The sequence below is a fragment of the Micromonospora sp. WMMC250 genome (assembly GCF_027460215.1).
GTDB classification, from domain to species: domain Bacteria; phylum Actinomycetota; class Actinomycetes; order Mycobacteriales; family Micromonosporaceae; genus Micromonospora; species Micromonospora taraxaci.
The window spans coordinates 4,578,696-4,693,236 of record NZ_JAPZBJ010000002.1 but is presented as its reverse complement, the minus strand read 5'-3'; the positions used below and the strand labels follow the sequence as shown (position 1 = coordinate 4,693,236).

General features: G+C 70.9%; 104 protein-coding genes (1 of these 104 running past the window's edge). 66 read left to right on the top strand and 38 right to left on the bottom strand.

Going from position 1 to position 114,541, the window contains the following annotated elements; all coding sequences use genetic code 11:
- A protein-coding gene (gene mqnP / locus O3438_RS21030; protein WP_145785881.1) for a menaquinone biosynthesis prenyltransferase MqnP crosses the window boundary here: on the top strand, window positions 1-713 show its 3' portion. Its footprint begins 199 nt before the window's first position; the window shows 713 of its 912 coding nt (coding positions 200-912); the start codon falls outside the window, past its left edge; the stop codon is at window positions 711-713.
- On the opposite strand, the gene O3438_RS21025 is transcribed toward mqnP, so the two are convergent.
- A complete protein-coding gene (locus tag O3438_RS21025; protein WP_269681542.1) occupies window positions 702-1,691 on the bottom strand; it encodes a terpene synthase family protein in 990 nt (329 codons plus the stop codon). The genes mqnP and O3438_RS21025 overlap by 12 nt on opposite strands.
- A gap of 150 nt (window positions 1,692-1,841) precedes the next feature.
- On the opposite strand from O3438_RS21025, the gene O3438_RS21020 reads away from it, so the two are divergent.
- Window positions 1,842-2,471 (top strand): UbiX family flavin prenyltransferase, encoded by a 630-nt coding sequence (locus O3438_RS21020; protein WP_269681541.1) that lies wholly within the window; start codon window positions 1,842-1,844, stop codon window positions 2,469-2,471.
- Window positions 2,472-2,575: 104 nt separating this feature from the next.
- Here the strand turns inward: O3438_RS21020 and O3438_RS21015 are convergent, their stop codons facing one another.
- Window positions 2,576-2,842 (bottom strand): BldC family transcriptional regulator, encoded by a 267-nt coding sequence (locus tag O3438_RS21015; protein ID WP_007454516.1) that lies wholly within the window; start codon window positions 2,840-2,842, stop codon window positions 2,576-2,578.
- 269 nt (window positions 2,843-3,111) lie between these two features.
- On the opposite strand from O3438_RS21015, the gene O3438_RS21010 reads away from it, so the two are divergent.
- From O3438_RS21010 to O3438_RS21000, 3 genes are read left to right on the top strand one after another with little or no spacing between them, the layout of a single operon-like run.
- Complete coding sequence (locus tag O3438_RS21010; protein ID WP_145785884.1) at window positions 3,112-3,570, top strand: Lrp/AsnC family transcriptional regulator; 459 nt, start codon at window positions 3,112-3,114, stop codon at window positions 3,568-3,570.
- Between the two features lie 50 nt (window positions 3,571-3,620).
- Entirely contained in the window at window positions 3,621-4,451 is an 831-nt protein-coding gene (locus O3438_RS21005; protein WP_269681540.1) for an SDR family NAD(P)-dependent oxidoreductase, read from the top strand.
- A 32-nt stretch (window positions 4,452-4,483) separates the two neighbouring features.
- Window positions 4,484-5,575, top strand: coding sequence for a PLP-dependent cysteine synthase family protein (locus O3438_RS21000; RefSeq protein ID WP_269681539.1), 1,092 nt, complete (start codon window positions 4,484-4,486; stop codon window positions 5,573-5,575).
- A gap of 41 nt (window positions 5,576-5,616) precedes the next feature.
- Here the strand turns inward: O3438_RS21000 and O3438_RS20995 are convergent, their stop codons facing one another.
- The 4 genes from O3438_RS20995 to O3438_RS20980 form a co-directional block, all read right to left on the bottom strand.
- Window positions 5,617-6,237, bottom strand: a complete 621-nt coding sequence (locus O3438_RS20995; protein WP_269683705.1) for a putative glycolipid-binding domain-containing protein — start codon at window positions 6,235-6,237, stop codon at window positions 5,617-5,619.
- Window positions 6,238-6,343: 106 nt separating this feature from the next.
- Window positions 6,344-8,206 carry a DEAD/DEAH box helicase gene (locus O3438_RS20990; protein ID WP_269681538.1) on the bottom strand — a complete coding sequence of 621 codons (1,863 nt, stop codon included), beginning with the start codon at window positions 8,204-8,206 and terminating at the stop codon, window positions 6,344-6,346.
- Window positions 8,207-8,403: 197 nt separating this feature from the next.
- Window positions 8,404-10,176 carry a hypothetical protein gene (locus tag O3438_RS20985; protein ID WP_269681537.1) on the bottom strand — a complete coding sequence of 591 codons (1,773 nt, stop codon included), beginning with the start codon at window positions 10,174-10,176 and terminating at the stop codon, window positions 8,404-8,406.
- 114 nt (window positions 10,177-10,290) lie between these two features.
- Window positions 10,291-11,841, bottom strand: a complete 1,551-nt coding sequence (locus O3438_RS20980; protein WP_269681536.1) for a C40 family peptidase — start codon at window positions 11,839-11,841, stop codon at window positions 10,291-10,293.
- Window positions 11,842-12,080: 239 nt separating this feature from the next.
- On the opposite strand from O3438_RS20980, the gene mqnE reads away from it, so the two are divergent.
- From mqnE to O3438_RS20965, 3 genes are all read left to right on the top strand, one after another.
- Window positions 12,081-13,250 (top strand): aminofutalosine synthase MqnE, encoded by a 1,170-nt coding sequence (mqnE, locus tag O3438_RS20975; RefSeq protein WP_269681535.1) that lies wholly within the window; start codon window positions 12,081-12,083, stop codon window positions 13,248-13,250.
- Window positions 13,251-13,273: 23 nt separating this feature from the next.
- On the top strand, window positions 13,274-13,711 hold the full coding sequence (locus O3438_RS20970) for a hypothetical protein (protein WP_269681534.1): 438 nt from the start codon (window positions 13,274-13,276) through the stop codon (window positions 13,709-13,711).
- Window positions 13,712-13,784: 73 nt separating this feature from the next.
- On the top strand, window positions 13,785-14,066 hold the full coding sequence (locus O3438_RS20965; RefSeq protein ID WP_145785891.1) for a DUF4229 domain-containing protein: 282 nt from the start codon (window positions 13,785-13,787) through the stop codon (window positions 14,064-14,066).
- 95 nt (window positions 14,067-14,161) lie between these two features.
- Here the strand turns inward: O3438_RS20965 and O3438_RS20960 are convergent, their stop codons facing one another.
- Window positions 14,162-15,499: a C39 family peptidase gene (locus O3438_RS20960; protein WP_269681533.1), complete on the bottom strand. Its 1,338-nt coding sequence runs from the start codon at window positions 15,497-15,499 to the stop codon at window positions 14,162-14,164.
- A 211-nt stretch (window positions 15,500-15,710) separates the two neighbouring features.
- Here O3438_RS20960 and O3438_RS20955 point away from each other — a divergent pair, with 211 nt between their 5' ends.
- The 4 genes from O3438_RS20955 to O3438_RS20940 all read left to right on the top strand — a co-directional run bounded on the left by O3438_RS20955 (window position 15,711) and on the right by O3438_RS20940 (window position 21,226).
- Window positions 15,711-17,588, top strand: coding sequence for a M14 family metallopeptidase (locus tag O3438_RS20955; protein WP_269681532.1), 1,878 nt, complete (start codon window positions 15,711-15,713; stop codon window positions 17,586-17,588).
- Window positions 17,589-18,304: 716 nt separating this feature from the next.
- Window positions 18,305-19,234, top strand: coding sequence for an ABC transporter substrate-binding protein (locus O3438_RS20950; protein WP_269681531.1), 930 nt, complete (start codon window positions 18,305-18,307; stop codon window positions 19,232-19,234).
- Between the two features lie 13 nt (window positions 19,235-19,247).
- Window positions 19,248-20,345 carry a FecCD family ABC transporter permease gene (locus tag O3438_RS20945; RefSeq protein WP_269681530.1) on the top strand — a complete coding sequence of 366 codons (1,098 nt, stop codon included), beginning with the start codon at window positions 19,248-19,250 and terminating at the stop codon, window positions 20,343-20,345.
- A complete protein-coding gene (locus O3438_RS20940; protein WP_442929631.1) occupies window positions 20,342-21,226 on the top strand; it encodes an ABC transporter ATP-binding protein in 885 nt (294 codons plus the stop codon). The genes O3438_RS20945 and O3438_RS20940 overlap by 4 nt, the downstream gene beginning before the upstream one ends.
- Here O3438_RS20940 and O3438_RS20935 read toward each other — a convergent pair.
- The 5 genes from O3438_RS20935 to O3438_RS20915 all read right to left on the bottom strand — a co-directional run bounded on the left by O3438_RS20935 (window position 21,176) and on the right by O3438_RS20915 (window position 24,694).
- On the bottom strand, window positions 21,176-21,940 hold the full coding sequence (locus O3438_RS20935) for a VOC family protein (RefSeq protein WP_269681529.1): 765 nt from the start codon (window positions 21,938-21,940) through the stop codon (window positions 21,176-21,178). The genes O3438_RS20940 and O3438_RS20935 overlap by 51 nt on opposite strands.
- Window positions 21,941-22,034: 94 nt before the next feature.
- Entirely contained in the window at window positions 22,035-22,772 is a 738-nt protein-coding gene (locus O3438_RS20930; RefSeq protein WP_269681528.1) for an ABC transporter permease, read from the bottom strand.
- Between the two features lie 10 nt (window positions 22,773-22,782).
- Entirely contained in the window at window positions 22,783-23,745 is a 963-nt protein-coding gene (locus tag O3438_RS20925) for an ABC transporter ATP-binding protein (protein WP_269681527.1), read from the bottom strand.
- Complete coding sequence (locus O3438_RS20920; protein ID WP_269681526.1) at window positions 23,742-24,053, bottom strand: transcriptional regulator; 312 nt, start codon at window positions 24,051-24,053, stop codon at window positions 23,742-23,744. The genes O3438_RS20925 and O3438_RS20920 overlap by 4 nt, the downstream gene beginning before the upstream one ends.
- Window positions 24,050-24,694: a transporter gene (locus tag O3438_RS20915; RefSeq protein ID WP_269681525.1), complete on the bottom strand. Its 645-nt coding sequence runs from the start codon at window positions 24,692-24,694 to the stop codon at window positions 24,050-24,052. The genes O3438_RS20920 and O3438_RS20915 overlap by 4 nt, the downstream gene beginning before the upstream one ends.
- 135 nt (window positions 24,695-24,829) lie before the next feature.
- Here O3438_RS20915 and O3438_RS20910 point away from each other — a divergent pair, with 135 nt between their 5' ends.
- The 4 genes from O3438_RS20910 to O3438_RS20895 are packed head-to-tail and all read left to right on the top strand — an operon-like array spanning window position 24,830 to window position 27,263.
- A complete protein-coding gene (locus O3438_RS20910; protein ID WP_269681524.1) occupies window positions 24,830-25,249 on the top strand; it encodes a WXG100 family type VII secretion target in 420 nt (139 codons plus the stop codon).
- A complete protein-coding gene (locus tag O3438_RS20905) occupies window positions 25,246-26,172 on the top strand; it encodes a WXG100 family type VII secretion target (RefSeq protein ID WP_088986783.1) in 927 nt (308 codons plus the stop codon). Before O3438_RS20910 ends, O3438_RS20905 begins: the two co-directional genes overlap by 4 nt.
- Before the next feature lie 10 nt (window positions 26,173-26,182).
- Window positions 26,183-26,656, top strand: coding sequence for a YbaB/EbfC family nucleoid-associated protein (locus O3438_RS20900; RefSeq protein WP_269681523.1), 474 nt, complete (start codon window positions 26,183-26,185; stop codon window positions 26,654-26,656).
- A gap of 4 nt (window positions 26,657-26,660) precedes the next feature.
- A complete protein-coding gene (locus tag O3438_RS20895) occupies window positions 26,661-27,263 on the top strand; it encodes a hypothetical protein (RefSeq protein ID WP_269681522.1) in 603 nt (200 codons plus the stop codon).
- Window positions 27,264-27,405: 142 nt separating this feature from the next.
- Here O3438_RS20895 and O3438_RS20890 read toward each other — a convergent pair whose 3' ends face one another.
- Window positions 27,406-29,622, bottom strand: a complete 2,217-nt coding sequence (locus O3438_RS20890) for a HelD family protein (RefSeq protein ID WP_269681521.1) — start codon at window positions 29,620-29,622, stop codon at window positions 27,406-27,408.
- Window positions 29,623-30,513: 891 nt separating this feature from the next.
- Window positions 30,514-31,764: an HNH endonuclease signature motif containing protein gene (locus tag O3438_RS20885; RefSeq protein ID WP_269681520.1), complete on the bottom strand. Its 1,251-nt coding sequence runs from the start codon at window positions 31,762-31,764 to the stop codon at window positions 30,514-30,516.
- A gap of 486 nt (window positions 31,765-32,250) precedes the next feature.
- On the opposite strand from O3438_RS20885, the gene O3438_RS20880 reads away from it, so the two are divergent.
- Genes O3438_RS20880 through O3438_RS20870 form a run of 3 tightly spaced genes read left to right on the top strand, consistent with a single transcriptional unit; the run spans window position 32,251 to window position 35,047 of the window.
- Window positions 32,251-32,835, top strand: a complete 585-nt coding sequence (locus tag O3438_RS20880; protein WP_269681519.1) for a winged helix-turn-helix domain-containing protein — start codon at window positions 32,251-32,253, stop codon at window positions 32,833-32,835.
- Between the two features lie 41 nt (window positions 32,836-32,876).
- A complete protein-coding gene (locus tag O3438_RS20875) occupies window positions 32,877-34,244 on the top strand; it encodes an MFS transporter (RefSeq protein ID WP_269681518.1) in 1,368 nt (455 codons plus the stop codon).
- Window positions 34,196-35,047, top strand: coding sequence for a menaquinone biosynthetic enzyme MqnA/MqnD family protein (locus O3438_RS20870; protein ID WP_269681517.1), 852 nt, complete (start codon window positions 34,196-34,198; stop codon window positions 35,045-35,047). Before O3438_RS20875 ends, O3438_RS20870 begins: the two co-directional genes overlap by 49 nt.
- A gap of 20 nt (window positions 35,048-35,067) precedes the next feature.
- On the opposite strand, the gene O3438_RS20865 is transcribed toward O3438_RS20870, so the two are convergent.
- Both O3438_RS20865 and O3438_RS20860 read right to left on the bottom strand, forming a co-directional pair.
- The gene (locus O3438_RS20865) at window positions 35,068-36,030 is read right to left on the bottom strand and encodes a hypothetical protein (protein ID WP_269681516.1); all 963 of its coding nucleotides are present in this window, start codon (window positions 36,028-36,030) and stop codon (window positions 35,068-35,070) included.
- Window positions 36,030-37,019 carry a hypothetical protein gene (locus tag O3438_RS20860; protein WP_269681515.1) on the bottom strand — a complete coding sequence of 330 codons (990 nt, stop codon included), beginning with the start codon at window positions 37,017-37,019 and terminating at the stop codon, window positions 36,030-36,032. The genes O3438_RS20865 and O3438_RS20860 overlap by 1 nt, the downstream gene beginning before the upstream one ends.
- A 368-nt stretch (window positions 37,020-37,387) precedes the next feature.
- Here O3438_RS20860 and paaA point away from each other — a divergent pair, with 368 nt between their 5' ends.
- The 26 genes from paaA to O3438_RS20730 all read left to right on the top strand — a co-directional run bounded on the left by paaA (window position 37,388) and on the right by O3438_RS20730 (window position 64,957).
- Window positions 37,388-38,467, top strand: coding sequence for a 1,2-phenylacetyl-CoA epoxidase subunit PaaA (gene paaA, locus O3438_RS20855; protein WP_269681514.1), 1,080 nt, complete (start codon window positions 37,388-37,390; stop codon window positions 38,465-38,467).
- Complete coding sequence (gene paaB, locus O3438_RS20850) at window positions 38,464-38,784, top strand: 1,2-phenylacetyl-CoA epoxidase subunit PaaB (protein ID WP_269681513.1); 321 nt, start codon at window positions 38,464-38,466, stop codon at window positions 38,782-38,784. Before paaA ends, paaB begins: the two co-directional genes overlap by 4 nt.
- Entirely contained in the window at window positions 38,781-39,542 is a 762-nt protein-coding gene (gene paaC / locus O3438_RS20845; protein WP_269681512.1) for a 1,2-phenylacetyl-CoA epoxidase subunit PaaC, read from the top strand. Before paaB ends, paaC begins: the two co-directional genes overlap by 4 nt.
- A complete protein-coding gene (gene paaD / locus O3438_RS20840) occupies window positions 39,536-40,015 on the top strand; it encodes a 1,2-phenylacetyl-CoA epoxidase subunit PaaD (protein WP_269681511.1) in 480 nt (159 codons plus the stop codon). Before paaC ends, paaD begins: the two co-directional genes overlap by 7 nt.
- On the top strand, window positions 40,012-41,121 hold the full coding sequence (paaE, locus tag O3438_RS20835) for a 1,2-phenylacetyl-CoA epoxidase subunit PaaE (protein ID WP_269681510.1): 1,110 nt from the start codon (window positions 40,012-40,014) through the stop codon (window positions 41,119-41,121). The genes paaD and paaE overlap by 4 nt, the downstream gene beginning before the upstream one ends.
- Window positions 41,118-41,513: a hypothetical protein gene (locus tag O3438_RS20830; protein WP_269681509.1), complete on the top strand. Its 396-nt coding sequence runs from the start codon at window positions 41,118-41,120 to the stop codon at window positions 41,511-41,513. Before paaE ends, O3438_RS20830 begins: the two co-directional genes overlap by 4 nt.
- Before the next feature lie 78 nt (window positions 41,514-41,591).
- Window positions 41,592-42,782, top strand: a complete 1,191-nt coding sequence (mqnC, locus tag O3438_RS20825) for a cyclic dehypoxanthinyl futalosine synthase (protein ID WP_269681508.1) — start codon at window positions 41,592-41,594, stop codon at window positions 42,780-42,782.
- A gap of 427 nt (window positions 42,783-43,209) precedes the next feature.
- Entirely contained in the window at window positions 43,210-44,466 is a 1,257-nt protein-coding gene (locus O3438_RS20820; protein WP_269681507.1) for a cell wall anchor protein, read from the top strand.
- A 203-nt stretch (window positions 44,467-44,669) separates the two neighbouring features.
- Window positions 44,670-45,404 (top strand): demethylmenaquinone methyltransferase, encoded by a 735-nt coding sequence (locus O3438_RS20815; RefSeq protein ID WP_269681506.1) that lies wholly within the window; start codon window positions 44,670-44,672, stop codon window positions 45,402-45,404.
- A gap of 89 nt (window positions 45,405-45,493) precedes the next feature.
- Window positions 45,494-45,718: a hypothetical protein gene (locus tag O3438_RS20810; RefSeq protein WP_269681505.1), complete on the top strand. Its 225-nt coding sequence runs from the start codon at window positions 45,494-45,496 to the stop codon at window positions 45,716-45,718.
- Between the two features lie 139 nt (window positions 45,719-45,857).
- Window positions 45,858-47,135, top strand: a complete 1,278-nt coding sequence (locus O3438_RS20805; protein WP_088986766.1) for a geranylgeranyl reductase family protein — start codon at window positions 45,858-45,860, stop codon at window positions 47,133-47,135.
- A 190-nt stretch (window positions 47,136-47,325) separates the two neighbouring features.
- A complete protein-coding gene (locus tag O3438_RS20800; protein WP_007454588.1) occupies window positions 47,326-47,691 on the top strand; it encodes an NADH-quinone oxidoreductase subunit A in 366 nt (121 codons plus the stop codon).
- Window positions 47,692-47,705: 14 nt separating this feature from the next.
- Window positions 47,706-48,383, top strand: a complete 678-nt coding sequence (locus O3438_RS20795; RefSeq protein ID WP_030334123.1) for a NuoB/complex I 20 kDa subunit family protein — start codon at window positions 47,706-47,708, stop codon at window positions 48,381-48,383.
- Window positions 48,380-49,117, top strand: a complete 738-nt coding sequence (locus tag O3438_RS20790) for an NADH-quinone oxidoreductase subunit C (protein WP_145785919.1) — start codon at window positions 48,380-48,382, stop codon at window positions 49,115-49,117. The genes O3438_RS20795 and O3438_RS20790 overlap by 4 nt, the downstream gene beginning before the upstream one ends.
- On the top strand, window positions 49,114-50,439 hold the full coding sequence (locus O3438_RS20785; RefSeq protein WP_088986763.1) for an NADH-quinone oxidoreductase subunit D: 1,326 nt from the start codon (window positions 49,114-49,116) through the stop codon (window positions 50,437-50,439). The genes O3438_RS20790 and O3438_RS20785 overlap by 4 nt, the downstream gene beginning before the upstream one ends.
- On the top strand, window positions 50,436-51,593 hold the full coding sequence (gene nuoE, locus O3438_RS20780) for an NADH-quinone oxidoreductase subunit NuoE (protein WP_269681504.1): 1,158 nt from the start codon (window positions 50,436-50,438) through the stop codon (window positions 51,591-51,593). Before O3438_RS20785 ends, nuoE begins: the two co-directional genes overlap by 4 nt.
- Window positions 51,590-52,906 carry an NADH-quinone oxidoreductase subunit NuoF gene (gene nuoF, locus O3438_RS20775; protein ID WP_269681503.1) on the top strand — a complete coding sequence of 439 codons (1,317 nt, stop codon included), beginning with the start codon at window positions 51,590-51,592 and terminating at the stop codon, window positions 52,904-52,906. The genes nuoE and nuoF overlap by 4 nt, the downstream gene beginning before the upstream one ends.
- Window positions 52,907-52,964: 58 nt before the next feature.
- On the top strand, window positions 52,965-55,502 hold the full coding sequence (locus O3438_RS20770; protein WP_269681502.1) for an NADH-quinone oxidoreductase subunit G: 2,538 nt from the start codon (window positions 52,965-52,967) through the stop codon (window positions 55,500-55,502).
- Window positions 55,499-56,851: an NADH-quinone oxidoreductase subunit NuoH gene (gene nuoH, locus O3438_RS20765; RefSeq protein WP_269681501.1), complete on the top strand. Its 1,353-nt coding sequence runs from the start codon at window positions 55,499-55,501 to the stop codon at window positions 56,849-56,851. The genes O3438_RS20770 and nuoH overlap by 4 nt, the downstream gene beginning before the upstream one ends.
- Window position 56,852: 1 nt before the next feature.
- Window positions 56,853-57,494, top strand: coding sequence for an NADH-quinone oxidoreductase subunit NuoI (gene nuoI / locus O3438_RS20760; protein ID WP_088986758.1), 642 nt, complete (start codon window positions 56,853-56,855; stop codon window positions 57,492-57,494).
- The gene (locus O3438_RS20755; protein ID WP_088986757.1) at window positions 57,491-58,261 is read left to right on the top strand and encodes an NADH-quinone oxidoreductase subunit J; all 771 of its coding nucleotides are present in this window, start codon (window positions 57,491-57,493) and stop codon (window positions 58,259-58,261) included. The genes nuoI and O3438_RS20755 overlap by 4 nt, the downstream gene beginning before the upstream one ends.
- 115 nt (window positions 58,262-58,376) lie before the next feature.
- Complete coding sequence (gene nuoK, locus O3438_RS20750; protein ID WP_088986756.1) at window positions 58,377-58,694, top strand: NADH-quinone oxidoreductase subunit NuoK; 318 nt, start codon at window positions 58,377-58,379, stop codon at window positions 58,692-58,694.
- 11 nt (window positions 58,695-58,705) lie between these two features.
- The gene (nuoL, locus tag O3438_RS20745) at window positions 58,706-60,634 is read left to right on the top strand and encodes an NADH-quinone oxidoreductase subunit L (RefSeq protein ID WP_269681500.1); all 1,929 of its coding nucleotides are present in this window, start codon (window positions 58,706-58,708) and stop codon (window positions 60,632-60,634) included.
- A gap of 64 nt (window positions 60,635-60,698) precedes the next feature.
- On the top strand, window positions 60,699-62,231 hold the full coding sequence (locus O3438_RS20740; RefSeq protein WP_145785928.1) for an NADH-quinone oxidoreductase subunit M: 1,533 nt from the start codon (window positions 60,699-60,701) through the stop codon (window positions 62,229-62,231).
- Window positions 62,228-63,781: an NADH-quinone oxidoreductase subunit NuoN gene (gene nuoN, locus O3438_RS20735; RefSeq protein ID WP_269681499.1), complete on the top strand. Its 1,554-nt coding sequence runs from the start codon at window positions 62,228-62,230 to the stop codon at window positions 63,779-63,781. The genes O3438_RS20740 and nuoN overlap by 4 nt, the downstream gene beginning before the upstream one ends.
- A 90-nt stretch (window positions 63,782-63,871) precedes the next feature.
- The gene (locus O3438_RS20730; RefSeq protein WP_269681498.1) at window positions 63,872-64,957 is read left to right on the top strand and encodes a polyprenyl synthetase family protein; all 1,086 of its coding nucleotides are present in this window, start codon (window positions 63,872-63,874) and stop codon (window positions 64,955-64,957) included.
- On the opposite strand, the gene O3438_RS20725 is transcribed toward O3438_RS20730, so the two are convergent.
- A complete protein-coding gene (locus tag O3438_RS20725) occupies window positions 64,933-66,162 on the bottom strand; it encodes an MFS transporter (protein ID WP_269681497.1) in 1,230 nt (409 codons plus the stop codon). The two genes, O3438_RS20730 and O3438_RS20725, sit on opposite strands and share 25 nt — an antisense overlap.
- A 154-nt stretch (window positions 66,163-66,316) precedes the next feature.
- On the opposite strand from O3438_RS20725, the gene O3438_RS20720 reads away from it, so the two are divergent.
- A complete protein-coding gene (locus tag O3438_RS20720) occupies window positions 66,317-67,099 on the top strand; it encodes an IclR family transcriptional regulator (RefSeq protein ID WP_145785932.1) in 783 nt (260 codons plus the stop codon).
- A 108-nt stretch (window positions 67,100-67,207) separates the two neighbouring features.
- Here the strand turns inward: O3438_RS20720 and O3438_RS20715 are convergent, their stop codons facing one another.
- Entirely contained in the window at window positions 67,208-69,334 is a 2,127-nt protein-coding gene (locus O3438_RS20715; protein WP_269681496.1) for a PhoX family protein, read from the bottom strand.
- A 214-nt stretch (window positions 69,335-69,548) separates the two neighbouring features.
- On the opposite strand from O3438_RS20715, the gene O3438_RS20710 reads away from it, so the two are divergent.
- Window positions 69,549-70,064 carry a sigma-70 family RNA polymerase sigma factor gene (locus O3438_RS20710; RefSeq protein WP_088986748.1) on the top strand — a complete coding sequence of 172 codons (516 nt, stop codon included), beginning with the start codon at window positions 69,549-69,551 and terminating at the stop codon, window positions 70,062-70,064.
- Window positions 70,061-70,771: an anti-sigma factor family protein gene (locus O3438_RS20705; protein ID WP_269681495.1), complete on the top strand. Its 711-nt coding sequence runs from the start codon at window positions 70,061-70,063 to the stop codon at window positions 70,769-70,771. The genes O3438_RS20710 and O3438_RS20705 overlap by 4 nt, the downstream gene beginning before the upstream one ends.
- A 140-nt stretch (window positions 70,772-70,911) precedes the next feature.
- On the opposite strand, the gene rarD is transcribed toward O3438_RS20705, so the two are convergent.
- The 4 genes from rarD to eccE form a co-directional block, all read right to left on the bottom strand.
- A complete protein-coding gene (rarD, locus tag O3438_RS20700; RefSeq protein WP_269681494.1) occupies window positions 70,912-71,847 on the bottom strand; it encodes an EamA family transporter RarD in 936 nt (311 codons plus the stop codon).
- On the bottom strand, window positions 71,844-72,341 hold the full coding sequence (locus O3438_RS20695; protein WP_269681493.1) for a GNAT family N-acetyltransferase: 498 nt from the start codon (window positions 72,339-72,341) through the stop codon (window positions 71,844-71,846). The genes rarD and O3438_RS20695 overlap by 4 nt, the downstream gene beginning before the upstream one ends.
- A gap of 106 nt (window positions 72,342-72,447) precedes the next feature.
- Window positions 72,448-72,834, bottom strand: coding sequence for a phage holin family protein (locus O3438_RS20690; RefSeq protein ID WP_269681492.1), 387 nt, complete (start codon window positions 72,832-72,834; stop codon window positions 72,448-72,450).
- Between the two features lie 62 nt (window positions 72,835-72,896).
- The gene (gene eccE / locus O3438_RS20685; RefSeq protein WP_269681491.1) at window positions 72,897-74,780 is read right to left on the bottom strand and encodes a type VII secretion protein EccE; all 1,884 of its coding nucleotides are present in this window, start codon (window positions 74,778-74,780) and stop codon (window positions 72,897-72,899) included.
- 281 nt (window positions 74,781-75,061) lie between these two features.
- On the opposite strand from eccE, the gene O3438_RS20680 reads away from it, so the two are divergent.
- Both O3438_RS20680 and O3438_RS20675 read left to right on the top strand, forming a co-directional pair.
- On the top strand, window positions 75,062-75,382 hold the full coding sequence (locus O3438_RS20680; protein WP_088986744.1) for a WXG100 family type VII secretion target: 321 nt from the start codon (window positions 75,062-75,064) through the stop codon (window positions 75,380-75,382).
- A gap of 22 nt (window positions 75,383-75,404) precedes the next feature.
- Window positions 75,405-75,698 carry a WXG100 family type VII secretion target gene (locus O3438_RS20675; RefSeq protein ID WP_269681490.1) on the top strand — a complete coding sequence of 98 codons (294 nt, stop codon included), beginning with the start codon at window positions 75,405-75,407 and terminating at the stop codon, window positions 75,696-75,698.
- Window positions 75,699-75,795: 97 nt separating this feature from the next.
- Here the strand turns inward: O3438_RS20675 and mycP are convergent, their stop codons facing one another.
- Entirely contained in the window at window positions 75,796-77,019 is a 1,224-nt protein-coding gene (gene mycP, locus O3438_RS20670) for a type VII secretion-associated serine protease mycosin (RefSeq protein ID WP_269681489.1), read from the bottom strand.
- 152 nt (window positions 77,020-77,171) lie between these two features.
- On the opposite strand from mycP, the gene O3438_RS20665 reads away from it, so the two are divergent.
- Window positions 77,172-80,018 (top strand): SseB family protein, encoded by a 2,847-nt coding sequence (locus tag O3438_RS20665; protein WP_269681488.1) that lies wholly within the window; start codon window positions 77,172-77,174, stop codon window positions 80,016-80,018.
- Window positions 80,015-80,380, top strand: a complete 366-nt coding sequence (locus O3438_RS20660; RefSeq protein ID WP_269681487.1) for a hypothetical protein — start codon at window positions 80,015-80,017, stop codon at window positions 80,378-80,380. The genes O3438_RS20665 and O3438_RS20660 overlap by 4 nt, the downstream gene beginning before the upstream one ends.
- Before the next feature lie 4 nt (window positions 80,381-80,384).
- On the opposite strand, the gene O3438_RS20655 is transcribed toward O3438_RS20660, so the two are convergent.
- The 4 genes from O3438_RS20655 to acs all read right to left on the bottom strand — a co-directional run bounded on the left by O3438_RS20655 (window position 80,385) and on the right by acs (window position 89,233).
- Window positions 80,385-81,317: an alpha/beta fold hydrolase gene (locus O3438_RS20655; RefSeq protein ID WP_269681486.1), complete on the bottom strand. Its 933-nt coding sequence runs from the start codon at window positions 81,315-81,317 to the stop codon at window positions 80,385-80,387.
- A 166-nt stretch (window positions 81,318-81,483) separates the two neighbouring features.
- Window positions 81,484-83,916 carry an immune inhibitor A domain-containing protein gene (locus tag O3438_RS20650; RefSeq protein ID WP_269683703.1) on the bottom strand — a complete coding sequence of 811 codons (2,433 nt, stop codon included), beginning with the start codon at window positions 83,914-83,916 and terminating at the stop codon, window positions 81,484-81,486.
- A gap of 332 nt (window positions 83,917-84,248) precedes the next feature.
- A complete protein-coding gene (locus O3438_RS20645) occupies window positions 84,249-87,044 on the bottom strand; it encodes an immune inhibitor A domain-containing protein (protein WP_269681485.1) in 2,796 nt (931 codons plus the stop codon).
- Between the two features lie 224 nt (window positions 87,045-87,268).
- Complete coding sequence (gene acs / locus O3438_RS20640) at window positions 87,269-89,233, bottom strand: acetate--CoA ligase (RefSeq protein ID WP_269681484.1); 1,965 nt, start codon at window positions 89,231-89,233, stop codon at window positions 87,269-87,271.
- Between the two features lie 292 nt (window positions 89,234-89,525).
- On the opposite strand from acs, the gene O3438_RS20635 reads away from it, so the two are divergent.
- Window positions 89,526-90,272, top strand: coding sequence for an oxidoreductase (locus tag O3438_RS20635; protein WP_269681483.1), 747 nt, complete (start codon window positions 89,526-89,528; stop codon window positions 90,270-90,272).
- 7 nt (window positions 90,273-90,279) lie between these two features.
- Here O3438_RS20635 and O3438_RS20630 read toward each other — a convergent pair whose 3' ends face one another.
- The 5 genes from O3438_RS20630 to O3438_RS20610 all read right to left on the bottom strand — a co-directional run bounded on the left by O3438_RS20630 (window position 90,280) and on the right by O3438_RS20610 (window position 94,764).
- Window positions 90,280-90,912 carry a TetR/AcrR family transcriptional regulator gene (locus tag O3438_RS20630; RefSeq protein ID WP_269681482.1) on the bottom strand — a complete coding sequence of 211 codons (633 nt, stop codon included), beginning with the start codon at window positions 90,910-90,912 and terminating at the stop codon, window positions 90,280-90,282.
- Window positions 90,807-92,171 (bottom strand): methyltransferase, encoded by a 1,365-nt coding sequence (locus O3438_RS20625; RefSeq protein ID WP_269681481.1) that lies wholly within the window; start codon window positions 92,169-92,171, stop codon window positions 90,807-90,809. The genes O3438_RS20630 and O3438_RS20625 overlap by 106 nt, the downstream gene beginning before the upstream one ends.
- On the bottom strand, window positions 92,168-93,064 hold the full coding sequence (locus O3438_RS20620) for a hypothetical protein (protein WP_269681480.1): 897 nt from the start codon (window positions 93,062-93,064) through the stop codon (window positions 92,168-92,170). Before O3438_RS20620 ends, O3438_RS20625 begins: the two co-directional genes overlap by 4 nt.
- Window positions 93,065-93,250: 186 nt before the next feature.
- Window positions 93,251-94,057 (bottom strand): HAD family hydrolase, encoded by an 807-nt coding sequence (locus O3438_RS20615; RefSeq protein WP_269681479.1) that lies wholly within the window; start codon window positions 94,055-94,057, stop codon window positions 93,251-93,253.
- Window positions 94,058-94,449: 392 nt separating this feature from the next.
- Window positions 94,450-94,764: a DivIVA domain-containing protein gene (locus O3438_RS20610; RefSeq protein WP_269683702.1), complete on the bottom strand. Its 315-nt coding sequence runs from the start codon at window positions 94,762-94,764 to the stop codon at window positions 94,450-94,452.
- 729 nt (window positions 94,765-95,493) lie between these two features.
- On the opposite strand from O3438_RS20610, the gene O3438_RS20600 reads away from it, so the two are divergent.
- The 3 genes from O3438_RS20600 to O3438_RS20590 all read left to right on the top strand — a co-directional run bounded on the left by O3438_RS20600 (window position 95,494) and on the right by O3438_RS20590 (window position 98,908).
- The gene (locus tag O3438_RS20600; RefSeq protein ID WP_269681477.1) at window positions 95,494-96,804 is read left to right on the top strand and encodes a hypothetical protein; all 1,311 of its coding nucleotides are present in this window, start codon (window positions 95,494-95,496) and stop codon (window positions 96,802-96,804) included.
- A gap of 14 nt (window positions 96,805-96,818) precedes the next feature.
- Complete coding sequence (locus tag O3438_RS20595) at window positions 96,819-97,364, top strand: GNAT family N-acetyltransferase (RefSeq protein ID WP_269681476.1); 546 nt, start codon at window positions 96,819-96,821, stop codon at window positions 97,362-97,364.
- A 1,019-nt stretch (window positions 97,365-98,383) separates the two neighbouring features.
- Window positions 98,384-98,908, top strand: coding sequence for a hypothetical protein (locus O3438_RS20590; protein ID WP_269681475.1), 525 nt, complete (start codon window positions 98,384-98,386; stop codon window positions 98,906-98,908).
- Window positions 98,909-100,054: 1,146 nt separating this feature from the next.
- On the opposite strand, the gene O3438_RS20585 is transcribed toward O3438_RS20590, so the two are convergent.
- The 3 genes from O3438_RS20585 to O3438_RS20575 all read right to left on the bottom strand — a co-directional run bounded on the left by O3438_RS20585 (window position 100,055) and on the right by O3438_RS20575 (window position 102,819).
- Window positions 100,055-100,639: a hypothetical protein gene (locus O3438_RS20585; RefSeq protein WP_269681474.1), complete on the bottom strand. Its 585-nt coding sequence runs from the start codon at window positions 100,637-100,639 to the stop codon at window positions 100,055-100,057.
- Between the two features lie 823 nt (window positions 100,640-101,462).
- Window positions 101,463-101,840, bottom strand: coding sequence for a carboxymuconolactone decarboxylase family protein (locus tag O3438_RS20580; protein ID WP_269681473.1), 378 nt, complete (start codon window positions 101,838-101,840; stop codon window positions 101,463-101,465).
- 382 nt (window positions 101,841-102,222) lie between these two features.
- Entirely contained in the window at window positions 102,223-102,819 is a 597-nt protein-coding gene (locus tag O3438_RS20575; RefSeq protein WP_269681472.1) for a hypothetical protein, read from the bottom strand.
- Between the two features lie 133 nt (window positions 102,820-102,952).
- Here O3438_RS20575 and O3438_RS20570 point away from each other — a divergent pair, with 133 nt between their 5' ends.
- The 8 genes from O3438_RS20570 to O3438_RS20535 all read left to right on the top strand — a co-directional run bounded on the left by O3438_RS20570 (window position 102,953) and on the right by O3438_RS20535 (window position 109,544).
- Window positions 102,953-103,933, top strand: coding sequence for a DUF6461 domain-containing protein (locus tag O3438_RS20570; protein ID WP_269681471.1), 981 nt, complete (start codon window positions 102,953-102,955; stop codon window positions 103,931-103,933).
- A gap of 313 nt (window positions 103,934-104,246) precedes the next feature.
- The gene (gene ssd, locus O3438_RS20565; protein WP_269681470.1) at window positions 104,247-105,350 is read left to right on the top strand and encodes a septum site-determining protein Ssd; all 1,104 of its coding nucleotides are present in this window, start codon (window positions 104,247-104,249) and stop codon (window positions 105,348-105,350) included.
- Window positions 105,347-106,558, top strand: a complete 1,212-nt coding sequence (locus tag O3438_RS20560; protein ID WP_269681469.1) for a TadA family conjugal transfer-associated ATPase — start codon at window positions 105,347-105,349, stop codon at window positions 106,556-106,558. The genes ssd and O3438_RS20560 overlap by 4 nt, the downstream gene beginning before the upstream one ends.
- On the top strand, window positions 106,555-107,838 hold the full coding sequence (locus O3438_RS20555) for a type II secretion system F family protein (protein WP_269681468.1): 1,284 nt from the start codon (window positions 106,555-106,557) through the stop codon (window positions 107,836-107,838). The genes O3438_RS20560 and O3438_RS20555 overlap by 4 nt, the downstream gene beginning before the upstream one ends.
- Window positions 107,835-108,512, top strand: coding sequence for a type II secretion system F family protein (locus O3438_RS20550; protein ID WP_269681467.1), 678 nt, complete (start codon window positions 107,835-107,837; stop codon window positions 108,510-108,512). Before O3438_RS20555 ends, O3438_RS20550 begins: the two co-directional genes overlap by 4 nt.
- Window positions 108,513-108,535: 23 nt before the next feature.
- The gene (locus tag O3438_RS20545) at window positions 108,536-108,703 is read left to right on the top strand and encodes a DUF4244 domain-containing protein (RefSeq protein ID WP_076470820.1); all 168 of its coding nucleotides are present in this window, start codon (window positions 108,536-108,538) and stop codon (window positions 108,701-108,703) included.
- Window positions 108,700-109,140: a TadE family type IV pilus minor pilin gene (locus O3438_RS20540; RefSeq protein WP_442929630.1), complete on the top strand. Its 441-nt coding sequence runs from the start codon at window positions 108,700-108,702 to the stop codon at window positions 109,138-109,140. The genes O3438_RS20545 and O3438_RS20540 overlap by 4 nt, the downstream gene beginning before the upstream one ends.
- 98 nt (window positions 109,141-109,238) lie before the next feature.
- Window positions 109,239-109,544 (top strand): Rv3654c family TadE-like protein, encoded by a 306-nt coding sequence (locus O3438_RS20535; protein WP_269683701.1) that lies wholly within the window; start codon window positions 109,239-109,241, stop codon window positions 109,542-109,544.
- A 385-nt stretch (window positions 109,545-109,929) separates the two neighbouring features.
- Here the strand turns inward: O3438_RS20535 and O3438_RS20530 are convergent, their stop codons facing one another.
- The 3 genes from O3438_RS20530 to O3438_RS20520 all read right to left on the bottom strand — a co-directional run bounded on the left by O3438_RS20530 (window position 109,930) and on the right by O3438_RS20520 (window position 113,468).
- Window positions 109,930-110,508, bottom strand: coding sequence for a hypothetical protein (locus tag O3438_RS20530; protein WP_269681466.1), 579 nt, complete (start codon window positions 110,506-110,508; stop codon window positions 109,930-109,932).
- 141 nt (window positions 110,509-110,649) lie between these two features.
- Window positions 110,650-110,859 (bottom strand): hypothetical protein, encoded by a 210-nt coding sequence (locus O3438_RS20525; protein WP_088986720.1) that lies wholly within the window; start codon window positions 110,857-110,859, stop codon window positions 110,650-110,652.
- Between the two features lie 98 nt (window positions 110,860-110,957).
- A complete protein-coding gene (locus O3438_RS20520; RefSeq protein WP_269681465.1) occupies window positions 110,958-113,468 on the bottom strand; it encodes a DEAD/DEAH box helicase in 2,511 nt (836 codons plus the stop codon).
- Window positions 113,469-113,608: 140 nt separating this feature from the next.
- Between O3438_RS20520 and O3438_RS20515 the strand changes: the two genes are divergently transcribed.
- Both O3438_RS20515 and O3438_RS20510 read left to right on the top strand, forming a co-directional pair.
- The gene (locus O3438_RS20515; protein ID WP_088986718.1) at window positions 113,609-113,965 is read left to right on the top strand and encodes an STAS domain-containing protein; all 357 of its coding nucleotides are present in this window, start codon (window positions 113,609-113,611) and stop codon (window positions 113,963-113,965) included.
- On the top strand, window positions 113,962-114,399 hold the full coding sequence (locus O3438_RS20510; RefSeq protein WP_030334228.1) for an ATP-binding protein: 438 nt from the start codon (window positions 113,962-113,964) through the stop codon (window positions 114,397-114,399). The genes O3438_RS20515 and O3438_RS20510 overlap by 4 nt, the downstream gene beginning before the upstream one ends.
- Window positions 114,400-114,541: the final 142 nt, after the last annotated feature.

Sequence of the window (114,541 nt, the reverse complement as noted above, 5' to 3'; positions counted from 1 at the left end):
CGATGGCCGCCAACCGGATCCTCGATCGGCGGATCGACGCGCGGAATCCGCGTACCGCCGGGAGGGAGCTGGTCACCGGTGCGGTGAGCGTGCGGACGGCCTGGACCGGCGCGGCCGTCGCGCTGGTGGTCTTCCTCGCCGCCGCAGCCCTGCTCAACCCGCTCTGCCTGGTGCTCGCGCCGCTCGCGGTGGTGCCGCTGGTCGTCTACCCCTACGGCAAGCGGTTCACCAACTGGCCGCACGCCATCCTGGGGATCGCCCAGATGGTCGGCCCGGTCGGCGCCTGGCTGGCGGTCACCGGCACCCTGGACGGCTCCGGGCCGGCCTGGGTGCTCGGCGCGGCCGTCGGGCTGTGGATCGGCGGGTTCGACCTGATCTACGCCTGCCAGGACTCCGAGATCGACCAGGAGATCGGCGTGCACAGCGTGCCCGCCCGGTACGGCCGGCGCTTCGCGCTGCACGCCTCCACGATCGCGCACGTGGTGACCTTCGCGCTGTTCGTCTGGTTCGGCGCGTTGATCGGCCTCGGCTGGCTCTGGTGGATCGGGCTGGCGCTCACCGCCGTCGCGTTCGCCTATCAGCACCTGGTGGTCAGCCCGACCGACCTGAGCAAGGTCAACCGGGCGTTCTTCACCGCCAACGGGTTCGTCGGCATCGCGTTGTTCGTCTTCGCGCTGCTCGACCTGGTGATCCGGCTCGACCTACGGCCCTGACCGGCTGACCACCGGCTCGCCCTCCCCGGTGGGGTAACGGGCGCTCTCCAAGGTCCAGTCGATGGTGCCCCGGACGGCGTACGCGACCACGTCGAGGTGCTCGGTGACCGCCCGGTCCACCGCCGGGCCGAACGACGGCACCGCGGTCCGCAGCGCGACGAAGCGCCGCATCGACTCCCGCCAGCGCTCGACCGCCAGGGCCACCGCCTTCGCCGACGGCACCGCCAGTTCGGTTTCGATGGCCAGCACCAGGTTGTGCCCACCTGCGGTCGCCCGGTCCTTCTCCAAGGAGGCCAGGTCGTTGTACCAGGACAGCAGGTCGTTGCCGAGCTGGGCGATCTGCCGCAGCAGCGGGTGGTGGTAGACCGGGTCGGGCAACGGCCGGCCGCCCGCGAACTCCACGAGCGTGTACGACACCTCCGCCGCCGAGGTGGCCCGCCGCAGCTCCACGTACTCGCCGACGCCGGGCCGGCGGCCGGTCTCCTTGTTGACCGCCTCCTGCCAGGTGCCGTCGAGATGCCGGGCCACCGTGTCGGCGAAACGCGACCGCCACCGGGCCGGCATCCGCCGGCGCGGTTCCCGCCAGGCCAGCGCCAGCAGCCGCCGAAGCGGGTCGCTGAGCCCGACCGGGCGCAGCCGAGCGTCGTGCAGCAGCGCCACAGTGCCGTCGCGCAGAGCCCGAATCTGCTCCGAGGTCAGCCGGCCCGGCCCGTCGCAGGCGTCGTCGACCAGGAAGAACCACGTGAACAGCACGGTCAGCACCCGGAGGTCGGCTTCGGAGGCGTCCGGGTAGAGCCGTCCGGCGTACCTGGCGAACGCCCCACGGGCCAGCCGGTGCAACGCCGCCTCGTCCAGGGCGAGGCCGAGGTTGGGCAGCAGGCCGAGCAGCCACTCCTGCACACCGTCGGCGTACGGCGAGAGCCGCGACGGGATCGGGCATTCGGCACGTAGCACCCGGAGGGCCTCGCCGGTCGTCACCGATGCCTCCTGCGCGAGATGATCCGATGCGAATCCCCAGCAGCAGCATGTCAGGTCGACGGAATGCCCACCTACCCCGCCGGTCATGCCGCAGCGGCGTATCCCGGGGGTGCTCACCAACGGCCCAGCCGGACCAGGCAGGCTGGGGGCATGCGGGAACCATGGGTGGTCGGGGTCTCCGGAGCATCCGGGACGCCGTACGCGGCGGCCGTCATCGGAGGACTCCTCGACGCGGGCGAGCCGGTCGACCTGATCGTGTCCCGCGCGGCACGACTCACAGTGCTCGACGAAACCGGTCGACCGTTCCGCGACGGGCACTGGGCCGAGGATCTCGCCGCCTGGCTCGACCGGGACCTGACCGGTGCTGACGTACGGCACTGGCCGGCCGGTGACCTGGCCGCCGGGCCGAGCAGCGGCTCCTACCGGGTACGCGGCATGGCCGTGGTCCCGGCCAGCACGGCAGCCTGCGCCGGTATCTCGATCGGGCTCTCCAAGGACCTCCTGCAGCGTGCCGCCGAGGTCAACCTCAAGGAACGCCGCCCGGTGGTGGTCGTCCCTCGGGAAACACCCGTGACCCGCAGTCACCTGGAGCACCTGATCGCCCTGCACGACTCAGGCGCTGTCGTGTTGCCCGCCAGCCCCGGCTTCTACGGAGCCGGCGCGGCCGCCAGCGCCCAGCAGTTGGTCGACTTCGTGGCCGGCAAGGTGCTCGACGCGCTCGGCGTCCCGCACACCCTGTTCCGCCGGTGGTCCGGCCAGCTCGGCGCAGCCCGAAGCTGACCGCCGAACACCCATGTCACGTCCCGCGAGGCCGCCCGGTGGTCGGCCGAAGCGGGACGCGGACCGGGCCGAAGTCCGGTCCGCGTAGCGATGTCCGCACCAGTTCAGTACATGCCGGCGTTGGCCGGACCCGGCCCCGTGGATGCGGCCGGCCCCACATTGCGTGGCTTTCCGACCTCATCCACCTCGTCCAGCATGCCCTCCCCCTCAAGCAGGGCCCGCACCTCGGATTCCCGAAACCGGCGATGCCCGCCTGGAGTCCGGATGCTTCCTATCCGGCCGGCCGCCGCCCATCTCGTCACAGTTTTCGGGTCTACCCGAAACAGCGCGGCGACCTCACCCGGTGTCAGCAGGCGATCTCCAGTGTCCACAGCCCCCTCCTCGCGTCGACGAAGCCCCCGGCTGAACACACTGCCCCCGGCTGGTGCGTAGCCCAGAGCCGTCATGAGGGACGTATGGCAATTACAGCACCGCGGACATGACCTGTCCGCCCAAACGCGAAAAATGCACTGAGTGAGGAGTTAGTAATGGTACTTGTGCGACCTCCGCCTTCACGGCGGTTTATCAACAGTGACTCACCACTCAGTCCAACGGATGCCGAAGCCCGCACGTTATGCCTCAGCGGCTAGGGTCACTCTCTGTGGACGCCATCGACCTGAACCTCGTCGACCTGCTGCGCGGCAACGCCCGTCTCTCGTACGCCGAGCTGGCCCGACAGGTGGGCCTCTCGGCCCCGGCGGTGCACGAACGGGTCGGCAAGTTGGAGAGCAGCGGCGTCGTTCGGGGCTACCGCGCTGATGTGGCCCCGGAGTCGATCGGGCTGGGTGTCACCGCGCTGATCGGCATCGTCGAGGACTCCGGCGCCGACTCCGACGACATGCTCGAGTCGCTGCGGGTGCTGCCCGAGATCGAGTCCTGCTACTTCATGGCCGGTGTCGAGTCGTTCCTGCTCAAGGCCCGGGTCGGCACGATCGCCGAACTGGAGCAGTTGATCGTGCGATTGAACCGGACCCCGGGGGTGGCCTCCACCCGTACCGCCATCGCGCTGTCCACCAAGTGGGAGAACCGCCCGCAGCCGGTCGGCCCGCCCGCGACCTGACCGCCGCGTACCCCTGGTGCCGCCGGGTCGGACGGCGGTAGCGTGCGCCGATGACCCCGCCGGGACGTCGCGTGGCAGTGGTGACCGGCGCTGCCGGCGGCCTCGGCCACGCCATCGCCACCGCGCTGCACGCCGACGGCTGGTCGGTGCTCCTCACCGACCTCGACCCGGCGGCGGTGGCCGTCGCCGCAGCGCCCCTCGGGGGTTGGTGGGCGGCCCTGGACGTCCGGGACGAGGACTCCTGCGCCGCCGTCGCCGCGAGCGCCACGGACCGGGGCGACCTCGCGCTCTGGGTCAACAACGCCGGCGTCCTCACCACCGGCCCGTCGTGGGAGCACGACGAGCCGACCCGCCGCCGGATGTTCGACGTCAACACCCTCGGCGCCATGAACGGCACCCTCGCCGCGCTGGCCGTGATGCGCCGGCAGGGCCACGGCCACGTGCTCAACGTCGTCTCGCTGGCCGGGCTGATCGCCGCGCCCGGCGAGACGGTGTACGCGGCCAGCAAGCACGCCCTGCTGGCGTTCAGCCTCGGCACCCTGTCCGATCTGCGGATCGCGGGCTACCGCCGGGTGCACGTCTCCTGCCTCTGCCCGGACGGCATCTGGACGCCGATGCTGCACGACCGGCTGGACGACCCGGGCGCGGTGGCGTCGTTCACCGGTTCGATGTTGACCGCGCAGCAGGTGGCCGCCCGGGCGGTCCGGTTGGCCCACCGACCCCGTCCGGTGGTCAGCCTGCCCCGGTGGCGGGGAGCGCAGGTGCGCCTGCTGGACGCCCTACCCCGGCTGGCCGTCGCGCTGACCCCGCTGGTCCAGGCCGCCGGCCGCGCCGGCCAGCGCCGGCAACACCGCCGGAGCACCCGCCCCTACCGGCGCTGACCACCGGTGGGACTGCTTGCTACGTTTCCGGCGTGACTCATCTCGACCGGTGCGACGAGGCCAGCCGAACCTGGGTGACGGAGGCGATCGCCGCCGTCGAGGCGGACGCGAACCGCTCGGCCGACACCCACCTGCTGCCGTTTCCGCTACCCCGTACCTGGGGGATCGACCTCTACCTCAAAGACGAGTCGTCACATCCCACCGGCTCGCTGAAGCACCGGCTGGCCCGCTCGCTGTTCCTCTACGGGCTCTGCAACGGCTGGATCGGGCCGCGTACCACCATCGTCGAGGCGTCGTCGGGCTCCACGGCGGTCTCCGAGGCGTACTTCGCCCGGATGCTCGGGTTGCCCTTCATCGCGGTGATGCCCGCCTCCACCTCACCCGAGAAGATCGCGCAGATCGAGTTCCAGGGCGGCCGGTGCCACCTGGTGGACGACCCCGCAAGCGTGGTGGTCGAGGCCCGTTGGCTGGCCGAGGACTCCGCCGGGCACTTCATGGACCAGTTCACCTACGCCGAGCGGGCGACCGACTGGCGGGGCAACAACAACATCGCCGAGTCGATCTACGCCCAGCTCGAACTGGAACGGCACCCGATCCCCGCCTGGGTCGTGGTGGGCGCCGGCACCGGAGGCACCAGCGCGACCATCGGCCGGTACGCCCGGTACCGCCGACTCGCCACCAAACTCTGCGTGGTCGACCCGGAGAACTCGGCGTTCTACCCGGCCTGGTTGGCCGCCGACTGGTCGGTGCGTACCGGGAAGGGCTCCCGGATCGAGGGGATCGGCCGTCCGACGGTGGAGGCCTCGTTCCTGCCCTCGGTGGTGGACCGGATGGTCCAGGTGCCGGACGCGGCGTCACTGGCCGCCATGCGTGCCGGCTCGGCCGTGCTCGGTCGACGCGTGGGCGGCTCCACCGGCACCAACCTGTGGGGCGCGTTCGGCCTGATCGCCGGGATGCTCGCCGAGGGCCGGACCGGCTCGGTGGTCACCCTGATCTGCGACCCGGGTGACCGGTACGCCGACACCTATTACTCCGACGACTGGGTGGCCGCCCAGGGCCTCGACCTGACGCCGCACCTGGCCACTGTCGAACGCTTCCTGACCAGCGGCACCTGGCCCGGCTGAACCGCTCCGTTCCGCTGGGCCTGGCCCGGCTGGGCACCTGCTCAGCGCGGGTCGATCCGCTCCGCCAGCCCGGGATAGCGCACCACGTAGCCGTTGTCGTCAAGGTCGATGTCGGCGGTGAAGGTGCCGCTGGCGAAGCGCACCCGGCCCGGCCCGAGCCCGGTGTAGATCTGCTCGGCCGGCACCACCTCCAGGCCGGGCAGCAGCACCCAGGCGACGGTGATCCGGTGGGCGATGTCGGCCGGCTCGGCGGCCAGCCCGAGCCGGTGGACCGGCAGGGTGTTGAACAGCGGGGAGCCGCTCAGGTCGACGTCGAGCGCGTCGGCCAGCCGGTCCGGGTCGTCGGTGCCCGGCAGGCCGGCCCGGGGATGACCGGCGTCGACCAGGGCCCGGTCCAGGTCGCCCTGTTCCGCGGTGGTCACCCGCCACCGGTCCGTCGCCCGATCCAGGGTCACCCTGCGCTGCCAGCCCAGCCCTTCGACCTCGACCTCGACCCGGGTCGTGGACCAGTCCGGTGCGGCGGTCAGCTGGTAGCGGGCGGTCCAGGGGATCGGATCCACGGCGAGCAGGGTGCCCCGGGCCGCCAAGCCGCGGCTGTCGTCGAAGAGGACCTGCTCGCTGCCGGCGGTGTCCGTCCGGGACCAGAAGATTGACTGCGGCATGGTCGGCATGAGCCGGACGTTACGCGACACAGCGTGCCTCGGCAGGGCATGCGCGAACGCCGCCGCGAAGCATCTGCTCCGCGACGGCGTTCAGTGGATCAGAGGATCAATGGGTACGCGCCGGCGGTCGCCCGCCGAAACCCCGCCGGTCGTCGCGCGGACGGTCGTCGCGGGTCCGGTCCTCGCGGGGACGGTCATCCCGACCACGGCTCTCCGGGCGGAAACCACCCCGAGAATCCCGGTCACCGAAGCGCCGCTCGCCCTGCGGCCGGTCGCCCCGACCGTCCCGGTCACCGAACCGCGGCCGGTCCTCGAACCGACGCTCGCCCTGCGGACGGTCGCCGTAGCCCCGGGAGTCCCGATCGGCGTACCGCCGCTCGCCAGCCGGCCGGTCACCGTAGCCCCGATCGCCGGCAGGCCGGTCACCGTAACGCCGCTCGCCCTGCGGACGGTCGCCGTACTGCCGGTCGCCCTGCGGTCGGTCGCTGAACCGACGCTCGCCCTGCGGCCGGTCGCTGAACCGACGCTCGCCCTGCGGCCGGTCGCTGTAGCCCCGGTCGCCGGTCGGTCGGTCGCCGTAGCGGCGCTCACCGGTCGGTCGGTCGCCGTAGCGGCGCTCACCGCTGGGCCGGTCGCCGTAGCGGCGCTCGCCCTGCGGGCGGTCGCCGAACCGGCGCGGGCCGCCGGAACGGTCGCCGTAGCCGCGCGGCTCCGCCTCGACGCGAACCGGGACACCGCTGGGCTCCCGCGCGCCGACCAACTCGGCCAACGCCTCGTCGCCGACCCGGACCCGGGTCTCGGCCGGCGCGACACCGGCCTTCTCCATCATCGCCAGCGTGGTCCGGCGCTGCTTGGGCAGCACCAGCGTGGCGACCGCGCCGGACTCGCCCGCCCGAGCGGTGCGCCCGGCCCGGTGCAGGTAGTCCTTCGGGTCCTTCGGCGGGTCGACGTGCAGCACCAGGGTGACCCCGTCGACGTGGATGCCCCGAGCCGCCACGTCCGTGGCGACCAGCACGTTCATCCGGCCCTCCCGGAACTCCGCGAGGGTCTTGGTGCGCATCCGCTGGGTCTTGCCGCCGTGCAGACCACCGGCGCGTACGCCCACTGCGGCGAGTTGCTCGACCAGCCGGTCCACCCCGAGCTGCGTACGGGCGAAGACCATCGTCCGGCCGTCGCGGGCGGCGATCGAGGCCGCCACCGGGAACTTCTCGTGCGGCGGGATCAGGAGCATGTGGTGGTCCATGGTGGACACCGAAGCGGTGGAGGGCGCCGTGGAGTGGGTCACCGGGTCGTTCATGAACCGCTTGACCAACGCGTCGACGTCACCGTCCAGGGTGGCCGAGAAGAGCAGCCGCTGACCGTTCGCGGGCGTCTTCGCCAGCAGTTCGGTCACCTCGGGCAGGAAGCCCATGTCGGCCATCTGGTCGGCCTCGTCGAGCACCGTGACCTCGACGTCGTCGAGCTGGCAGATGCCCCGCTCGATGAGGTCGCCGAGCCGGCCGGGGGTGGCCACGATGATCTCCACGCCGCGCCGGAGCGCGTCGATCTGACGGTCGTACGGGACACCGCCGACGGCGGTCTTCAGGAACACGTTGAGTGCCTTGCCCAGCGGCAACAGCGCGTCGTTGACCTGCATGGCCAACTCCCGGGTCGGGACCAGGACGAGGGCGCGCGGGCGCATCGGGCGGGCCGGCTTGGCGGCGGCGACCCGGGCCAGGAGCGGCAGACCGAAGGCCAGGGTCTTGCCCGAACCGGTCTGTCCACGGCCCAGCACGTCCCGGCCGGCGAGCGCGTCCGGAACGGTGGCCCGCTGGATCTCGAACGGGCTGGTGATGCCCTGCCGCGCCAACGCGCGAACCAGCGGCTCGGGGAGGCCGAGCGCGGCGAAGTCGATGGATTCGGCGGTGTCGGCCGCCGGAGTGGGGTCGAAAACGGACGTGACGGTGCTGGAGTCAGCAGAGGTGGTCAACAAAAGCCTTTCGAGCGGGGCGCATCTTCGCGATGGCCTGCCGCGGCTGTGCCGCCGGATCGCCCGCAAGATCGCCCAGGGGCGCGCACCACGCGCGCCGGGTCAGTGATCTAAGCCAGTGTACGGCGGTCCGGCGAACCCGCCAGCCGGTTGCCCGACCGTAGTGGGCGGACTCACCATCGCGTCCCCTCGACGGCTCACCCGTTGAGCACGCCGCCCACCAGGCCGTCCAGCGCGTCACCGGCAAGCAGGACGATCATGACGCTGATCGCGACCAGCAGCCCCAGGGCGGCGGCGAGAACGATCACCACCCGGGCGTTGCGGGAGCGCTCGGCCGGGCCGTCCGCCCAGCCCTGGGCCAGGATGTGACCGGTCAGCGAGCCGGACGTCTCCACCGCGTTGGTGGGCATCGCGATCGTGGCGAAACCCGGCCCCTCACCGCTGCCGTAGACGGTGCCGGCCAGGTCGGAGCCACCGCCGCGTCGCCCGTCACGAGCACCTGCCGCAGTCGGTCCGGAGGTGACCGTCGGCCCGGTCGGCCCGGTCGGCCCGGTCGGCCCGGTCGGCCCGGTCGGCCGGGAGTTTCCGGAGCCGCTTGCCGGCGAGGGGGGAGTGCCGACGCTGGACGGCGGCCAACTGGGCAGCGCGGGGGCGGGCACCACCGGCGGCGCGGAGACGGGTGCCTCGGCCCACCCGCCGCCCGACGTCGGGCGGGTCGTCCCGACGGCGGCCGACCATCCGGCCGGCGGTGCGGAGACCGGTGCGGTGGCGCGTACACCGGGCGTGTCGATCACCGCGGGCGGCGGTGGAAACGGCGGCGCCGGCATCGGACCGGGCGGGGCGGGCACCGGCGGTACGGGTGGTGGAACGGGCGGGCCCGGGACGGGCGGCACCGGCGGACCCGGCACTGGCGGCACCGGCGAGGGCGGCGGTACGGGCGGACCCGGAACGGGCGGGACCGGACCGGGCTGCGGCGTGGGTCGGGGCTGCGGCGTCGGCATCGGGCCGGGTGGGTACGGACCCGGGGCCGGCGCGGGTTCCGGCTCGGGTGGTGCGGGCTGGGCCGGCCCAGGGCCCGGCGGCGTGGGCTCCGGCCTCGGCTCCGGAGTCGACGGCTCCGGAGGCTGGGCGGGCTGCGGCGGTTGCGCCGGCTCGGGCGGCTCGGTGCTCACCGGCCCGGCTCCGTAGACGGTTGGCGTGCTTCCCCGGGGATCCGGCGTGCCGATCGCACCGGCAGTGACCCGGCTGCTGGTGGGAACGGTGGCGCTGGCCCGGGCCGGAGCGGTCGAGTCGTTGCGCTGCCCGGGCACCGGAGCGTCGGCCGAGCCGGTCGCGCGGTAGGTGGTGGCGGTGACCGGTGCGCCGGCCGGCAGGTCGCTGCGGGACGCCCCGGCGGTCGCGACGCTGGCGCGGGCCCGTACCGGCGCGGCGGGCTGCTCCGGGATGGCATCAACAGGCGTGGTGTGCGCGACGGCCACGGCCGCCGTGGCCTTCCCCACGGCCTTGGCGGGAGTGTTCGTGCCGGCGAGGGAGTCCGCGCCGGCGGCGGGAGTGCCAGTGTCGGCGGCGGGAGCGTCCGCCGCGGCCGCGGGGGTGTCCGTGTCGTCGGTGTCGGCGGCGGCACCGACGTCAGCGGCACCGACGTCAGCGGCACCGACGTCAGCGGCACCGACGTCAGCGGCGCCGACGTCAGCGGAGCCGCCGTCGGAGGCCGCCGAGCTGCCATCGAGGGCTGCGGGGTCGCCGTCGGAGAGCGCGGGGTCGCCGTCGGAGGCCGCGCTGTTGTCCGAGGGCGCGGTCCCGTCGGACGTGGACGTAGACGTGGCCGTGGTGCTGGAGCCCTGGTCAGCGCCCGTGGCGGCCGGGTCGGCGTCGGTGGTCGACACCGGGTCGGCGGTGCCGAGCCGTGCCGGGTCGGTTCGGTCGACCACGGGGTCGACAGTCTCCGCCGGATCTCTCTGCTCGGCCATTTCCGCCCTCCGCGCCATGCTCGCACCCGGACCCGTGACGTCGAGCCGGATGTGCCTGGTTGTCACCGTGCCACAGATCTTCCCGAGCGGACAGCCGGAGCGGGTCGTGGCGGATCAACCAGCGTTGCTGGCGCTGCTCGACGGGCTGTCGCCGCCCGTCGCGCTCGTGGTGGCCTTCGGCGTGGTCGCCGGTGGCGTCGTGTTCGGTGCGCTGGTGGGCGCCGAGGGCAGCGTGGTCGGCGTGTTGCTCGGGGTGGTCGGCGAGGGGGTCTCGGTCGGCGTCGGCGTGGAAGTCGGCGTGGGCGTCGCGCTGCCGGTCGGGGTCGGCGTGGCCGAGCCGGTCGGCGTGGGCGTCGGGGTGGCGGACTTGGTGGGCGTCGGCGTCGGCGTCGCGGACTTCGTCGGCGTCGGGGTGGGCGTCGTGACCGGCGGGGTCGGCACCGACACGATCGGTGCCGGCACCGCGCCGATCACCCGGGTCGCGGCGTACAGCCGGGTCCAGCGGACGACCGAGATCTTGACGACGTCGCCGGTGGTGGGTGCCTGCACCATCTTGCCGTTGCCGATGTACATGCCGACGTGGTGGATGGTCGTCCAACTGCTGCCGGAGGCGAAGAAGAGCAGATCGCCGGGGAGTAGCGCGCTCTGCGGCACGGTCCGCCCCCTGGTGGCGGCGTACTGGTCACGGGCGACCCGGGGCAGGTCGAAGTAGTCGGCGCCGGGAGACCGGTACGCGGCCCACATCAGACCGGAGCAGTCGAACTGGTCCGGCCCCTCCTCGGACCACTTGTACGGGTCACCGAGCTGGGCGAGCGCGTAGCGGACCGCGGCTAGGGCCCGGGGGTGCGCGGCCATGCCGCTGATGCTCTGGTTGGCGACGTAGCCGGTGCCGTACTGCTGCTCGGCGGCCTCCTGCTGACGTTCGATCTCGATCAGTTGGGTCGCGTTGTCGCGGCGCAGCTTGAGCAGGCTCGCCTCGGCCGTGCGCAGCGCGCCCTCGCCGGCGGTGAACTCCGCGTCGGCGGCGGCGAGCTGGTTCTTGGCTTCGGCGTGCTTCTGGTACGCCTCCTGCTCACTCGCGCGGGCCCGGGACAACCCACCGGCCACGCCCGTGGTGCCGCCGTCGACCTTCTCGCCCCTGGTGATCTGTTGGAGGCGGCTCAGCTCCCGGATGTCCTGAGCGAGGTCGCCGGGCGGCAGCGCGGCGGCTGCCTTGACGGCGTCGGCGGCGGCCGCGTCGGCTTCCTGCTGAGCCCGGAGCAGGGCGTCCTGTGCGCTCGCGAGCACCTTGGCGGCAGACTCCACCTGGGCTTTCGCGGTGGACTGCTTCTGCTTGATCGTCAGGAGCGCTTCGCCGAGTGTGCCGACCTGGGCTTCGCCGGCATAGATCTGCGCGGCCAGCGGACCGGCGCCGATGGTGGCCACCGGCGGCGCCGGGACGCCGGAGACGGGTGGGCCGCCGGGCAGTTGGACAGTGCCGATCGCCGGAGGCCGGGCGCCGGTGTCGGGCACCGTCGTGGGCAGTCCGGGCTCGGCGTACGCGGGGGTGGACAGCACAGCGGCGGCGATCGCGCCGAGCAGGGCGGCCCAGAGCTTCGGACGCAGCACCGGCGAGATCACCGGGCTCCGTCGTCGCTGCCGTCGCCCGCGCCCGCTGTAGATCATGCCGCTCCTCGTCCCGCTGCTCTTCGCCGCGCACGGTGGGCGCGGCCGCCGGGACGGTACCAGTGTGTGTGTTCCGCCCCACCTTGTTACTACCGCACCTCGCCAACCTTGTCGATGCGTGGGCGGGTTACGGGAGGCTGAGAGTTCGGTGAAGTGGGTCGCTGCCGGCGACCGTGCCGCCGAAGCGGTCGGCGTCCCGACGTACGCTCGACCGGGACCGCAGGTGGAAGGGACGTGCCATGGACGCCGGACTCAAGCGTGAGCTCGAAGCGAAGGTGTACGCCGGTGAGCGGCTGACCCGGGAGGACGGGGTCGCCCTCTACGAGAGTGACGACCTGACCTGGTTGGGGCGGCTGGCGCACCACAAGCGCACCGAGCTGAACGGTGAGCGGGTGATGTTCAACGTCAACCGGCACCTCAACCTGACCAACGTCTGCTCGGCGTCCTGTGCGTACTGCTCGTTCCAGCGCAAGCCGGGCGAGAAGGACGCGTACACGATGCGCATCGACGAGGCGGTCCGCAAGGCCAAGGAGATGGAGGACGAGCAGCTCACCGAGTTGCACATCGTCAACGGCCTGCACCCGACGCTGCCCTGGCGCTACTACCCGAAGGTGCTGCGCGAGCTGAAGGCGGCGCTGCCGAACGTCAAGCTCAAGTGCTTCACGGCGACCGAGGTGCAGTGGTTCGAGAAGATCAGCGGTCTGAGCGCCGACGAGATCCTCGACGAGCTGATGGACGCCGGCCTGGAGTCGCTGACCGGTGGTGGCGCGGAGATCTTCGACTGGGAGGTCCGCCAGCACATCGTCGACCACGCCTGCCACTGGGAGGACTGGTCGCGCATCCACGCCCTGGCGCACAGCAAGGGCATGAAGACCCCGGCGACGATGCTGTACGGCCACATCGAGGAGCCCCGGCACCGGGTCGACCACGTGCTGCGGTTGCGTGAGCTCCAGGACGAGACCGGTGGCTTCGCGGTCTTCATCCCGCTGCGCTACCAGCACGACTTCGTCGACTCGGCGGACGGCAAGATCCGTAACCGGATCCAGGCGCGGACGACGATGGCGTCGCCGGCCGAGTCGCTGAAGACGTTCGCCGTCTCCCGGTTGCTCTTCGACAACGTGCCGCACCTGAAGAACTTCTGGGTGATGCACGGGCTGTCGGTCGCCCAGCTCTCGCTGAACTTCGGCGTGGACGACCTGGACGGCTCGGTCGTCGAATACAAGATCACGCACGACGCCGACTCGTACGGCACCCCGAACACCATGCACCGCGAGGACCTGCTGCACCTGATCTGGGACGCCGGTTTCCAGCCGGTCGAGCGGGACACCCGCTACAACGTGGTCCGGGAGTACGACAGGGCCCCGTCGCTGGCGCAGCGGCGCGCCGAGCCGCAGCAGGTCTGGGCCTGAGTCACCACGTACCCTCGCAGTCGATGGCCGAGAAGAGCGGTTCCGAGCAGCAGAGCGGGTTTCCCCGCCGGGACGCCGAGGGGCGGGTCGCCACCCTCGGCGACCTGCTCGGGGTGTGCCTGGCCGGGGTCGTCATCGGCGCGTTGGCGTTGGTGTTGTTCGACTGGGCGTTCGCCTCGGTCGGCGCCGGTGACTTCGGGCACACCAACGGCTGGCTCGCGGTGATCCTGCCGGCGTGGCTGTTCTGGGACGACTTCCGGGCCTGGGAGTTCGGTGCGGCCCGGGTGCTGGCGGCGGTCGTCGCCGCGGCCGTGGGCGTGTTCGCCGGGCTGCTGATCGCCGGGTTGGGCGCGGGGTTGCCGCCGCTGCTCTCCGGTGTGTTGGCGGCGGCGGCGTTCACAGTGGCGTACGCGGTGGTCTGGTTCCCGGGCGTCCGCTGGCTGGCCCGCCGGACCGGCTGACCGCTACCGCCCACCGGGCGGATCGAACCGTCCGCCGGCACCGGCGGGCGACGGAGAGAACGGAGTGGTGCTGGTGAGCGCCGCGCTCAAGTACACGCTGGGCCGGATCGGGCTGTTCGTCGCCGTGCTGGCGGGTCTCTGGCTGATCGACATGAACGTGTTCCTGAAGCTGATGCTGGCGTTGGTCTTCTCCGCCGCGCTCTCCTTCTTCCTGCTGCGCGGCTGGCGGGACGAGATGGCCGGCGAGATGGCCGACGCGACCGAGCGCCGCCGCGCGGAGAAGGAGCGCCTCCGTTCGGCCCTGGCCGGCGAGGACCAGAACCCCGCCGACCCGCCCGCCGACTCTTCCCGTTGATCAAGAGGTTTGCGTCACCGGAGACTGGATCCGTGACGCAAACCTCTTGATCACCCGCGGAGAGGGCGTGGGCGCAGGGGGTGGGGTGGGGTGGGTTACCAGTTGGTGGAGCCTTGGACCTTGGGCCAGGGCTTGGACGTCGGCTTGATCAGGTACGCCACGCCGCCGGAGCCGCCCGAGACGCTGCCGCTGGCGTTGGTGCGCTTGGTCCGCAGCCAGATCTGTTCGAACTGCGCGCGCTTGTAGACGTTGCGCACCACATCGTTGCTGGACGAGGCGGGGTCGTTGACGACCACGTCGCCCTCGGCGGTGAAGCCGACCACCACGAAGAGGTGCCCCGAGGTTCCGTAGTTCGCGCCGTCCAGCTCGCTGGCGAGGAAGGACTGGCTGGTCACGACGGGGATGCCGGCGGCGATGAACCGTTCCAGCTCGTCCAGCGAGTGCAGTCGGGTCACGCGCCCCTCCAGGCCGGGGAAGCTGGCCGCGTACGCGGTGTTGAACGGCCAGTTGCCGGCGCCGTCGTACGCGTAGTCGAAGGTCATCCGGGCCGCGTGGTTGACCGTCGGGTCGGGGTAGGTCGGGTCCACCCAGGAGGTGTCGGCCGCCGACGGCTTGCGACCCCAGTACTCGACCACCATCTCGGTGGAGGTCGGTGAGCACCACGCCTCGCCGCCGCCGTCGTACTCGGGGTAGTGCCCGGCGTGCACGTTCTGCGAGTAGCGCGGCACGGGCAACTCGACGCCCCAGGCGATGTGCCCGGCGCTCGGCGTCACGGTGAACCGGTCCGGCACCGTGGAGCTCATCGCGCCGAGCATCCGGACCACCGGCGCGGCGGTCTGCCCGGGTGCCCGGTAGAGGGTCAGCCGCAGTTGGTACGACCGCAGCAGCACCCCGGCGGTGGCGTCGTCGATGCTGAAGGTGTCGGTCCAGATCGTCGACCAGGGGTCGCCCTGCCGCTCGACACTGGTCCGCCTGATGTCGGTGTCGCCGGACGCCCAGCGACCCATGACGTACCACGGGGTCTGGTCACCGCTGGTGTAGCTGCCCTGCATCTCCACCTGGATCCAGGTGCCGGCGGGGGTCTCCGCGTTCCACGAGGCGATCAGCTCGGTGGCGTCGAACCCGATCCGGGTCACCGGTGAGGTCCAGGTGCCGTACTCCCAGGTGCGTGTGACGCCGGTGTGCGGGTCGGCGTACTCCGTCGTGCCGGTCGGGTGGGCCAGCGTGAGACCCGCTCGGGCACCGGGCACGACGCGGGTGCCGGACCGGTCGCCCCGGTGCCAGTCGGCGGGCCCGGACCAGTCCTGGAAGGTGATCTGTTCGTCGTGGTTGACGGCGGGTGGGCGGGCCGCCGCCGCGGGCGCGACGGTGGCGAGCAGGGCGAGCGCGGTGACGCCGGCGAGGGCGGCCGCGTACCGGCGGGGTCTGGCCATGGGTGCTCCGCGGTGTCGAGAGGGGCATCGTCGCTGGTCAGTTTTCCGCTTGGAGAGAAGTTTCGCCAGATGTTCTCGGCTAGAAAATCATTGCCGCCGAGATGATCGGCTCGGGATGCACAAGACAGCGAACGATATTGATATGACCATGTGACAGGTGGTGAAGTGTCCTTCACCGAGCGGGATCTCCCGCCCATCGAGGAGGTAGTCCATGGCCCTCCGCACGCCCATCCCTCTCCGCCGCGTCCTGGTGCTCGCCGTCGTCACCGGGCTGGGAATCGTCACCGTCGCCGCCGGTCCGGTCGCCGCCCGACCGGCACCGGACCGGAGCGCCGAGTCGGCGTCCGCCAGCTACCGGGTGCTCGGGCCCCGGACCCTCGCCGACCGCAACGCGGTGGCCCGCACCGGTGCCGCCATCGACTACTCCGAGCACGGTGTGCTGCACATCTCGGCCACCGCCGCCGAGGCCGCCGCGATCGGCAAGCTCGGCTTCCGGCTGGAACCCCTGGCACCGCCGCCCAACGCCGAGCGCGGCGCCGGTGAGGTCGGCACGCTGGCCTTCCCGCCCGCCGACTCCAACTACCACGACTACGCGGAACTGACGGCCGTCGTGAACCAGGTCGTCGCCGATCATCCGGCGATCGCCCGCAAGATCAGCATCGGTTCGTCGTACGAGGGCCGCGACCTGATGGCCGTGAAGATCTCCGACAACGTCGGCACCGACGAGAGCGAACCAGAGATCCTGTTCAACGCCCAGCAGCACGCCCGTGAGCACCTGACCGTCGAGATGGCGATCTACCTGCTCAACCTCTTCACCGACAGCTACGGCAGCGACTCCCGGATCACCAACATCGTCAACAGCCGGGAGATCTGGATCGTGCCGACGGTCAACCCGGACGGCAGCGAGTACGACATCGCCACCGGGTCGTACCGGTCCTGGCGCAAGAACCGGCAGCCCAACAGCGGTTCGTCCAACGTGGGCACCGACCTGAACCGCAACTGGTCCTACAACTGGGGTTGCTGCGGCGGCTCGTCCGGCAGCACCTCGTCGGAGACCTACCGGGGTCCGTCGGCGTTCTCCGCCCCGGAGACGCAGGCGCTGCGCAACTTCGTCAACGGTCGCGTGGTCGGTGGCGTGCAGCAGATCAAGGCGAACATCGACTTCCACACGTACTCGCAGCTGGTGCTCTGGCCGTACGGCTACACCACGGCGAACACCGCGACCGGGATGAGCGCGGACCAGTACAACACCTTCGCCACCATCGGGCAGCAGATGGCGGCCACCAACAGCTACACACCGCAGCAGTCCAGCGACCTCTACATCACCGACGGGGACAGCATCGACTGGATGTGGGCCACCCACAACATCTGGGCGTACACCTTCGAGATGTATCCCGGCTCGTCCGGCGGCGGTGGCTTCTACCCGCCCGACGAGGTGATCCCCGCGCAGACCTCGCGCAACCGGGAGGCGGTGCTGATGCTCAGCGAGTACGCCGACTGCCCGTACCGGGCGATCGGCAAGCAGGCGCAGTACTGCGGCGGCGGTGGTGGCACCACTGTCTGGTCGGACACCTTCGAGACGGCCACCGGCTGGACCATCAACCCGTCCGGCACCGACACCGCCACGGCGGGCGCGTTCGAACGGGGTGCCGCCCAGGCGACCACGTCCTCCGGCGCCAAGCAGCTCACCCCGTACGCCGGCTCCAACGACCTGGTCACCGGCCGGCTCGCCGGGTCGGCCGCCGGTGACTACGACGTCGACGGCGGTGTGACCAGCGCCCGGTCCCCGGCGGTGACCCTGCCGTCGTCCGGCACGCTGACGCTCTCACTGGCCTGGTACCTGGCGCACGGCTCGAACGCCTCGTCGGCGGACTACCTGCGGGTGAGCGTGGTGCACAACGGCGGCACCACCGCGCTGCTCACCCAGGCCGGCGCGGCCACCAACCGCAACGGAAGTTGGGCTGTCGCGAACCTCAACCTCAGCCCGTACGCCGGCCAGTCGGTCCGCATCCTCGTCGAGGCGGCGGACGTGTCCGGAGCCAGCCTGGTGGAGGCGGCTGTTGACGAGGTGCGTATCACACAGGCATGAATGATATAGGCGGCGCCTTTTCGAAACCGAAAGGGCGCCGCCTATCAGCCGCCGAATGGCATCAGGCCGGACCGCACAACCTCTTTTGGACGCTGCTGTTACGCGGGTTGTTGTATTCCCCGTAGATGTAGCGATTGTTTTCGTTCGGCGGTATCCCGCGCCGAAGCTCCGTCAGGTACCACCAGAGTTGGGTGTCGTCAACGAAATACCTGCTCGGGCACGCGCCATAGGCCTCCTCCGCTGCTGCGGGAGACGCTACGGCGAAAGTGCCGGCGCTGACCATGGCTGCCGCTACCAGGAACCTCGCGATATGACGCCTGTTGCTGGACTTCCTATTACTGGCTGTTTCCGAGGAGGGGTGCATATCGAGCACACTATCAGGAGCATGATCTCTTGTGTGCCCCGTCGCGACCAAAGGGCAGTGTCGCTGATCGAGGCGGGGGAAAGTCGGCTGTTGATGCCTCGGGGATCGATCCGGGCCAGCTTCCGAGGCATCCAGGTTATCGCGGTATGGTCTGACCGACCTCTCCGCAGCGAAGCCGGTGGGTAACCCGGCGCTGTCCCGCAACTGTGATGCCCCACCAGCCGGTGGGGACGAGCCAGGTCGCCTGCGGATCGGTCGCGATACGCGCTCTCGAGGAAGGGCGCCTCGCGGGCGGGCGTACGAAAGTCCCTGTCGGCGAAGCACCACACTCCTCGACCGACAGGAGGCCCCCATGAACAGACGTACCCCTCGGCTCTTCGCCGCGACCCTCGCGGTCGCCGCGCTCGCCCTCGGCGCCTGCGCCGAGAAGGCCGACGACAAGCCGAGTACCGGCACCGCGGCCGCCGCCTACCCGGTCACGGTCGGCGCGCTCACCCTCGACAAGCGCCCCGAGAAGATCGTCGTGCTGTCGCCCACCGCCACCGAGATGCTCTTCGCCATCGGTGCCGGCCCGCAGGTGACCGCCGTCGACGACCAGTCGAACTACCCGGCCGACGTGCCCAAGACCGATCTCTCCGCCTTCCAGCCCAACGCCGAGGCGATTGCCGGCAAGAACCCGGACCTCGTGGTGCTCTCCGACGACCGGAACAAGGTCGTCGAGCAGCTCACCAAGCTGAAGATCCCGGTCTACCAGACCCCGGCGGCGACCACGCTCGACGACTCGTACCGGCAGATCACCGAGCTGGGCACGCTCACCGGGCACGCCGACCAGGCGGCCGACGTCACCACCCGGATGAAGGACGACATCGCCAAGCTGGTCAAGGACCTGCCGCAGCGTGCCGAGAAGCTCACCTTCTTCCACGAACTGGGCCCGGAGCTGTACACCGCGACCAGCAAGACCTTCATCGGCTCGCTCTACAGCCAGGCCGGCCTGACCAACATCGCCGACCCGGCCGACGCGGACGGCAAGAACTTCGGCTACCCACAGTTGTCCCAGGAGTCCGTCCTCAAGGCCGACCCGGACTTCATCTTCCTCGGCGACGTCAGGCAGGCGAAGCAGAGCGCCGCGTTGGTCAAGGCTCGCAGCGGCTGGGCCGGCCTCACCGCGGTCAAGAACGACCGGGTGATCGAGCTGGACGACGACATCGCCTCGCGCTGGGGTCCGCGGGTCGTGGACCTGCTCCGGGTGATCATCGACGCGGTCGCCAAGGTGCCCGCGTGACAGCGATCCGTCAGTGACCAAGCCGCTGTCGGTGGCCCGGTCCGCCGGGCCACCACCGGTGGCCCGGCCCGCCGGGCTGCGCAAGCGTTGGCTGGTCGCCGGCGTGTTCGCCGTGCTCGTCGCGCTCGTCGCCGGGGTGTCCCTCGGGCCGGTCAGCCTGCCCGCCGGCAGCGTCGCCGCCGAGTTGCTCAACCTGATCCCGGGCGTGCACCTCGACAGCGGCCTGTCCGAGCGGGAGATCGCGATCGTCACCGAGTTGCGGCTGCCCCGGGTGGTGCTGGCCCTGCTCGTCGGGGGTCTGCTCGCCCTCGCCGGCGGCTGCTACCAGGGAGTCTTCCGCAACCCGCTCGCCGACCCGTACCTCCTGGGGGTGGCTGCCGGCGCCGGCCTCGCGGTCACCGCGGCCATCGCCCTCGGCGGCGCCGGCCGGGAGGGCGCGATCTCCGGGCTGCCGATGACCATCCCGTTGGCCGCGTTCGCCGGGTCGCTGCTCGCCGTGACGATGACCTACGTGCTCGGCGCCGCCGGTGGGCGAAGCCACTCACCGGCGATGCTGATCCTGGCCGGGGTGGCGGTCTCCGCGTTCCTCTCCGCCGGGCAGACGTACCTGCTGCAGAAGCACGTCGACAGCATCCAGCCGGTCTACTCCTGGCTGCTGGGTCGGCTCGCCACCGCCGGCTGGCACGACGTGCTGCTGGTGCTGCCGTACGCCGTGCTGACCACTGTCGTCGTGCTGCTGCACCGCCGTGAACTGGACGTCCTCGCGGTGGGCGACGACGAGGCGAAGAGTCTGGGCCTGCACCCGCAGCGCACCCGTTACCTGTTGATCGCCGCCGCGTCCCTGGGCACCGCGGCGGCGGTCTCCGCCACCGGCCTGATCGGCTTCGTCGGCATCATCGTGCCGCACACCGTCCGGCTGCTCGCCGGGTCGAGCTACCGGGTGATCCTGCCGTTGTCACTGCTGTTCGGTGGTGCGTTCCTGGCGCTGACCGACGTGGTGGCCCGCACCGCCGCCGCTCCGGCCGAGGTGCCGATCGGCGTGGTGACCGCCCTGCTGGGCGGCCCGTTCTTCGTGATCGTGCTGCGCACCGCCCGGCGGGTGCTCACGTGAGCCGCGCGCCCGCTGCCGGTGCCTCCGACGACGTGTCGGCTGTCGAGGTGCGTGGCCTGCACGTCGGCCTCGGCGGCACGCCGATCCTGACCGGCGTCGACCTCACCGTCGCCGCCGGCGAGTGGGTCACCGTGATCGGTCCGAACGGCGCCGGCAAGTCGACCCTGTTGCGCGCCGTCGGCGGCCTGCTGCCCGCGCCGGGGGCGATCACCCTCTTCGGTACGCCGAGCACGGCGCTGCGCCGCCGGGACCGCGCCCGGGTCGTGGCCACGGTGGCGCAGTCTCCGGTGGTGCCGGCCGGCATGTCGGTGCTGGACTACGTGCTGCTCGGCCGCACCCCCTACATCCCGACGCTGGGGCGGGAGTCGACCGCCGACCTGGACGCCGTCCACGAGGTGCTCGGGCGGCTGGACCTCACCGGCTTTCACCACCGCGAGCTGGCCACCCTCTCCGGCGGCGAACGGCAGCGGGTGTTCCTCGCCCGGGCGCTCGCCCAGGGCGCGACGCTGCTGCTGCTCGACGAGCCGACCAGCGCACTCGACATCGGTCACCAGCAGGAGGTCCTGGAAGTCGTCGACCAGCTGCGTCGTGAGCACGGCCTGACCGTCCTCGCCACGATGCACGACCTCTCCCTGGCCGGCGAGTACGCCGACCGCATGGTGATGCTCGCCGGCGGTCAGGTGGTGGCCGCCGGGGCCCCCGCCGACGTGCTGACCGAGCACCTGCTCGCCACCCACTACCGGGCCAGCGTCCGGGTGGTCCCCGGCACCCACGGCCCCCTGGTGGTCCCCGTCCGTCCCACCCGCCCCAATCCGCTCGGGGCTCGCGGGTCAGGGGCCCAGGTCGATGACGGAGAAGAGGGCGCCCTGGGGGTCGCGTAGTGCGGCGAACCGCCCCGCCGGGATGTCGCGGGGCGGAACCAGGATCGTCCCGCCCAGCTCGGCGGCGCGGGCCGCGGCGGCATCCGCGTCGGTCACCGCGAAGTACACGGTCCAGTACGCGGGCAGGTCGGCCGGGAAGTCGTCGGCCAGCGGTGGCATCATCCCGGCGACGATCTGGGTCCCGAGCCGCCAACCGGTGTACGTCATGGGCCCCACCGCCTGGTCGTCCGGCTGCCAGCCGAACACCAGCTCGTAGAAGACCTTCGCGCCCTCCGGGTCGGGCGTGACCAGTTCGTTCCAGCTCATCGCGCCCGGCACGTTGAACACCTCGGCACCGCTCATCGTCAGCGGCTGCCAGACGCTGAACGTGGCGCCGGACGGATCGGCGAACACGGCCATCCAGCCGCGGTCGAACACCTCGAACGGTGGCACGACGACCTGCCCGCCGGCCCGTTCGACCCGGCTGGCGACCAGCTCCGCGTCGTCGGTGGCGACGTACGTCGACCAGATCGGCACCTGGTCGGGGATCGCCGGCGGCCCGGCCCCGGCGACCGGCTTCCCGTCGAGCAGGAAGACCGTGTAGCCACCCGCCTCGGGTTCCGGTGTCACCCGACCGGTCCAACCGAACAACTCCGGGTAGAAGCGCCGCGCGTCGTCCAGGTCCGGGGTGGCCAGGTCGGCCCAGCAGGGCGTACCCGGCGGGACGGTGCTCACGTCAGGACCCCTCTCACCCGGGGCGACCACGACGGCCCCCTGCGGGAATCCTGGCACCGTCCCGCCGCGGCTCGGGGCGGAAACGGACGAATCGTCAGCTGAACCGGCGACCCTCGTCCCGCCGGTACGCCCAGCCGGCGAGCGTGGCGAGCAGCACCACCCAGACACCGAGCATGACCAGCGCCAGTGGTTGAACGCGGTAGTCACTGACCGCCGCCCACATCAGCTCTGCCGCTCCCCGGGTGGGCAGGAACGGGGCGATCGTCTCGATGAACCCGGGCGCGTCGCCCGGCGCGGACAGCAGCCCGCCGCCGAACGCGAGCGGCAGGAAGACGATCTGCGCGACGACGATCGCCGCCTTGCTCGGCAGCGAGTAGCCGATGGCCAGGCCCATCAGCGTGAACGGCACCGAGATCACGGCCACGGTGCCCACGGCCAGCAGAAACGCCGACGGGGTGGCCTCGGCCGCGGTCAGCGTCGCGCCGATCACGACGACCGGGATCAGCGAGAGGTACGTCAGTGCCAGGCCGGCCAGGACGCGGCCCGCGAACCGGGGTGCCGGGCCGGCCGGCAGGGTCCGGGTGTACGGATTCCACGGCTGGTCGCGGTCCTCGGCGACGCCGACGCCGTACTGGAAGATGTTGGCGCTCATCACCGAGAAGGTGACCATCGACGCGGTGGCGAGGGTGGCGCCGACCGAGTCGTCACCGGCGAACGGCACCACGAAGAAGATCATGGCTGCGGCCGGGAAGAAGGCGCTCCCGACGATCGCCACCGGAATCCGGATGATCTCCAGGAGTTGGTATCGGGCGTGGACCAGGGCGAGCTGCACGGCGGCCTCCTCAGACGGTGGTGGGTCGGCCGCCGGGAACGGCGGTGGCGGGTCGGTCCTCGGCGGTGGCGGGTCGGTCCTCCGCGGTGCTCTGCTCCGGGGTGGACCCGTCCCCGCTCGTGATGGCGAGGAACGCCTCCTCCAGCGAGGTCGGTCGTACCTCCAGGTCGGTGAAGTCAGTCCCGGCCGTGACGAGCGCTCGGACCAGTTCGTCGGCGTCGGTGGTGAGCAGGTGGAGCCGGCCGTCGATCCGTTCGGTGCGCACGATCCCGGGCAGGTCGGGCAGGTGGTCGGCGACGAGACTGACCCGGCGTACGCCGACGATGCCCCGTACCGCGTCCACAGTGTCGTCGGCGAGCACCCGGCCCTGCCCGATCACCACCACCCGGTGGGCCAGCGCCTCCACCTCCTCCAGGTAGTGGCTGCTCAGCAGCACGGTGCCGCCGTCGGAGTGGAACGCGCGGATCGCCTCCCACAGGGTGTGCCGGGCGGACACGTCCAGGCCGGTGGTCGGCTCGTCGAGGAGCACCAACCGGGGGCGGCCGACGAACGCCAATGCCACCGCCAGTCGACGGCGCTGCCCCCCGGAGAGCCCGCCGGTCTGCCGTCGGAGGAGGTCGCCCAGGCCGAACCGGTCGAGCAGTTCGCCGCGGGGCACCGGGTCCGGGTAGTGCGCGGAGACGAAGTCGACGACCTCGCCGACACGCAGCGTGCCCGGCAGGCCGGTCTCCTGTGGGGTGACCCCGACGTGTCGCCGGCTCGCCGGGTCGCGGGGGTCGCCACCGAACAGTTCGACCCGCCCCGAGCTGGGGCGACGCAGACCGACGAGCAGGTTCATCAGCGTGCTCTTGCCGGCGCCGTTCGGCCCGAGGAGGCCGACCAGCTCACCGGCCCGGACGTCGAGGTCGACTCGGTCGAGGGCGAGGACGTCGCCGTACCGGCGGCTGGCCTGGTCGGCGCGGGCGAGGGTCATGGTTGCTCCTTCGACGGGATGGGGTCGAGCAGGGCGCGGATCGCTTCGGTGTACTCCTCGAATGCCAGCCGGCCTCGTCGGCTGAGCCCGACCAGGGTTGCCGGGGTGCGTCCACGATGGGTCTTGCTGATCTCCACGTAGCCGGCGTCCTCCAGCTTGCGCAGGTGCACCGAGAGGTTGCCGGCGGTCATCCCGAGCAGATCCTGCAGGCGTGGGAACGCGATCTTGTCGCCGACGTTGAGGGCGGAGAGGCTGGCCACCACCCGCAGTCGGGCCTGGGCGTGGATGACCGGGTCCAGTTCGGTCACGGCTGCTGTCGCTGTCGCTGTTGCCGCCGGGCCAGCGCGCCGGCCACCAGCATTCCGCCGCCGCCGGCCACCGAGACGACGAGTGCGTGCCAGCCGGGCCCGGCGAACACGCCGACCAGGTTGATCACACTGATCCAGACGCCCAGCCGGAACAGGTCGCGGTCCAGCCAGATCGCCCCGCCGGCCATGTGCAACGCGCCGGTCAGCCCGACTGCCGTCGCCGACCAGAGCAGCGCCGCCAGGTCGTGCGGCAGGTGCTCGGAGACCTGGCCGAGCCCCGCGTAGACGCTCACCGGACCGAGGGCCCAGGCGCACCCGTACCAGCGACCGCGCCGCGCGGACTCTCCGCTCACCTGGCCGTAGGCCCGGACGCTGGCCACCGCCTGGACCGCCGCCGCGGCCAGGAGCAGTGCGAAGAGAACGGTCAGCGGTAGCCAGCTCGGCAGCGGGAGCAACTCTTTCCCGCCGGGGGAGAACCGCAGGAAGAAGAGCCCGAAGCCGACCAACCAGGCGACTCCCCAGGGCCAGTAGAGCAGGCGGACGTCGGGGTCGAGTCGACGCGCTGTCGCGGACCGCTGGTCCTGGATCAGTCGCAGGGCCGCAGCCGCGTCGGTGGGTGGAAGATCGTCGTCTAGGTCCACGCAAACTAGTTTACGGAACAAAGTCCAGTCTCGGTGACCCTGACGTCACGGGCGGGGTCACCGATTGCGGCGAGCAGTGCCTATGGTGGGGAGTCGTGGCGGCTGATCCGTCGCACAGGACACAGGGGAGGGTCCGTGTCGAGCCCGAGCAGAGAGCTGGAGGTCCAGCCGGAGGCGCTGACGGCGTTCGCCAAGGCGTCCACCGACCGGGCGGCGCGCTTTCGCGAGCTGCACCGCTCGTTCGGGGAGGGGCACGTGCCCCGGCACGCGTTCGGGGTGATGCCGGCGTCGTTCAGCCTCGCGGCGGCGTACGCCGAGCAGTTCGAGGCGTGCCTGCAAGGGCTGGCCGACGGCGCCGAGGTGATGGCGGACATCGCCGAAGGGCTCGACGACACAGCTGGCGCCTACACCGGCACCGACGTGGCCAACACCGACATGTTCGTGCCCGGTCGCCCGGCCGCTCCCGACGTCATCGCGCCCGGCCCCCTGTCACCCGCCCCCTGGTCTCCGGGCACCTCGTCCCCCGGCGGCACCACCGGGTCGGTGCCGGCATGAGCACCGAGGCGTTGACGCGGAACAAGACCTACTTCGAGCAGATCGTGTCCGGCACCCCCGACCCGTTCAAGCCGCTGTCCAACGCGGTGCTCTGGCCGTTCGAGCAACTCCTCGAACTCGTCGCGGGCGAGCCCGACGACCTGATGCGCGCCGCTCAGCTCTGCCTCGACACCGGCGCGGCGGTGCGCGAGATCGCCGGTGAACAGATCCAGCACCGGGCTCGCCTACGGGGCGCCTGGTCGGGTGATGCCGCCGAGAGCTTCCACGCCTCGATGGAGTCGGTGGAGGAGGCCATCGAGGAACTGGCGAAGGGGTTGGACGGCACCAAGGAGGTGCTGGTCGACGCCGCCAACGCCGCGGTCGACGCGTTCAACCTGCTGGTCGAGCTGATCCTCGAGTTCCTGCTCTGGTTCCTCACCGAGGTGATCATCGCGGCGGTGGCGGCGGCGCTGAGCGCCGGCATCTCTCTCGCGGCGACTGTGGTCCGGGTGCTGGCGCGACTCGCCACCACCGTCGGTCGGATGGTCAAGATCGTCGCTCGGTTCGCCGAGATCCTGACGAAGCTGGCCGCCAAGATGCAGAAGGTCGCCGAGCTGCTGATGAAGTACCGTCGCGCGGTCCTGGAGATCCGCAAGGCGAAGAAGGCGTACCGGGCGTGGAACAAGTCCGGGTGGACGGCCGAGGCCAGGGCGTTCCAGATCGAGAAGTTCAAGACGCTCTTCCCGGGCAAGTTCCTGATCAACCAGGCGTCTCCGGTCAACATCCCCGGCCTCGGTGGCGCCCTTCTGGACACCGGCGTCGGCATGCACGACATCTCCGACGGCACGAAGGACCGCAACTACCTGGTGGACGGCACGTACCGCGAGGACCTGGGCCCCTACACCAAGGGCGTGCAGAATGTCTTCGACTCCATCCTGACCTGAGGGGACCGACATGACCTTTCCCGGTCTGGACCGTATCGAGGCGTTGGCCCGCAACCTGGACAGCTGGCAACGCGAGCTGGCCGGCAAGATGACCGAGCTGGAAGACAGCAGCGCCGAGGGCATGAGCGACTCCGGCCTGGTCCGGGTCACCGCCGCGGCGGACGGCACGATCGTCTCGACCGAGGTGAACGCCCGGGCGATGCGCCTCGACTCGTACACCCTGGCCGAGGAGTTCACCGCCGCCGCCAAGCGCGCCCAGGAGGCAGCCGCCGCCCGGGTCCGCGAACTGGTCGGTGAGGTGATGGCCGACGCTCCCGGCGGCGGTGGGGTGAGGGCCGACGCTCCCGGCGGCGGTGGGGTGATGGCCGACGCTCCCGGCGGCGGTGGGGTGAGGGCCGACGCTCCCGTCGGCGGCCGACCGGCCGAGGCACGTCGGCCCGCCGCCGGCGGCCAGCTGCCCGACGACCGTCCTGATTGGTACTGAGCCCGTGAGCTACGAGGAACGTCTGAGCCAGCTCGTCGAGTCGGGCGAACGTGTGCTCGCCTTCGCCAAGACCGAGATCGCCCAGGGTGCCCGGCCGGCAGAGATGCCAGCTCCCGAAAGCCCGGAGTCGTCCGGCAGCGGTCGTGGTGGTGTCATCTCCAGCGTGCTGCTCAACGTGATCTCGCCGCTGATCTCCTTCCCGGCGGGGGACCGGCTCGTCGACCGCGTCGTCTACGGGATCGCTGGTCGGGGTGCGCCGGGCTCGGCCGCGTCCGCCCTGCAACACGCCCGACGTCCGGTGCCCCCCGCGACCACGACCGAGGACACCATCCTCGCCGTCACCGACCGGCGGCTGCTGGTGTGCGCCTCCGGGCCGATGAAGCTCTGGTCCAGCCAGGCCGACGACGAGAAGGCGGCAGCCGAGACCCGGGTGGTCTGGTCGGCGCCCCGAGCCGCAGTGGCCAGCGCCCGGGTGGGCTGGCACCGGCTCAACCCCAAGCGGCTCCGGATCGAGTTCACCGACGGTTCCTGGTTGGCGTTCATCGTGCCCATCGCCGAGCCCGGCAAGCCACTGCGCGACATCGCCGCAGCCCTCACCGACCGCTGACGCCCGCCGGCGCACCGGCCCGCACCGGTTACCCGCCGGACCAGTGCCGCCCGCCGGGTCAGTGCCGCCCGCCCCGGTCAATGCTGCCCGCCGGGTCAGCGCCGCCCGCCGGGTCGGTGCCGCGTTGCGTGCTGCGCTGTGGTCAGTGCTGCGCGGTCGACAGCGGCGCGGGCAGCGGCTCGTGGTGCAGCACCGCCAACCGGGACACCGCACGGGTCAGCACCACGTACAGCCGGTGTAGCCCGCGCGGTTCGGCCGCGACGATCGCGGCCGGCTCGACCACCACCACGTGGTCGTACTCCAGGCCCTTGACCAGCGTCGCGGGCACCACGGTGACCCGCTCCGCGGCCGACACGTCGTCGGCGGTCGCGGTCTCGACGCCGGCATCGGCCAGCGCCGCGCGCAGCCCGTCGACAGCGTCGTCCGCCGCGATCACGCCCACCGAACCGTCGTGGTCGAGCGCCGCGCGCACCTCCGCCACCGTCGCCGCTGTCAGGTCGGTCACGGTACGCACGGCCAGACCGCCGTCGTGCCGCAGCGACTCGGCGGCGGGTACGTCCACAGCGAGCGCCGGTAGGAGCAGGTTCGCGAACGCGACCACTGCGGCGGGCACCCGGAAGCCGATCGTCAACGGGACCACCACAGCGTCCGGTTTGCCGAGATGGGCGAGCGTTTCCTTCCAGTCGGTGGCCGCCCACGGCGCGGTGCCCTGCGCGAGGTCACCGAGGAGGGTGATCGAACCGTGCTCGCTGCGGCGGGCAATGGCCCGACACTGCATGGGAGAGAGGTCCTGTGCTTCGTCCACCACCACATGCCCGAACCCGGAGGGCCGTTCGAGCAGCCCGGTCGCCTCGTCGATCAACACCGTGTCGGCCGCGGTCCAGCGGGTCGCCTTCGGGGTCCGCGCCGGCTTCTCCCACCGGAGCAGGGCCTGCTCGGCGTCGTCGAGCAGGCCGTCCGCTGCCGCGGCGAGTCGTGCCGGGTCGGAGAGCAGGCCGTGCACCAGCCCCTCCGGGGTGAGCGCCGGCCACACCGCGTCCAGGAAGTCGGTGACCGGCCGGCAACGGCCCATCCGCCGCAACCAGGCATCACTCGGCGACTCGGCCCGGCGGGCCTCGGCCTGCCGTTGCAGCAGGCTCACCACCCGGGCCCGAACCCGTTCCCGGCCGGTGCTGTACGGCAGCCCCTCCCGGCGGGTCTCCTCGACGATCCGGTGCAACGGCTCCAACCCGATCCGCCACCGGAACGAGCCGTCCGAAACGGTGATCGACTCGGTCGGCGTACCGATCTGCGCCCGAACCGCACGCTGTAGCACGCTCGCCATGCGTACGTCATGCTTCAGCGCGGCGACCGTCGGCGCCTCGACCGCCCGCACCGGCACCCGGGAGATCAGCTCCTCCACTGTGGCCTGCTCGACCTCGACCTCGCCGAGTGCCGGCAACACAGCCGCGATGTACGACAGGAACGCCCGATTCGGCCCAACGATCAGCACTCCCGCCCGCCGCAACCGCTCCCGGTGCAGATAGAGCAGGTACGCGGCCCGGTGCAGCCCGACCGCCGTTTTCCCGGTGCCCGGCGCGCCCTGCACACAGATCGAGTCGGCCAAATCGGCCCGAACCAGCTCGTCCTGCTCCGGCTGGATGGTGGCGACGATGTCCCGCATCGGGCCGACGCGCGGCCGCTCAATCTCATCGGTGAGGATTCGACTGGTCGTACCGAGTTCCTCGCCCCGATCCAGCCGCTCATCCTCGAAGCTGGTCAGCACCCCGTTGCTGAACCCGAACCGCCGCCGAACCGCCACCCCCTGCGGATCCCGTGCGCTGGCCCGGTAGAACGACCGGGAGACCGGCGCCCGCCAGTCCAGCACCAACGGCTCGCCGCGCTCGTCGGTGACGTGCCGGCGGCCCACGTGGTACCGGCGGCCTTCATGATCGCCGTTGATGCTGGTCGCGTCGGCGGTCGTGTTGCCGGTGGTTGCGGTGCTGGTGGTTGCGGTGCCGTCGGTCGTGTCGCTGGTGGTCGTGTCGCTGGTGGCCGCGCCGCCGGTGGTTGCGCTGCCGGTTGCCTGAGTGGCTGTGGCGTCGCTGTCGGTGGCCTCGGGACTCACCGTTCCCGCGAAGTCGAGGCGACCGAAGAAGAGTGGTGTGGTGGGGTCGTCCGCCAGCTCGGCCACCCGGCGAGCCAGGGTCCGTCCGAGCGTCTCGGCCGCGTAGGCATCGCCGGCAACCTGGTCGCCGCCGGCGAAGAGAGCCTCCGCCCGCTCCCGCATCCGACGTAGCGCAGCCCGCGAGGTTGCGAGGTGAGCGCGTTCGGCGGACAGATCCGTGTCGAGGTGGGTGTCGAGGTCAAGTGCGGGCATGCTGACGTCCCATCGTTCACATCTGCTGCGCGCTCGCGTGTCCGGGGGCGGATGGCCGGCCTCCCGGCGCGAAGACGTCCGTTCCGGTGCAGCTCACCTCGGCCGTCAAGCGGCCTGCAACCCTACGCTCCCGCGGCGGTTCCTTCCACCGAATTACCCACACGACCACCCATACGAGATGGCGTGTCGCCGCGTGCAGCAATGCGGGGATGCCGGGTGCGGTGATGTGCGTGGTGCGTCTGGAGGTTGGGTGGGCTGTGCGTGCACGGTTGTGGCAGGCGGCTGGCAGGCGTGCGCGGACGGGCTCGGGCGCACGGGCGGGCCGGCGGGCCGGGGGCCGGCGCGGACGGTAAGTGCGGGTGGCTCGCAGGCGTGCGTGGACGGGCTCGGGCGGGCCGGCGGGGACGGTAAGTGCGGGTGGCTCGCAGGCGTGCGTGGACGGGCTCGGGCGGGCCGGCGGGGACGGTAAGTGCGGGCGGCTCGCAGGCGTGCGCGGACGGGCTCGGGTGCACGGGCCGGCCGGCGGCCCGGCGGGCGTGCGCGGACCAGCGCGGGCGGGCGACTGGCGGCGTGCGCGGACGGGCGCAGGCGGGCAGCTGGCCTGCGCGGATGGGCCTACGGATGGGTGCGGGCGCATCGGCGGGCGGGTCGGGTTCGGGCGGGGCCGCGGGCGGACGGGGCGGCCGCGCCGACGCCGTGGCACGGGCGCGGTGGCATAGGCGCGGTGGCATGGGCGCGGAGGCAGGGGCTGCACGGACGCGCGACCGCGGGCATGGGCGCGCCGGTGCGCTGGTGTCCCCGGGATCGGGGTCGGGGAGTGTGCCCGGTGCCCGGTGCCCGGTGCCCGGTGCCCGGTGCCCGGTGGCGGTGGCGGTGGCGTGTTTGCCGATATCAGCAGCGTCGGTGGTAGACGTTGCGTCGTGGCGTGCGCAGGGGGTCGAGCCAGCTGGGCGGGAGGAAGTCAGGTCGGCCGTCTGGCGCCATGCGGGTCGTCCAGTCTCCGCGATGAATCAGCCGGTGGTGGTAGCCGCAGAGCAGCACAGCGTTGCCCAGTGCTGTCTCACCACCGTCGGCCCAGTGCCGCACGTGGTGACCATCGCACCATCGGGACGGCCGATCGCAGCCAGGGAAGGCGCAACCGCCGTCGCGCAGCACCAGCGCGCGGCGCAACGGGCCGTTGAAGAGGCGACGCTGGCGTCCGACGTCCAGGACCTGACTGTTGCCGCCCAGCACCGCGGGCAGCACGCCCGCGTCGCAGGCGAGACGCCGGATCGCGCCGGGCGTGAGAGGTTCTCCGGTCTCCAGGGTGCCGGCGCGTACGCCGTTGACCAGCTCGTCCAACGAGACGGTCACCACGAGCTGCGGCCGGTCGCCGCCGTTGTCCGGCAGTTCGCCGGTGCGTAGCGCGAGCCGGCAGACCTCGCCTAGTGCGTCCGCTCGCCGCTGACCGGGGCTGCGGTCGTCGTGCTCACCGGCCGGAGCGCAGAGCGGATCGATCGCCTCTCGCAGCAGGCTCGCGGTTTCGGTGTCGAGGTTGCCGCTGAGGCGTACCTCCCCGTTTTGCTGTTCCGAGAGCGTGACGTGCCGGCGGGCCTCGGCGCGCTCGGTGGCCCGCTTGAGAGCGGCCAGCTCAGCCTTGTCGGCCAAGTCCGGTGCGACATGCGTGAGGACGCGTTCCCCGAGCCGGCTCAGGACCGTCGGATCGAAGCGGTCGGCCCAGTCGACCAGCAGTTGGGTGGCCTTGTCTGCCACCTCCGGGCCGGCCTCCGGTGGAAGCGCGGCGATGGTTTCCGCCACCACTCGCCCCTGCTCGACGGACATCGCGCCGGTGAAGAGCGCGTCGCGCACTGCCGGTGGCGCGGCGTCGATGGTGCTGGCGAGTTGGACCAGTTGGCGGGCGGAACGGCTGGTGAGGCGGAGCCGCTCTCGCAGCCAGATGGCGGTGGACGAGGCGCCTTGGGCGGTTGCCAGACCACGGCTGTCCAACTCACGCACCAGGCCGAGCTGGACGGCGGCAAGCCGCTGCGCCAACACGTGCGCCCTGTCGAGAGAAGCGAGCAACTCGCTGTCGGAGAGCGCCCAGAGTGAAGCTTGGGAACAGTCGTCGACGGCATCATCCGCCTGCGCTAACGCCCTCAACATGAAGAGAGAATAGAACATACGTACGACACGCTTGATGCGTGTTGATCAATGCTCGGTCAACGCGTTGCCGAGTCGTCGGAGGCTGCCGGAGCCTGGCGAGGCGGCAGGGCTCGCGGCGGGCGAGGCGCGGGGCGGGACGGTCGGACGTGACGGGCGCCGTCGGCAGGCTGGGGCGCAGCAATGCCCGCGCTGCCCGCGCTGCCCGCGCTGCCCGCTCTGCCCGCCCGCGCTGCCCGCGCTGCCCGCTCTGCCCGCCCGCGCTGCCCGCGCTGCCCGCGCTGCCCGCGCTGCTCGCGCTGCCTGCGCTGCTCGCCCGCGTTGCTCGCCCGCGCTGCCCGCGCTGCCCGCCCATCTCCCCGCTCGCCCATCCATGCGGCGGCCCTCGTCGCGCTCGCGGCCCAGGCCCCTCACGAAGCTGGGTGACAGCCGAGGTTGGTCGGAGCGGGGATGTTGGCGGGTCACCGTGCCGGCCGGGATCATGGGGCCATGACCGATGCTCGCCCCGATTCGCGTCGGATGACGATCAGTGACCCGCAGGTGATGCGGGCGATGGCTCATCCGGCCCGGATCGCGATCATGGAGTACCTGAACAGCCGCGAGAGCGGCGGGACTGCCACCGAGTGTGCCGAGATCGTCGGGCTGTCGCCGAGCGCTACCAGTTATCACCTGCGGGCGTTGGCGAAGTTCGGTCTGGTCGAGCAGGCGCCGAGCCGTGGGGATGCGCGCGAGCGGCTGTGGCGGGTGCCGAATTCGAGTGTGTTGGTGGAGGCCGGTCGTGATGCCGGGCCTGAGGCCCGTGCGGCGGAGCAGGCGCTGGTGGAGGCGCATGCGGTCCGGGGCATGGAGCGGACCCGGGACTGGTTGCGTCGCGCCGGGGACGAGCCTGCGGAGTGGTACGACACGGCGCTGTTCACCGACACGTTGCTGCTGCTGACCGCTGAGGAGTTGAGCGGGCTGAACGACGCGGTCATGGCGCTGCTTCGCCCGTATCAGGCGCGGCGGCGTCAGGCCGACCCGCCGTCGGGAGCGCGTTCGGTCGCTGTGCAGTACCGGACGGTGCCGCTGGCGTGACACCCCTTGCGTGGCCAGTTGTGAAGGATTATTTTCGAAGTATGTCCTTCACAACTGGTTCGTCGCGCTGGCCGGACGTCTGGCTCGCCGCCACCGCGCGTGGCACCACGATCTGCGGCGACTTCCTCGCCGCCACCGCGCTCGCGCTGGCGTTGCAGGGTGCCGGTGCGGGAGGACTTGCCGTCTCGGGGCTCCTGCTCGCGGCCACACTGCCTCTGGTGGTGCTCGCCCCGCTCACCGGTCGACTCGTCGACCGGGTGGACAGCCGTGCGCTGCTGGTGACCGTCGGCCTGGCGCAGGCGGTGATCTGCACGCTGCTCGCCGTCGCCGAGCACCCGATAGTGGTCGTGGGTCTCGTCGCGCTACTCGCCTGCGGGCTCGCCGTGACCCAGCCCTGCCTGGCCGCGCTGTTGCCGGCGATGGTCCGCCCCGCTGACCTGCCCCGGGCCAGTGCGATCAGCCAGAACGCGGTCTCCATCGGCGCGCTCGGCGGGCCGGTGCTGGCCGGCCTGCTGGTGGGGCAGTTCGGCACCCGCGTACCCCTGCTTCTCGATGCCGTTACCTACCTGGCACTGGTGGTCGCGGGTCTGCTGCTGCGGACCCGGCGCGGCGGCCGCCAACCCTCCGCCGCAGCGCCGGGGCCCGCGCGCGGAGAAGACCACCGGGGTACGGACCTGGGCTGGCGGCTGCGCCGTGATCCGCTGATGCTGGTCATGGTGGTGAGTACCGCGGTGGTGATCGCGGCGATCGGCGGCATCAACGTGATCGAGGTCTTCTTCATCCGGGAGACGCTGGGCGGTTCGGCGACCACCTACGGCCTGGTGGGCGCGGCCTGGATGGCCGGCATGCTGCCCGGTAGCTGGCTCGCCGCACGACTCGCCCGCCGGTTCGACGACGACGCGGCCCTCACCCGTGGGGTGTTGGCGAGCCTGGCCGTGTGCAGCCTGCTGGTGCTGCTCGCCGCAGGGGTGCCGACGGCCGGCCTGCTGGTGCCGCTCTGGCTGGTGGCCGGCGCGGCGAACGGCGGCGAGAACGTCTTCGCCAACCTGCTCATCAGCCGCCGGGTGCCGGAGGCGATGCGGGGTCGCGCCTACGCCAGCTATGGCGCTGCGGTGCAGGGCGGCTCGATGGCGGGCTATCTGGTCGGTGGTGTGCTGCTCACGGCTGTCTCGCCCCGCCCACTGATCGCCGGGGCGGGCCTGGCCGGTCTCCTGGTGGTGTCGGCCTTCGCGCCCGTCGTCGCCCGCGCGGTACGACGGCCGTCGTCGGGCGAGGCCGACGGACGACACCATGGTGCGGGGTTGGCCACTCCGAGCCGGCCCGCCGAGCCGGAACCGGAGGCCGGGGATACGGTCGGGTCATGGCTGAGCGCATCGCACGCCCGCGGGTCGGGCACATCCAGTTCCTGAACTGCCTGCCGATCTACTGGGGTCTGATGCGCTCCGGTGCACTGCTCGACGTCGACCTGCACAAGGATTCGCCGGACCGGCTGAGCGCGGCGCTGGTCGCCGGTGACCTCGACATCGGCCCGATCACGCTGCTGGAGTACCTGCGGCACGCCGACGAGCTGCTGCTCCTGCCGGATCTTGCGGTGGGCAGTGACGGGCCGGTGCTCTCGGTCAACATGGTCTCCACCCGACCCCTGGGCGAGCTGGACGGCGCTCGGGTGGCGCTCGGCTCGACCTCGCGGACCGGGGTGATGACGGCGCAGCTGCTGCTCGCCGAGCAGTACGGCGTCCGACCCGACTACTTCCGCTGCCCGCCGGACCTGACCCAGATGCTGCTGGAGGCCGACGCCGCGGTGCTGATCGGGGACGTGGCGTTGCGGGCGTACTACGAGGCGCCGCAGCGCGGCCTCACCGTCACCGACCTCGGGCAGGCGTGGCGGGAGTGGACGGGGCTGCCGATGGTCTTCGCGGTCTGGGCGGTCCGCCGCGACTTCGCCGCCGCCCACCCGGGCATGGTCAAGGAGGTGCATGAGGCGTTCCTGCGTTCGCGGGACCTCTGCCTGGCCGAGTTGGACCAGGTCGCCGAGGCGGCGGCCCGCTGGGAGGCGTTCGACGCGGCGACGCTTGCCACGTACTTCCGGGCCCTGGACTTCTCCCTCGGTGACCGTCAGGTCGCGGGCCTGCGGGAGTGGGCCCGGCGGGCCACCGCGATCGGCGAGGCCCCGGCGCTACCGGACGGCGGCCCGGAGTTCTTCGCCGGCTGACCGACAGCCGGAATCGCGGCTCAGACGCCGGGGCGCAGCAACGCCTCGGTGATCTTCTCGCAGTTCTTCATGCCGTAGTCGTAGCCCAGGTCGATCGGGTACCTGACCATCACGCCCATCGTCCAGGTGTCGCCGATCGCCAGGCAGTTGATGTGCATCTCCTGCTCCTTGGTCCGGTCGATCCACCCGTTCTTGATGGCGATCTGCTTCTGCTCGGCGGCCGGGAAGGCCTTGCGGATGCCGAAGTCACCGGCGCCGCGCACCAGCTTCATCTCGTTGAGCAGCCACTTGGTCCACTTCGGCCCGGCGGCGGTGCCGGTGGCGATGCAGTTGCCCAGTCGGGCGGTGTCCCGGGGGGAAAGTGCCGTCCGGGACCAGCCCTTGTCGGGGGCGACGCTGCTGTCGGTCAGCTTGCACATGGAGATCAGCCGCTTGATCGAGGCGTCCCGGCCGACCTGGTTATAGAACTGCTCGGCCCTGGTGTTGTCGCTGTCGCGGATGATCCGCGTCGCGTCGGCGAGCTTCGCGTCGCTCGGCGTCTGCCCGGCGTCGGCTGTCCGTCGTAGGTAGTCGGCGACGATCCAAGACTTGATCAACGAGGCGGTCGTGCTGGTCTCACCCATGTTCTTGGAACCGATGATCTGCCCGGTCCGCCGGTCCAGCACGCTCCAGGAATACCAACCCTGGATGTCCAGGTCGAGGTTCTTGGCCACGAACGGCAGCGGCTCCAGCGAGGGGCTGGGGCTCGGTGACGGTGGGGCCGGCTGGCGGGCGCTGCGGTCGGTGGCCGAACCCGTGGACCGGTCGCTGGGCGACGTGCCGGCGTCGCCCCACTTGGCGGCGGCAGCCGACTCGAACGGCGACCCGGGCAGCAGCCGCAGCGAGACCAGTACCAACCCGATCAGGATGACCGCGATGGCGACCAGTCGAAGTGGGGACGCGTCAGCGCCCGGACGCCGACCGGACCGACGATTGCCGGCCATCAGAGCTTCCCGACCGGCTGCTGCGGCACCTTGAGCGCGGCACCGGGCTGCGGGGTGACCAACTGGGTGGCCACGCTCGCGCAGACCTTCGCGCCGTAGTCCAGACCGCTCCTGATCGGGTAACGCAGCATCACCGCGAGGCTCCACTTGTCGTTGACGGCCAGGCAGTTGACGTGCCAGTTGCCGTCATAGTTGATCGGGGTCCAGCCGTTCTTGATGCTGACCGGGCCCTGGGCGGTGATCGACTTGGGGAGCCCGTCGATGATGCCCCAGCGCCCGCCGCCCGAGGTGGGCCGCTGGTCCTTCGTCGCGGTGGTGCCTCTGACCTTGGCCATCTGGTCCAGCACCCACTTGGTCCACTTCGGGCCGGCAGCCCGACCGTCGGCGATGCAGTCGCCGACCCGGGCCGCGTCACGGGGCGACATCCGAGTGAAGCTCCACCAGCCCTCGTACTTCGGAACGTTGCCGCGCTTCGTGTCGGTCAGCCCGCAGATCTTGATGGCTCGCTGCATCACCGGACCGATCTGACCGTTCGGCAGCACCCGGTAGGAGCCGCCCGCAGCGACGTAGACCTTGTTCGCCGCGGTGTCGTTGCTGTCGATGATGGCGACCCGGGCCGCCTCTTTCAGCGCCGCCGTCGGCTCCCTGTCGCCGAGCTGCCGCAGATAGTCGGAGACGATCCACGCCTTGATCATCGACTCGGTGGAGCTGGTCGCTGTCATGTTCGGTGACCCGGAGATCTTGCCCGTCTTTCGGTCCAGCAGGGCCCAGGAGAAGAAGTCACCGTTGAAGCTCACCGACACCGGGCCGGCCGCCAGCGTGGGCGGTGGCGGTGGGGCGGGCGCGGGCGCGGCGACGGTCGAGGCGGCGCCGCCTCCGCCTCCGCTGCTGTCGCCGTCGGAGAGCCGGGCGTACGCGGCGGGGACCAGGAGGACGCCGCCGAGCAGGACCGCCGCTATGGCGAGCACCATGGTCACGCGGGATCGCATGAGTGGGTGAGCTCCAGGTGTCAGGGCCGGGGGGACCGGCTGTTGTCTGGGGATCGGCTGATCACCGAGGCCGGGGGAGGTGGCCTCTGTCGTTCGTGGCAATCGTCTGAAGCCGATCGGTGTGACGGCGAAAGTCTACGTCCGCTTGCCGGACGCGCCAGGTCTCGACACTAGGCAACCTGCGATAAAGGCGGGATATGGGACCGCTATGCGCCTATTGCGGGGATTCATCTTTGTTCAGTGGCCTAAGTCACGGCGCAATTAGCAGGGCGAGGTGACGTAAAGCGTCCATTCCGTTACGGATGGGACCCCCGGATTCCTGTTACACCCCCTGGCGCATCGTGGTGCTAGCTGTAACACTTAGCCTCATGTATGGCAACGACTTCTCCGCCCCGGACGGCGCCCCGGACGAGGGGCCCGGCAGCGGCCTGCTGGGCGAGGTCGAGGCGGCCGAGGCCGAGCTGCGCGCCGCGGCGGCACGCGGTCGGCGCGGCGGCCCCACCCCCGACGACGACCTCGCCGCGTACTTCGCCGAGGTCGTCGACGCGGAGCAGAAGATCGAGCCCCGGGACTGGATGCCCGACGCGTACCGGCGGACGTTGATCCGGCAGATCGCCCAGCACGCCCACTCCGAGATCATCGGAATGCAGCCGGAGGGCAACTGGATCAGCCGTGCCCCGTCGCTCAAGCGCAAGGCCATCCTGCTGGCCAAGGTGCAGGACGAGGCAGGCCACGGCCTCTACCTCTACGCCGCCGCCGAGACCCTCGGCATCAGCCGCGACGAGTTGGTTCGACTGCTGCTCGACGGTAAGCAGAAATACAGCTCGATCTTCAACTACCCCACCCTGAGCTGGGCCGACGTGGGCGCGATCGGGTGGCTGGTGGACGGCGCGGCGATCGTCAACCAGGTGCCGCTGTGCCGCTGCTCGTACGGCCCGTACGCCCGCGCGATGATCCGGGTCTGCAAGGAGGAGTCCTTCCACCAGCGACAGGGCTACGAGATCCTGCACACCCTGGCGCACGGCACCCCGGGGCAGCAGGCGATGGCCCAGGAGGCGGTGGACCGTTGGTGGTACCCGTCGCTGGCCATGTTCGGCCCGCCGGACGGCGACTCCACCCACTCCGCCCAGTCGATGGCCTGGAAGATCAAGCGTTTCTCCAACGACGAGCTGCGGCAGCGTTTCGTCGACATGTGCGTGCAGCAGGCGGAGATCCTCGGGCTCCGTATCCCCGACGCGGACCTGCGGTGGAACGAGGAGCGGCAGGCGTACGACTACACCCAGCCGGACTACGACGAGCTGATGCGGGTCATCTCCGGCGACGGGCCGTGCAACAGGGAACGGATCGCCCACCGCCGGGCCGCGCACGCCGACGGCGCATGGGTACGCGAGGCCGCCGCGGCGTACGCCGCGAAGCGGGCGGGACAGAAGGAGAGGGTCGCCGCGTGAGCGAGCGCAGCGAGCAAGCCGAGCAATCCGGCGTGACGAGTCATTCGCCTCTGTGGGAGGTCTTCGTGCGGGCCCGACGCGGGCTGTCGCACACCCACGTCGGCAGCCTGCACGCCCCCGACGCCGAGCTGGCCCTGCGTAACGCCCGGGACCTCTACACCCGCCGCCAGGAGGGTGTCTCGATCTGGGTGGTGCCGGCCAGCGCGATCACCGCGTCCAGCCCGGACGAGAAGGACGCCTTCTTCGACCCGGCCGCCGACAAGGTCTACCGCCATCCCACCTTCTACGAGGTGCCGGACGGGGTGGCTCACCTGTGAGCGAGCGGAGCGAGCGAACCAGCCAGCTCAGCAGCGGCAAGCCGTTCGACTTCACACTCGCGCTCGCCGACGACGCGTTGATCGCGGCGCAGCGGCTGGCCGAGTGGACCACCCGCGCGCCGGAGATGGAAGAGGACATCGCGCTGGCCAACATCGCCCTCGACCAGCTCGGCGCGGCCCGACTGCTGTTGTCGTACGCGGGTGAGTTGGAGGGCGCGGGCCGTGACGAGGACGCCCTGGCGTACCTGCGCGACGACCGTGAGTTCCGCAACGCGCTGCTGGTCGAGCTGCCCAACGGCGACTTCGCGGTGACGATGGCGAAGCTGTTCTTCCTGGCGGCGTACCAGTTGCCGCTGTACGCCGCTCTGGTCGACTGCGCGGACGAGCGGTTGGCCGCGATCGGCGCGAAGGCGCGCAAGGAGTCGGCGTACCACCTGGACCATGGCGCGCTGTGGGTGAAGCGCCTCGGCGACGGCACCGAGGAGTCGCACCGTCGGATGCAGGCGGCGGTCGACCAGGTGTGGCCGTACACCCATGAGCTGTTCGTCGCGGACCCGGCGGCGCCGGTCGACCCAGCCACAGTACGGCCGGCGTTCGACGAGACCGTCGGTGCGGTCCTGGCCGAGGCGACGCTCACCCGGCCGGAGAGCGGCTGGGCGCCGGGCGGTGGACGAACAGGTGTGCACACCGAACACCTGGCCTACCTGCTCGCCGAGATGCAGGTGCTGCACCGCGCCCATCCCGGGGCGCAGTGGTGAACCCCAGGGCGGCGGCCGCGTCGGTGGTGGACCCGGAGATCCGGGTCATCACCATCGACGAGTTGGGCATCCTGCGGGCCGTCGAGGAGGATCCGGCCAGTGGGCGGGTCACCGTCACCATCACCCCGACCTACACCGGCTGCCCGGCGATGGACGTCATCCGGGCCGACATCCGCCGTGCGCTCGCGGTGGCGGGTCACCCGGAGGCCGAGATCCGTACCGTCTTCAGCCCGCCGTGGAGCACCGACTGGATCTCCGCGGAGGGGCGGGCGAAGCTCGCCGCCGCCGGGATCGCACCCCCGGCCCCGGTGACGCCGGCCGCCGGCGTCGTGGCGCTGACCCTCGCGGTCCGCTGCCCGCGGTGCGGCTCACCGGAGACCGAGCAGGTCAGCCGGTTCGGGTCCACCGCGTGCAAGGCACTGTGGCGATGCCGTTCCTGCTCCGAACCCTTCGACCACCTGAAGGCGCTGTGACTGTCACCATCACCCGCCCGGTCCGCCGACGGCCGGTCTTCCACAGGTTGTCGGTCGCCGCCGTCGACCGGCTCACCGACGACTCCGTGGCGGTGAGCTTCGCCGTACCCGAGGAATTGCGGGAGACCTTCGCGTTCCGCGCGGGCCAGCACCTCACCGTCCGTCGCGTGGCCGAGGACGGCACCGACGTGCGCCGGTCGTATTCGATCTGCTCGACCCCCGACGACCTGGCCCGGCGCGGCCGGTTGCGGATCGGGGTGCGGGAGGTTCCCGGCGGGGCGTTCTCGGCGTTCGCCTGCGGGGCGCTGCGCAGCGGCGACACCGTCGAGGTGCTGCCGCCGCTGGGCACGTTCACCACCGCGTTCGCACCGGACCGGGTGCGCCACTACGGCGCTGTCGTCGCCGGCTCCGGCATCACGCCGGTGCTCGGGCTGGTCGCGACCGCCCTGGCCGTCGAGCCGGCCAGCACCTTCACACTGGTGTACGGCAACCGCACGGCGAACACGGTGATGTTCGCCGAGGAGTTGGCCGACCTGAAGGACCGCTATCCCGCGCGGCTGCACCTGGTGCACGTGCTGTCCCGGGAGCAGGGCGAGTCTCCGCTGCTCTCCGGTCGGATCGACGCGGAGCGGTTGGGTCGGTTGCTCGGCAGCATCGTGCCCGGCGACCTGATCGAGGAGTGGTTCCTCTGCGGCCCGTACGGCATGGTGGTCGACGTCCGGGACGTGCTGACCGGTCGAGGGCTGCCCGAGTCGGCGGTGCACACCGAACTGTTCCATGTCGACGCGCCGCCGGAGCCGGTCCGCCGTCCCGTCGACCAGGTCGGCGCCGGCGCCGAGGTGACGATCGTGCTGGACGGGCGGTCGTCCAGTTTCACGATGGGTCGCGAGGAGCGGGTGCTGGACGCCGCGCTGAAGGTGCGCGGCGAGCTGCCGTACGCCTGCAAGGGTGGCGTCTGCTCGACCTGCAAGGCGAAGGTAGTGGACGGCGCTGTCACGATGGCCCGCAACTACGCGCTGGAGCCGGACGAGCTGGCCGCCGGGTACGTACTCACCTGCCAGTCCAGCCCGACCACCGACAAGCTCGTGGTGGACTACGACGCATGACCGACGACCGGCAGTTCGTGGAACGGTTCGCCGAGGTGACCGGGGGGCGGCGTCCGACCGGCCTCGTGGAGGGGTGGGAGCAGGTCGTCGAGTTCTGCGAGGAGGGCTACCACGACAACCTCGACGAGTACTGGTTCGACCTCAGCATCCGGCACACCATCGAGAGGATGCTGACCGACGAACGGTTGCTCGGCTTCCCGCAGATGGGGTGGGTCCGGGAGCGGGTCGAGGCGGCGGACGAGCGGTTCCGGGCGGTGCTCTCCGAGCAGCGGATGCCGGCGCGGCGTGAGGTGCCGTGGTGGGAGGCGTACGTGCCGGCGTGGGCGGGCCCGGTGCTCGCCGCCGAGCTGCGGGACACCTACGACATCCGCATCGAGGTGCGCGAGAGTTGACCGGTTGGGGCTGTGGGACGTGCCGCACCTCGACGGGGCCAGGCGGTCGAGTCGGGTGAGGCGACGTAGGCTCGGACTGTGACGGTGAGCCGGGAGATCGACGACATCCTGCAACGCGGTGCGGACGGCGGGCGGATCACGCCCGAGGAGGCGTTGCTGCTCTACACCGAGGCGCCCTTCCACGCGTTGGGCGAGGCGGCGGACGCGGTGCGCCGGCGGCGCTACCCGGACAACGTCGTCACCTACCTGATCGACCGCAACATCAACTACACGAACGTCTGCGTGACGGCGTGCAAGTTCTGCGCGTTCTACCGCGCGCCCAAGCACTCCGAGGGGTGGACCCACCCGACCGAGGAGATCCTTCGCCGGTGCGGCGAGGCGGTCGAGTTGGGCGCGACCCAGGTGATGCTCCAGGGCGGGCACCACCCGGACTACGGCGTGGAGTACTACGAGGAGTTGTTCTCCTCGGTCAAGCAGGCCTACCCGCAGTTGGTCATCCACTCGATCGGCCCAAGCGAGATCCTGCACATGGCGAAGGTGTCCGGGGTGAGCCTGGACGAGGCCATCGCCCGGATCAAGACCGCCGGCCTGGACTCGATCGCCGGCGCCGGTGCGGAGATGCTGCCCGAGCGGCCGCGGAAGGCCATCGCGCCGCTCAAGGAGTCGGGCGAGCGCTGGCTGGAGGTCATGGAGCTGGCCCACCGGCAGGGCATCGAGTCGACCGCCACCATGATGATGGGCACCGGCGAGACGCACGCCGAGCGGATCGAGCACCTGCGCATGATCCGGGACGTGCAGGACCGCACCCGTGGTTTCCGGTCCTTCATCCCGTGGACGTACCAGCCGGAGAACAACCACCTCAAGGGCCGCACCCAGGCGACCACTCTGGAATACCTGCGGCTGGTCGCGGCGGCCCGGCTCTTCTTCGAGACCGTTCCGCACCTGCAGGCGTCCTGGCTGACCACCGGCAAGGACGTCGGCCAGCTCGCGTTGCACATGGGCGTGGACGACCTCGGCTCGATCATGCTGGAGGAGAACGTCATCTCCTCCGCCGGGGCGCGGCACCGTTCCAACCTGCACGAGCTGATCGGCATGATCCGCTCGGCGGACCGGATCCCCGCGCAGCGGGACACCCTCTACAACCGGCTCGCCGTGCACCACACGCCGGCCGACGACCCGACCGACGAGCGGGTGGTTTCGCACTTCTCCTCGATCGCGTTGCCCGGCGGCGGCGCGGGCAGGTCCCTGCCGCTGGTCGAGGTCAACTGACGCCTGACGACGCCCGGCCGTTCGGCTGACCACCGCTCATGCTCCCGCCGGAACGCCCCGGCGGTACGGGTGGTCCCCGTCGCCGCTTCGTCAGGCTGCCCGGCGTGGGGGTGGTGGAGATGATCGCCGACGGCTAGCGTCGCCGCTCGTATCCATTGCCACCGCCGGTTGCCGAGATCGGTGTGATCGTGCTGGTGGCGGGTGGTCCGGCGGTCCTCGTCGTGGGTTCGTCCTCCATCGGCCCGTTGCGGGTCGTTCATATAACGCACGGCGGTACGGGCGGGATGGGTGACCATCCCGCCCGTACCGTCTGCGCAGGTCGGGCCGGACGGATGAATTCGCGTGCGCCCGCTGGCGTGGGAGATCGGCCTCCGATACCGTCCGCTCGTTCCGCAACCACTCTTTCTTCCCTACCCCCGGGGGACTGATGACAGCGTTCCACCGCTCGGCCCTGGCCCGCGCCGGTGTCGTGGCTCTGCTCGCGACCGGTGGCCTGGCCACCGTGGCCGCACCCGCGCAGGCCGCCGACCAGGCCGACCTGGCTCTGGTGCCGCTCAGCTACGAGCTGGCCAAGGGCGTCACGCAGGCCACGGCCAAGCCGTTCAAGTTCCGGGTCGACAACAGCCGGAGCACTGTCGCCGCCAAGGGCGTCAGCTACACCGCGGACACCAGCCTGTTGAAGAAGAACAAAATCGGCTTCGTGGTGCCCGACGGTTGCCAGACGAAGGGCAAGACGTTCACCTGCCAACTCGGCGATCTGCCGGCCGGCACCAGCGAGGATTTCGGCATCCCGCTGTTCTCCACCGGTGGTCGTGGCGACGCCGGCACGTTGGTGGTCACCATCAAGTCGACCACCGTCGACCCCAAGCGCGGCGACAACAAGGTCGAGCACGAGATCACCGTCGCCAAGCCCGGCTACGACCTGACCAGTTGGGTGCAGGACGTCCAGGCCAACGTCGTGGTGAACGGCGTCAAGGGCGACGATCCCAACCTGCGTCCGGTACGACGTGGCGAGACGGTGCCGCTGGACTGGGCGGTCTACAACGACGGCAGTCAGAAGGCGACGGGCGTCTTCTACGGCCTGACCCTGCCGGTGGGCGTCACCTTCGCCAAGAAGCCGCAGGGCTGCCTCGAGCAGGTGTTCCAGGGCAAGCAGCAACTGTTCTGCGAGGACGCCGGTGCGGTCGTGGAGCCGGGGGAGTACTACACCTCCGACGTCCGGGTGACAGTCGGCGACGACGTGACCGAGCCGGTGCTGCACGAGGGCGACCTCTTCGCGTACGGGCTGGACGGTGCCGCTGGGCAGCCCGAGGAGGAGCCGGAGGTGGCGAGCCAGGCGCAGCGCAAGGCGTTCACCGAGGTCGACGTGATGGACAACCACACCACCTTCGAGGCGTTCGTTGACCTGACCGCCTCGCCGTCGCCGACTCCCACGCCGACCGCCACGCCCACGGCGACGCCGACCGGTACGCCCACTCCGTCCGGTACGTCCACGCCGGGCACCACCACCTCGCCGGCTGCCGGCGGCGGTGGCGGCGGCGGGTTGCCGGTGACCGGTGTGCAGGCCGGCCTGATCGGTGGCATCGGCGCGCTCATCCTGCTCGCGGGCGGCGCCCTGCTGGTGCTCTCCCGCCGGCGCAAGGTCGTCCTGGTCGCCCCCGGCGACGAGAAGTCGACCGACTGACGAATCCGCTCCCAGGCCGCCTGGATGAGGGCGGCGGCAGGCTGGCACGACGCGAGGGCGGGGTGGGCGACCACCCCGCCCTTTCGCGCGCCTGGGGCACGGGCCACGCCGCCTTGCCCTCTCGCGTGCCCCGGCACGGGCCACGCCGCCTTGCCCTCTCGCGTGCCCCGGCGCGGGCCACGCCACCCTCCGAGCGTCGGTCGATGGACGGCTGGCAGAGTGGTGGGGTGAGCCGTAATCCGCAGGGCCAGCGCGCCAGCCTGGACAAGCAGCCGCACGAGGTCGCCGCGATGTTCGACGGCGTGGCCGAGCGCTACGACCTGACCAACACGGTGATTTCGCTGGGTCAGGACCGCTCCTGGCGCCGGTCCACCCGGGCGGCGCTCGGGTTGCGGCCGGGCGAGCGGGTGCTGGACGTGGGCGCCGGCACCGGCGTCTCGACCCGTGAGCTGGCCCAGTCGGGGGCGTACGCGGTCGGGGTCGATCTGTCGCTGGGCATGCTGTACGCCGGCAAGCGGGCCCGGCCCGAGGTGCCGCTGCTGGCCGGAGACGCGCTGCGGCTGCCGTTCGCCGACGGCAGCTTCGACGCGGTGACCATCTCCTTCGCGCTGCGCAACGTCAACGACACCGACGCGGCCCTGCGGGAGTTGGCACGGGTGACCCGGCCGGGTGGGCGGCTGACGGTGTGCGAGTTCAGCACCCCGGTCAACCCGGTCTTCCGGACCGTCTACCTGTCGTACCTGATGCGGTCGCTGCCGGCGGTCGCCCGTGCGGTGTCGAGCAATCCCGAGGCGTACGTCTACCTCGCCGAGTCGGTCCGGGCCTGGCCGGACCAGGCCGCACTGGCCGGGCGGGTCGCAGCGGCCGGGTGGGGACGGGTGGCGTGGCGCAACCTGACCGGTGGCGTGGTGGCTCTGCACCGGGGCGTCCGCGAGTAGTGGTTGACACCCGCACCGAACAGTGCGGACATTATTCAGGTTCCGTGAATATCGGTTTATAGTCCACTTTGCCCCGTACGCTGGATCGCATGACCGGAGCAGAGCCGGCGGGCCCGGTGGCCGCCACCGACGACGACGCGGCGGAACTCATCGCGCAGTTGCGTGCGTTGGCCGGCGCCGATCCGGTGGAGGTCCGGCAGGTCGTCGCCGAGGTGTTGGCGGCACTCGACCGGGCGGCGGGCGGAGCGCTCCGTGAGCATCTGCCGGAGACCATCCGGGTCGATGCGGGGCTGGACGCCCCCAGCCCGGCCTGACACCTGCCTGCTGTGGACGGTCATGGACTGTCACATCGGCGAGTTAGGTACCCCTGATCCTGCGCTGGTATGACGCCGGTCATACACTCGTCCCGTCTGGCTTGTGAAGCATTTCACGAGCGTGCGGGAGGAGGCGCGAATGACCGCGGTGGAACACGATGCCGATGTCATCGTCGTGGGCGCCGGTCCCGGTGGGTCAGCGACTGCGTACCACCTGGCCCGGCACGGCGTACGGGTGCTGTTGCTGGAGAAGACCGAGTTCCCGCGCGAGAAGGTCTGCGGCGACGGGTTGACCCCGCGCGCGGTGCGCCAGCTCATCCGGATGGGCGTGGACACCTCGCCCGAGGCGGGTTGGCTGCACAACCGCGGTCTGCGGGTCATCGGTGGCGGCGTGCGCCTCGAACTGGACTGGCCGGAGCTCGCCAGCTTCCCCAACTACGGCCTGGTGCGTACGAGGCTGGACTTCGACGACCTACTCGCCCAGCGGGCGGTGGCCGCCGGTGCGAAGCTGCGTACCAACGTGAACGTGCTGGGCCCGGTGCTCGACGGCGACGGCCGCGTCACCGGCGTCGAGGCGGAGGTCGGCCCGGGCAAGGAGCCCGCCACCTTCCACGCCCCGCTGGTCGTCGCGGCGGACGGGGTCTCCGGCCGGTTCCCGCTCGCGCTCGGGCTGGCCAAGCGGGAGGACCGGCCGATCGGCGTGGCCGTCCGCCGCTACTACCGCTCGCCGGCCAAGCACGAGGACAACTACCTCGAATCCTGGTTGGAGCTGCGCAGCAAGGACAGCGGCGACAACCTGCTGCCCGGCTACGGCTGGATCTTCGGCCTCGGTGACGGTCGGGTCAACGTCGGCCTCGGCGTGCTCAACTCGTCGTCCGCGTTCGGCAAGACCAACTACCGCCGGCTGCTCACCGACTGGCTCGCCAACACCCCGGAAGACTGGGGGATGACCGACGAGGCCAACGCCGACGGCCCGATCCTGGGCGCCGCGCTGCCGATGGGCTTCAACCGGGTGCCGCACTACACCCGTGGCGTGCTGCTGGTCGGTGACTCGGGCGGCATGGTCAACCCGTTCAACGGCGAAGGCATCGCGTACGCGATGGAGTCCGGTGAGCTGGCGGCGGAGGTCGTGGTCCAGGCTCTCGCGCGGCCGGCCGGTCCGGAGCGGGAGCGGGCGCTGATGGCGTACCCGAACGAGCTGAAGGCACGGCTCGGCGGCTACTACCGGCTGGGCGGCATCTTCGTGAAACTGATCGGCCGCCCGGAGATCATGCGCATCGCCACCAAACACGGCATGCCGCACCCGACGCTGATGCGTTTCGTGCTCAAGCTGTTGGCCAACCTGACCGATCCCCGTGGCGGGGACGCGATGGACCGGGTCATCAACGCGATGACGAAAGCCGCTCCCGCCGTGTAGCGCGAGGGGTGACCTTGCGGTCCAGCGGTCATCGATGACAGCGGGAACCGTATACGTAGGACGGCATCGGTGCTGGTCACGGCCCCGACGCCGACAAAGATCGACCCCCGCCGACTGCCACTGCGAGGGACGTGAATAGTGTGATTTTCGTCAAGCACCGAGGGCAGGGAAGGACGAGCAGGAGAAAACGATGTCGCTCTCGCCTTACGCACCGATCATCGGGCTGTTCGCCCTCGCCGCGGCGTTCTCGCTGTTTTCCGTCGGCGCCGCCCGCTTCGCCGGTCCCCGTCGATACAACAAGGCCAAACTCGAGGCTTACGAGTGCGGCATCGAGCCCAGCCCGCAGCCGGTCGGCGGCGGCCGGTTCCCGATCAAGTTCTACCTGACGGCGATGCTCTTCATCGTCTTCGACATCGAGATCATCTTCCTCTACCCCTGGGCGGTCTCGTTCGACGCTCTGCCGATCTTCGGCTTCGTGGAGATGGTCCTGTTCATCGTCGCGGTCTTCGTTGCGTACGCCTACGTGTGGCGGCGCGGCGGCCTGGACTGGGACTGAGGAAGGAACGTCAGATGGGCATCGAGGAGAAGCTTCCCGCCGGCGTCCTGCTCACCTCGGTGGAGAAGCTGGTCAACTGGTCCCGGAAGTCGTCCGTGTGGGGCGCGACCTTCGGCCTGGCCTGCTGCGCCATCGAGATGATGGCCGCCGGTGGTCCGCACTACGACATGGGCCGCTGGGGCATGGAGGTCTTCCGGGCGTCGCCCCGGCAGGCCGACCTGATGATCGTCGCCGGCCGGGTGAGTCAGAAGATGGCCCCGGTGCTGCGCCAGATCTACGACCAGATGGCCGAGCCGCGCTGGGTGCTCTCGATGGGCGTCTGCGCGAGCAGCGGCGGCATGTTCAACAACTACGCGATCGTGCAGGGCGTCGACCACGTGGTGCCGGTCGACATGTACCTGCCCGGCTGCCCGCCGCGGCCGGAGATGCTCATCGACGCGATCCTCAAGCTCCGCGAGAAGATCATGTATGAGCCGCTGGGCCCGAACGGCCGCAAGATGCTGGCGGCCCGGCAGGAGCGCGGCGACGTCCCCGTCGTGCCCTACGGCTCCATGCCCTCCTCGTACCGCAACGACAAGGCCCGGCGTGCCGAGTGGACCAGGGCGGTCCGCGAGGGACGCGAGGAGCAGTTGCGGATCGAGAACTGGATGAACGCTCAGAACCACCTCCACCCGCAGGCAGGCCCGAAATGACGTCACCCACGGACAAGCCCAACGACGGCGGGGTGCCGGTACCGGTCACGCCGGTCGGCGCCAGCAGCACCGCCCCGGCCGAATACCCGCCGGCCAGTCCGGCGGGGCGCGGCATGTTCGGCAACCAGGGCACCGGCGACGTGTCCGGCTACGGCGGCCTGGTCCGCCAGCGCCAGCCCATCGAGGAGGCGTCCCGGCCGTACGGGGGCTACTTCGACGAGGTCCGCGACGCGCTGGAGGAGGCGTACCCCGCGTTCGGCGACGCGATCGAGAAGGTAGTGGTCGACCGGGGTGAGCTGACCCTGCACGTACGCCCGGAGCGGATCGCCGAGGTCTGCCAGGTGATGCGGGACGACCTGGCCCTGCGGTTCGAGCTGTGCTCGTCGGTGTCCGGCGTGGACTACCTGGGCGCGGACGAGCGCCGGCTGCACGTGGTCTACCTGCTCACCTCGATGACCTACCGGCGGCGGGTCCGGCTGGAGGCAGCGGTCTCCGTCGAGGCACCGCACCTGCCCAGCGTGACCGCCGTCTACCCGACCGCCGACTGGCAGGAGCGGGAGGCGTACGACATGTTCGGCATCGTCTTCGACGGCCACCCCAACCTGACCCGGATCCTCATGCCGGACGACTGGGAGGGTCACCCGCAGCGCAAGGACTACCCGCTCGGCGGCGTGCCCGTCGAGTACAAGGGTGCGGAGATCCAGCCGCCGAACGAGCGGAGGTCGTACCAGTGACGACGTCGAACTACGCCAGCGAGCACGAGACCGACGAGGGTCGGGTCTTCACCGTCACCGGTGGGGACTGGGACACGATCGTCTCGGGCACCGACCCGATCAACGACGAGCGGATCGTCGTCAACATGGGTCCGCAGCACCCGTCCACGCACGGGGTGCTGCGGCTGATCCTGGAGCTGGAGGGCGAGACGGTCCGCGAGGCCCGCTCCGTCGTCGGCTACCTGCACACCGGCATCGAGAAGAACCTCGAATACCGCAACTGGGTTCAGGGCTCGACGTTCGTGACCCGGATGGACTACCTCGCCCCGATCTTCAACGAGACGGCGTACGCGCTGGCGGTCGAGAAGCTGCTGGGCATCACCGACGACATCACCGAGCGGGCCACCACCATCCGTGTGCTGATGATGGAACTCAACCGGATCTCGTCGCACCTGGTCTGGCTGGCCACCACCGGCATGGAGCTGGGCGCGATCTCGATCATGCTGTACGGCTTCCGTGAGCGGGAGTACATCCTCGACATCTTCGAGACCATCACCGGTCTGCGCATGAACCACGCGTACGTCCGGCCGGGTGGGGTCGCGCAGGACGTGCCGGACGACGCGGTCCGCAAGATCCGCGAGTTCCTCAAGATGATGCCGAAGAAGCTCAAGGAGTACGAGGATCTCCTCTCCGGCCAGCCGATCTGGACCGAGCGGACGAAGAACGTCGCGGTGCTGGACGTGACCGGCTGCGTGGCGCTCGGCATCACCGGGCCGGTGCTGCGCTCCGCCGGCCTCGCCTGGGACCTGCGCAAGACCATGCCGTACTGCGGCTACGAGACGTACGAGTTCGACGTGCCGACCCACCCCGACGGCGACGTGTGGGGCCGCTACCAGGTCCGGCTCGCCGAGATCCGGGAGTCGATGAAGCTGGTCGAGCAGGCGCTGGACCGGCTCAAGCCGGGCCCGGTGATGGTCGCCGACCGCAAGATCGCCTGGCCGGCGCAGCTGGCCATCGGCGTGGACGGCATGGGCAACTCCCTGGAGCACGTCGCGAAGATCATGGGTCAGTCGATGGAGTCGCTGATCCACCACTTCAAGCTGGTGACCGAGGGCTTCCGGGTTCCGCCCGGCCAGGTGTACGTCGCCATCGAGGCACCCCGCGGCGAGCTGGGCGTGCACGCGGTGTCCGACGGTGGCACCCGGCCGTACCGGGTGCACTACCGGGAGCCCAGCTTCGTCAACCTCCAGGCCCTCCCGGCGATGGCCGAGGGCGGCCTGATCGCCGACGTGATCGCCGGCGGCGCCTCGTTGGACCCCGTGATGGGTGGTTGTGACCGATGACTTTCACTGACACGACTCGGGAGCGGGCGCGCGAGATCATCGCCCGTTACCCGGCGGACCGCTCCCGCTCGGCGCTGCTGCCGCTGCTGCACCTGGTGCAGGCCGAAGAGGGGTACGTCTCCCCGGCCGGGGTCGCCTTCTGCGCCGAGGTGTTGGGGCTGAACAAGGCCCAGGTCGGCGCGGTGGCCACCTTCTACACGATGTACAAGCGCAAGCCGACCGGTGACTTCCTGGTCAGCGTCTGCACCAACACCATGTGCAACGTGCTCGGCGGCCAGGAGGTCTACGACACCCTCTCCGAGCACCTGGGCGTGGGGCACGACGAGACGACCGCCGACGGCACGATCACGCTGGAGCACGCCGAGTGCCTGGCGGCCTGCGACTACGGCCCGGTGATGACCGTCAACTACGACTTCTTCGACGGCGTGGACGCGTCCACAGCGGTCGGTGTCGTCGACGAGTTACGAGCGGGCGGACGGCCGATGCCGACCCGCGGTGCCCGGCTCTGCACCCTCAAGGAGATGGCTGTGCAGCTCGCCGGCTTCGCCGACGAGCGTGACGGCGCGGTCGCCGACGGCGGGCCGGGCGAGCCCACCCTGCGCGGGCTGCGGCTGGCGCAGCAGCACGGCGTCTCGGTGCCGGGCTTCGACCCGAACACCCCGATCCGCAGCAAGGCGGAGGCGGACAAGGCCGCCGCCGAGGCGAAGGCGAAGGCGGAGGCCGCCAAGCCGGCGCCCGTCGAGGCCACCACGGCCCCCGTCAAGGGTGGCGACGGCGCGTCCGCCCCGACGGGGGTGGCCGAGCCGGTGAAGCCGGAGGCCGCCGCCGGCAGCACCGCGCCGGACGTGAAGGCACCGGACGACAAGTCGCCGCAGGTGCGTACCGCCGAGACCCGACAGCCGGACGCCAGCACGGCAGTGCCGGACGCCCCTGGCACGAAGGTCCCGACGGACGGCACCGGCACCGCGCCGGCGGCTGGTGACGCGCGGTCGGCCGAGGCCGCCGGCGTCGCCGCCAACGCGCCGGCCGGCGACGGTAAGCCCGCCGGCGACGAGGCCGGGGCGCAGGAGCGCAACCTCACCGAAGCGAAGGCTGGCACTGACGCCGACGGCGCCGGACCGGCGGACGCGAGCGAAACGGGGGCCCAGAAGTGACCACTCCCCGCCCGGAGACGCTGGCCAAGCTGACGCCGGTGCTGACCAAGCGCTGGCTGTCGCCGGACGCCTGGCGCATCGGCACGTACGAGCAGCTCGACGGTTACGCCGCACTACGCAAGGCGCTCAAGGCCCACCCGGACGACCTGATCCAGCTGATCAAGGACTCCGGGTTGCGGGGACGGGGTGGCGCGGGCTTCCCGACCGGCCTCAAGTGGGGCTTCATCCCGCAGGGCGACGGAAAGCCGCACTACCTGGTGGTCAACGCCGACGAGGGCGAGCCGGGCACCTGCAAGGACCTGCCGCTCATGACCCACGACCCGCACGCGCTGGTCGAGGGCGTGATCATCGCGTCGTACGCGATCCGGGCCAGCCGCGCGTACATCTACATCCGGGGCGAGGCGGTGCACGCCGCGCGCCGGCTGCGCAACGCGGTCCAGGAGGCGTACGACAAGGGCTACCTCGGCCGCAACATCCTGCGCAGCGGCTACGACCTGGAGCTGGTGGTGCACTCCGGCGCCGGGGCGTACATCTGCGGCGAGGAGACGGCGCTGCTGGACTCCCTGGAGGGGTTCCGGGGTCAGCCCCGGCTGCGCCCGCCGTTCCCGGCCACCCACGGTCTGTACGCGAGCCCGACGGTGGTGAACAACGTCGGCACCATCGCCAGCGTGCCGCCGATCGTGCTCGGCGGTGCCGACTGGTGGAAGAGCATGGGCACCGAGAAGTCCTCCGGCCCGATGATCTACTCGCTGTCCGGCCGGGTGGTCAACCCGGGCCAGTACGAGTGCTCGATGGGTGTCACCCTGCGCGAGCTGCTGGAGTTGGCGGGCGGGATGCAGCCCGGCCACAACCTGCGGTTCTGGACCCCGGGTGGCTCGTCCACTCCGCTGCTCGCCGCCGAGCACCTGGACGTGCCCCTGGACTTCGAGGGGGTGGCGGCGGCCGGCTCGATCCTCGGCACCACCGCCACGCAGATCTTCTCCGACCAGGACTGCCCGGTCTACGCGACCTACCGGTGGCTGGAGTTCTACCACCACGAGTCGTGCGGCAAGTGCACCCCGTGCCGCGAGGGCAACTACTGGATGGTTCGGGTCTACCGGCGGATCCTCGCCGGTCAGGGCACCCACGAGGACCTGGAAACCCTTCTGGACACCTGCGACAACATCCTCGGCCGTTCGTTCTGCGGCCTGGGTGACGGCGCGACCAGTTCGGTGACCTCGTCGCTGCAGTACTTCAAGCAGGACTACCTCGACTACATCGAGGGACGGACCGCGCCGAAGCTCTCCGACAAGCAGCTAGTGGGAGCCCACTGATGCGAGCGCGAGGAGTGAGCGGAGCGAGCCCCGCAGTCGCGAGCGAAAGGCAAGCACTGTGACGGACGTAGCCAAGCAGACCGACATGGTCACCCTCACCATCGACGGCGTCGAGGTCACCGCCCCCAAGGGGACGCTGCTGATCCGGGTCGCCGAGCAGATGGGTACTGAGATCCCCCGGTTCTGCGACCACCCGCTGCTGGCCCCGGCCGGCGCGTGCCGGCAGTGCCTGGTCGAGGTGGAGGGCCAGCGCAAGCCGGTGGCCTCCTGCACCCAGACCGTCGCCGACGGCATGGTCGTGCGTACCCAGATCACCTCCCCGGTGGCCAAGAAGGCGCAGGAGGGGGTGATGGAGCTGCTGCTGCTCAACCACCCGCTGGACTGCCCGATGTGTGACAAGGGCGGTGAGTGCCCGCTCCAGAACCAGGCCATGTCCACCGGCCGCACCGACTCGCGCTTCCACGAGCACAAGCGGGAGTACGAGAAGCCGATGGCGATCAGCAGCCAGGTGCTGCTGGACCGCGAGCGTTGCGTGCTCTGCCAGCGGTGCACCCGGTTCTCCGAGGAGATCGCCGGCGACAAGTTCATCGACCTGATGGGCCGGTCGTCCGCCGAGGAGATCAACATCTACCGGGACGACGCCTATGGGGCTGCGGTCGACGCCGACAGTGCTGACGGCACCGGCGCGGGCGCCGGTGATGTCCCGTTCAACTCCTACTTCTCCGGCAACACCGTGCAGATCTGCCCGGTGGGTGCGCTGACCGGTGCCCAGTACCGTTTCCGGGCCCGCCCGTTCGACCTGGTGTCCAGCCCGAGCGTCTGCGAGCACTGCTCGGCCGGCTGCGGGCAGCGCACCGACTGGCGGCGCGGCAAGGTGCTGCGCCGGCTGGCCGGCGACGAGCCGGAGGTCAACGAGGAGTGGAACTGCGACAAGGGTCGCTGGGGCTTCCAGTACACCCGCGCCACCGACCGGCTGACCACCCCGCTGGTCCGTGACGAGCGCACCGGTGAGCTGCGGGAGGCGTCCTGGAGTGAGGCGCTCACCGTGGCCGCCGAAGGGCTGCACACGGCTCGGGAGAGCGGACAGGGCACGGCGGTGCTCACCGGCGGTCGGCTGACCGTCGAGGACGCCTACGCGTACGCGAAGTTCGCCCGGGTCGCGCTGAACACCAACGACATCGACTTCCGGGCCCGGCCGGTCTCCCGCGAGGAGGCCGACTTCCTGGCCAGCTCGGTCGCCGGCGTCACCGACGTGACCTACACCGACGTGGAGAACGCGCCGGCGGTCGTGCTGGTCGGCCTGGAGCCGGAGGAGGAGTGCCCCATCCTCTTCCTGCGACTGCGCAAGGCGTACCTGAAGAAGACCCTGACGGTGTACGCGCTGGCGCCGTTCGCGACCCGCGGCCTGGAGAAGCTCGGTGCCAAGCTGGCCCGGGTGGTGCCGGGCGAGGAGGCCAGCGTGCTCGCCGAGCACGCCACCGTCGCCGAGGCGCTGAGCGCGCCGGGCGCGATCCTGATCGTGGGTGAGCGGCTGGCCACCGTGCCGGGTGGGCTCTCCGCCGCCGCGGACGTGGCCCGGCGTACCGGAGCGAAGCTGGTCTGGGTGCCGCGGCGCGCGGGTGACCGCGGCGCTGTCGACGCGGGCTGCCTGCCCAACCTGCTCCCGGGTGGACGCCTGGTGACCGAGCCGGCCGCGCGGGCCGAGTTGGGTGAGGCGTGGGACATCCCGGCCGGCGTGATCCCGAGCCAGGCCGGTCGGGACACCGACGGCATCCTCAACGCCGCCGCCAACGGGCAGCTCGGTGCTCTGGTCGTCGGTGGTGTCGACCCGGCCGACCTGGCCGACCCTCGGCTGGCCGAGGCCGCCCTGGACGCGGTGCCGTTCCTGGTCAGTCTGGAGCTGCGCGCCAGCGCGGTCACCCGACGGGCGAACGTGGTGCTGCCGGTCGCCCCGGTGGTCGAGAAGTCCGGCAGCTTCCTCGACTGGGAGGGCCGGCTGCGTCCGTTCGAGGCGGTGCTGAACACCTCCGCCATGACCGACGGTCGGGTGCTCGACGCGCTGGCGGCTCTGCTCGACGTGCGGCTGGGCACGGCCGACGTGCCGAGCGTCCGCCGTGAGCTGGGCTCGCTGCCGGCGTCCCGGACGTCCCGGCCGACCGCTCCGTCGGTGGCACCGGGCCGGATTCCGCACCCGGGCGCCGGGGAGGCAGTGCTGGCGACCTGGCACCAACTGGTCGACCTGGGCACCCTGACCGACGGCGACGAGCACCTCGCCGGCACCGCCCGCCCGCCGGTCGTCCGGCTGGGCAAGGGCACCGCCGAGGCGCTCGGTGTGGTCGACGGCGACGCGGTCACGGTCGGCACCGACCGGGGCGCGCTGACCCTGCCGGCCGAGCTCACCGAGATGCCGGACGGCGTGGTCTGGTTGCCGACCAACTCACCCGGTTCGACGGTGCGACGCAGCCTCGGGGCGACGTCCGGCGCGGTCGTCCGGATCTCCGTCCCCGCACCGAGCGCGGCCGTTCCGGCCGGGCGTCCGGCGGCCGACGAGACCGGCCTCCCGGGTCCGCTCCTCAACGCTGGGGGTAACCAGTGAGTCCGTCATTCCTGGCCCAGGACCCGACGCTGGCCGACTTCGGCCGGGATCCGTGGTGGCTGGTCCTCGGCAAGATCGTCTTTGCGTTCGCGTTCGGTCTGCTGGCCACCCTGCTCGGTGTCTGGTTCGAGCGGCGCGTCGTGGGCTACATGCAGGTGCGGCCCGGCCCCAACCAGGTCGGCCCGTTCGGCCTGCTCCAGACCCTCGCCGACGGTCTCAAGATGGCCTTCAAGGAGGACATCCTCCCGAAGGCGGCCGACAAGGTCGTCTACTTCTTCGCCCCGACGATCTCGGTGATCTGCGCGGTCACCGCCCTGTCGGTGATCCCGTTCGGCCCGATGGTGAGCATCTTCGGCCACCACACGCCGTTGCAGGTCACCGACGTGCCGGTGGCGGTGCTGCTGCTGCTCGCCTGCTCGTCGATGGGCGTCTACGGCATCGTGCTGGGCGGTTGGGCCTCCGGCTCGACGTACCCGCTCCTCGGTGGTCTGCGGTCCAGCGCCCAGATGATCTCCTACGAGGTCGCCATGGGGCTCTCCATCGTGGCGGTCTTCATGACCGCCGGCACGATGAGTACCAGCGGGATCGTCGCCGCCCAGGGCGACGCCACCAGGCTGACCGTCTTCGGACAGCCCATCCCGGCACCGGGCTGGTACGCGATCCTGCTGCTGCCCAGCTTCATCATCTTCTTCATCGCCACGGTGGGCGAGACCAACCGGGCGCCGTTCGACCTGCCCGAGGCCGAGTCCGAGCTGGTCGCCGGCTTCATGACGGAATACAGCTCGCTGAAGTTCGCCCTCTTCATGCTCAGCGAGTACGTCGCGATGGTGACCATGTCCGCGGTCACCACCACGCTGTTCCTCGGCGGTTGGCGGGCACCCTGGCCGATCACCCTCTGGGAGGGCGCCAACTCCGGTTGGTGGCCGATGCTCTGGTTCTTCGGCAAGGTGATCGCGCTGGTCTTCGTGTTCGTCTGGCTGCGCGGCACGCTGCCCCGGCTGCGCTACGACCAGTTCATGCGTCTCGGCTGGAAGGTGCTGCTGCCGATCAACCTGGTCTGGATCCTGGTCCTGTCGGGCCTGCGCTCCATCGAGGACTGGGACACGCAGGGCAAGGTCATCGCCGTCAGCATCCCGGCCGGCATCCTGCTGATCGCCACGCTCTTCTGGCCCAGCCGCAAGCCGCAGCCCAAACCGACGACGCAGGAACAGGTCGACAACCGGCCGTACGGGAGCTTCCCGCTGCCGCCGATGGATCTACAGGTACCACCGAGCCCGCGTATCACGCGCGTGGTCGCCGAGCGGGAGCCGGCCAACATCGTCGCCGGCTCGGACTCCAGGGAGGTGTGACGTGGGCTCGATCACCGGAACGTTCAAGGGATTCGGTGTCACCTTCTCGCACATGTTCAGGAAGGTCGTCACCACCGACTACCCGTTCAAGCCGCCGGTGTCGGCGCCGCGCTACCACGGGCGGCACATCCTCAACCGGCACCCGGACGGCCTGGAGAAGTGCATCGGCTGCGAGCTGTGCGCCTGGGCCTGCCCGGCGGACGCCATCTACGTCGAAGGTGGTGACAACACCGACGAGCAGCGCTTCTCCCCGGGCGAGCGGTACGCCAGCATCTACCAGATCAACTACGCCCGGTGCATCTTCTGCGGGCTGTGCATCGAGGCCTGCCCGACCCGGTCGCTCACCATGAGCAACGAGTACGAGCTGGCCCGGGACAACCGGCAGGACCTGATCTTCACCAAGGAGCAGTTGCTCGCTCCGCTGCTCGAGGGCATGGAGCAGCCGCCGCACCCGATGCGGCTGGGTGACAGCGAGAAGGACTACTACGTCGGTGCGCTGGACAACCCGGGCACGTCCGCCGGTGCCGAGACGTCCCCGATGGGCCCCGGCCGCTACCAGGTCGAGGAACACCCCGGCGTGACGTTCCCGGGTGCCGAGCAGGCCGCCCAGCGCGTGGCAGCCGGCAAGGGAGAGAAGGCATGACCACGTCTACGGTGCTCGCCGCGGCGGGCTCGGTCTCCGGCGGCGAGGCGGTCACCTTCTGGATCCTCGCCCCGCTCGCGCTGCTCGGCGGGATCGGGATGGTGGCCGCGCGCAACGCCGTGCACTCGGCGCTGTGGCTGGTGCTGACCATGCTCTGTCTGGGCGTGTTCTACGTGCTCCAGGCCGGCCCGTTCATCGGCATGGTGCAGATCATCGTCTACACCGGCGCGATCATGATGCTGTTCCTGTTCGTGCTGATGCTCGTCGGTCGGGACTCCACCGACTCGCTGATCGAGACGCTACGCGGTCAGCGGGTCGCCGCGATCGTGCTCGGTGTGGGCTTCGCCGGCCTGGTCGGCACCGGCGTCTACCAGGCGCTGGACCGGACCACGGCGGTTGGCCTGGACCAGGCCAACGCCGAGGGCAACGTGCAGGGCATCGCCCGGCTGCTGTTCACCAAGTACGTCTTCGCGTTCGAGCTGACCTCGGCGCTGCTGATCACCGCGGCGGTCGGCGCCATGGTGCTGGCCCACGTGGAGCGGCGCAAGCAGGACAAGGTCGACCAGGTGTCGACCATGAAGGCGCGCTTCGCCCCGGGTAACTACCCCGGTCCGAAGCCCGGCCCCGGTGTCTTCGCGACCTCCTCCTCGGTGGCCACCCCGGCCCGGCTGCCCGACGGCCGCCTGACCGACCGGAGCACCCCGGCGATCCTCCCGCAGCGCGAGCTGACCGCCGAGGAGACCTCGCTGAAGGGGACGGACCGGTGAGCGCGAGGAGTGCAGCGAAGCGGAGCCCCAGCCGCGTGCGCGAGGAGAGAGCGCAGCGAGCCCCGCAGTCGCGGGCAGAGGGCTGCCCAGTCGCGAACGGAAGGCAGACCAAGTAATGGAATCGTTCTTCTCGGTCGAGCCGAACTACTACCTCGTCCTCGCCGCGGTGCTGTTCACCATCGGCGCCGCCGGGGTGCTGATCCGGCGCAACGCGATCGTGCTGTTCATGTGCGTGGAGCTGATGCTCAACGCGGCCAACCTGACGCTGGTCACCTTCAGCCGGATCAACGGTGACCTCAACGGCCAGATCATGGCGTTCTTCGTGATGGTGGTGGCGGCGGCCGAGGTCGTGGTCGGGCTCGCGATCATCATGGCCATCTTCCGGACGCGACGCTCGGCGAGCGTCGACGACGCCAACCTGCTGAAGTACTGAGGGGTCCACCGGTGGAAGAGACTGTGGAATACGCCCAGGCCACGGGGCTGCTCGGGGGCGTCTGGCTGCTGGTGGCGATCCCGCTGCTGAGCGCGGCCGTCCTGCTGCTGCTCGGCCGGCGGGCCGACCGCTGGGGGCACTGGTTGGGTGTGGCGGCCATCGGTGCCGCGTTCGTGCTCGGCCTCTCCTTCTTCTTCCAGCTGCGTGGCCTGGAGAACAAGTCGGTCGAGCTGAGCCTCTGGGACTTCATCGCGGTCGGTGACCTGCGCGTCGACTTCGGCCTGCTGTTCGATCCGCTGGCTGCGGTCTTCGTGCTGCTGATCACCGGGGTGGGCTTCCTGATCCACCTGTACGCGGTGGAGTACATGGCGCACGACGCGGGTCGTCGCCGGTTCTTCGCGTACTTCAACCTGTTCGTCGCGGCGATGCTGCTGCTGGTGCTCGGCAACAACTACGTGATGCTGTACTTCGGCTGGGAGGGCGTCGGTCTGGCGTCTTACCTGCTGATCTCGTTCTGGACCGAGCGGCCGAGCGCGGCCACCGCCGGTAAGAAGGCGTTCCTGATGAACCGGGTCGGCGACGCCGGCCTGGCCATCGGCATCTTCATCATGTTCGCCACCCTGGGCACCACCCAGTACGACGAGGTGTTCAACGGTGTCGGCTCGCTGACCGGCGCGACGGTGCTGGTCCTCGGTCTGCTGCTGCTGCTCGGCGCGGCCGGCAAGTCGGGTCAGTTCCCGCTCCAGGCCTGGTTGCCGGACGCCATGGAGGGCCCGACCCCGGTGTCGGCGCTCATCCACGCGGCCACCATGGTCACCGCGGGCGTCTACCTGATCGCCCGGTCCAACCCGATCTTCTCCGCGAACTCGACCCTCCAGGTCGTCGTGGTCAGTGTCGGTGCGCTCACCCTGCTCATCGGCTGCATCATCGGCGCGGCCAAGGACGACATCAAGCGGGTGCTCGCCTGGTCGACGGTCAGCCAGATCGGCTACATGTTCGTCGGCGTCGGCCTGGGCGGTGGCGCGTACGCGCTGGCGATCATCCACCTGCTGGCGCACGGCTTCTTCAAGGCCAACATGTTCCTGGGCGCCGGCTCGGTGATGCACGGCATGAAGGACCAGGTCGACATCCGCCGCTTCGGTGGCCTCTCCAAGCACATGAAGATCACCTGGTTGACCTTCATGATGGGCTGGCTGGCCATCATCGGCCTCCCGCCGCTCTCCGGCTACTTCTCCAAGGAGCCGATCATCGCGAGCGCCTTCGAGCGGGAGGACTGGACCGCCTGGCTCTTCGGCGGCGCGGCGCTGCTCGGCGCCGGGCTGACCGCGTTCTACATGACGCGGCTGTTCGTGCTCACGTTCCACGGCCCGAAGCGCTGGACCGAGGACATCGAGCACCCGCACGAGTCGCCCAAGCTGATGACCATCCCGCTGATCCTGCTGGCTGCCGGTTCGGTGGTGGCCGGTGGCCTGATGGCCTGGAACGACGGCGTCGCCTCGTGGCTGTCGCCGGTGCTCGGCGAGGAGGCCGCCGGTGAGGCCCACGGCGTGCTCTCCCACACGGTGATCACGATCCTGTCGCTGCTGGTCACCGTGCTCGGCGCCGGCCTGGCCTGGTTCCTGTTCCGCGCCGGTACGGCCACCGCGCCGCAGCCGGCCGGTGTGCTGGTCACCGCCGCCCGGCGCAACCTCTACACCGACGCCTTCAACGAGGCGGTCTTCGAGAAGCCGGGCATCTTCCTCACCCGGGCGCTGGTGTACCTCGACAACCGGGGCATCGACGGGCTCGTGAACGGGCTCGCCGCCGCGGTCGGCGGTGGCTCGGGTCGCCTCCGGCGGATGCAGACCGGCTTCGTCCGCTCGTACGCCACCTCGATCCTGGCCGGTGCGCTGCTGGTGATGGCGGCGTTCCTGGCGGTGCAGGCCGGGTGGTTGGCGTGATCGACCTCTTTCCGGCCGCCCCCGCCGGCGGACCACGCAGTGACGACGGAGGTAAGGCCGCATAATGTCCAACTTCCCGTTCCTCTCGGTGCTCACCGTGGCGCCGCTGGTGGGCGCCCTGGTGGTGGCCTTCCTGCCGCGCCACCGGCCGGAGCTGGCCAAGCAGGTGGCGTTCGCCTGGTCGCTGCTCGTGCTGGTGCTCTCGGTGGTGATGTGGGTCAGCTTCAAGACCGGCGGTGACCGCTTCCAGTTCCGCGAGTCGTACTCGTGGATCCCGAACTGGGGTGTCAGCTTCACCTTCGCGGCCGACGGCATCGCGCTGGTGATGCTGATGCTGATCGCGGTGCTGGTGCCGCTGGTGATCCTGGCGTCCTGGCACGACGCCGAGTCGTCGAAGCGGTCGGTGCCTGTCTACTTCGCGCTGCTGCTGGTTCTCGAGTGCACGATGATCGGTGTCTTCGCGGCCGCCGACGTCTTCCTGTTCTACGTGTTCTTCGAGGTCATGCTCGTCCCGATGTACTTCCTCATCGGCAGCTACGGCGGCCACCAGCGGCAGTACGCGGCGGTGAAGTTCTTCCTCTACTCGCTCGTCGGCGGTCTGTTCATGCTGGCCGCCGTGATCGGCCTGTGGGTGGTCGGCGGCAAGACCTTCGACTGGCAGGCGCTGTCGCAGGTGGACATCAGCACGGGCACCGAGCGGTGGCTGTTCCTCGGCTTCTTCCTCGCGTTCGCGATCAAGGCACCGTTCTTCCCGTTCCACACCTGGCTGCCGGACGCCGGTGGCGCGGCCCCCGCGGGTGCCGCGGCGCTGCTCGTCGGTGTGCTGGACAAGGTCGGCACGTTCGGCATCCTGCGCTACTGCCTCCCGCTCTTTCCCGAGGCGTCGAAGTGGTTCGCGCCGTGGGCGCTGGCGCTGGGCGTGATCGGCATCGTCTACGCCGCGCTGCTGGCGGTCGGCCAGAACGACCTCAAGCGGCTGGTGTCGTACACCTCGATCGCGCACTTCGGCTTCATCGGCGTGGGCATCTTCGCCTTCACCACCCAGGCCGGCACCGGCGCGGTGCTCTACATGCTCAACCACGGATTGGCCACCGGCCTGCTCTTCCTGGTGGTGGGCATGCTGATCTCCCGGCGTGGTTCGGCGTTGATCAGCGACTTCGGTGGTGCCGGCAAGCTGGTCCCGGTGCTCGCCGGGGTGCTCTTCTTCGCCGGTCTCGCCTCGCTCGCGCTACCGGGCACGGCGCCGTTCATCTCCGAGTTCCTGGTGCTGATCGGCACCTTCACGGTGAACAAGCCGGTCGCGATCATCGCCACGCTCGGCATCATCCTGGCCGCCGCGTACGTGCTGTGGATGGTGCAGCGCACCACCCAGGGCACCCTCAACCCGGCGCTGACCGAGGTCGACGGGATGCGCCGGGACCTCAACCTGCGCGAGAAGGTCGTGGTCGCCCCACTGATCGCACTGATCGTGCTGCTCGGCTTCTTCCCCAAGCCGGTCACTGACGTGATCAACCCGGCCGTCCAGGCGACCATGGACGACATCGGCAGAACCGACCCTGCCCCGTCCGTGGGCACCGTCCAGGAGGCGGCAAAGTGACCGAGCTGAAACTGCCGTCGATCGACTACGCGGCGCTCTCCCCGATCCTGATCATGTTGGGCACCGCGTTGCTCGGCGTGCTGGTCGAGGCTCTCGTGCCCCGGCGCTGGCGGCACGTGGTGCAGCTGACCCTGGCGCTGCTGGCCGTGCTCGCGGCGCTGACCATGGTGGTCCTCAACGCCGACGAGCGGATCGTCACCGCCGGCCGGGCCCTCGCGATCGACGGGCCGACGCTGTTCCTCCAGGGCGCGATCCTGGTGCTGGCCGCGATGGCGCTGCTGTTGATCGGCGACCGCTCGGTCGAGCGCGGCGGGGCGTTCGTCGCCCAGGCCGCGGTGACCGCCGAGTCGGCCGACGACCGGCGGCAGGCCGAGGGGCGCAACGGCCTCACCGAGGTCTACCCGCTCACCACGTTCGCGATCGGCGGCATGCTGATCTTCGTGGCGGCGAACGACCTGCTGACCATGTTCATCGCACTGGAGGTCTTCTCCCTGCCGCTCTACCTGCTCTGCGCGCTGGCCCGTCGCCGGCGGCTGCTGAGCCAGGAGGCGGCGATGAAGTACTTCCTGCTCGGCGCGTACGCCTCCGCGTTCTTCCTGTTCGGGGTGGCGCTGATCTACGGCTTCACGTCCGGCATCCCGGGCCGGCCGGCCGGCGTCGACTTCGCCACGATCGACGCGGCGGTGGGCGAATCCCCGGCCAGCCCGGTGCTCCTCTTCGCCGGCATGGCGTTGCTCTCGATCGGCCTGCTCTTCAAGGCGGCAGCGGCACCGTTCCACGTCTGGACCCCGGACGTCTACCAGGGTGCGCCGACCCCGGTCACCGGCTTCATGGCGGCCTGCACCAAGGTCGCCGCGTTCGGTGCCCTGCTGCGGGTCTTCCACGTCGCGTTCGCCGATGCCAGCTGGGACTTCACCCCGGTCCTCGGCGCGGTGGCGGTGCTGACCATGCTGGTCGGCGCGGTGCTCGCGGTCACCCAGACCGACATCAAGAGGCTGCTCGCGTACTCCTCGATCGCCAACGCCGGCTACCTGCTGGTCGGTGTGCTGGCGCCGAGCCGCGACGGGCTCTCCGGCACGATGTTCTACCTGGTCGCGTACGGCTTCTCGGTGCTGGCCGCGTTCGCGGTGGTGACCCTGGTGCGGGACTCCGACGGGGAGGCCACCCACCTGTCCCGCTGGGCCGGGTTGGGTCGGCGGTCGCCGTTCTTCGCCGCGCTGTTCACCTTCATCCTGCTGGCGTTCGCCGGTATCCCGCTGACCAGCGGTTTCACCAGCAAGTTCGCCATCTTCGGGCCGGCGCTGGAGGGTGGTCAGGCCTGGCTGGTGATCGCCGGTGTGCTGACCAGCATGGTGCTGGCGTTCCCGTACCTGCGGGTCGTGGTGATGATGTGGCTCTCCGAGCCGGGCGAGTCCACCCCGACCGTCACGGTGCCCGGCGGGCTCACCGCTGCCGCGTTGATGATCGGTGTGCTGGCCACTCTGGTGCTGGGTGTCGCCCCGGCGCCGCTGCTCGATCTGGCTACCGGAGCTGCCGAATTCGTTCGATGACGGAAAGATCGATCACCGGGGGCCGGCGCGTGTTCACGTGCCGGCCCCCGGTGCGTATCCCCGACCCGGAGCAGGTCGAACGGGTGTGGCATGGTTGATAGCGTGGTGAATCCGGCGGGTGAGCGTTCAGGTGCCTCCGGCTCCGGCGGTCGGCGGGGTCGGGCGAGCACGAGTCAGTTCGGCGCGATCGGCCTCCACCTTGCCGATCCGCGGGTCGAGGCGTCCGTGCTGGCCGTTCTGGACACGGTCGAGGTCGAGTTGCGGGCCAGTGTGTCCAGCGCGGACCCGTTCGTCACCGAGGCCGCCCGGCACCTTCTCGAGGCGGGCGGGAAGCGTTTCCGACCGCTTCTGGTGGCGCTCGGCGCACAGTTCGGTGACCCCAACGGTCCGCAGGTGGTCCCGGCCGCCGTGGTGATGGAGCTCACTCACCTGGCCACCCTCTACCACGACGACGTGATGGACGAGGCTGTCGTCCGCCGGGGCGCGGTGAGCGCGAACTCCCGCTGGACCAACTCGCTCGCCATCCTGGTCGGTGACTACCTCTTCGCCCGCGCGGCGGACATCGCCGCCGACCTGGGCCCGGAGGCGGTCCGGTTGCAGGCGCGCACCTTCGCCCGGCTGGTGCACGGCCAGATCGCGGAGACCGTGGGGCCGCGCGCGGACGACGACCCGGTGACCCACTACCTGAACGTGATCGCCGACAAGACGGGCTCGCTGATCGCCACGTCGATCCGGTTCGGCGGCATGTTCGGTGGCGCCGCCCCGGAGCACGTGGAGGCCCTCGCCGGTTACGGCGAAACGATCGGCGTCGCCTTCCAGCTCACCGACGACTTGCTCGACATCGCCTCCGAGTCGGTGCAGTCGGGCAAGACGCCCGGCACTGACCTGCGTGAGGGTGTCCCGACGCTGCCGGTGCTCTACGCGCGCCAGTCGGACGACTCGGACGCCGCCTCGGTGCGTCTGCGGGAGATCCTCGCGACCGGCCCGCTGACCGACGACGCGCTGCACGCCGAGGCGTTGGGGCTGCTCCGGGAGAGCCCGGCGCTCAAGCGCGCCCGGGAGACCGTGCGCAGTTACGCCGAGGACGCCCGCGCCCGTCTGGCCCCCCTTCCGGAGGGCCCGTCGCGGCAGGCGCTCGAATCGCTCTGCGACTACATCGCCGACCGCACCAGCTGACCTTCGCCCCGGCTCCGGACGGCGGCGGCACGGCCCAGCAGGCGGCCGCCGCCGAGCATGAGGACGGCGGCCAGCAGCATGGACGTCGCCGCGGTGGCCCACATGGCCGGGTAACCGAGGTGGGCGGCGAGTGGGCCGAGGCTCAGCGGGCCGAGACAACCGCCCGCGTACACCCCGGTCTGGGTGATCGAGGTGGCCGCGGCCGGTGACTGCGGGTGGAGCCGGACCACCGCGAAGGTCATCAGGCCGGGCCACGCCCAACCCAGACCGAAGCCGAGCACCACGCCGACCACCAGCGGCACCGGGCCCGTCAGCGCCAGTAGGCCCAGCCCGACCGCGCCGACGACGAGCATCGCGGCGATGAGGGCGACGTGACCGGTGGCACGCCGATCGGCCAGCCAGCCGGCACCCACCCGGGCCGCGACGCAGACCGCGCTGCCCAACGTCAGCGTCAGGCCGGCCAGGCCCGGCGACATGCCCCGGGCTGCGGCGGAGTCCACCAGGAAGGTGCCCAGCGCGTTGGCTGCCACCGCTGCCAACGTCGCCGCCGCGCCGACCACCACCAGGGCCGCCGTCGCCCGGCCGGCGCGCGTCGCGCCGGCCCGACGCGGTGGACCGGGCACCTCCCGGGGTACGGCGGGCAGCGTCGTCATAGCGGCCACCGCCGCCGCCACGAACGCCCACCGCCAGCCGACAGTGAGCGCGATGACGGGCACCGCCGCGCCGGCCAGCAGGGTCGAGATCGGGATGGCGGCCTGCTTGACACCGAACGACAGTCCCTGCCGTCGTGCCGGCACGTGCTGGGCCAGCGCCGTGTTGCTGGCCAACTGGCCGAGGGCGTTCGCGGCGGCGCTGAGGGCCAGCAACCCGACCAACACCGGGTACGACCGCGCGACAGCCGCCACGGCCAGCATCGACACGGCGGCCAGCACGATGCCGCAGCGGGCCACCAGGGCGGGGCCGTACCGCTCGACCAGGCGGCCGGAGGGCACCGACGCCAGCGCGCTCACGCCGAAGTAGACGGATACGGCCAGACCGAGGCCGGCCGGGGAGAAGTCGAGGTCGCTGCCCATCTGCACGGCGAGGCCACCGAGCAGGAACACGGGGAGTACGCAGGCCACTGTGGTGGCGACTGCGCCGGCGCTGGCCCGGATCGGGTGGGATCGGGCGGCGGTCGGCTCGGGGGTGATGGCGGTGTTGGTCATCGTCCGGCAAACCTACGTGAATCCGCCTCAGACCACTCGCCGTGACGGTCGGGCCACGAGCTGTGGATGGTGATCTGGCATCCTCGACCCGAACAGGCATTTCGCACCGGGCCTGTTTTTCATATGGTGTAAGTCCCCGGCGGCGGAGGTGGTTGTGCGCGACCCCTTGGCAGAACCTTCGGACCTGATCCGCAGTGTGTCCCGAGCACTGCGGGTGCTGGAGTCGGTCGGTCGCGCCCCCAAGGGCCTGACCGTCAAGCAGATCGCCCGACGGTGCGAGCTGACCGTGGCCACCACCTACCACCTGGTCCGCACACTCGCCTACGAGGGCTACGTGATCCGTCGAGAGGACGGCACGTACATCGTGGGGTTGGAGGTGGCCGACCGGTACCGGGAGCTGGTGACCGCGTTCCGGGGCCCTCCAGCGGTCGGTGAGACCCTCCGGCGGGCCGCTCTGGACACCGGCTACAGCCACTACCTCGGCCGGTTCGTCGGCGGTCAGGTGGCCCTCACAGCGGTCGCCGAGGGGCACCGCTCGCCGTACCTGGAGGACCTGGTCCCCGGTTTCGACGAGGGGGCGCACGCGACGGCCCTCGGCAAGGCGCTGCTCGCCACGCTCAGCGTCGACCAGCGCCACCGCTACCTGCGCGAGTACGGCATGCGCCCGTTCACCACCGCCACGCTGACCACCACCGAGACTTTTGAGGCCGACCTGGCCGCCGGCGACCGGCGTGGCATGCAGCTGGAGATGGGGCAGTTCCGCCAGGGGGTCGCGTGCGCGGCGGTGCTCGTCGCACCGGACAAGGACATGGAACGCCGCGTCGTGCTGGCGTGCGCGTTGCCGGCCAGCGAGATGATGACCTCCGCCCGGGTGGTCCGCGCCAAGCTGCTCACCGTGGCCCGCAGCGTCGCCGACGGCATCGCCTCCGACAACTGACCCCGCAACGCCGGAGGCCCTCTCCCCGGCTGGGAGAGGGCCTCCGAGGGCGGTCCAGCCCCGGACCGCCTGAGCAACGTCAGCGACCGGCCGGTCGCAGGTGCGACGTCAGCTGCCGACCGGGCCGCCGTCCAGACGCCAGGTGACCACCACGCCCGGCTTGGCGTAGTCGCCGTCCGGCCAGTTCGAGGCCGGGTTCTCCACCGAGGCGCCGGTGATCTCGCCGGGGTGCTGCACCGCGACGAACACCGAACGGTTGTCACCGGTGATGAACGGGCCGCAGGTCTCCGCGCCGAGCGGCACGGTCAGGAACTGCTTCAGGTGCCCCCGCTCCGGACCCTCCACGGCGGTGGCGAACAGGCCGTCGTTGCTGCCCAGAGCGTTGCCGTCGGTGGAGATCCACAGGTTGCCGGTGGCGTCGAAGGCGACGTTGTCCGGGCAGGAGATCGGGGAGACCTTGGTCTTGTCGTACCCGGCGAAGAACGTCGACGCGTCGGTCGGGTCACCGCAGACGATCGGCAACGACCAGGTGAAGGTCTCCGAGGTGTTGTCGCCGCGATCCTCGACCAGCTCCAGGATCTGCCCGTGCTTGTTGGCGTTGCGCGGGTTGGCCTCGTCCGCCTTCGGGCTGCTGCCGACCCCACGGTTGGTGTTGTTGGTCAACGCCACGTACACCTTGCCGGTGAGCAGGCTCGGCTCGACGTCCTCGGGGCGGTCCATCTTGGTCGCGCCGACCTTGTCACCGGCGAGCCGGGTGAAGGTGAGCACGTCCGCGGCGGTCATCCCGTCGACGAACGACCGGTTGCCGCTGACCAGCTTGATCCAGCGACCCCGGCCGTTGAACGCGCCGTCGGTGGGCAGCTTGCCCGACCCGTCGACCTCGGCCGCGCTGGTCTGGTCGAGCTGCGCCACGTAGAGCGTGCCGGACTCCAGCAGGGTCAGGTTGTGCTTGCGGGCGGCCCAGGAGTTGCCCTTCATGAACTTCTGGTCCGAGACGAACTTGTAGAGGTAGTCGAACCGCTCGTCGTCACCCATGTACGCGACGACGTGGCCGTCCTTGGCGACGATCACGTTCGCGCCCTCGTGCTTGAACCGGCCCATCGCGGTGTGCTTGCGCGGGCGGCTCTCCGGGTCGAACGGGTCGATCTCGACGATCCAGCCGAACCGGTGCGCCTCGTTGGGGTGCTTCGCCAGGTCGAAGCGCTCGTCGGCGCGTTCCCACTTGCGGCTGCCGCTGGGGTAGCGGCTGGCGGTGCTGATGCCGTAGCGGTCCAGCTTCGGCTTCAGCTCGGCCGGCGCCGCGTCGGCGCCCACGAAGTACTGGTTGAAGTTTTCCTCACCGGAGAGCACGGTGCCCCACGGGGTCACGCCACCGGCGCAGTTGTTCAGGGTGCCGACGACCGTACGACCCTTGGGGTCGGCAGCGGTCTTCAGCCAGGCGGATCCGGCGGCCGGCCCGGTCAGGTCGAACTTGGTGCTCAGCGCGGTGACCCGCCGGTTGTACGCGCGGGGGCCCTTGCCGACCGGCTTCCACTGCCCGGTGCCCGCGACCCGCTCCAGCTCGACCACAGACATGCCGTGCGCGGCCATGGCGGTGCGCAGCTGCTCCACGGAGAGCCCGTCCAGGCCGGGGAAGCCCGGGAACATGAGGTCCTCGTTGGTGTATTCGTGGTTGACCACGAGCAGCGCACGCCTGCCCTGCTTGTCCAGCGGCAGCACGCCCACGAAGTCGTTGTTGTAACCGAACTGCTTGGACTGCGCCGCGGCCGTCTGGTGGTGCACGTTGAACTCGGGCGCGCCCGGCAGCACCGGGTCACCCCACTTAATCACGACGGCGTGGTCGTAGCCGTTCGGCACGACGAGGGTGTCCAGCTTGTTCGGCGGGATCGGCTTGAAGGTCAGCGCGCCGTTGCCGACACCGGTGCTGGGGCGGCCGAAGCCGAAGGCCTCCGGGACGTCCGGGGTGGTGGGGGCGGCCCCGGCGGGCGCCGCGCCGGCGAGCGCACCGGCCGCCGCGCCGCCGAACCCGAGGACCAGCGCGCCGACAGCGCCGGCCCGGACCACGCCGCGCCGCGAGACCTCCGCGTTCACCACGTCACCGAAGTACGCGTTGTCGGAGGTGTTCGGGACCGGGTGGTCGCAGGCGTTTCCGCACCGGTACAGACAGGTCATGGCGTCACGGGTGCCGTGGCGGTTGCCGGTCAACAGGGGGAGCAGCCGGGGGCGGTCGCTCATGGGGGAAGCCTCCAGGGAGTCGGTGGCACGACAGGCGGCGTACCCGCCGGACGCTAAGAGGACGTGGTGAGCGCTCGTCGGCCGCGATGTGAACCAGGCATGAACACCTCTCCGGATGGCAACCGTCTGACCTCGGGCTGAACCGTTCGGCGTGACCGCACGTATTCACGGGCGGACGCACCGCCGGACGCGCGCAGGAAGCGAGGAGACCGTCATCAGCGACCACGACGCCCAACTGCTGCGCGCGCTGCACGACGAGCACGCGGAGGCGCTGTACGCCCATGCCCTGCGGCTGGTCAACGGGGACCGGCAGCGCGCCGAGGACCTGGTGCAGGAGACGCTGCTGCGGGCCTGGCGACACCCGGAGTCCCTCGACCCGAAACGCGGTTCGGTGCGGTCGTGGCTGTTCACCACCGCCCGCAACCTGGCCATCGACGCCTGGCGGCGACGGTCCACCCGGGTGGGCGAGGTGTTCACCGACGACCTGCCCGAACCGCCGGAGGTGATCGACGAGGCCGAGCGGGCGGTGGAGGCGTGGACCGTCGCCGAGGCGCTGAACCGGCTGAGCCCTACCCACCGGGAAGTGCTCGTCGAATGCTTCTACCAGGGGCGATCGGTGGCCGAGGCGGCGTCCCGCCTGGGCGTACCACCGGGGACCGTGAAGTCCCGCACCCACTACGCGTTGCGGTCTCTACGGTTGGTCCTGGCCGAGATGGGGGTGACGGGATGACCCGGTGCGAGTTCGCGTACGACGACGGCGCGTACGTGCTGGGTGCCTTGGCCCCCGCCGAACGGGCGGCGTACGAACGGCACCTGTCCGGCTGCGCCTCCTGCCGGGAGTCGGTCGCCGAGATCGCCGTGCTGCCCGGGCTGCTCGGGCGCCTCGACCCGGCGGGACTGGAGCAGATCCTGCCCCCGCCGGCCCCGCCCCGGGTGCCCGCGCTGCTCGACGAGGCCCGGCGTCGCCGGCGTCGGCAACGCTCCGCGGACCGGCGACGGTACGCGCTGACCACAGTGGCCGCCGCAGGGCTGGCCCTGGTCGTGGGTGTCGGTACGGCGGCGGTGCTGCCCCGACCGGTCACCCCGCCGCCGACGGCGCAGGGCACCCCTGGCCCACAGGTGTCGATGGTCGCGATGCGGCCGGTGGCCACCGCCGGACCGGTGCACGCCGACATCGGGCTGGTCGGCACCAAGTGGGGCACCCGGGTGACCATGCGGTGCGGGTACGACGCGCGGACGAGCTACGGCAAGGCGTACCCGTTCCGGCTGGTGGCGCGCGGTCCGAACGGTGCCACCGAGCAGATCGGCTCGTGGCTCGCGGCCCCCGGTGACGACCTCAGCTTCACCGGCAACACGAGGTTCACCGACGCCGAGCTGGCCAGCGTGGAACTCCAGAAAGCCGACGGAACCCCGCTGCTCACCTACGCCGTCCCATAACCCGCCCCCGCGCCGCGCCGAGTGTTCGGCACCAAGATCCGCGCAACATCGGGGATGTCGGTGTCTCCCGCGCCTTTGAGGCAGCAACATCGCCGATGTTGTGAGGATCTTGGGCGCGGGGCGCGGGGCGCTTGCCCGAACTAGGGCTGGGCGGGCACCACCACTCCATGATCGGCGGTGGGTTCGGGTCGGCGGGACCGGGTTCTGCGGGAGGTCCGGACGGCGTCGGTGGTGAACACGATCAGGGCCAGCCAGACCAGCCCGAAGCCGGCGAGGCGGGCCGGCGGCATCGGCTCGTGGAAGATCAGCACGCCGCAGCCGAGCTGCAGGATCGGCGCCAGGTACTGGACCATGCCGAGGCTGCTCAGCGGCAGCCGGTTGGCCGCCCCGGCGAACATCAGCAGCGGGATCGCCGTGGCCGCTCCGGCCAGCACCAGCAGCGCGGTGTGCCCGGCCGAGACGTGTCCGAAGGTCGAGTCGGCCCGCGCGGTCAGCCAGGCCAGGTAACCCAGCGCCGGCAGCGCCAGCACCGCGGACTCGACGAAGAGCCCCTCCGCCGGTGGCAGCCCCAGCCTCTTCTTGACCAGGCCGTAGCCGGCGAAGCTGAACGCCAGGGTCAACGCCAGCCAGGGCAGCCGGCCGTAGTCGACGGTGAGCACCACGACCGCCGACGCGCCGATGCCCAACGCCACCCACTGCGCCGGTCGTAGCCGCTCCCGCAGCACCGTCACACCGAGCAGCACCACGACCAGCGGGTTGATGAAGTAGCCCAGCGCGGTCTCCACCACCCGACCGGAGTTGACCCCGTAGATGTAGGTGCCCCAGTTGACAGCGATCAGCGCGGCGGCGGCGACCATCCCGGCCATCGCCCAGGGGCGACGCAGCAGGGCCCGCAGAAAGCCGACATTGCGCAGCGCGCCCAGCAGCAGCGCCACGAACACCACCGACCAGACGACCCGGTGTGCCAGGATCTCCAGCGCGCCGGCCGGCCGCAGCAGCTTGAGGTAGAGCGGGAAGAAACCCCAGAGCAGGTACGCGCCGAGGCCGTAGAGGTATCCCAGGCGGAGAGGCGTCACGCCTCCACCGTAAGGGGCGTGCTGCTGCTTTGTTCCTTTCCGGTGATCGGGGTCACCGGCGGGCGACGGTCCAGGATCATCCACCGCTCCGGGACGTCCAACGGCGTGAAGCCCTCCCGCGCGTACACCTGGTGTGCGTCGTTCGTGATCAGCAGGATCCGGAGTACGCCCAGCTCGGCCAGGTGGTCACGGGCAGCGCCGACCAACCACCCACCGAGCCCGCGACCGCGGGCGGCCCGGTCGACGTACACGTCGCAGAGCCAGGCGAAGGTGGCGCCGTCGGTGACCACCCGGGCCACCGCCACCTGGCGGCCGTCCTCGGGCCGGTAGACGCCGAACGGCAGCGAGCCGGCGAACGCCCGGTCGGTGACGGCCCGGTCCCGCCCGAGTGCCCAGTACGCGTCCGTCGACAACCAGTGGTGCACCAGCTCCAGATCGAGCCGGGCGGGGTCGGTGCTGAGCAGGTGGCCGTCGGCGCGGGTCAGTGCGAACATCACGTGACGTTAACCGCCGAGGCGAGCACCGACGGCAGCCAATTCCCGAAGTGTGGTCAGCGGCCCGCCCCGGCGGATGACCGGGACGGGCCGATCTGGTCGGCGGTCAGTCGCGGTCGAGGACGGCGCCCAGGATCCAGGTCACGATGCTCACGAAGAGGGCACCGAGCACTGCGGCCGGCCAGAAACCGTCCACGGTGAACGGCAGTCCGGCCTGGTCCGCGATCCAACTGGTGAGAAGGAACAGCAGCCCGTTCACCACGAGCGCGATGAGACCCAGGGTCAGCAGGTAGAAGCCGCAACCGACCGTCTTGATGAGCGGCTGGAGAACCGCGTTGACCACGCCGAAGATCACCGCCACCAGGAGCAGCGTGGTCACCGTCTCGACTGCCGAGTTCGAGTCCAGAGAGATGCCCGGAATGAGGAGTGTGGCCAGCCAGAAAGCCAGCGCTGTGCTGGCCAGCCGAATCAGCAGACCCTTCAGAAAACCCATGGCGGGGATCGTGCCACGGACCACGCACCCGCGTAACCCGGCAGTTGACCATCCTGCTGGGATCAACCGCGCGCCGGTCGTCCGATCAGTTGCGACTCGATCGGGGTGGGGGAGAGCAGCGCCCAGCGCAGCGCCCTGCGGTTGACCACGGCCACCATGTCGTCCCGGATCCGGGTCAACCACTCGGCCGACCCACCGAGCCCCAGCGCGGTGCCGGCCAGGGCGGCCTCGGCGGCGTTCAGCGGTTGCAGCAACGCCAGGTCGGCGCGGCTCAACGTGTCCACGTCCGCCGGAGTCAACTCGTCGCGTACCACGAGTGTGGCCCGCCACGGCGGGCCCGGCTCGGCATCGGCCGGCACCGGCCCCGCGTCGAGGACCAGCAGCAACGGGCGTAGCGCGCTGCCCACCCCCTCGGCCACCGGTCGACCGGGCGGGATCAACGGGATCGTCCCGCCCGGCGCGCCCACACCCCGGACGAACGGTTCCCAGACGCGCGGCCGGGACGTCTGCACCACCACCAGCGCACCGAGGGCCAGGGCACGCAGGGCCACCAACTGGGCCGCGCGCACCCCGCCGACCAGCAACACCCTTGTGCTCTCCGGCCGGAACAGTCGTACGGTGACGGCTCCGCCGTGCCGGTTTCTGCCGACCATCATTCCCGCGTCGCCCACCGTGAGCTCCCAGTCGCCCAACGCGGGGCGGGCCGGCGCTTCGTTGCTGGTCAGCGCCAACGGCAGTGTCGCGCCGAGCCCGCTCAGGTGCGCGCCGTCGAGCCGCCGCAGCTCCCCTCCGAGGTCGGCCACCAGACGCGTCAACGCCTCGGCGGCGACGGCCAGCTCGGTCGCCGTGCCGGCGGCCAGGCGTACGGTCAGCTCGGCCGGCACCCCTGGGTCGGAGGCGGTCGGGGTCGGGCCTGTGGAGATCGACACGGTCGTCGCGGTCACCGGTAGCGCGAGCAGCCGGGGCACCAGCCGCCGTCCACCGGTGCCGTCGGGCCAGCGGACCAGCCGGAAGGTGGCCTGGTGCAGAGTGCCGGATCGAAGCGAGAGCCAGGCCTCCCGTACCGGATGCCCGTCGTGATGGGCCAACTCGCCCAGCACGCGTAGGGCCGCGGGCACGCCCAGCGGCCGCGCGGTCAGCGGACCGAGCCGGCGGACGATCCGGCGTACCGTGCCGGCGAGCACGCGGCGCAGATCCTCTCCGGTCCAGCCGTCCACGCGCAGCACCCGCACCGCCACCACCGCCCGCTCCCGACCGGCGAGCCGCCCGTCGGTGAGCTGCCGGTACGACGTGCCGACCGTGCCGGTCGCCGCCGGCACCGGTGCCGGCGCCCCGCTGAGCAGCAGTTGGACCCGTAGCGGGGGAACATCCGGCCCGGCCGGCGGCAGCAACGCGGACGGCGCGGGGATGGCCCGGGACGCGTCGCCGAGCAGGTCGCCGGGGTCGCCGAGCTCCAGCAGCACCACCATGCCCGCGGTGTCCTCCAGCACCGCGGCCGGCCCGCCGGTCAGCTCGGTGGACTGGACGACGGTGCCCGGAGCGACCAGTTCGAGTAACTCGGCTGCGCCGGCCGGGCCGGGCAACTCCCGACGACGGGTCAGGTGCTCGGCGGCAGTGCCCAACCACTCGAAGAGCCACCGGCCCCGGATCCGGACCACTGCCACCGCCACCAGCAGTACGGCGACGAGCGTCGCCGCCGCGGTGACCGGTGCCGGCCGGCCGAGGGCGACGAGAACGAGTGCCGCCGCGACCTGCGCGGTGACCAGTTGACCGGCCCGGACGCCGACATCGCCGCCCCGCGCGAACGGCGACCGGCGAGGTGGTGCCTGCTGATCGGCGAGCCCCGGCCCGCGGTCGGTGGGCGGGCCGACCGTCGGTGGCACGGTCGCCGGCCCGGACCGGGCCGGTGTCGCCCGGTGCGGTCCTCCGGTGGTGATCGCCGGCACCGCGCCTCCTCGACCTGTGGGGACCGTGTCGGGCGGGCGACCGACGGCCGTCACGCGCCGCGACGCGGCTGCAGCACATCGTAAGTGACCGATGGCTGCCGTGGTTGTCCACAGGGGAGCCGCAGGGGGTAGCAGAACTGCTACGAGGTCGCTACCGTCAGCCACGAAGTTCGTCGCTGACCCGTGTCTCAGTGCTCGACGGCCGGGCCGAGCGGCCGACGCGCCCCCAGGGTGGGCGCGTCGAGAGCCAGGTGCGAGCGGAGAGACGAGGTGACGTCCGGGTGTCCCAGACGCAGGCAGAAGCCGCGGTGATGCAGCAGACAGCCGCGAAGTTCGAGCAGGTGGACCAGTCGTTGCAATCCATGCTGACCGGCCTGCTGGCCGAACTGGAGGTGTTGCAGCAGGCCTGGCGTGGCGCCGGTGGTCGATCGTTCGAGCAGGTCAAGCAACAGTGGTCCCAGGACCAGGCGGCGCTGCACCGGGCGCTGCGGGAGACCGCCGGCGCGATCCGCACCGCCGGCCGGCAGTACGACGTCTCCGACGACGAGGCCGCCAGCCGGGTAGCCGGCACCAACCGCGGCGGCATCCAACTGCCGCTCTGAACCCGCCCGGGGAGGAAATCCGATGGACCAAGGTGTGCTGGTCGTCAACTTCGCCGCGCTTCAGCAGGCCGGCGCGGACATCCAGAAGGCGTTGAACAGGCTCGACTCGCAACTCGGTCAACTCGAACGCGACGCCGCTCCGCTGGTGGCGAGCTGGACGGGCGAGGCCCGCCAGGCGTACGAGCAGCGGCAGGCGCGGTGGCGGTCCGCCTCGCAGGACCTCCAGGCGATGCTGCGCGACATCAAGGTGGCGGTGGGTGACTCCGCCTCCGACTATCTGGACACCGAGAAGAAGAACACCGGGCTGTTCCAGTGAGTGCGGTGAGCCGGGAGCGCTGACCATGTCCAGGTCGGTGCCCCGGCCGCTGCGCAGCGGCGGCCGGGGCAGTGCGCGGAGCGCCGGGTCTGCGAGGTCAGGCCTCGCCGGCTGGTTGCCAGCGTCGGCGGGCGCCGCGGGGCAGCACCAGGGCGAGCAGCACCACGGTGACCGCCGTCAGGCCGACCACCACGCCGACCAGCAGGGCCCGATCCCGTGCCGACGCCCGCCGGGCCTGGCGGGCGAGCGTCGCCGGGTCGGCTCGGTCGTCGGCGAGCGCGGTGACCTGCCCCGGGCCGGCCGCACGGCTGCCGCCGGTCTCGGTGACCGCCCGGTAAGGGTTCAGCACACCGGCGCCGTACCCGCCGCCCCGGCCGACTCCCGGAGCCGGGTCGGCGGTGGCGATGATCCGCTCGGCCACCTGGGCAGCGGTCAGCTCCGGTCGATACTCGCGCAGCAACGCGGCGGTCGCGGCCACGAAGGGCGCCGCGTAACTGGTGCCCTCGACCTGATGGTGGCCGGCGCCGGGCGCGGCGGTCAGCACCTCGCTGCCGGGTGCCACCAGGTCGACGTACGGGCCGGTCTGGGAGAAGGTGGCCCGCGCCCCGTCCGCCCCGATCGCCCCCACGCCGATCACCCCGTCGTAGCCGGCGGGAAAGGGTTGCGGGTCACCACTGTCGTGCAGGTTGCCGGCGGCGGCCACCAGCACCACGTCGCGGTCGACCGCGTACCGCACCGCCGAGCGCACCTCCGGGTCGTCCGCGTACAACACGACGGACAGGTTGACCACGTCGGCGTCGTGGTCGACGGCCCAGCGGATCGCCCGGGCGAACTCGCCGGCGGTGACCGTACGGCCCGACTCCCGACCCTGCACCACCTGCTGTTCACTCACCCGCACCGGCAGGATCCGGGCATCCGGTGCGAGGCCGTGGAAGGCGACCCCGGGGCGGGGCGCCGCCGCGATGATGCTCGCCACGCCGGTGCCGTGCCCGGCGCAGTCCCGGCTGCCGTCCCCGCCGACGTCGAGCAGGTCGGTGCCGGTCAGCACCCGCTCGGCCAGCTGGGGGTGCGCCCGATCCACCCCGGAGTCGACCACCGCCACGGTCACCCCGGCGCCGGTGGCCAGGGGTGCGAGCCGGGTCGGGTCGTACCGTCGCTGTGGCCAGGGTGCGGCCGTGACCGGCCGGGCCGGGGCGGGGGAGGTCGTGCAGGCCGGCACCAGGCGCAGCCCGGCGGTGGCGGCGACCGTCGGGAGGGCCGGTACGGTCAGGAGGCCGGCTGCCAGACCTGCGACGACCGGGCGCGTGATCGGTCGAGACATCGACGGCCTCCGTATCGTGTCGGCTCCGGGACGGGATGTTATCGCCTCACCCACGCCCCGGCAGACCGCCGACGGCCAGCCATTGTGATCTTGATACCACCTTGTAGGTTGTACGCGATACCTGTGGCCTGTTCTCGGAAGGGGAGGTGGCCGTGACCGAATGGGAGCCGGCCACGGAGGCCGAGGTGGCGATGCGCGACGCGCTGCACGCCAACGACCAGGAGCTCTACTTCCGGCTTCTGTCCCGCACCGACCTGCTGTTGCCGGTCTCCGCCCCGACGCAGCCCGGCCAGCCGCCCACCGGCTGGGGCACCTGGACCACCGGTGGTCGGACGCACGTCCTGGCCTTCACCTCCGCCGCCGCACTGCGGGCGTGCCTCGGTGAGCATCCGGGCAGCAACCGACGCGTCCCCTTCGCGGACCTCGCGGTCGGCTGGCCCAATCAGGAGTGGTGGCTCGCCGTCAACCCTGGCCTGCCGGTCGAGGGTTACCTGCCGGCCTGGTTCGTCGCTCAACTCTCTCGGGGCGACGTTCGCCTGCCCGGCCGTGCCATGGGTGCCCGCGCCCGACTCGAACGGGCGGAGACCCTCGCCCGCACCCGGACCGGGTCCTCCGGTCGGGACGCGACGCCGGCCGCTGGTCGACAGTCGGCGACTGGTACGTCGTCGTTCGGCTCGGACGCGACAGTGCTCGCTTCGACTCCGCCGCCGGTTCCGCCTGTCCCCGTTCCCCCTGCCCCGGTCCCGCCTCCCCCCGTTCCGCTTGCCCCGGTCCCGCCTGCCCCGGTTCCTCCTCGCGGGTCCGCGTGGGATGCGCAGCCCCGGGTGGGTGCCCCCTCGGTGCCGGGCCCGGCGTCCCGCACGCCCACCCCTGCCGAGCCGTCGCGCCGATCCGGCGCGGAGGATCTGCCCGCCGGTCAGCGCCCACCGACCGAGCCGCCCCGACCGAGCGCCCTGCCCCGGACCGGTCGGCCGTCCCGGTTCGCACCGTTGACGCCTGCCGACCACCCCGGTGCCGACCAGCCGAGGCCCGGCTCGGGCTGGCCCGCGGCGGATCGGCCGGGCGACGACGGTCCGCTCGGCGGCACCGGCAACGGTGGGCCGCAGGCCGCCCGTCGCTCCTTCTTCGAACCCAGCACCACCCGCGATCGCGGACCCGACCCGAGCACGAGCGGAGGCCGTCCAGGTGACCGGGCCGCCCCGCCGACGCGCTTCGGGCGTGGCAGTCAACCCTTCCCACGCCGCCGCCCGGCCGACGCGCCGGCCGACGAGACCGCCACCCGGGCCTTCCCGATGGGCGATCCGGACGCCACCCGGCCATTCCGGCAGCCGGTGGCCGACCTCGGCGCACCCCGAGGGGTACGCGCACCGGCTCCCGCTGAGGAGGTCACCCAGCCTCTGCCTCCACGCCGGCCCGACCTGCTGGCGGAGGAGCCCACCCGCGCCTTCCGGATGACCGGCGAGTCGCCGCTGACCCGGGGGCCGGAGCGGCCCAGCCCTGCGGCGGAGGAGACCCAGGCGATCCCCCGCGACCGGCCGAGCCCGTACCCGCCCGTGGAGGAGCTGTCGACGTCGGCTGCGGAGCCGGTGTCCGGCCCGCCTGCGCCGCGCCGCGGCTTCACGCCCATCGTCATCGAGGGCACCATCATCGAGTCCCGCGACCTCACCGCCCCGGTCGAGACCAGCGGCCCGGCCGACGCCGCCCAATGGCCCCGCAACCCTGCCGACACCGCCCCGCCGCCGTTCGGGTCGACGTCCTCCGGGCCGAGCATGTTCGGCCCGTCGTCGTTCGGCCCGGCCCAGCCGTCGTTCATCCCGACCCAGCCGGTGCCGAGCCCGTCCGTTGTGGGATCCACCGTTCCGACGGAGACCACAGCCGCCCGCGTCGACAGCCCGGTCGGTGGCGGTGCATCCGACCTCGGCAGCTCGTCGGACGGCGTGCCGGGCACCGATCTGCCCGTCGGCGACGAGAGCCGCGCCGCGGACGACGACGGGCAGCGCCCGCCGGCCGACGACCCGGCGGCGGCTGACTTCGAGCCGGCCAACACGGTCGAGGAGGACCTCCTCGGCGCCGCCGGCTCGGGCAGCACCGACACGTTCCTGTCCACACTGCTGCTGGCCCGGGTCCTGCTGCCGGCGGCACCGGAGTCGCCGCGCGGAAGCCGCCCCGGGGATGCGGGCTTCGTCTGGCGTACGGCCCAACTCGACGGCGAGACGTACGTGGTGGTCTACACGTCCCCGGAGCGTCTCGCCGACCACTTCGAGGGTGACGTCGACACGGTCCGGGTGAAGTTCGCCCAACTGATCCGGCGTTGGCCGGACGAGGACTGGTCGTTCGCCGTCAACCCGGGCACACCTGTCGGTGCCAAACTGCCCGGGGAGCAGATCGTCGCGTTGGCCAACTGGGCCGCCGAGGTGGGGCTCGGTGACGACCTGGAGGTCGACCCGGAGGAAGCCCCGGTCGCGGCGGAGCCCACCGCCCGCCCCCGGTACGCCCCGGCGGCGGTCGACCCGACGCGACCGACCGTCATGCAGAAGGCGATCGCACCGTCCCAGCTCGCCTACTACCTCGACCGGGGGTACGACCGGGTCTCCGGCTTCGTGCACCGGGCCGGTGAGTTGGCGCACCTGACCACGCCGGCGCAGGTGCACGACGCGCTCGGCCTCAGCTACCCCGGTTCGCCGTTCTCCCGGGACGCCGAGGAAATCTACGTGCTGCGCTGGCCGGCGCACCGGCCGAGCCTCTACCGCATCCCGTACGGCGGTCAGAACGAGCCGGCGATGCGAGCCATGGAGGGCTGGGTCATCGAGCGTCCACCGTTCCGGGGCAACGGTTTCGCCCCGGGCGAGAGCAGTGACGTGGTGGCGGAGTTCAAGGTGGACAGCGCACGCCTCCCGCACGGCGCGCAGCTGTGGCGGATCGGCGCGGACGGCACCGAGCGGGTGGTGGCGGAACTCGACACCGACACGGTGGTCTGGCGACGGGTCGGTGAGGCGTGAAGCGCGACGGTTACGTGGCCCGTTGGCAGGGCCGGGAATACCAGGCCAGCCCGGACGGCGACAACATCCGCCTCTACCAGCCGGAGCCGGGCGAGGGCTTCGACGAGGTCCGCGCGGGCCGGTACGTCCGGGTGCTGCCGGCGACCGAGATCGAGGACCTGGCGTACGTGCGGACCACCTGCACCTGGCAGGGGCAGCCGTTCATCGTGCTCGGCGAACACGACGCCTGGCTGCGGGTGGAATACACGGGTGGTCGCTGGCCGGTGGCGGAGGCGATGCGGCTGGAGGTCTTCGACTTCGGCGTCTACCAGGGGTGGGCGCCGGCCGCCGAGGTCACCGACCTACGGGAGCAGCGGGTCTGAGCGGTCAGCTCTTGGCCCACCGCAGGATCTCGCCGAGCACCAGATCGGGCGTTTCCAGGTGCGGGAAGTGCCCCACCCCGTCGAGCAGCCGCCACTCGTAGGGCGCGACGACGTAGCGGCCGGAGCCCAGGGCGGTACGCGGCAGCGAGGCGACATCCAGCGCGCCGTGCAGTTGCAGGGTCGGGGTGGACAGCGGCTTCTGCATCAGGCGGACGAACCGGTAGCCGTGCAGCCGCAACAGTGAACGGAACGCCCACCGGTAGCCTTCCAGGGCGCAGAACGCGGCCTGCGGGATGCGCATCGCCTCCCGGCACCGCTCGGTGTACGCCGCGAACTCCGGCCCCGCCACCCAGCGCGGCCCGCCCCAGCGGCGCAGGATCTCCGCGACGCCTGCCGCGCCGTCCCGGGTCAGCACGTGTTCGTAGCGGGGCAGCTGGAACTTCAACGCCGGTGTGGACGCGGCGAACTGCCCACGCGGGTCGGCGAAGATGGCGGCGCGTAGTCGCAGCGGGTGCGGCGCACCCAGGACCACGAGCCGACGGACCAGCGACGGGTGGAACGAGGCCACCGTCCAGGCCACCATGCCGCCGAGGCCGCTGCCGACGATCGTCGCCGACCGTTCGCCGAGCGCACGGATCAGCCCGGCGATGTCGGCGGCCAGGGTGTAGCCGTCGTACCCCCGTGGGGGTTTGTCGCTGGCACCGTAACCGCGCAGGTCGACGGCGACCGCCCGGAACCCGGCGTCGGCGACGGCCGGCAGCATCTGGTGCCATGCCCACCAGTGCTCCGGGAAGCCGTGCAGGAAGAGCACCATCGGCCCGGTGCCGGCCTCGACCACGTGGAACCGGGTGCCGTTGGCGCCGACGAAGCGGTGCGTCCACGGCCCTTCGGTGAGGACACAGGACTCGTCGACGGCTCCGCCGCGCTGGTCGGTCATGGCAGACAGCCTAGGGCCCGGCTGCCGCCGACGACCCTGGTGGTCGCGTTGAACAGGGGAAAGCCCGGGTTTGACCCGGAGCGGTGCCAGGGTCCGGGCTCGCACAACGGGCGACGCCCGGGCAGGTGGTCTGCCCGGGCGTCGCTTGGTGCTGGTGGATCAGTGGTCAGCTGATCCGGATCTTCATCGAGGTGCCGTCCTGCTCCAGAACCTTGATCTTGACACCGGTGGCGGGGAGCTTGACGCCGTGGTTCGGCAGCTCCTCGTAGAAGTACTTCTTGGTGTCGTCGAACAGCGGCTCGGCAGCCTGGCCACGGATGTACTGCGGCTGGCTGTTGAGGTGCAGGGTGAACGAGTCGGCCTTGTTCAGGCTGAACGGCGCGTCGTACATCTGGATGCGGGCGCGCCACGGGGCACCGGTCAGGTTGTAGATCGGGCGCGGGTGCGCGTCGATGTACAGGTTGCGACCCTCACCCGGGTGACCACCCGGGTTGGTCGGCGAGGCCGGTGCGGTGTTGTTGTCCTCCCAGCGGGTGTTCCAGTACGAGATGAGCAGGCCCTCCTGGTACGCGTAGTGGTCCACCCAGTCCGGGCGGGTGTTCGCGTAGCCGAAGAAGTACGGGCCGGTCTTCAGGTACTTGTCGTAGGACACGTAGGACCGGTTGCCGGCGATGTAGAAGTTGTCGAACTCGTCGGTGTAGGTGGCACCGACGGCCTCCCACTCGTCGAGCGCCCAACCCGCGTCGGTCTCGGCACCGTCGCTGAACACCGTCTGGCCGTCGGCGGTCACGGTGATCGCGTCACCGAAGAAGCCACCCTCGGACACGCCACCGTCGGTGACGTAGTGCAGGCGGACCTGCGCCACCTTGCCGGCGATCGAGGTCAGCGGGATGTTGATGTCGGCCCACGCGCCGTTGCTGGTGCCGTCGAGGGCCGGGCGGCCCGCGCCGTCCACGCCGATCGGCTGGCCGTTGACGGTGCCGTCCAGGTCGGTCCAGGTCTGACCGCCGTCGGTCGACGCCTCGAAGTAGAGGTAGTCGTAGCCCGCTTCGATGCTGTACTTGCCCTTGAGCGACAGCGCCGCCGCGGACTTGCCGGTGAGGTCGAACGTCCTCGTCATGGTGCCGTCGAGGTTGTCCTGGTTGCCGGAGAAGTACTGCTTCGAGCCCTCGAACGGTGCGCCGTAGTTGAAGGTGTACTCCCGCGGCGGCAGCACCACCACGACGGCCTGCGCCTTCTCGGAGTTGTACTCCTGCGGGCCAAGCTCCAGGGTCTGCTTCTGCCCCGCCACGACCACCTCGTAGTCGAGCCAGCCGAGCTGGAACTTGTTCCAGGCGCCGAGGTCGCCGCCCCGGTCGCCGATGCCGACGTCGTTCTTGGCGCCGAGCCGGCTCTGGGCCATCAGGGTCCAGTGCTCGTTGCTGTTGTCGGCGGGGCCGTAGTCGTCCGGCAGACCGAGGTCGTGACCGTACTCGTGGTAGAAGACGCTACGACCGCCGTTTTCCGGCTGGATCGTGTAGTCGCGGATCCAGACGCCGGTGTTGCCGATCTGGGTGCCACCGATCGGGAAGTTCGGCGGGCCCACGGGCGAGCTGTTGAACGCCGACCAACGGTGGCTCCAGATCGCGTCCTCACCCTGCTGCGGGTCACCGTCGGCCTGGTCGCCGCCGGAGTGGACGATCTGGAAGTGGTCGATGTAGCCGTCCGACTCGTTGAAGTCGCCGTCGCCGTCGTAGTCGAAGCGGTCCCACTGGTCGAAGGACTTCATCTCCGCGGCGATCTCCGCGTCCGTCCGGCCCTTGGCCTTCTGGTCGGCGACCCACTGGTTGGCGGCGTCGCGGATCAGGTTCCAGGTGTTCGAGCAGACGTTGTCGCCGCAGACGGCGGGATCGCCGGTCGGGTCGTCGTCGGCCTTCGGGTCGTCGGAACGACCGTAGCGGGCCTCGTTGTACCGGACCTTGACCCAGTCGGTCACCTCACCCTCGACGGTGTAGCGACCCGAGGACTGCGCCTCGTAGTACTGCTTGAGCGACTCGTCGCCCGGGTTGGTGCCGAAGTACAGCTGGCGGAAGTGCTCCGGGCTGAAGTCCGGCTGCCAGATGGTGGAGTTGTCCACGGCCCGGTTGGGCTCGGGGATCTTGTTGTGCAGCGGCCCGTCGAACGTCGCCGGTCCGGCGATGTCCGGGTTCATGTCCTTGTCCGGGTAGGACGGGTGCCGCTCGTCACCGAACTCGGCCAGGATCACGAAGATCTTGTCGGTCCGCTCGCGCTTGAGCTCGACGTACTGGTCCCTGGTCTCCTGGCCGCCGCCGGCGCTGCGGGCGCGGGCGTTGGTGCTCGCCTTGCCGACCTCGCCGACCTTGACAACCGTGCTTCCGTTGCGCTCGATCGGCTTGCTGCGACCGGTCAGCACGTCGGCGAGACCCTGCTGACGCAGCGCGCGGCGCTTCTCCTCGAGCTTGTCGGGGAGCTCATCCTTCAGCGCCTGTGGTTCGGCAGCGGCCGGTGCTGCTGCCGGCAGTTTGGGCTGCGGGGCCGCCGAGGCGGACGGGCCGAACGCCAGGCCTGTCGCCGTCAGTGAAAGCCCGAGCAGACCCACTGCGACTTTGCGCACGTGGTACCTCCGGTGTGAGGGAACCGGCCCAACGGGGGTACGGGCCGGTGGGAGATCGATCCCACTAGTGGGACCAATGGTGAACATAGACACTGGCGGGACGGGTGGGAAGACGGACGCGTCGATTTGTTGCAAGATTTTGTTGGGAATGCTTTTCACCGTCACACACCAGGGCTTCATCAGCCACGCTGACCAGCGATGATGAGTCCGGTCCCGTATACAGCGACCTATCTCGATCAATTTGATCGATGTACGACAGTGGGGCCGGTGACGTCTCCGTCACCGGCCCCACTGTCAGTTGTCGAACGGGAAAACCGTTACTTCTTCGCCGGGGTGACGAAGATCTGGGCGGACGAGTTGTCGTTCGCCGCCTTCTTGATGGTGAGCGAGACGCCGTAGTTCACGCCCTGGTCACCCGGGTTACCGGTGCCCAGCACGATCGCCCCGCCGCCCAGGGTGACGCCGTAGAACTCCGGCGCCGGGCTGCCGTCCGGGTTGGTGACCCGGGTGGTGTACGGCGCGTTGTCACGCGACGGCAGGACCACCGACGCGTCGTTGTCCCGGGCGTACGCGGCACCGTCGCGCATCTCGATGCCCGGGTACCAGCCCTTGGCGTCGGTGAACGACTTCACCGGCGGCAAACCCTTGAACTTCGTGCAGTACGCGCTGTACGGCTCGTCCGCCGCCTCCAGGCACTCCGTGAAGGGGTACGTCCGGTTCAGCGTGAACGCCGCGTTCGACGACTGCGGGCGGCTCGGCAGGTTGTCCGTCACCGACGGGTCCTTCACGGCCGCCTCGCCGGTGCGGCGCAGCGGGTCGAAGTGCGAGTCGACGATGAGCAACCCGCCCTTCGCGCCGTAGCTGGGCAGGGCGGTCATCTGCCCGGTGACGTGGTTGACGTCGCCGAGCGCGGTGTCCCGGTACCAGACCAGCATGCCCGGGGCGTTGTAGGAGATCCGGTCGACCTTCCACGCCTCGTGCGAGTAGATGGTGTCGTAGGCGTACTGGAGGCCCTTGTCGAAGCCGTCGAAGTTGCGCCACTCCGCCAGGTAGTACTGCGCGTGCACCTCGGTGCCGGTGGAGATCTTCCAGCCTCCGCCGGTGGTGTCGACGAAGGTGCCACCGGTGGCCGTCCAGCCGTTGGCGCCGCCCTCGACGTCGTCACTCCAGGTGGTCGCGCCGCCGCCGGTGACCGAGAAGTCGTCGACGAACCAGTTGCGCTCCTCGAAGGCCTCGTCGGTGGCCTGGCGCAGCCGCAGCTGGACCGTGGTCCCGGCGTACGCCGACAGGTCGACGTAGTCGTGCCGCCAGCCGTCGGTGCTGCCGGTCAGGCCGTACTTCTTGCCGCCGAAGTCGTTCATCCGGCCGTTCGGGTCGGCGTAGCCGTCCGGAGTGGTGACCACGGCGCCGGACTCGTCGTACACCTTCTGCTCGGTCCAGGTCGTACCGCCGTCCGTCGAGAGCTCGACGAAGCCGTAGTCCCAGTCCTCCTCGATGATGTAGTTGTTCCACATCCAGAACTTCGAGTCGGCCGCCGCCGGCACGTCGACCGAGCGGCTCAGCTTGACGTCCGCCCACTCCTGGTCGTTGTTGCTGTGCCACATCTTCGTGCCGCTGTGCGGCGTGGCCAGCGTCGTCACCTTGTCCGGCAGGTCGACCTTGATGCCGTCCTCGGAGTCGATCGGGGTACGCGACGTCTGGCCGAGCTTGACCTCGCGGGGGTTCGAGCCGGGACGGATGGTCAGCGGGTCGGCCCAACCGAGCACCCACTTGTCCCAGATGCCCATGTGCGTCGGCAGGGCCTGGAAGATCTCACCGGAGTGCGAGCCCGAGGCCATCAGGTCCCAGAAGTCCACATCGGAGTCGGCGTTGCCGGACGTGTCGTAGAGGTCCGGCAGGCCCAGGTCGTGACCGAACTCGTGGGCGAAGACACCGACACCCGCGTCCTCCGGCTGCACGATGTAGTTCGACGCCTTGATGGTGGTGCCCGGGATGGTGTAACCGCCGGCGACCGTGGAGGAGTGCGCCCAGACGGCGTACACGCCCTGGTCGCCGCCGCCGCGCGACTTGCCCTGACCGGCGTGCACCAGCACGAGGTGGTCGATTACGCCGTCCGGCTCGAAGAGGTTGCCGTCACCGTCGCGGTCGGCCTGGTCCTCGATGTCGTAGTCGGCCCACGGGAAGTTCGGGTCCTTAGCGACGAGCGCGTCGATCGCGTCGGTCGCCAGGCGGCCGGCGCCGGCCGGGTTGTCCGGGTGGCCGTTCATCGACTGCTCACGGCCGGGGACCCAGGCGCCGGTCTCGTCCTGGAAGCAGCGGTTGGCGGCGTACCAGCCCTCCGAGTGCGGCACGGTGATCCACGGGCTGGCCTGCCCGTCCACCGTGTACGCGTTCTTGGACATCTCCAGGTACATGTTGTGCATCGTGCGACCGGACAGGTCGATGCCCTTCTTGCCGTCCGGGCCCTTCAGGTCGGTGCGGACCCGCTCGGTGATGCCCTTCTTGCTGTACAGCATCTTGTTGTAGTGCTGCGGCGAGAAGTCCGGCACCCACATCGAGTTGTTGTCCTCGTGCGGCAGCCGCGCCGGGTCCGGGATCTTGTTGTGCTTCGGGCCGTTCTGCACGGTGCCGGGAACGCAGGTCCGGTCCTCGAACACCGTCTTCGGCACCATCACGCCGGTGAAGTCGTCGTTGGCCTTGTCGTTGAACTCGACAAGCAGCGTCAGCAGCTTCGCCGTCTGCGTGGTAGGGGCCTTCTTGAACTTGCGGGGGTTCTGGCCCGTCTTGAGCGACTGGGCCTCGGCCTTCGCCAGCTGCCGGGCCGCCACCGGGTTGCCCCGGGCGTGCTTCTGGTCGAACGCGCGCGCCGACTCGGCGGCAGGGGTGTAGACGCCGCCCTTGCCCTTGACCTCACGACCGTTGGTGTCCGGCTGCACCTCGGGCTCGGCGTAGTTGATGTAGTGCTCGTCGGCCCCGATCACCGCCCTGGGGGTGGGGGACGACGACTGGGCGGCCGCGCTGCCGGTCACGGTCAGTGACGTGGCCGCGAGGGCGATGACGGGCAACGCGACGAGTAGTCGTCGGCGCGACCCCGGACGGGAGTTTCTGTTCATGCCACTCCGTTTCTCGGGCAGAGGACGTCGGCGGGACCCGTGCGCCGGGGCGCGTCGGGACCGGCCGACGAGCGTGAAACTAAATGACAAACAAGCCGTACGACAGGATCGTGATCGATGCGTTACCCGTTCGGTGGGCGCGCTGCTCGTCGTACCTCCACAAAAGACAACGGTGGGTGACGGCCCGTCGGGACCGCCACCCACCGCAGGGGTACGTCTACTCGTCAGTCCTCGTCGGACTTCGCGCCGCTCATCCCGGAGGAGATCAGGTCCATCACCGACGAGTCCTGCAACGTCGTCACGTCGCCCAGCGACCGGTTCTCCGCCACGTCCCGCAGCAACCGGCGCATGATCTTGCCGGAGCGGGTCTTCGGCAGCTCCGGCACCAGCATGATCTGGCGCGGCTTGGCGATCGGCCCGAGCGTCTTCGACACGTGGTTGCGCAGGTCGGCGATGAGCTGCTCACCCGCGTCGCCGCTGATGTCCGTGCTGCCGCGCGGAATGGCGAACGCGACGATCGCCTGACCGGTCGTCGGGTCGGTCGCGCCGACGACCGCCGCCTCGGCCACCGACGGGTGCGACACCAACGCCGACTCCACCTCGGTCGTCGAGATGTTGTGCCCCGACACCAGCATCACGTCGTCCACCCGGCCGAGCAGCCAGATGTGCCCGTCGTCGTCCTTCTTCGCCCCGTCGCCGGCAAAGTACATGCCCTGGAACCGCGACCAGTACGTCTCGATGAACCGGTCGTCGTCACCCCAGATGGTGCGCAGCATCGACGGCCACGGCTCACGCAGCACCAGGTAACCGCCACCACCGTTCGGCACCGACTGGCCCTGGTCGTCCACCACGTCGGCCACGATGCCCGGCAGCGGGGTCATCGCCGACCCCGGCTTCGCCGCGGTCACCCCCGGCAACGGAGAGATCATGATGGCGCCCGTCTCGGTCTGCCACCAGGTGTCCACGACCGGCAGCTCACCCCGACCGACGTGCTGCCTGTACCAGATCCACGCCTCCGGGTTGATCGGCTCACCGACGCTGCCCAGCAGGCGCAGCGACGACAGATCGAAGCCGGCCGGGATGTCATCGCCCCACTTCATCATCGTCCGGATCAGGGTGGGAGCGGTGTACAGGATGCTGACCTTGTACTTGTCGACGATCTCCCAGAACCGACCCTTGTGCGGGGTGTCCGGGGTGCCCTCGTACATCACCTGGGTCGCGCCGTTGGAGAGCGGACCGTAGACGATGTAGGAGTGCCCGGTGACCCAGCCGATGTCCGCGGTGCACCAGTAGACGTCCGTCTCCGGCTTCAGGTCGAAGACCGCGTGCGTCGTGTACGACGCCTGCGTGAGGTAGCCGCCGGTGGTGTGCAGGATGCCCTTCGGCCGGGCCGTGGTGCCGCTCGTGTAGAGGATGAACAGCGGGTGCTCGGAGTCGAACGGCTGCGCGGTGTGCTCGGCCGACGCGGTCTCCACCGTCTCGTGCCACCAGTGGTCCTTGTCCGACCACGCCACGTCCTCACCGGTGCGGCGGACGACCAGCACGTGCTCCACCGACGGGCAGTTCGCGACCGCCTCGTCCACCGTCGGCTTCAGCGCCGACGGCTTGCCCCGCCGGTAACCACCATCCGCGGTGATGACCACCTTGGCGCTGGCGTCCTGGATCCGGTTGCTCAGCGAGTCGGCCGAGAAGCCACCGAAGACGACGCTGTGCGCGGCGCCGACCCGGGCGCACGCCAGCATGGCCACCGCCGCCTCCGGGATCATCGGCAGGTAGATGGCCACCCGGTCGCCGGCGGTTACCCCCAGATCGGTGAGCGCGTTCGCCGCCCGGCAGGTCAACTCGTGCAGGTCGGCGTACGTGATGGTGCGGGTGTCGCCCGGCTCGCCCTCCCAGTGGATGGCGACCTTGTCGCCGAGCCCGGCCTCGACGTGCCGGTCGAGACAGTTGTACGCCACGTTGAGCTGGCCACCCACGAACCACTTCGCGAACGGCGGGTTCGACCAGTCGAGGACCTCGTCCCACTTCTTCGACCAGGCGAGACGATCGGCCTGCTTCGCCCAGAACGCGAGCCGGTCGGCCTCCGCCTCGGCGTACGCGTCGATGGTGACGTTGGCGTGCGCGGCGAGTTCGGCCGGCGGGGGGAACTGGCGCGTCTCGTTCAGCAGATTGGCCAATGCCTCGCTCATGCCGTGACTCCTCGTCGCTCGGGTGACCTGGGTCTCGCTGGCCACGAGGGTAGTCGGCGGGCCTCCGGCCAGCGAGGGCTGCCCGCCTCGTCGCGCCGAGCGGCCCTCGCCACGCGCCCGGCGGCGGGACGCGTCCCGCCAACAGGCCGCCCCGGGCGGTCCCACCCGAGTGGATCTGGGGGCGCGCGCCGGGAGGGGCGAGGGCCGCGCAGACGGGCCGGCGCGGGTGGCGCGGCTCGCGTTGCGGCCGGGTGTGGCTCGCCGAGCCGGGACGGGTCGCTAGCGTGACGGGGTGACCACCGACCCGCTCGCACCGCTGCTCGCGCTCGCCGACATCGCCGCTGCCGTCGAGCAGGCCCGCGCGCGGTTCGACCAGGCGCTCGGACACCGCGCGCTGCGCCGACACGGTGGCCAGGTCGCGGCCGAGGTCAGCCTCCGCTCCGCGGTGGCCAGCGCCGCCCTCGAAGGGGCGGCGCACGAACGGGAGGCGGTTCGCGCCGGCACCGTCACCGACCCGGTGCTCCAGGGGGCGCTGCGGGTCGCCGGAGCGCTACCCGGGCTGAGCGAACTCTGGCCCCGGGCACCCCGGCAGGCACTCGCGAAGCTGCACGTCCTCGCCGCCCGGGATCTGGTGCCGGAAGCCGAACTGGGCCGCCCGGTGGCAGACCCCGTGGTCGCCACCCGGCTGGACGGGCTGGCCGGGCTCGTCGCCGGTGGCACGAAGGTCTCCCCACTGGTGCTCGCCGCCGTCGTACACGGGGAGTTGTTGAACCTGCGCCCGTTCGCCGGACCGTCCGGTGTCGTGGCCCGGGGTGCGGCGCGGCTGGTTCTGCTCGCCAGCGGCCTCGACCCGCGTGGCCTGCTCGCCGTCGACGTGGGGCATCGCGAGCGGGAGCCCGAGTACGTCGGTTCGGCGGGGGCGTTCGCCACCGGCACCCCGGACGGGTTGCGCTCCTGGCTCCGCCACTACATGGCGGCCGTCGAGGTGGGTGCCGACCAGCTCACCGCCATCGGCGACGAGGTTCTCGCCGCCGCCTGAGCGGCGATCAGTCCCGCCGCGTCGCCCGGCTGACCTTCGCCTGCAGCGCCCGGCGGGCGATCGGTCCGAGATCGTCGACGATCTCCATGAGGAGCGCGAGCTGGTCGAGCGCCGCCAGCGCCTGGTCGGCGCCCGCCGGGTCCACCCCGTCGTAGAGTTCGAGCCCGATGAACGCGGCGGAGACCGCGCGGGCCAAACCGGGCACGTCGGCGACCTCGGCGAACGGAGATCCGGCGAGCAGCCTCCGCAGGACCAACTCGATCTCGTCCACCCACAGCTGCAGCGCACCAGCGGTGGGGGCGGCCAGGCGTTGGTCCGCCTGTGCCCCCGCCAACATCTGGGCCAGGAAGGTGACGTTGCCGAGCTGACGCTCCTCCTCGTGCAGCTCCCGTCCGACCGCGAGCAGTTCGCGCAGCGACCGGGCCGCGGCCAACCGCTCCGACCATCGCTCGACCCGTTCCGCCGTGCTGGCCCGGCAGGCCGCCGTGAGCAGGTCGTCCACCGTGCCGAAGTGGTAGAAGACCAGGGCCTGGTTCACTCCGGCCGCGGTGCCGATGGTCCGGGCGGAGACACCGGCGATGCCGTGCTCGCGGATGGCGGCGATGGCACCGTCGAGAAGACGCTGCTTGGTGTCGGACATGGCTCTCCTCCCGGGCGGGCTGGATGCGGCGGTGCGATCATCGCATCGGTCACCAGCTGGGCCAGCCAGGTGGCCACGGGCAGTCGTAGTGTCCAACCGACGAACGCCCAACCGAGGTGGACATGTTCGAGTCCGCGGGCGACGGCGGCCACCCCCCGTTCCGTGTGACCGTCGCCGCCCACGTACTCCGCCCGCCACAGCACGTGCTCGTGCTCCCGGGCGGGCCGGATCCGCAACCCGACCGGGTGCCGCCGGGCAACCATCCGCCAGAGGGCCGCGCAGGGCCCGCAGTCGTCGTCCAGCCAGAGCACCGCCGACGGCTCCGAGGGGTACGGCCGCCAGCGGGGCCACCAGTCGCGTACCTGCCGCCGGTAGGACCGCCAGGAGTCGCCGTACCGCGTCCGCAGGTCGTGGTGCTCGTGTGGCCCGGCCACCGCCGCGCCGAACGCCACCGCCGACACCGCAGCCAGAACCACTGTGGCGCTCCCGGTGACCGCTGCGGTGAACAGCAGCAGCACCACGGCGGCGAGCTGCATCGGGTTCGCCAGGTACGCGTACGGCCCGGTGGTGACCAGGCGGCGCGGCGGGTCCCACGGGTACGGCGTGCCGCCACCCCGCACGGCGAACTCCGCGACGGCGGCCAGCGCGGGCGCGGCCACCAGCAGGGCCAGCTGCGCGACGAGGAGCACCCCCGTGGGGTCCAACTCGGTCAGCCCGGCCCACGATCCGCCGCCGACCTCGAAGGCCAGGCTGGGGACGAACCAGAGCAGCAGTACGGCGAAGACTCCCACCTGGAGTGACGTCCGAGTGCCCAGGTGCCGGCGGTCGGCGCTGAACCGCCCGAGCAGTTGGGCGGGCAGCGCCACCACGAGCAGGCCCACCACCTCCCCGACGAGCCAGTGCGGTCCGAGGTCGACCAGGGGGTGCAGCGCCGGCATCGCCACCGCGTCGACCCAGAGCAGCAGACCCAGCGCGATCGGCAGCGGCAGCACCCGGCGCAGCAGCACCGGCAGCGGGCCCCAGAGGGCCGCCCAGCCGATCCACAGGTCCACCGGCATCCCCCGGTACGCGCCGTCGACGGGAGCGAAGGCGTACCAGCCGGCAAGGCGGGCGACCTCGTGCAGCGCGGCGATGCCGATCCCGGCGGTCAGGAACGCCAACAGCCCCGCGGCCCGGACGGACCGGTCCCGCTCCCGAGCGCCGACGGCCAGCACGGCGGCCAGCGGCAGTGCCAGACTCAGCCAGCGGGCGGCAGTCACTCCAACGCCAGCATGTCGAGAAGGTGCCCGACCCCGGCGCCGAGCAGCACCTGCTGCATCGGGCCGAAGTACCAGGACGGGTCCAGGCCCCGCGTGTAGTCGACCCGGACCCGGACCTCGGTGTGCTCGGAATCGACAGCCCGCCAGCTCAGCTCGGCGTGCCGCCAGGTGAACCAGCGCGCGGTGATGGAGGTGTCCTCGACGAAGCGGAAGCCGACCCGCCCGGGGGCGGCGCTCTCCACCTCGGCGAGCAGGTGGCCGCCCGGTCCGTGCGCGCCGCCGTGGTAGCCGAACATCCACCTGTCGCCGACGTCGAGCCCGTCGCCGCCCACCTGAGCGGGTGTGGGCACGCCCAGGAGCCGCAGCGGCACCGACCGGACGTCGGTCGGGCGGGGCCCGCCGGCGAGACGCTCGGCCACCCGATCCGCCGGGAGCCCGACGACACGACTCACCTCGACGGTCTGCTCCGGGGCGACCCGGGGAGCGATGCCGCTGCCCTCCAGGCCCGGCAGGAGCAGCAGAGGCACGGCCACCATGACGTACGGGCGGTTGGCGTCGCGCAGGACGCGGATCAGCGCGGTGGTGCCGTGTGCCACCGCGTAGACCAGCGGAGCGGCCAGGAGGACGCAGATCGCGCCTTCGTGCAGTGCCACCGCCGCCAGCAAGAGTGCGATCGTCGTGGCGGCGAAGACCTGGCCGTGGGCTGTCCGGTGCGGTGCGAGCGTGAGCCCGGCGGCCAGCAGCACCGGAAGCGCCACGAAGAGCATCGCGCTGTCCGCGCGGCCCTGGTTGACCACCCCGACGAAGAGGACCGCCCCGAGGAGCGTGATCAGCCCGGCCAGGATCCAGCGTGCTCTGACCGCGCGTTGTGTCGGCTCGATGTCATCAGTCATGCGATCTCCCCCGTCTTGAGCGTTCGCTCAAACGGAGGGTACGACTATTTGAGCGAACGCTCAAGATGGCGTTCAGGCAGGGGTGAGGCGCTGGGTCGGATAGATGACACTCGACGTTGCTCAGAGGGCTGCCGGGCGGGTCTCGTCAGGCGCTGGTGGTGGTCGCGCGTACCCGATCGGGTTTGGTCAGGCGGTGGTCGTGGCCGCGCGGGTGCGACGGTGTCGGCCGTACCAGGCGATGCCGATGGCCACGCCGACGCCGACGCCGAGCGCCGCCGCTGCCACCGGCACCGCGGGTCGCTCCCGCAGGCGGCGACCCAGCGGGATCGGGTGCCGGAACTCCAGCACCGGCCACGCGTTCTCCGAGGCCAGCTTGCGCAACTGCCGGTCCGGGTTGACCACACTCGGGTGACCGACGCACTCCAGCAGAGGGCGGTCGCTGTACGAGTCGGAGTAGGCGTACGAGTCGGCCAGGTCGTAGTCCCGGGCCGCCGCCAGCTCGCTGACCGCCTCGACCTTGCTCGGACCGGCCGCGTAGAACTCGACCTCACCGCTGTACCGGCCGTCGCGGACCGTCATTCGGGTGGCGATCACGTCGGTCACCCCGAGCAACTCGCCGATCGGCCGGACCATCTCCTCGCCCGACGCCGACACCAGCACCACGTCCCGCCCCGCCGCCTGGTGCTCCGCGATCAGGACGGCGGCCTCGGCGTACACGTAAGGGTTGATCAGCTCGTGGAGTGTCTCCGCGACGATCTGGCGGACCTGCTCCACCTGCCAGCCCTTGCAGAGCGCAGCCAGGTAGTCCCGTGTTCGGGCCATGGTCTGCTCGTCGGTGCCGCCCAGCCGGAACATCAGCTGCGCGTACGCCGACTTGACCACGTCACGCCGGGTGATCAGCCCGTCCCGGTAGAACGGCCGACCGAACGCCAGGGCGCTCGACTTGGCGATGACGGTCTTGTCCAGATCGAAGAAAGCGGCACTTCGGCCCACGGCGCGAAAGTCTAGCCGGATGGTCTATCGTCGGCGGGTGCCCGGGGTCAGGCCACCCCTCACACCTGCGGGCAGGCACCATCTTCTCCGCTCCGCGTGATCGCGCTCACACTCTGCGAGGAGATTTTCGCGGTGAGTGGAGCAAGCACCACTCGACGTGACGGGCGCGCTCAGGCAAACTTGTCCGTACGACGAGCTTTCACATACCCGACAACAGGCAGACGCTCGGCGGTTGCACCCCCCGTGACCGCTGAGTGGTTCGGCTCGACCCCCCCGGAGCCGAACCTTCGACGACCCCCGTCTCCCCCCGACGGGGGTCGTCCCTTTCTGGTGGGAGCGCGCCCGACCAGGCGAAATTGTGTTCTGAGTCGGAGGTGTGAGTCCAGCGGAGGTCAGCCGTACTCGTTCGGGGTGGTCCTCGGGCGTGTACTTCGCTCCGTGCTGGGGGCCCGGCTGGGCCCAGGGGTGAAGTTGCCTTGCCACTGCCTCAGGGCGGTCTTCAAGCGGACGTTCTCTGCCTGAAGACTGGCTTCGACGCCATCCCGCGCGGTCAGTTCGTCGACCACAGCACGGAGGAAGGCGTAGACCTGTTCCTCGGCCAAGCCACGCCGTCCGAGCTTGGTGCGACGGAAACGAATTCGCCTCACCTGCTCTGGATGGAGTCGGGCCAGGCGCGACGCCGCCCGGAACACACCAACCGAATGCATGGCCACCGCTACCTCCTCGAAGTTGGGACCGTCGTGCGGGCCTTTCGATTCGTGCCGACTCGTTCGGCCTGATCTGGGGGAGCGGATGGAGTTCGCGCGGTGGCGGGAGCAGCAGCCGGAACGATCACCCGCAAGCCGGCACGCTGCACGAAGACCTCTCGCCGATCGACCGCCTTGCCCGCCCGATCGAGTGAGTAACCGGTCAGCCAGATCCAGCCCTCGTAGGTGGGCCGGTCGCAGACCTTGATGACTCGGAAGATCAGCGAGCGATTCCCGCTGAACTGCACGGACGCGTCGCTGCCGACGTGTAGGACGTCACCAGGCTTCGGAGTCCTTACCGCCCGCCCTCGATCGGTGGATGGGGCACCGAAGCAGACGGGCTGTGGCTGCGGCTGACGCCGCGAACTGCCTGCCGGCACCCGCTCCGGTGCCCTGCTCAGGAGTCCGTCGCTGTGACTACGGAGGCCGGCCGCACGCAGCCACCGACGCCGGGACAGCCCGGGTAATCCCACCAACGCAGCTTTGACAGCTGCATCTCAGCGGTGAGTACGCGCACAATTGCGATGGGTGAGATGTCCATGGTGGAGATAGAACACCCGGTCGTGGAGACCGATCGAGGACCGAAACAGCACCTCTGACGGACCTCGGGCGGACACCATGAGGACCTGCGTTGTGCTCCGGACCTCGCGCAGGTGAGCGTGGAGATAGCCCATCAGGAAGGCGTCGACGATGGCCCGAGATCGCCGCGAACCTCGCACTGTTCTGGAGTACCTGATCCAGTGCAGCGACCGCACGTACGAGGAACTTGCCGACGAGTTCAGCCGCATGGACTCCCGCGCGGCGATCAGCGCGCGGCACCTCGGGCGGCTGGCCCGTGGCGAACGGGACCTGGCCTCATCAAACCCCGCCACCCGGCGCGCGTTGCAGGCCATGTTCGGCAAGCCGGTCGATGAATTGCAGCGCCCCTGGGCATCCCACCAGTTGACCCCTGCGCCGGCCCGACATCTCATCGTCGAGCCCACCGGCGCCGGCCCGGAAAGGAACCTCCTCGCCATGGCCGCACAACGTGCCCGCCAGTACGCAATGCTCGCCGCCGAAGCCACCTCCCCGGCAGCCATCGACCAGCTCACCGAGGACGTTCAGCGCCTCGCCCTGGCCTACCCGCAGCGACCGGTCAGCCAGATCCTGCCGGACCTGGCCGAAACTCAGGACACCCTGTTCACGCTGCTCGAACGTCGCCAACAGCCGACCCAGTCGCGCGACCTGCACTTCCTCGCCGGCATCACCAGCGGCCTACTCGCCAAGGTCTCCCACGACATGGCCGACCCGCACTCCGCGATGCTGCAAGCCCGCACCGCGGTTCTCTGTGCTGATCAGTCCGGCCACCCCGGCTTGCAAGCCTGGCTCCGCGGACTTCAATCGCTGGTCGCCTACTGGGCCGGCCGGTACGCCGAAGCCGTCCGCTACGCCGAGGCCGGACGCGAGTACGCCACCCAAGCAGGCGGCACCTCCGCCGTCTGGTTGCCCGTCAGCGCTGCACGCGCCTACGCCGCACTCGGTAATGCGGAACAGGCCAAGGCCGCCATCACCGAGGCTGAGGACACCTGGTCACGGGTACGCCCCGACGAGATGGACGAGATCGGCGGCATCTGTACCTTCAACCAGCCCCGCACGCTCTACTACGCCAGCGACGCCCTCGCCTGGCTGCCCGGCGAAGCCGACGCCACCGAGCGCTACGCACTGCGTGCCGTCCAGGCGTACTCCGACCGCTACGACCCGGCGTGGGCCTTCGGCGACCAGGCCGGCTCCCACACCAACCTCGCCATTGCCCGCGTCGCCAGCGGAGAACTCGATGCAGCCGCTGATGCCCTCGCCCCCGTGCTCGATCTTCCCGCCGATCAGCGCATCAACGGCGTCATCCACTCGGTTCGTCGTGTCCACCAGGCCATTACCCGTGCCGGCCACGCCAATGACGCTCGTGACCTCATCGATGGCATCGAGCACTTCACGCACACGCCTGCCAACGCCCTTCCTCGATAAGGCACCATCAGCACATGTACCCGATCACCATCCCCGGCCGCGTCATCACACTTCGCGAGCTGCGACCCGATGACGCGGCCGACGCTTTGGCGATCGTTGGAGACGACCGGGTCACGCAGTGGCTGTCCTTCGACAGCCGCGGCCAGGCCGCCACCGTTGCCATGGTCGAAGGGGCCGTGAGCCGCGCACAGCTCGACCCGCGCACCGAGTACTACCTAGCGGTCGCCGACACCTCAGACCGGATGATCGGCTTCGCCCGCCTCGGCCTCACCGGGCACCAGGCCGCCAAGCTCGGCTACGCCATCGGCGCGGAACACTGGGGCCACGGATACGCCACCGACGCAGCCCGAACCATCATCGACTACGGCTTTCGAGAGCTGAAGCTTCACCGCATCACCGCAGCTATCGGACCCGACAACGCTTCCTCCATCGCTGTCGCAAAGCGGCTCGGGATGCAGTACGAAGGCCGGCTACGCGACCACGTCTTCACCAACGGCGCCTGGCGTGACTCGCAGCTTTACTCAATCCTCGCCCCGGAGTGGAACGGAACCGCCGGCTGAGTGGCCCTGGTCGCTCAGTACAAGCGCGAGCAGTACTGATCATGGTGGCGGTACGATCGCCGCCATGCGCGACGCCGACACGCCGCCGCAGGAACCCGTCGACCATTTCCACGCCCGCGCCGAACTCACACCTCGCCAGCAGACGGCTGTAATCCGAGCTGCCGCAGCCGAGGTGCGCCAGCGTGTGCAGGAGTGGCGCGACTCATCCGGGTGGCAGGACACACCGACGAACGCCCACCGGCATCAGGTGACCATGGCTGGAGTCGCGGCGCTAGACGCTCTACCCGAGCCGAGCACGATGGAGGAGCTCACCGGGTTCGTCGATGTCGTCCGACCCTTACTTGCTGAGTGGCGACCGAGTCGACCTGGTCCCGAACAACAGATTTCTGTCGCGGTCGAGCGACTTCGGAAAGCGTGCGGATAGCGCCGACCGCGCGGAGTTTCTGTTCGTCCTCAAGGCGGCCCTGAACGGGCCGCACGCGCCGCCGCCTGGGCGCGCGTCCGTCGCTCCGCTGGCGCTCCGACTCCGGCCACGCAACACGCCCGGCGGCTGGCGGCTGGCGGCTGGCGGCTGGCGCGAAAGCGGATAGCCCAAGGGGCCGCCGCAGAACGACAGGGAGCGTAGGCCAGGTGGTGAGCCGGCAGCCGGCCGGGCCGCGCGGCCACGAGCCCGCGCGGCGTAGCGGAGCGCACGCTGGCCCGTCGGCGAGCTGGCGGCGGTCGCGGGGTTGCGGTTACTGCGCCTCCGGCGGGGGCGCTCGGGCTCCGAGATGGTTGCAACCCCGTCGGCGGGTTGCGGTCCGTGGGTGGTTGCGCGAGCCATCCCGCCAGCCGGCGACCCGGGCAAGCCGAGCAGACCACCGCCCGACCCGCCAGCGTCCGTCCGGGCGTCAAGGCCGTCTTGACGTGGCGGGCCGGGCGGTGGCCCGCTCCCGGGAGGGCGGGTCGACGGCAGACAGGGATGGCTTCGGACAACGAGGGTGCTAGGGATTCGCGAGACTTCAGGCCAAACTGAGCCTATGGCATGGGATTGGGTCGTCGCTCCCGTCGTAGCCGGCGTTGTAGGGCTGGCAGGTATCGCTTCTACATGGTCGATAGGGCTTAGGGATCGCAAGATCCGAAGCGAGGAACGCAAAGAGCAGCGCCGGTCAGAGGTGTACATCGACCTTCTGGTTCAGGTTTCCCACGACATCATTGATGCAATTCCCCTTGTTGGCGCGATTGGTGGGCCAGTCCCGCAGCCGCGCAAGCCGGAAGACGGCATTCTGTTGAGTGCCAGACTTGAGGCGTTTGGCACCCGAGAGGTTCGACGTAGATACACAGCATTGCTGGACGAGATCGAGAACATTAGAGGCTTGAGGGCAACGATCGATCGTCGGCAAGAGCGAACCCCGATGGTATCCGAGTCGGAAATCACTCAAAGCCTATCCACTGACGAGTTATGGAAAGTTAATAGGGCAAGATGGCAGGACCTGCTTAAGTTGCGCGATGAATTGACCGATCAGATTCGTCGCGAACTGGGAGAACTGCCAATGTCGACGTAAAGGGGTGTGAGATGCCTTGCCTGCTGCTGCGGACGACTGATGTAAGGATTTTGCAACTCGCCCGGGTGACTAAATGGGTGACGAACGGGACGGACGCCAGCGGACGAGCAGGGGCACTGATGGACGGTTTCAGTAGTTCAAGGCCCGTGAAACGGCATGCCAAAGCCCCGTGTTGGTTGCTTGGGGGTCAAGGAGTCCAGGGTTGATGTGTGCCGGGTCCGATGGGGTCTATTCAGGGCACCGGTCGCGCGCCACGCGTGTGGTCTCCCCACACCGCCTCTTACTCCCACGGGTTCGGCTCACGCCTCGGGTGCCCCGGCGGCACCTGTTGAAGGGAGGCGCGCCCGACTCTACCGGCAACCGCTCGGCACGAGACAGAGACTCTGCTCGTGCCCGATCCGTGCCCGTCGCAGGGGATGACACCGGGCCGCAACGGGCGTGCCGAGGAGTTGCACGTCGATGCAAGGTGGCGGCCAACACGGTGATTCAGCGACTCGCGGTACCGATCAACATGATTCCCAGGCTGATGGCGGCTCGCCCGTACCTATAGACGGATATAGATTGGTGCAAGATCGTCGGCTGGATGAGGAGTGAGCGTTGGTGGCTCGACAAGGTGTGCCCTGTTCCCGATCGTGTGGTCCGCGCTTGCGCTGGTGTGCCTGTGGCTGACGGTCGCCACTGCGCTAGACCCGGGTGGCGTGTGGTGGGTGCCGCTGACGTTCGGTGCCTGCACCGTCGTCGCTACGGGGAGCGCCGTTGCTTGGCTACGGGAGCACCGCAATCGGAATCGCCGGACGTAGCCGGTAGGCCGCTGTCGGATAGCTACGTTGACAGCAACGAGGTCCACATTGAGGGCCGGGGTACGGCGGGCAGCGGACTACCGCCCGACGTCAGAGACGTGCGTGGACCGACCCGGACGGAACGCCCAGAACTTGTAAGCGAGAAGTCCGCTCGACCTGGCCGGCAACGATCTCCTCGGGCGGATGATGGACACCGGTGATGGCGATGCACTGCCGAAACAGTCTCTTTATGATCAAGGCGGCCCGCAAGCGGGCCGCGCCGGCCGGCCACGCTTGGGACGACCAAGCCCTTGGAGACCTCGGGGCTCCGCCCCGAACCCCGGCCCTCCTCAGAGATCGGCCTTACTCACGCAGTAGTGCGCTTGCGCCAGCGAGGCAATGCGGGGTACTTGCTGCCGACCCAGGCGCGGTGCATCTGCCGAACGTGGTCGGCGAGATCGATCGAGTTACCGTAAATCGATTCGGCGAGGCGCGTGAGGTCCGGGACTGTGAACGCCCGAGTTTCGAAGCCTCGCCGCAGCCGACTACGCAGACAGTAATAGGCCTGAGAGTTCTCCCAGGCTCCCCAGGGGCGCGGCACAACCTCATCGTTGTACGGGCTGTCCTCCCACCGGCCGTGGACGACTACATTCCGGATCTTCCGCAGGTGGTCCGTCTGCCTCAGCAGTTCATTGAACCGCTCGTGATCACTTTCCTTCCATCGGGAGTGCCAGTGATCAACCTCGTTGAGGCTGATGCGGCATGCTTGGATGAGCCATTCGGCGCTCTGGCCCTCGAACAGGATCCAGCCGCTATCTCCCACAAGGAGGGCCAGCACGTCTCGGAGCAGCTCCTCCTGAAGCGCGCTCTCCATCGCTACCCGCCCAACCGCAGCTGCTAGCTCCTGGTCGGCGATGAGAAGTCCATTCGGAGTCGGTTCGTCGTCTGCCATGGCGCACCTTCTGTTCGGATGACGCGATTCTGCTATGGCAGACGTTGGTGCGAAAGCGACTAACTAGCCGTGCCGCGACTTGCCAGTAGCGGCAAGCTGACGGGACCGGACCAGACGGGACCGACCGAGTTGCCGGACCGCTGAGGACGAGGACCAGACGGACCGCGTCGGACAGGTTCGACATGGTCTTGGGAATCTACGGATCAAAGGGTGGCTGTACAGCCATCCGTACAGCCAAGCCCGCCGACGGAGATGGCCCGGGGTCGACATGAGGCGACAAGGCGAGCAGGTCAACGGGAGCCACCCACGCCAGCCGACAACGGTCTTGATCTTTGCAAAGCAGGGGTCCGGAACCTGGCGCGCTCGCGGCCTTCCCTGCGGGCGGCCTCCGGCCGTCCTCGGGCACCCGCAGCGCCTCATTCGAGAGTCAGCAGATCGTCAGCAAGTGCCGTACCGCGCGACAACTCTCGATCATGCTCGACGGCACGACCGCTACGTCTGACCACGCGGTACGGCACTTGATCACACTCGCTGCTACGTCAGGTCACTTTCCCCCCGACGGGGGTCGTCCCTTTCTGGGAGCGCTACTCCGCCGCAGCGCACACAGGCCCTCCTTGCCATCGTCGACGCCGCCTTTGGGTGGTGTCTCCAGCGTCGGTAGCAGCAGAGAAGCAGCAGAGCCGTCACGAACAGCCAGGACGCGGCCACCGCCCAACCCGTCTGCGTCCGTACGAGCCGTCAAGGTCCGCCTGACGTGGCAGGCCTGGCGGCGGCCCGCTTCCCAGGAGGCGGATCGGCGGCAGGCGGAGTGGTGGCAGCGTCGTCAGCGGTGCTCGCCGAAGACCGCCGCGGCCACCTGGTAGCTGTCGAACGCCCGGGCCGCCCCGGCGTACGCCTCCAGGTGGATGAAGAGCTCGACGATCTCCTCCTTGGTCACGCCGGACGTCAGCGCGATGCGCAACTGCCCCCGCAGCGGCTCGTGGGTGCCCAGCGCCGCCGCGACGGCCACCGAGATCAGGCAGCGGCTCCGCAGGTCCAGGCCCGGCCGCGGCCACGAGTCGCCGAAGGTGTGCTCGGTCGCTAGCCGTCGGAAGTCCTGACCGACCGCAGGTTCCCCGTCGGCCAGCGGCAGGGTCAACGGTTGGCCGAGTAGGCGCTGCGCGGTGTCGAGAGCCTGCTGGTATCGGGGATCGTCGGGCATGCGTTGCCACCTCCGCACGTGTCAGCCGATCGACTGCCGTTCGGTTCCAGCATCGCGCCTACCCCGGGGTTCGGTCGGCTGTTTCGGGCAACCGGTGGTCGGCGAAGCATCGGATGCGGTGGAGCGCCTGCCCGCGCCCGGTGCGTCAGCCCACCGCCTGAAGGGTCGGCAGCGGTGGAGGTTACTGAGCGCCGTGCTGTCCAGTCGGCGTTGCGAGCGACCGTAGGCGGGCGAGCGCACCGAGGTGGATCCGGAAGTGGAACTCCCATGACGGTGGTCCTTCAGGGTGATCCAGAATCGTCGTTGGTCATTGGGTGATGCGTCAGAGAATCTGTCGGCGTCGCAGTCGCAGCGGTGGTCTGCTCGCATAGGTCCGCCGTGTCTATGCGCTCCCGCAATTGGCCGGGGCGACGCGCTGCCAGTCGCTTCCCGCGAGGGTGACCGGGTAGCTGACCTCTCGGACGTGTTTGTCCTCGGTCTCGACCTCGAAGGCCATGGGCAGCGGCTCCTGGAAGAACGCGGCCGAGCACTCGAACAACAGCTCGACCACGAGCTCACCGGTGCCGCCAAGGGGTGACAGCCGGGGTTGTCCAGCGCTGGCTAACGCCATTCCCGGCCTTTCCGCGGCAACCTGTCTAACCGTGATCGGCGCGGGACCGGCGTTGATCACCACCAAATGCCCGGTCATTTTGACCTGGGGAGCGCCTCTGCCTCCTTCCAGGGTGGCTGTCTGGAAGGTCGGGCTTCCCAAACTGGCCGATTGAGGAAAGGCCACGAGTGCGACAATTGAGTTCCGCTCCCGCTGCTCGTGCGACGCTCGTCGTTGGACAGCGAAGCCGCCGATCAGAGCGCCGACGACGAAGACGGCGGCGAACCCCAGAACCACCTTCTGTCTGGTCACGGCGTGGTCTTGGGCAGTCGCACTCGACTCCGCCGGTTGGTGATCGCGCTCGTCCAGGTCGATCACCGCATGCTCCACGACATGAGCGTCAGCCTAGGGTCGCTGCGCGTCGGAGCGCGTCGGCCTGTCGTACAGCCGAACACGCCTGCCGGCAGCGGCCCGCCAGCTCCTGGGAGCCCACAGGGAATCACGACCGTCGTAGCGTGTTCGGATGGTGTCGGACATGGTGCGTTACTACGACGACTTCCTGGCCGATCGTGATTGGCTCGCCGAAGGGTTGAGCTGGGCTGTCGTGCAGCCGGCGAGTGCCGAGGCCACCGTCGACGGTGTCATCGAGCGCCTTCGGGCCAGGCGTGTGGAGTCGGGTGGCAGCCAGTCGGGCGAGCTCGCCGACCTGGCGCAGATCGGCCCGAACGTGGTGGTTCTCCAGGACAACGGCTGTGCGCTGAGCCGACCTGAGGTGTTGCGTTGGGCCAGCGACGGTCTGCGGGTGCACACGGTCGACTGGACCATCAACGGCAATGGCGGCCTCACCTACGCGGTGTACGGCAAGGTGCTCGCCTGGATGGACATCAACGATCCGGACCGGCGGTACGGGGATGACCCGGCGACGTTCGACTACGACCTGGCCGACGTGCGTGCCGTGCGGGGCACCGACCAGGTGACTGCCGCGGCGATGGCGTTCGTCGAGCGGCGGACCGGCGTGCGGCTGCCCGCCGAGTGGGTCGGCGAGGAGGGCGCCGATCCGCAGGCCGGACCGTGGGTGACGGTACGCCTCGGGTCAATCCCGCCCGATCCGAGGCCGCCCTCGAACTTCGGGCACGACGAGCCCGACCTCGACGCGCGGCTGCGGGCCGCGCCGGAGCGGGTACGGCGGGCTGCGCTGGCGCTTGCCGTGCGGGCGGTCACCACGCGGTTCAGGTTCAGCGACGACGACCTCGTGCGGCAGGTGGTGGACGCCGTCGAGCGGGGCGTGACCCTGGACGAGGAAGCCCGGTTGAGGGTGATCCACCGACTCACGGTGCAGGACGCCGACGTGCGCAGCGCTTCCTCGGCCGTCCACGCCCTGTACGCGGCGACGGGCAGCGGGTTGGCAGCGCTCGACGCGGTGAGTGCCGCCCGACACGCGGTTGGCGATGACTGGCCGACCGTCCGCCACGACCTGTACCGCCTGGTCCGCGAGGCTGGTTGACCCGCTCGACCACTGCTTTCCACTGCCGTGACGGCCGGGACGCTGGCGGTCGCGGTCGGTGCCGTGACGGTGCTTCAGCCGTTCGGTGAGGGCACACCGGATCTGCCGGGCCGCTCCTTTCTGGAGCGGCCCCGCTGTCTTTCCCGTAGCGGCACCAGCTGCGGAAATGCCCAGGCACCTAGCAGATCAACTGTCTCGGCGGGCGTTTTCCACAGCCCACCGGGTTGTCCACAGGCGACCGCACTGGGGCCGATCGTGGGGCGGATTCGGAGCAGGGTCGGGGCATACCAGAGCCCGACCGCTGGAGGCCGCGATGCCATCCCGTACCTCCGTCCCGCCGATCCGCCGGCTCCCGCTGGTCGTCACCGGCGACGACGATCTGCTCGATGACGTGCTCCGGCTCGCCGCCGCAGGCGGGACCGAGGTGGAACTCGCCCGCGACCTGGCGGCCGCGCGTACCCGATGGGTTCCCGCGCCGCTGGTGATACTCGGCATCGATCAGGCGCAGGCATGTCTGCGTGCCCGGTTGCCGCAGCGAGCCCGGCTGGTGCTGGTCGGTCGGGCCGGCCAGCTCGACCCCGGTTGGCAGATCGCCGAGCTGGTCGGGGCCGAGTACGTCGCCATGCTGCCCGCCGCCGAATCGTGGCTGGTGGACCGGTTCGCCGAGCAGGACGCGGGCGGTCCGGACAGCGTCGGGGCCCGGATCGTCGCGGTCTTCGGCGGTCGGGGCGGTGCCGGGGCGAGCGTCCTGGCCGGTGGCCTCGCCGTGACCGCCGCGCGGGCCCGGTTACGCACTCTGCTGGTCGACGCCGATCCCCTCGGTGGTGGCCTCGACCTGGTGTTGGGCTGGGAACAGTTGGAAGGGCTGCGGTGGCCGTCGCTCACCGGTGCGGACGGGCGGGTGGACGCCCCGGCGCTGGTGCAGGCCCTGCCCAGTCGAGGTGACCTGGTGGTGCTCTCCTGGGATCGCGGCGAGATGCTGACGCTGCCGGCGGCGGCGATGGCGGCGACAGTGGACGCCGCCCGACGCGGGCGGGACTTCGTCGTGGTCGACCTGCCCCGACAGTTGGACGACGCGGCAGTGGTGGCGTTGCAGTCGACCGACCAGGCGTTCGTCGTCGTCCCGGCCGAGCTGCGCGCCACCGCCGCGGCGGCGCGGGTCGTGGCCGCTGCCGCCCCGCACTGCGCGGCGCTCTCGGTGGTGGTGCGCGGGCCGGCCCCCGGTCGGCTACGCGCGGCCGAGGTCGCACGGGCTCTCGGTCTCCCACTGGCGGGCACGCTGCGTCCCGAGCCGGGGCTGTGTCGAGGGCTGGAGCGAGGTGAGGCACCCGCCGCCGCGGGCAAAGGACCTCTTGCCGCACTCTGCCAACGGATCGTCGCCGACCTCACCGGCGTGCCGTCGGCAGGTGCGGCATGAGCGGCAGGCCGGAGGACGGAACCCTCGCCGGTCGCGTACGGCAGCGCATCGCCGCCGCCACCACTCCCGTGACGCCGGCGGCGATCGTGTCCGCGGTACGGGCCGAGCCCAATGCCGCGGTGCTCGGCGACACGGCAGTGCTGCGGATCGCCGACCGGGTGCGCGACGACCTCGTGGGCGCCGGGCCGCTGGCTCCGCTGCTCGCCGACCCGGAGGTGACCGACGTCCTGGTCAACGGGACGCGGGTGTGGGTCGACCGTGGTTCGGGGCTGCAACAGGTCGCGGTGCCGGTGGGCTCGGTCGAGGACGTACGCCGGCTGGCGCAGCGGTTGATCGCCAGCGCCGGCCGGAGGCTGGACGACGGATCTCCGTACGCGGATGCCCGGCTTCCCGACGGCACCCGGCTGCACGCCGTGCTGCCGCCGGTGGCGACGGAAGGTCCGTACCTGTCCCTGCGGACCTTCCGGCACCGACCGTTCACCCTCGACGAGCTGGTACGTCAGGGGACGGTGCCGCGACCTGTGGCACCGCTGCTCGCCGCCGTCGTCTCGGCCCGACTGGCGTACCTGGTGACCGGTGGGACGGGGTCCGGTAAGACGACCCTGCTCAACACGCTGCTGGGCATGGTGCCGGCCACCGAGCGCATCGTGCTGGTGGAGGACGCCGCCGAGCTGCGGCCAGGTCATCCGCACGTGGTGGGGCTCCAGGCGCGTACCGCCAATGTGGAGGGATCGGGCGTCGTCGGCCTGGGCGACCTGGTCCGGCAGGCCCTGCGGATGCGGCCGGACCGCCTGGTAGTCGGGGAGTGTCGGGGTGGTGAGGTGGTCGACCTGCTGGGTGCCCTCAACACCGGCCACGACGGGGGCGCCGGCACGCTGCACGCCAACACCCCGTCCGATGTGCCGGCCCGGCTGGAGGCCTTGGGCATGCTGGGCGGCCTGCCCCGAGCCGCGCTGCATGCCCAGGTCGCCGCCGCCCTTCAGGTCCTGTTCCAGGTGCGAAGAGGCGACCGAGGGCGTGTCCTGGAGTCGGTCTGCCTGCTGCTGCCGGAGGGGCCTGAGCGCCTGGTGACAGTGGTGCCCGCCTGGGTGCGCGGCAGCGGCCTCGGCTTGGCCGCCCGCGCGCTCGGGGCGCTGCTGCGGGAGCGCGGGGTGGCGGTGCCGCCGATCCTCAGCGAGCCGTGGCCCGGATCGGCAGGCCCGGCATGACCGGCGGGGCGATGGCGGTGGCGGCGCTGCTCCTGGTCGCCGCCGCGCTGGTGGCGTGGCCGGTGCAGAGCGTCCGGGCTCGCCGACGTCGCGTGTTGGAGACGGGACGCGGGAAGACCGGGGCCGACCCGGACGAGGCACTGGTGGAGTGGATCCGGGAACTCGGCCGTACACCGGACGGGCCTGTCGACGGAGCCGGCGACTCGCCGACCGTGGGCCGTCCGGTCGGCATCGCCTACCAGCCACAGGCCGGCGTGAAATCGGCAGCCCTCGGCTGGTCGGCCCGGGACGCCACCGGGAGACCGAGCTGGCCCGGCGGGTTGGGCGGGCCGGCCGGAGCGGGTGGGTCCGGGAGGTCCGCGGGTCCGGCGGGCCCGACGCGTCCGCCGACCCGCCGGGACCCTCGGCGGCCAGCCGGCACCGCACGACCGGAGGACACGACCTCAGGCGCAAAAGGTGGGGGCGGCACGACGGTGGCAGCTGTCACGATCGACGCCCTAGACGTGGTCGACGTCGACCGCCCAGCGCCGTCCGTCGAGCGGCAAGACGTGGCAGCAGGCTCCCGGAGCGCCCCGTTCAGCTCGCCCGGGGCCAGGACGAGCGGCGATCTCGAGCCCGGTGACCAGCGAACGGCCGACACGACGAACGGCGGGCCGAGCGTCGTCGCGGGAGCGCGGACCACGCGGCCGACGGCACGTGTGTTGCCGTTGGCCGGCCTCCTGGGCGGTGGCGTCGGCGCCGTGGTCGGTGGCCCGGTGGCCGCGGTCGCGCTGGCCAGCTACGGCACGCTGGCAGTGCGTGCCGTGCTGCGCTGGCGAAAGAACCGAAGCATCGAACAGGTCCGACGACGCGGGCTGGACCACCTCTGCGGCCTCGCTGCGGACCTCCGGGCCGGCCTGCCAGTCCCACACGCGCTCGACGTCGCCGCCGACGGGCCGGACCGGCTGCGTCAGCTGACCTCAGCAGCGGTACGACTGGCGGACCGCACCGGTGCTCCGCTCGCGGAGCTCGTCGAGCGGATCGAGGCGGACGCTCGGGCGACCGACCGAGGTCTGGCCGCCGCAGCGGCACAGGCGGCCGGCGCCCGAGCCACGGCCTGGTTGCTGGCGGCGTTGCCGGTCGGAGGGATCGGACTCGGGTACGGCATCGGCGTCGACCCGGTGGCGGTGCTCCTGCACAGCAGGGTCGGTGGGGCCTGTGCGGTTCTCGCCGTCGCCCTGCAGGTTGTGGGCCTTCTCTGGGCAGAACGACTGAGCGCGACACCGGGGCGGACCGGATGAAGTCCCGAGGCCCGACGAGCCAGATCGGCGTAGCGAGTCGACGCAGCTCGGCGGGTAAGCGCAGCTCATCATCGAGGCTGCGGCCGGACACGATCCGGCTCGCGGCAGCTCTGGGTGGGCTTGCCGTGGCCGTCGTCGTCGGTGGCTGGTTCGGGTTGCTGGGCGCGGTCCCGACCGCGTTCCTGCTGGATCGTCTCCTGCGGCGGATCGAATCCCCCATTGCCCGCAAGCGGCGGCTCCAGGAGGCGGCCGACCTGCCGCTCGCCGCTGATCTTCTCGCTGCGGCGATGCGCGCCGGTGCCCCGGTGGACCGCTCGATTCTGGCCGTAGCCGAGACGCTGGACGGGCCGCTCGCCGGTCGCCTGTCCCGCGTCGGCCGCACGCTCCTGCTCGGCGGTGGCCCGGCGGAGGCGTGGTCGGCGTTGGACGGGATTCCCGGTGCGGACCGTTTGACGGCAGCGGCGTTGCGTTCGGCCAACAGCGGTGCCGCCCTGGCCGGGGCGATGACCCGGCTCGCCGACGACCTGCGTGCTGACCGGGCCACCGCCGCCGAGGCGTCCGCACGGCGGGCAGGGGTGCTCATCGTCCTGCCGCTGGGGCTCTGCTTCCTGCCGGCGTTCATTCTCGCCGGCCTGGTGCCGGTGATCGTCGCCGTCCTCGGCGACGTGCTCTGACCCCAACGAGAAAGGAAACAGTCATGCGCAAACTGCTCGCCCGCCTGCGCGGGGACGCCGGAATGAACACGGCCGAGTACGCGGTCGGCACGCTCGCGGCGGTCGCCTTCGCCGGCATCCTGTTGAAGGTGCTGACCTCCGGCAACGTCCAGTCGGCGCTGACCGCAGTCATCGACCGGGCACTGAAGTGAGCAGGCGTCGGCGGGCCGGTCGCGGTTCACGGTCTGGCCCCTCGGGACGGGCCGGTCGCGGCGGGTGGGCAACCGTCCAATCGGCCGCTCGTGGGGACCGGGGGTCGTTCACCGCCGAACTGGCGGCCGGCCTGCCGGCGCTTCTCCTGCTCCTGCTTGCTGGCCTGACCTCGGTCAACGCTGTCAGCGCGCAGGCAAGTTGCCTCCACGCGGCCCGGGAAGCTGCGCTGGCCGCCGCCCGCGGTGAGGACGGCAGCCTGGCGGCGGGGCACGCGGCACCGCCAGGGGCGGAGGTGTCGGTGTCCGTCGACGGCGGCCGGGTACGGGCGACGGTACGCGCGCCCGTTCGCACACTGGGCGGTCGGCTACCACGGATCACCGTCGTCGCGACCGCTGTCGCCGCCGTGGAACCAGGCGTCGCCGGTGGGCAGCCGTGACGTGCCTGTCGATTTGTCTCGGGTGTGGACCCGTCGAGCGGATCGACCAGGGCGGCCCGGGCAGGCAGCGCGGCGGTGCCACTGTCCTGCTGCTGGCCATGGGGTTGGTCCTCGTGCTGTTCGGGACGTTCGGCGCTGCCATCGCCGCCGCCGGGATGGCCGATCAGCGGGCCATGGTGGCATCCGATCTCGGCGCGCTGGCCGGAGCCGCCCAGGCTCTCGACGGGGACGTGACGGCCTGCGCGTCCGCTGCCGACATCGTCGCCCGCAATGCTGCCCGGATGGTCGGCTGTCACCTCGACGGGCTGGACGTGCTGGTGACCGTCGAGGTGGCGTTCACTCCACTTCCCGGACTGACCCGGGTCGCCACATCGACGGCCCGCGCCGGCCCGGTGCGCGCCTGAACGAGCAGGCAGTGCTGCTGCGCAAGCCGCTGGGCAGCTCCGCCCGCACTCGGGTGCCGATCAGCTTGGGCACCGCTCTGGAGCTGAACCGGATACGACATCAGGCGCGATGCGTTGACGACATCAGCTCCAAAGGGTTGTGCTGACCCGCCCGGCCCCGACAGGTGGCCGAGCCGGAGCAGCACTGCGACAACTGCCGCCTGAGCCGATGTCGGCGCCGGGTGCCGGTTGAGAGCCTGCCAGCGGCGGGCGGCGGGCGGCGGGCTGGCGGGCGCGCGGGGCACCGAGGCGTTCGGGCGCGTGCCGTCGCGCGGGCCCGCTGGCCGGGGATCAGGGCCCCAAGGCCGTGATCCCCGGCCAGCAGCCCGAGAAACATGCGGGTCGGTCAGCGGGCCTGGAGTGCGTCGAGGGCGACGGCCATCGCGATGACCAGACGGCGATCGATCTGGGGGTTCTGCACCTCGACGACGTACTTGTCGCGCAGGCCCCACTTCTTGACCACGGTGAAGACCGGCTGGCCGCCGGTGGTGAAGTCGAAGTGGTACGGCAGCCAGGACAACGAGTCGACGAAGCGGCGCAGCAGTGCCACCGGCATGCTGCGCTCCTGGCCGGTCACCTGCGGAAGGCCGGCCTGTTCGACGTGCCAGGTGGAACGGAGCAGCGACTGGGCGAAGTCCTTGCGGAACAGCCCGATCGCGTTGCCGGCGGCGTCGGTGACGTCGTACGTGGCACCGAGGTCGAGGCGCTGGCGGGCCTTGAAGCCGAGCAGGGGCTGCTGCTTGGAGTCGTCCGTGTAGATCGTCACCTGCTCCTTGAAGGCGAGGCGCTTCTGCTGCGCGAACGCCAGCAGCTCACCCTCGGTGCCGTCCGCGGCGACGGCCCGGACCTCGTACTGGTTGACCATCATGCGCAGTCGTTGGCGAACGTGGAACTGGTGCTGACTCTGCAAGTTGTCGAGCTGCATCTGATCTCCTCAGGGGGACTGTGCGCCGGAGTCTCGCACAGCTCGACAACCGTCGCGTTCCCCGCCATCGACGACCACCGGTTGCGGAGCGGTCGAAGCGCCACCCGACACCCGCTGCCCGTGCCGAGGAGTGGGGGCGGATCAGCGAACGTCAGGTGTGGCTGCGGCGCGCATCGCCCAGGTGTTGAGCACCTGATGGATCACCCGCAACCGCTCGTTGATCAGCTCCAGTCGTTCCGCCTGGGCCAGGGCGGCCAGCGCCGACCCGAGCGCGATCTGCTGGTCGAGGGTGAGGTGGTCCTGGTCGATGGTGTAGAGCAGGTCGACGGTTTCGGCGATCGTGTCGGCCACGGCTTCTCCTCGGGCACGGGGGCAAATCAACAGCATGGACATCGATGGAAGCGCTCCCATGCCATTGTGCCCAGTGCCGGGGCAATTCATGCAACCGGCTACTCGGGCAGGTTCGCCAACACCACGTCGAGCACCCGGATCGCGTCCGGTTTGGAGAGCGGATTGTTGCCGTTTCCGCACTTCGGTGACTGTACGCAGGACGGGCAGCCGGTCTCGCAGCCGCACTCCGCGATCGCGTCCCGGGTGGCCCGCAGCCACGCCGACGCCGTCCCGTACGCCCGCTCGGCGAACCCGGCGCCACCCGGGTGCCCGTCGTACACGAAGACGGTCGGTGCCTCGGTGTCCGCGTGCACGGCGGTGGATAGCCCGCCGATGTCCCACCGGTCGCAGGTGGCCATCAGCGGTAGCAGGCCGATCGCGGCGTGTTCGGCGGCGTGCAGCGCACCCGGCACGTCGGCCGACTGGACTCCGGCGAGAGCCAACGACTGCGGTGACAGGGTGAACCAGACCGCCACCGTGCGCAGCTCCCGGGCGGGCAGGTCGAGCGGCCGGGTGTCGATCACCTCGCCGGTGGCGATGCGCCGCCGCTGGTACGACACGACCTGACTGGTCACGTCGACCTCGCCGAGGAACATGCCGACCGGGCCGGCGTCCACGTACGAGCGCACGGACACCACTGACAGGTCGGTGACGTCGCGGGCGTGGGTGGACCAGTCCGGCTCCTCGACGTGCACCAACGCGCAGCCGTCGGCCAGGTCCAGCTCGTCCACCACGTACGAGACGCCCTGGTGGAGGTAGACCGCGCCGGGGTGGAGCAGGAAGTGCGAGGAACCGCCGTCGACGGTGCCCAGCAGTCGGCCGGTGGCCGACTCGACCACGCAGACCGGTGCGCCGCCCTCGCCGCGCAGGTCCACCTCGGGGCGTTCCCGGTGCCGCCAGTACCAGCCGGTGGGCCGCTGCCGCAGCGCGCCGGCCGCCACCAGTTCGTCGACTGCCTCCTTCGCCCCGTCGCCGAAGAGCACCAGGTCGGCTGGGGTGAGCGGGGCCTCGGCAGCGGCGCAGGCGAGTTGCGGTGCCAGCACGTACCGGTTGGCCGGGTCGAGGACCGTCGCCTCCACCGGCGCCCCGAAGATCGCCTCCGGGTGGTGCACCAGGTAGGTGTCCAGCGGGTCGTCCCGGGCCACCAGGACCGCGAGGGCCTCCTGCCCGGAACGCCCGGCGCGGCCCGCCTGCTGCCACAGCGACGCCCGGGTGCCCGGGTAGCCGCAGATCAGCACCGCGTCCAACCCGACCAGGTCCACGCCCAGCTCCAGTGCGTTGGTGGAGGCCAGACCGAGCAGGTCGCCGTGCAGCAGCGCCCGTTCCAGCTCACGCCGCTCCTCGCGCAGGTAGCCACCCCGGTAGGCGGCCACCCGGTCGCCGAGCCCCGGGACGGCGTCGTCCAGCGACCGCCGCGCGTTGGCGGCCACGACTTCGGCGCCCTTGCGGGAGCGGACGAACGCGAGTGTGCGTACCCCCTCGGCGACCGTGTCGGCGAGCAGGTCAGCGGTCTCGCGCAGCGCCGACCGGCGGACCTGCCGAAGGTCATCGTGGTCGCCGGTCGCCTGGCCGGGGGCCGGAGCAGAGGAGTGGTCGCCGGACGCCTGGCCGGGGGCCGGAGCAGAGGAGCGGTCGCCGGTCGCCTGGCCGGGCACCGACGAAGAGTCGGGGGGAGTGGCGCCGGAGTCGGGCGGCAGCAGCGGCGGCTCCCAGAGCGCGAAGGTCACCCCGCCGCGCGGCGACGCGTCCTCGGTGACAGCTGTCACCGGCAGCCCGGTCAGCCGTCCGGCTGCGGTGGCCGGGTCACCGGAGGTCGCGGAGGCGAGGACGAAGACCGGGGTGGCCCCGAACCGGGCGCACTGCCGGCGGAGCCGGCGCAGCACGTGCGCCACGTGCGAGCCGAACACCCCACGGTAGGTGTGGCACTCGTCGATCACCACGTACGCGAGTCGGCGCAGGAAACCGGACCACTGGGCATGCCCCGGCAGGATGCCGTGGTGCAGCATGTCCGGGTTGGTCAGCACGAACCGGGAGTGCCGGCGGATCCACTCCCGCTCGGCGCGCGGGGTGTCCCCGTCGTAGCAGGCGGGGCGTACCCCCTCCAGTTCCAGTGCGGCGACGGCCCGCAGCTGGTCGGCGGCGAGGGCCTTGGTCGGTGCCAGGTAGAGCACCGTGGCCCGGGGGTCGGCGAGCAGCGTGGCGAGGGCCGGGAGCTGGTACGCCAGCGACTTACCGGACGCGGTGCCGGTGGCGACCACCACATGGTCGCCCTCGTACGCCAGGGTGGCCGCCTGGACCTGGTGCTGCCACGGCGCGACCACGCCACGCCGGGTGAACGCGGCTTGCAGCTCCGCCGGTGCCCAGGACGGCCACGGGGCGGGCACCCCGGCGCGTGCCGGCACCCGCTCCACGTGGGTGACCGGGTCTCCGGCGCCTCGGGCGCGTAGCCGGCGCAGCAGGTCGGCCGGCGCTGGCCCCGGGCCGTGACCAGCGGATACGGTGGCCGGCGACAACGACTCCGGGTCGTGGCGCGGCGTGGGACGCGCAGCGCTGAAGTCGTTGGTGGTCACGCCCTGCACTCTCGCACTGGTGTTCGGAGATGAAAAGTCGGACACCGGGGTAAGGGGAAGCCTCCGCTGGCGTTCGCAGGCCGTGCCGGCGGTAGTGGTTAGATGCCCACGAGAGTTTACGGCTCTGGCGAGGAGGACCGATGGAGCTGTCGCTGGCGACGCGCACCGTGGGTGAGCACACGGTGCTCGAGGTCGGTGGTGAGGTGGACGTCTACACCGCGCCCCGACTCCGCGAACGACTCCTCGAGTTGATCGACGGTGGTGCCCGTCACGTTGTTGTCGACCTCGGTCGGGTGGACTTCCTCGACTCCACCGGGCTGGGCGTGCTGGTCGGCGCGCTCAAGCGGCTCCGGTCGGCCGGCGGTTCGTTCGCCCTGGTCTGCGACAAGGAGCCGTTGCTCAAGATCTTCCGGATCACCGCACTGGACCAGGTGTTCCCGCTGCACCCGACGGTCGACGCCGCGATCAGCGCCGACCCGGCGGGCGCCGGCGCGTGATGGCGACAGTCAAGCTCTCGTTCTCGCCCGCCCCGGTGCACGTGCGGACAGCCCGGTTGGTCGGCGTCGCCGTCGCCCGGCGGGCCGGGGTCCGGGAGGACCTGCTGGACGAGGTGCGCCTGGCCATCGGTGAGGCGTGCACCCGGGCGGTGGCCCTGCACCGACAGTACGGTCTCGCCGACCCGGTGCTGGTGGAGATGTCCGACGGTGGCTCGTACGCGGTGCGGGTGGTGGATCGGGCGCCGATCGAGGCGGGCATCGGCCTGACCGCGTTGCCGCCGGACGAGCTGGCCAACGAGTCGCTCACCGACGAGGCGCTGACCACCGGCGTCGGCTTCGCGCTGCTCGCCGGGTTCGTCGAGGACCTTCAGGTGCGCCCGGTCGACGAGGGCATCGGCACCGAGGTGCGGATGGTGTGGCCGGTCGGCCGCTGACCCCGTTTCGTTTCCAGGCCGCATCCCTTGCCGGGGGTGCGGCCTTCCTGTATGGATCGGGCCCTATATCAGATTTCGTTTCATAACACAGCGACGAAGATCATCGCGACACGGTGGGACCTGCGTGTGACCTCCGACACTG

Excerpts from the sequence above, each read along its gene's own strand:
- O3438_RS21020 (WP_269681541.1), top strand. The coding sequence starts at position 1,842 with ATGCGGGAACCATGGGTGGTCGGGGTCTCCGGAGCATCCGGGACGCCG.
- O3438_RS21005 (WP_269681540.1), top strand. The coding sequence starts at position 3,621 with ATGACCCCGCCGGGACGTCGCGTGGCAGTGGTGACCGGCGCTGCCGGC.
- O3438_RS20995 (WP_269683705.1), bottom strand. The coding sequence starts at position 6,237 with ATGCCGCAGTCAATCTTCTGGTCCCGGACGGACACCGCCGGCAGCGAG.
- O3438_RS20985 (WP_269681537.1), bottom strand. The coding sequence starts at position 10,176 with ATGGCCGAGCAGAGAGATCCGGCGGAGACTGTCGACCCCGTGGTCGAC.
- O3438_RS20980 (WP_269681536.1), bottom strand. The coding sequence starts at position 11,841 with ATGATCTACAGCGGGCGCGGGCGACGGCAGCGACGACGGAGCCCGGTG.
- mqnE (WP_269681535.1), top strand. The coding sequence starts at position 12,081 with ATGGACGCCGGACTCAAGCGTGAGCTCGAAGCGAAGGTGTACGCCGGT.
- O3438_RS20970 (WP_269681534.1), top strand. The coding sequence starts at position 13,274 with ATGGCCGAGAAGAGCGGTTCCGAGCAGCAGAGCGGGTTTCCCCGCCGG.
- O3438_RS20960 (WP_269681533.1), bottom strand. The coding sequence starts at position 15,499 with ATGGCCAGACCCCGCCGGTACGCGGCCGCCCTCGCCGGCGTCACCGCG.
- O3438_RS20955 (WP_269681532.1), top strand. The coding sequence starts at position 15,711 with ATGGCCCTCCGCACGCCCATCCCTCTCCGCCGCGTCCTGGTGCTCGCC.
- O3438_RS20950 (WP_269681531.1), top strand. The coding sequence starts at position 18,305 with ATGAACAGACGTACCCCTCGGCTCTTCGCCGCGACCCTCGCGGTCGCC.
- O3438_RS20925 (WP_269681527.1), bottom strand. The coding sequence starts at position 23,745 with ATGACCCTCGCCCGCGCCGACCAGGCCAGCCGCCGGTACGGCGACGTC.
- O3438_RS20905 (WP_088986783.1), top strand. The coding sequence starts at position 25,246 with ATGAGCACCGAGGCGTTGACGCGGAACAAGACCTACTTCGAGCAGATC.
- O3438_RS20900 (WP_269681523.1), top strand. The coding sequence starts at position 26,183 with ATGACCTTTCCCGGTCTGGACCGTATCGAGGCGTTGGCCCGCAACCTG.
- O3438_RS20890 (WP_269681521.1), bottom strand. The coding sequence starts at position 29,622 with ATGCCCGCACTTGACCTCGACACCCACCTCGACACGGATCTGTCCGCC.
- O3438_RS20885 (WP_269681520.1), bottom strand. The coding sequence starts at position 31,764 with ATGTTGAGGGCGTTAGCGCAGGCGGATGATGCCGTCGACGACTGTTCC.
- O3438_RS20880 (WP_269681519.1), top strand. The coding sequence starts at position 32,251 with ATGACCGATGCTCGCCCCGATTCGCGTCGGATGACGATCAGTGACCCG.
- O3438_RS20875 (WP_269681518.1), top strand. The coding sequence starts at position 32,877 with ATGTCCTTCACAACTGGTTCGTCGCGCTGGCCGGACGTCTGGCTCGCC.
- O3438_RS20870 (WP_269681517.1), top strand. The coding sequence starts at position 34,196 with ATGGCTGAGCGCATCGCACGCCCGCGGGTCGGGCACATCCAGTTCCTG.
- O3438_RS20865 (WP_269681516.1), bottom strand. The coding sequence starts at position 36,030 with ATGGCCGGCAATCGTCGGTCCGGTCGGCGTCCGGGCGCTGACGCGTCC.
- O3438_RS20860 (WP_269681515.1), bottom strand. The coding sequence starts at position 37,019 with ATGCGATCCCGCGTGACCATGGTGCTCGCCATAGCGGCGGTCCTGCTC.
- paaA (WP_269681514.1), top strand. The coding sequence starts at position 37,388 with ATGTATGGCAACGACTTCTCCGCCCCGGACGGCGCCCCGGACGAGGGG.
- O3438_RS20830 (WP_269681509.1), top strand. The coding sequence starts at position 41,118 with ATGACCGACGACCGGCAGTTCGTGGAACGGTTCGCCGAGGTGACCGGG.
- O3438_RS20820 (WP_269681507.1), top strand. The coding sequence starts at position 43,210 with ATGACAGCGTTCCACCGCTCGGCCCTGGCCCGCGCCGGTGTCGTGGCT.
- O3438_RS20815 (WP_269681506.1), top strand. The coding sequence starts at position 44,670 with ATGGACGGCTGGCAGAGTGGTGGGGTGAGCCGTAATCCGCAGGGCCAG.
- O3438_RS20810 (WP_269681505.1), top strand. The coding sequence starts at position 45,494 with ATGACCGGAGCAGAGCCGGCGGGCCCGGTGGCCGCCACCGACGACGAC.
- O3438_RS20805 (WP_088986766.1), top strand. The coding sequence starts at position 45,858 with ATGACCGCGGTGGAACACGATGCCGATGTCATCGTCGTGGGCGCCGGT.
- O3438_RS20800 (WP_007454588.1), top strand. The coding sequence starts at position 47,326 with ATGTCGCTCTCGCCTTACGCACCGATCATCGGGCTGTTCGCCCTCGCC.
- O3438_RS20795 (WP_030334123.1), top strand. The coding sequence starts at position 47,706 with ATGGGCATCGAGGAGAAGCTTCCCGCCGGCGTCCTGCTCACCTCGGTG.
- O3438_RS20790 (WP_145785919.1), top strand. The coding sequence starts at position 48,380 with ATGACGTCACCCACGGACAAGCCCAACGACGGCGGGGTGCCGGTACCG.
- nuoE (WP_269681504.1), top strand. The coding sequence starts at position 50,436 with ATGACTTTCACTGACACGACTCGGGAGCGGGCGCGCGAGATCATCGCC.
- O3438_RS20755 (WP_088986757.1), top strand. The coding sequence starts at position 57,491 with ATGACCACGTCTACGGTGCTCGCCGCGGCGGGCTCGGTCTCCGGCGGC.
- nuoK (WP_088986756.1), top strand. The coding sequence starts at position 58,377 with ATGGAATCGTTCTTCTCGGTCGAGCCGAACTACTACCTCGTCCTCGCC.
- O3438_RS20740 (WP_145785928.1), top strand. The coding sequence starts at position 60,699 with ATGTCCAACTTCCCGTTCCTCTCGGTGCTCACCGTGGCGCCGCTGGTG.
- O3438_RS20730 (WP_269681498.1), top strand. The coding sequence starts at position 63,872 with ATGGTTGATAGCGTGGTGAATCCGGCGGGTGAGCGTTCAGGTGCCTCC.
- O3438_RS20725 (WP_269681497.1), bottom strand. The coding sequence starts at position 66,162 with ATGACCAACACCGCCATCACCCCCGAGCCGACCGCCGCCCGATCCCAC.
- O3438_RS20715 (WP_269681496.1), bottom strand. The coding sequence starts at position 69,334 with ATGAGCGACCGCCCCCGGCTGCTCCCCCTGTTGACCGGCAACCGCCAC.
- O3438_RS20705 (WP_269681495.1), top strand. The coding sequence starts at position 70,061 with ATGACCCGGTGCGAGTTCGCGTACGACGACGGCGCGTACGTGCTGGGT.
- O3438_RS20695 (WP_269681493.1), bottom strand. The coding sequence starts at position 72,341 with ATGTTCGCACTGACCCGCGCCGACGGCCACCTGCTCAGCACCGACCCC.
- O3438_RS20690 (WP_269681492.1), bottom strand. The coding sequence starts at position 72,834 with ATGGGTTTTCTGAAGGGTCTGCTGATTCGGCTGGCCAGCACAGCGCTG.
- O3438_RS20675 (WP_269681490.1), top strand. The coding sequence starts at position 75,405 with ATGGACCAAGGTGTGCTGGTCGTCAACTTCGCCGCGCTTCAGCAGGCC.
- mycP (WP_269681489.1), bottom strand. The coding sequence starts at position 77,019 with ATGTCTCGACCGATCACGCGCCCGGTCGTCGCAGGTCTGGCAGCCGGC.
- O3438_RS20655 (WP_269681486.1), bottom strand. The coding sequence starts at position 81,317 with ATGACCGACCAGCGCGGCGGAGCCGTCGACGAGTCCTGTGTCCTCACC.
- O3438_RS20645 (WP_269681485.1), bottom strand. The coding sequence starts at position 87,044 with ATGAACAGAAACTCCCGTCCGGGGTCGCGCCGACGACTACTCGTCGCG.
- acs (WP_269681484.1), bottom strand. The coding sequence starts at position 89,233 with ATGAGCGAGGCATTGGCCAATCTGCTGAACGAGACGCGCCAGTTCCCC.
- O3438_RS20630 (WP_269681482.1), bottom strand. The coding sequence starts at position 90,912 with ATGTCCGACACCAAGCAGCGTCTTCTCGACGGTGCCATCGCCGCCATC.
- O3438_RS20620 (WP_269681480.1), bottom strand. The coding sequence starts at position 93,064 with ATGACTGATGACATCGAGCCGACACAACGCGCGGTCAGAGCACGCTGG.
- O3438_RS20610 (WP_269683702.1), bottom strand. The coding sequence starts at position 94,764 with ATGCATTCGGTTGGTGTGTTCCGGGCGGCGTCGCGCCTGGCCCGACTC.
- O3438_RS20600 (WP_269681477.1), top strand. The coding sequence starts at position 95,494 with ATGGCCCGAGATCGCCGCGAACCTCGCACTGTTCTGGAGTACCTGATC.
- O3438_RS20595 (WP_269681476.1), top strand. The coding sequence starts at position 96,819 with ATGTACCCGATCACCATCCCCGGCCGCGTCATCACACTTCGCGAGCTG.
- O3438_RS20590 (WP_269681475.1), top strand. The coding sequence starts at position 98,384 with ATGGCATGGGATTGGGTCGTCGCTCCCGTCGTAGCCGGCGTTGTAGGG.
- O3438_RS20585 (WP_269681474.1), bottom strand. The coding sequence starts at position 100,639 with ATGGCAGACGACGAACCGACTCCGAATGGACTTCTCATCGCCGACCAG.
- O3438_RS20580 (WP_269681473.1), bottom strand. The coding sequence starts at position 101,840 with ATGCCCGACGATCCCCGATACCAGCAGGCTCTCGACACCGCGCAGCGC.
- O3438_RS20570 (WP_269681471.1), top strand. The coding sequence starts at position 102,953 with ATGGTGTCGGACATGGTGCGTTACTACGACGACTTCCTGGCCGATCGT.
- ssd (WP_269681470.1), top strand. The coding sequence starts at position 104,247 with ATGCCATCCCGTACCTCCGTCCCGCCGATCCGCCGGCTCCCGCTGGTC.
- O3438_RS20560 (WP_269681469.1), top strand. The coding sequence starts at position 105,347 with ATGAGCGGCAGGCCGGAGGACGGAACCCTCGCCGGTCGCGTACGGCAG.
- O3438_RS20555 (WP_269681468.1), top strand. The coding sequence starts at position 106,555 with ATGACCGGCGGGGCGATGGCGGTGGCGGCGCTGCTCCTGGTCGCCGCC.
- O3438_RS20550 (WP_269681467.1), top strand. The coding sequence starts at position 107,835 with ATGAAGTCCCGAGGCCCGACGAGCCAGATCGGCGTAGCGAGTCGACGC.
- O3438_RS20545 (WP_076470820.1), top strand. The coding sequence starts at position 108,536 with ATGCGCAAACTGCTCGCCCGCCTGCGCGGGGACGCCGGAATGAACACG.
- O3438_RS20535 (WP_269683701.1), top strand. The coding sequence starts at position 109,239 with ATGGGGTTGGTCCTCGTGCTGTTCGGGACGTTCGGCGCTGCCATCGCC.
- O3438_RS20530 (WP_269681466.1), bottom strand. The coding sequence starts at position 110,508 with ATGCAGCTCGACAACTTGCAGAGTCAGCACCAGTTCCACGTTCGCCAA.
- O3438_RS20515 (WP_088986718.1), top strand. The coding sequence starts at position 113,609 with ATGGAGCTGTCGCTGGCGACGCGCACCGTGGGTGAGCACACGGTGCTC.